At 59.8% G+C, this 111,946-nt stretch carries 109 protein-coding genes and 1 pseudogene (2 of these 110 only partly in view); 51 read left to right on the top strand and 59 right to left on the bottom strand.

The features are described from left to right. The 5 genes from glyA to HNR03_RS22825 all read left to right on the top strand — a co-directional run. Positions 1–649: the 3' portion of a serine hydroxymethyltransferase gene (gene glyA, locus HNR03_RS22805; RefSeq protein ID WP_059402023.1), read on the top strand. 605 nt of this gene lie to the left of the window's left edge; 649 of the gene's 1,254 nt are visible here — the last part of the coding sequence; the start codon falls outside the window, past its left edge; the stop codon is at positions 647–649. A 272-nt stretch (positions 650–921) separates the two neighbouring features. Continuing rightward, on the top strand, positions 922–1,488 hold the full coding sequence (locus tag HNR03_RS22810) for a hypothetical protein (RefSeq protein ID WP_259155930.1): 567 nt from the start codon (positions 922–924) through the stop codon (positions 1,486–1,488). A 352-nt stretch (positions 1,489–1,840) separates the two neighbouring features. Further along, complete coding sequence (locus HNR03_RS22815) at positions 1,841–3,154, top strand: C4-dicarboxylate transporter DctA (protein ID WP_222588533.1); 1,314 nt, start codon at positions 1,841–1,843, stop codon at positions 3,152–3,154. Between the two features lie 67 nt (positions 3,155–3,221). Further along, complete coding sequence (locus tag HNR03_RS22820) at positions 3,222–3,926, top strand: FadR/GntR family transcriptional regulator (protein WP_222588534.1); 705 nt, start codon at positions 3,222–3,224, stop codon at positions 3,924–3,926. A gap of 25 nt (positions 3,927–3,951) precedes the next feature. Beyond that, positions 3,952–4,641, top strand: a complete 690-nt coding sequence (locus tag HNR03_RS22825; protein WP_259155933.1) for a GntR family transcriptional regulator — start codon at positions 3,952–3,954, stop codon at positions 4,639–4,641. A 110-nt stretch (positions 4,642–4,751) separates the two neighbouring features. Here HNR03_RS22825 and yjiA read toward each other — a convergent pair whose 3' ends face one another. From yjiA to HNR03_RS22840, 3 genes are all read right to left on the bottom strand, one after another. After that, a complete protein-coding gene (gene yjiA, locus HNR03_RS22830) occupies positions 4,752–5,723 on the bottom strand; it encodes a GTPase (protein ID WP_259155934.1) in 972 nt (323 codons plus the stop codon). A gap of 163 nt (positions 5,724–5,886) precedes the next feature. Further along, complete coding sequence (locus HNR03_RS22835) at positions 5,887–6,084, bottom strand: YbdD/YjiX family protein (protein ID WP_007895266.1); 198 nt, start codon at positions 6,082–6,084, stop codon at positions 5,887–5,889. 15 nt (positions 6,085–6,099) lie between these two features. Further along, entirely contained in the window at positions 6,100–8,166 is a 2,067-nt protein-coding gene (locus tag HNR03_RS22840) for a carbon starvation CstA family protein (protein ID WP_222588537.1), read from the bottom strand. A gap of 158 nt (positions 8,167–8,324) precedes the next feature. Between HNR03_RS22840 and HNR03_RS22845 the strand changes: the two genes are divergently transcribed. Further along, positions 8,325–8,693 (top strand): PilZ domain-containing protein, encoded by a 369-nt coding sequence (locus HNR03_RS22845; protein ID WP_222588538.1) that lies wholly within the window; start codon positions 8,325–8,327, stop codon positions 8,691–8,693. Between the two features lie 131 nt (positions 8,694–8,824). On the opposite strand, the gene radA is transcribed toward HNR03_RS22845, so the two are convergent. Then, positions 8,825–10,192, bottom strand: coding sequence for a DNA repair protein RadA (gene radA / locus HNR03_RS22850; RefSeq protein ID WP_010467488.1), 1,368 nt, complete (start codon positions 10,190–10,192; stop codon positions 8,825–8,827). Between the two features lie 590 nt (positions 10,193–10,782). On the opposite strand from radA, the gene mscL reads away from it, so the two are divergent. Further along, the gene (mscL, locus tag HNR03_RS22855; protein WP_019581290.1) at positions 10,783–11,196 is read left to right on the top strand and encodes a large-conductance mechanosensitive channel protein MscL; all 414 of its coding nucleotides are present in this window, start codon (positions 10,783–10,785) and stop codon (positions 11,194–11,196) included. Between the two features lie 47 nt (positions 11,197–11,243). Here the strand turns inward: mscL and HNR03_RS22860 are convergent, their stop codons facing one another. Then, on the bottom strand, positions 11,244–12,020 hold the full coding sequence (locus tag HNR03_RS22860) for a ferredoxin--NADP reductase (protein WP_259155971.1): 777 nt from the start codon (positions 12,018–12,020) through the stop codon (positions 11,244–11,246). Positions 12,021–12,370: 350 nt separating this feature from the next. Here HNR03_RS22860 and HNR03_RS22865 point away from each other — a divergent pair, with 350 nt between their 5' ends. Next, positions 12,371–13,081, top strand: coding sequence for a LuxR family transcriptional regulator (locus HNR03_RS22865; RefSeq protein WP_222588541.1), 711 nt, complete (start codon positions 12,371–12,373; stop codon positions 13,079–13,081). Positions 13,082–13,271: 190 nt separating this feature from the next. Continuing rightward, a complete protein-coding gene (locus HNR03_RS22870; protein ID WP_259155984.1) occupies positions 13,272–14,396 on the top strand; it encodes a methyltransferase in 1,125 nt (374 codons plus the stop codon). Between the two features lie 78 nt (positions 14,397–14,474). Here HNR03_RS22870 and HNR03_RS22875 read toward each other — a convergent pair whose 3' ends face one another. From HNR03_RS22875 to HNR03_RS22885, 3 genes are read right to left on the bottom strand one after another with little or no spacing between them, the layout of a single operon-like run. Next, on the bottom strand, positions 14,475–14,642 hold the full coding sequence (locus HNR03_RS22875; protein WP_222590291.1) for a DUF2474 domain-containing protein: 168 nt from the start codon (positions 14,640–14,642) through the stop codon (positions 14,475–14,477). Positions 14,643–14,699: 57 nt separating this feature from the next. Then, positions 14,700–15,707, bottom strand: a complete 1,008-nt coding sequence (gene cydB, locus HNR03_RS22880) for a cytochrome d ubiquinol oxidase subunit II (protein WP_259155988.1) — start codon at positions 15,705–15,707, stop codon at positions 14,700–14,702. A gap of 3 nt (positions 15,708–15,710) precedes the next feature. Next, positions 15,711–17,150: a cytochrome ubiquinol oxidase subunit I gene (locus HNR03_RS22885; protein ID WP_259155990.1), complete on the bottom strand. Its 1,440-nt coding sequence runs from the start codon at positions 17,148–17,150 to the stop codon at positions 15,711–15,713. Positions 17,151–17,632: 482 nt separating this feature from the next. On the opposite strand from HNR03_RS22885, the gene HNR03_RS22890 reads away from it, so the two are divergent. After that, complete coding sequence (locus HNR03_RS22890; RefSeq protein ID WP_259155992.1) at positions 17,633–18,871, top strand: MFS transporter; 1,239 nt, start codon at positions 17,633–17,635, stop codon at positions 18,869–18,871. Here the strand turns inward: HNR03_RS22890 and HNR03_RS22895 are convergent. The 3 genes from HNR03_RS22895 to HNR03_RS22905 are packed head-to-tail and all read right to left on the bottom strand — an operon-like array spanning position 18,868 to position 22,525. Continuing rightward, positions 18,868–21,069, bottom strand: coding sequence for a xanthine dehydrogenase family protein molybdopterin-binding subunit (locus HNR03_RS22895; RefSeq protein WP_259155993.1), 2,202 nt, complete (start codon positions 21,067–21,069; stop codon positions 18,868–18,870). The genes HNR03_RS22890 and HNR03_RS22895 overlap by 4 nt on opposite strands. Further along, positions 21,066–22,055: a xanthine dehydrogenase family protein subunit M gene (locus HNR03_RS22900; RefSeq protein ID WP_259155994.1), complete on the bottom strand. Its 990-nt coding sequence runs from the start codon at positions 22,053–22,055 to the stop codon at positions 21,066–21,068. Before HNR03_RS22900 ends, HNR03_RS22895 begins: the two co-directional genes overlap by 4 nt. Then, complete coding sequence (locus HNR03_RS22905; protein ID WP_405046085.1) at positions 22,052–22,525, bottom strand: (2Fe-2S)-binding protein; 474 nt, start codon at positions 22,523–22,525, stop codon at positions 22,052–22,054. The genes HNR03_RS22900 and HNR03_RS22905 overlap by 4 nt, the downstream gene beginning before the upstream one ends. 258 nt (positions 22,526–22,783) lie before the next feature. Between HNR03_RS22905 and HNR03_RS22910 the strand changes: the two genes are divergently transcribed. Continuing rightward, entirely contained in the window at positions 22,784–23,062 is a 279-nt protein-coding gene (locus HNR03_RS22910; protein WP_259155996.1) for a type II toxin-antitoxin system RelE/ParE family toxin, read from the top strand. Positions 23,063–23,075: 13 nt separating this feature from the next. Further along, entirely contained in the window at positions 23,076–23,363 is a 288-nt protein-coding gene (locus HNR03_RS22915; protein WP_259155997.1) for a HigA family addiction module antitoxin, read from the top strand. A 6-nt stretch (positions 23,364–23,369) separates the two neighbouring features. Here the strand turns inward: HNR03_RS22915 and HNR03_RS22920 are convergent, their stop codons facing one another. Both HNR03_RS22920 and HNR03_RS22925 read right to left on the bottom strand, forming a co-directional pair. Beyond that, positions 23,370–23,921 (bottom strand): DJ-1 family glyoxalase III, encoded by a 552-nt coding sequence (locus tag HNR03_RS22920; RefSeq protein ID WP_259155998.1) that lies wholly within the window; start codon positions 23,919–23,921, stop codon positions 23,370–23,372. Positions 23,922–23,988: 67 nt separating this feature from the next. Then, positions 23,989–24,447 (bottom strand): DUF4879 domain-containing protein, encoded by a 459-nt coding sequence (locus HNR03_RS22925; RefSeq protein WP_405046079.1) that lies wholly within the window; start codon positions 24,445–24,447, stop codon positions 23,989–23,991. 206 nt (positions 24,448–24,653) lie between these two features. Here HNR03_RS22925 and HNR03_RS22930 point away from each other — a divergent pair, with 206 nt between their 5' ends. Both HNR03_RS22930 and trmA read left to right on the top strand, forming a co-directional pair. After that, complete coding sequence (locus tag HNR03_RS22930; protein ID WP_222588552.1) at positions 24,654–25,949, top strand: NCS2 family permease; 1,296 nt, start codon at positions 24,654–24,656, stop codon at positions 25,947–25,949. Next, complete coding sequence (gene trmA, locus HNR03_RS22935; RefSeq protein WP_259156002.1) at positions 25,946–27,025, top strand: tRNA (uridine(54)-C5)-methyltransferase TrmA; 1,080 nt, start codon at positions 25,946–25,948, stop codon at positions 27,023–27,025. The genes HNR03_RS22930 and trmA overlap by 4 nt, the downstream gene beginning before the upstream one ends. A 58-nt stretch (positions 27,026–27,083) precedes the next feature. Here the strand turns inward: trmA and HNR03_RS22940 are convergent, their stop codons facing one another. Continuing rightward, positions 27,084–27,290, bottom strand: a complete 207-nt coding sequence (locus HNR03_RS22940) for a 4-oxalocrotonate tautomerase family protein (protein ID WP_208671354.1) — start codon at positions 27,288–27,290, stop codon at positions 27,084–27,086. A gap of 116 nt (positions 27,291–27,406) precedes the next feature. Between HNR03_RS22940 and HNR03_RS22945 the strand changes: the two genes are divergently transcribed. The 3 genes from HNR03_RS22945 (at position 27,407) to HNR03_RS22955 (ending at position 29,758) form a co-directional block, all read left to right on the top strand. Then, positions 27,407–28,318, top strand: a complete 912-nt coding sequence (locus HNR03_RS22945; RefSeq protein ID WP_259156003.1) for a LysR family transcriptional regulator — start codon at positions 27,407–27,409, stop codon at positions 28,316–28,318. 139 nt (positions 28,319–28,457) lie between these two features. Beyond that, positions 28,458–28,898 carry a type II 3-dehydroquinate dehydratase gene (aroQ, locus tag HNR03_RS22950; protein WP_259156004.1) on the top strand — a complete coding sequence of 147 codons (441 nt, stop codon included), beginning with the start codon at positions 28,458–28,460 and terminating at the stop codon, positions 28,896–28,898. A gap of 5 nt (positions 28,899–28,903) precedes the next feature. Beyond that, the gene (locus tag HNR03_RS22955; RefSeq protein ID WP_259156010.1) at positions 28,904–29,758 is read left to right on the top strand and encodes a shikimate dehydrogenase; all 855 of its coding nucleotides are present in this window, start codon (positions 28,904–28,906) and stop codon (positions 29,756–29,758) included. A gap of 90 nt (positions 29,759–29,848) precedes the next feature. Here HNR03_RS22955 and HNR03_RS22960 read toward each other — a convergent pair whose 3' ends face one another. After that, positions 29,849–30,526: a TetR family transcriptional regulator gene (locus HNR03_RS22960; RefSeq protein ID WP_222588559.1), complete on the bottom strand. Its 678-nt coding sequence runs from the start codon at positions 30,524–30,526 to the stop codon at positions 29,849–29,851. Between the two features lie 102 nt (positions 30,527–30,628). Continuing rightward, positions 30,629–32,530 carry a 3-dehydroshikimate dehydratase QuiC gene (quiC, locus tag HNR03_RS22965; RefSeq protein ID WP_259156012.1) on the bottom strand — a complete coding sequence of 634 codons (1,902 nt, stop codon included), beginning with the start codon at positions 32,528–32,530 and terminating at the stop codon, positions 30,629–30,631. 306 nt (positions 32,531–32,836) lie between these two features. Here quiC and HNR03_RS22970 point away from each other — a divergent pair, with 306 nt between their 5' ends. Further along, positions 32,837–34,138: an MFS transporter gene (locus tag HNR03_RS22970; protein ID WP_259156014.1), complete on the top strand. Its 1,302-nt coding sequence runs from the start codon at positions 32,837–32,839 to the stop codon at positions 34,136–34,138. A gap of 50 nt (positions 34,139–34,188) precedes the next feature. On the opposite strand, the gene HNR03_RS22975 is transcribed toward HNR03_RS22970, so the two are convergent. The 4 genes and pseudogenes from HNR03_RS22975 to HNR03_RS22990 all read right to left on the bottom strand — a co-directional run bounded on the left by HNR03_RS22975 (position 34,189) and on the right by HNR03_RS22990 (position 36,962). Continuing rightward, entirely contained in the window at positions 34,189–35,067 is an 879-nt protein-coding gene (locus HNR03_RS22975) for a DMT family transporter (RefSeq protein ID WP_222588562.1), read from the bottom strand. A gap of 9 nt (positions 35,068–35,076) precedes the next feature. After that, positions 35,077–35,919 carry a sugar phosphate isomerase/epimerase gene (locus tag HNR03_RS22980; RefSeq protein ID WP_259156017.1) on the bottom strand — a complete coding sequence of 281 codons (843 nt, stop codon included), beginning with the start codon at positions 35,917–35,919 and terminating at the stop codon, positions 35,077–35,079. A 40-nt stretch (positions 35,920–35,959) separates the two neighbouring features. Then, positions 35,960–36,070 (bottom strand): annotated as a pseudogene (locus HNR03_RS22985) (gfo/Idh/MocA family oxidoreductase); the annotation flags it as partial. Between the two features lie 115 nt (positions 36,071–36,185). Further along, positions 36,186–36,962 carry an IclR family transcriptional regulator gene (locus HNR03_RS22990; RefSeq protein WP_259156019.1) on the bottom strand — a complete coding sequence of 259 codons (777 nt, stop codon included), beginning with the start codon at positions 36,960–36,962 and terminating at the stop codon, positions 36,186–36,188. Between the two features lie 178 nt (positions 36,963–37,140). On the opposite strand from HNR03_RS22990, the gene HNR03_RS22995 reads away from it, so the two are divergent. The 4 genes from HNR03_RS22995 (at position 37,141) to HNR03_RS23010 (ending at position 41,773) form a co-directional block, all read left to right on the top strand. After that, positions 37,141–38,889: an FAD-dependent oxidoreductase gene (locus HNR03_RS22995; protein ID WP_259156021.1), complete on the top strand. Its 1,749-nt coding sequence runs from the start codon at positions 37,141–37,143 to the stop codon at positions 38,887–38,889. Continuing rightward, positions 38,873–39,706, top strand: coding sequence for an aldo/keto reductase (locus HNR03_RS23000; protein ID WP_259156030.1), 834 nt, complete (start codon positions 38,873–38,875; stop codon positions 39,704–39,706). Before HNR03_RS22995 ends, HNR03_RS23000 begins: the two co-directional genes overlap by 17 nt. 213 nt (positions 39,707–39,919) lie before the next feature. After that, positions 39,920–40,813: a neutral zinc metallopeptidase gene (locus tag HNR03_RS23005; RefSeq protein WP_259156031.1), complete on the top strand. Its 894-nt coding sequence runs from the start codon at positions 39,920–39,922 to the stop codon at positions 40,811–40,813. Next, on the top strand, positions 40,814–41,773 hold the full coding sequence (locus HNR03_RS23010) for an alpha/beta hydrolase (RefSeq protein WP_259156033.1): 960 nt from the start codon (positions 40,814–40,816) through the stop codon (positions 41,771–41,773). 139 nt (positions 41,774–41,912) lie between these two features. Here HNR03_RS23010 and HNR03_RS23015 read toward each other — a convergent pair whose 3' ends face one another. The 3 genes from HNR03_RS23015 to HNR03_RS23025 all read right to left on the bottom strand — a co-directional run bounded on the left by HNR03_RS23015 (position 41,913) and on the right by HNR03_RS23025 (position 44,047). After that, a complete protein-coding gene (locus HNR03_RS23015) occupies positions 41,913–42,506 on the bottom strand; it encodes an HAD family hydrolase (protein WP_259156034.1) in 594 nt (197 codons plus the stop codon). Continuing rightward, the gene (gene tesB / locus HNR03_RS23020; RefSeq protein WP_259156035.1) at positions 42,503–43,372 is read right to left on the bottom strand and encodes an acyl-CoA thioesterase II; all 870 of its coding nucleotides are present in this window, start codon (positions 43,370–43,372) and stop codon (positions 42,503–42,505) included. The genes HNR03_RS23015 and tesB overlap by 4 nt, the downstream gene beginning before the upstream one ends. 105 nt (positions 43,373–43,477) lie before the next feature. Further along, positions 43,478–44,047: a GNAT family N-acetyltransferase gene (locus HNR03_RS23025; protein WP_259156210.1), complete on the bottom strand. Its 570-nt coding sequence runs from the start codon at positions 44,045–44,047 to the stop codon at positions 43,478–43,480. 88 nt (positions 44,048–44,135) lie between these two features. Here HNR03_RS23025 and HNR03_RS23030 point away from each other — a divergent pair, with 88 nt between their 5' ends. Together HNR03_RS23030 and HNR03_RS23035 are read left to right on the top strand one after the other, a co-directional pair. Beyond that, complete coding sequence (locus HNR03_RS23030) at positions 44,136–45,056, top strand: histone deacetylase (RefSeq protein WP_259156036.1); 921 nt, start codon at positions 44,136–44,138, stop codon at positions 45,054–45,056. A gap of 281 nt (positions 45,057–45,337) precedes the next feature. Beyond that, the gene (locus HNR03_RS23035) at positions 45,338–46,579 is read left to right on the top strand and encodes a TIGR03862 family flavoprotein (RefSeq protein ID WP_259156037.1); all 1,242 of its coding nucleotides are present in this window, start codon (positions 45,338–45,340) and stop codon (positions 46,577–46,579) included. A 125-nt stretch (positions 46,580–46,704) separates the two neighbouring features. Here the strand turns inward: HNR03_RS23035 and HNR03_RS23040 are convergent, their stop codons facing one another. Both HNR03_RS23040 and yedA read right to left on the bottom strand, forming a co-directional pair. Then, a complete protein-coding gene (locus tag HNR03_RS23040; RefSeq protein WP_259156038.1) occupies positions 46,705–48,039 on the bottom strand; it encodes a DEAD/DEAH box helicase in 1,335 nt (444 codons plus the stop codon). 52 nt (positions 48,040–48,091) lie between these two features. Then, complete coding sequence (gene yedA / locus HNR03_RS23045) at positions 48,092–49,018, bottom strand: drug/metabolite exporter YedA (protein WP_259156040.1); 927 nt, start codon at positions 49,016–49,018, stop codon at positions 48,092–48,094. A 162-nt stretch (positions 49,019–49,180) separates the two neighbouring features. On the opposite strand from yedA, the gene HNR03_RS23050 reads away from it, so the two are divergent. Further along, a complete protein-coding gene (locus HNR03_RS23050; protein WP_222588574.1) occupies positions 49,181–49,636 on the top strand; it encodes an Lrp/AsnC family transcriptional regulator in 456 nt (151 codons plus the stop codon). Between the two features lie 203 nt (positions 49,637–49,839). On the opposite strand, the gene HNR03_RS23055 is transcribed toward HNR03_RS23050, so the two are convergent. From HNR03_RS23055 to HNR03_RS23070, 4 genes are all read right to left on the bottom strand, one after another. Then, positions 49,840–50,355: a Bro-N domain-containing protein gene (locus HNR03_RS23055; protein ID WP_259156045.1), complete on the bottom strand. Its 516-nt coding sequence runs from the start codon at positions 50,353–50,355 to the stop codon at positions 49,840–49,842. A 469-nt stretch (positions 50,356–50,824) separates the two neighbouring features. After that, entirely contained in the window at positions 50,825–51,436 is a 612-nt protein-coding gene (locus HNR03_RS23060; protein ID WP_222588575.1) for a PolC-type DNA polymerase III, read from the bottom strand. 22 nt (positions 51,437–51,458) lie between these two features. Beyond that, on the bottom strand, positions 51,459–51,938 hold the full coding sequence (locus HNR03_RS23065; protein WP_090179562.1) for an NYN domain-containing protein: 480 nt from the start codon (positions 51,936–51,938) through the stop codon (positions 51,459–51,461). A gap of 137 nt (positions 51,939–52,075) precedes the next feature. Continuing rightward, on the bottom strand, positions 52,076–52,831 hold the full coding sequence (locus HNR03_RS23070) for a DUF2076 domain-containing protein (RefSeq protein WP_259156055.1): 756 nt from the start codon (positions 52,829–52,831) through the stop codon (positions 52,076–52,078). Positions 52,832–53,008: 177 nt separating this feature from the next. On the opposite strand from HNR03_RS23070, the gene HNR03_RS23075 reads away from it, so the two are divergent. After that, the gene (locus HNR03_RS23075; RefSeq protein WP_222588577.1) at positions 53,009–53,683 is read left to right on the top strand and encodes a YciC family protein; all 675 of its coding nucleotides are present in this window, start codon (positions 53,009–53,011) and stop codon (positions 53,681–53,683) included. Positions 53,684–53,749: 66 nt separating this feature from the next. Next, positions 53,750–54,829: an endonuclease/exonuclease/phosphatase family protein gene (locus HNR03_RS23080; protein ID WP_259156065.1), complete on the top strand. Its 1,080-nt coding sequence runs from the start codon at positions 53,750–53,752 to the stop codon at positions 54,827–54,829. 7 nt (positions 54,830–54,836) lie between these two features. Here the strand turns inward: HNR03_RS23080 and HNR03_RS23085 are convergent, their stop codons facing one another. The 5 genes from HNR03_RS23085 to HNR03_RS23105 all read right to left on the bottom strand — a co-directional run bounded on the left by HNR03_RS23085 (position 54,837) and on the right by HNR03_RS23105 (position 60,752). Further along, positions 54,837–55,673 (bottom strand): ABC transporter ATP-binding protein, encoded by an 837-nt coding sequence (locus HNR03_RS23085; protein ID WP_090179550.1) that lies wholly within the window; start codon positions 55,671–55,673, stop codon positions 54,837–54,839. Next, the gene (locus HNR03_RS23090; protein ID WP_208671336.1) at positions 55,661–56,464 is read right to left on the bottom strand and encodes an ABC transporter permease; all 804 of its coding nucleotides are present in this window, start codon (positions 56,462–56,464) and stop codon (positions 55,661–55,663) included. The genes HNR03_RS23085 and HNR03_RS23090 overlap by 13 nt, the downstream gene beginning before the upstream one ends. 9 nt (positions 56,465–56,473) lie before the next feature. Further along, positions 56,474–57,460 (bottom strand): ABC transporter substrate-binding protein, encoded by a 987-nt coding sequence (locus HNR03_RS23095; RefSeq protein WP_259156068.1) that lies wholly within the window; start codon positions 57,458–57,460, stop codon positions 56,474–56,476. 395 nt (positions 57,461–57,855) lie between these two features. Continuing rightward, complete coding sequence (locus HNR03_RS23100) at positions 57,856–59,226, bottom strand: aspartate aminotransferase family protein (RefSeq protein ID WP_259156070.1); 1,371 nt, start codon at positions 59,224–59,226, stop codon at positions 57,856–57,858. A gap of 32 nt (positions 59,227–59,258) precedes the next feature. Beyond that, on the bottom strand, positions 59,259–60,752 hold the full coding sequence (locus tag HNR03_RS23105; protein ID WP_259156211.1) for an aldehyde dehydrogenase: 1,494 nt from the start codon (positions 60,750–60,752) through the stop codon (positions 59,259–59,261). A gap of 226 nt (positions 60,753–60,978) precedes the next feature. On the opposite strand from HNR03_RS23105, the gene HNR03_RS23110 reads away from it, so the two are divergent. Continuing rightward, positions 60,979–61,899 (top strand): LysR substrate-binding domain-containing protein, encoded by a 921-nt coding sequence (locus HNR03_RS23110; protein WP_222590296.1) that lies wholly within the window; start codon positions 60,979–60,981, stop codon positions 61,897–61,899. 140 nt (positions 61,900–62,039) lie between these two features. Here HNR03_RS23110 and hrpB read toward each other — a convergent pair whose 3' ends face one another. Further along, positions 62,040–64,559: an ATP-dependent helicase HrpB gene (gene hrpB, locus HNR03_RS23115; protein ID WP_222588582.1), complete on the bottom strand. Its 2,520-nt coding sequence runs from the start codon at positions 64,557–64,559 to the stop codon at positions 62,040–62,042. 109 nt (positions 64,560–64,668) lie between these two features. Here hrpB and HNR03_RS23120 point away from each other — a divergent pair, with 109 nt between their 5' ends. Next, positions 64,669–65,088, top strand: a complete 420-nt coding sequence (locus HNR03_RS23120) for a polyribonucleotide nucleotidyltransferase (protein ID WP_259156072.1) — start codon at positions 64,669–64,671, stop codon at positions 65,086–65,088. A 29-nt stretch (positions 65,089–65,117) separates the two neighbouring features. Then, entirely contained in the window at positions 65,118–66,014 is an 897-nt protein-coding gene (locus HNR03_RS23125) for a cation diffusion facilitator family transporter (RefSeq protein ID WP_259156073.1), read from the top strand. Here the strand turns inward: HNR03_RS23125 and HNR03_RS23130 are convergent. Further along, positions 66,008–67,063, bottom strand: coding sequence for a DUF6515 family protein (locus HNR03_RS23130; protein ID WP_259156075.1), 1,056 nt, complete (start codon positions 67,061–67,063; stop codon positions 66,008–66,010). The two genes, HNR03_RS23125 and HNR03_RS23130, sit on opposite strands and share 7 nt — an antisense overlap. A 436-nt stretch (positions 67,064–67,499) precedes the next feature. Between HNR03_RS23130 and HNR03_RS23135 the strand changes: the two genes are divergently transcribed. Together HNR03_RS23135 and HNR03_RS23140 are read left to right on the top strand one after the other, a co-directional pair. After that, positions 67,500–67,979, top strand: coding sequence for an Lrp/AsnC family transcriptional regulator (locus HNR03_RS23135; protein ID WP_007937367.1), 480 nt, complete (start codon positions 67,500–67,502; stop codon positions 67,977–67,979). Positions 67,980–68,178: 199 nt separating this feature from the next. Continuing rightward, positions 68,179–68,388, top strand: a complete 210-nt coding sequence (locus HNR03_RS23140) for a DUF2788 domain-containing protein (protein ID WP_007937369.1) — start codon at positions 68,179–68,181, stop codon at positions 68,386–68,388. On the opposite strand, the gene HNR03_RS23145 is transcribed toward HNR03_RS23140, so the two are convergent. From HNR03_RS23145 to HNR03_RS23160, 4 genes are all read right to left on the bottom strand, one after another. Continuing rightward, positions 68,383–69,018, bottom strand: coding sequence for a pseudouridine synthase (locus HNR03_RS23145; RefSeq protein ID WP_259156087.1), 636 nt, complete (start codon positions 69,016–69,018; stop codon positions 68,383–68,385). The two genes, HNR03_RS23140 and HNR03_RS23145, sit on opposite strands and share 6 nt — an antisense overlap. A 72-nt stretch (positions 69,019–69,090) precedes the next feature. After that, a complete protein-coding gene (gene amn / locus HNR03_RS23150; protein ID WP_222588585.1) occupies positions 69,091–70,590 on the bottom strand; it encodes an AMP nucleosidase in 1,500 nt (499 codons plus the stop codon). A 176-nt stretch (positions 70,591–70,766) separates the two neighbouring features. After that, positions 70,767–72,416 carry an acyl-CoA dehydrogenase family protein gene (locus HNR03_RS23155; RefSeq protein WP_259156089.1) on the bottom strand — a complete coding sequence of 550 codons (1,650 nt, stop codon included), beginning with the start codon at positions 72,414–72,416 and terminating at the stop codon, positions 70,767–70,769. Between the two features lie 73 nt (positions 72,417–72,489). Beyond that, positions 72,490–74,874 (bottom strand): hybrid sensor histidine kinase/response regulator, encoded by a 2,385-nt coding sequence (locus tag HNR03_RS23160; RefSeq protein WP_259156092.1) that lies wholly within the window; start codon positions 74,872–74,874, stop codon positions 72,490–72,492. A gap of 314 nt (positions 74,875–75,188) precedes the next feature. Here HNR03_RS23160 and HNR03_RS23165 point away from each other — a divergent pair, with 314 nt between their 5' ends. The 4 genes from HNR03_RS23165 (at position 75,189) to HNR03_RS23180 (ending at position 78,723) form a co-directional block, all read left to right on the top strand. Then, on the top strand, positions 75,189–75,986 hold the full coding sequence (locus HNR03_RS23165; RefSeq protein WP_208671319.1) for a hydroxymethylpyrimidine/phosphomethylpyrimidine kinase: 798 nt from the start codon (positions 75,189–75,191) through the stop codon (positions 75,984–75,986). Between the two features lie 32 nt (positions 75,987–76,018). After that, positions 76,019–76,642 carry a thiamine phosphate synthase gene (thiE, locus tag HNR03_RS23170; RefSeq protein WP_259156095.1) on the top strand — a complete coding sequence of 208 codons (624 nt, stop codon included), beginning with the start codon at positions 76,019–76,021 and terminating at the stop codon, positions 76,640–76,642. A 17-nt stretch (positions 76,643–76,659) separates the two neighbouring features. Further along, complete coding sequence (hemL, locus tag HNR03_RS23175; protein ID WP_090179512.1) at positions 76,660–77,943, top strand: glutamate-1-semialdehyde 2,1-aminomutase; 1,284 nt, start codon at positions 76,660–76,662, stop codon at positions 77,941–77,943. Positions 77,944–78,168: 225 nt separating this feature from the next. Next, positions 78,169–78,723, top strand: coding sequence for a tetratricopeptide repeat protein (locus tag HNR03_RS23180; protein ID WP_259156098.1), 555 nt, complete (start codon positions 78,169–78,171; stop codon positions 78,721–78,723). A 127-nt stretch (positions 78,724–78,850) separates the two neighbouring features. On the opposite strand, the gene HNR03_RS23185 is transcribed toward HNR03_RS23180, so the two are convergent. Further along, on the bottom strand, positions 78,851–79,180 hold the full coding sequence (locus HNR03_RS23185) for a DUF1820 family protein (RefSeq protein ID WP_007894425.1): 330 nt from the start codon (positions 79,178–79,180) through the stop codon (positions 78,851–78,853). A gap of 135 nt (positions 79,181–79,315) precedes the next feature. Here HNR03_RS23185 and miaB point away from each other — a divergent pair, with 135 nt between their 5' ends. The 5 genes from miaB (at position 79,316) to lnt (ending at position 84,758) form a co-directional block, all read left to right on the top strand. Continuing rightward, the gene (gene miaB / locus HNR03_RS23190) at positions 79,316–80,644 is read left to right on the top strand and encodes a tRNA (N6-isopentenyl adenosine(37)-C2)-methylthiotransferase MiaB (RefSeq protein WP_222588592.1); all 1,329 of its coding nucleotides are present in this window, start codon (positions 79,316–79,318) and stop codon (positions 80,642–80,644) included. Between the two features lie 233 nt (positions 80,645–80,877). Further along, complete coding sequence (locus HNR03_RS23195) at positions 80,878–81,894, top strand: PhoH family protein (RefSeq protein WP_259156109.1); 1,017 nt, start codon at positions 80,878–80,880, stop codon at positions 81,892–81,894. Next, on the top strand, positions 81,887–82,381 hold the full coding sequence (ybeY, locus tag HNR03_RS23200; RefSeq protein WP_259156113.1) for an rRNA maturation RNase YbeY: 495 nt from the start codon (positions 81,887–81,889) through the stop codon (positions 82,379–82,381). The genes HNR03_RS23195 and ybeY overlap by 8 nt, the downstream gene beginning before the upstream one ends. A gap of 5 nt (positions 82,382–82,386) precedes the next feature. Beyond that, the gene (locus HNR03_RS23205) at positions 82,387–83,226 is read left to right on the top strand and encodes an HlyC/CorC family transporter (protein WP_027924283.1); all 840 of its coding nucleotides are present in this window, start codon (positions 82,387–82,389) and stop codon (positions 83,224–83,226) included. Positions 83,227–83,234: 8 nt separating this feature from the next. Continuing rightward, positions 83,235–84,758: an apolipoprotein N-acyltransferase gene (lnt, locus tag HNR03_RS23210; RefSeq protein WP_259156115.1), complete on the top strand. Its 1,524-nt coding sequence runs from the start codon at positions 83,235–83,237 to the stop codon at positions 84,756–84,758. 124 nt (positions 84,759–84,882) lie between these two features. Here the strand turns inward: lnt and HNR03_RS23215 are convergent, their stop codons facing one another. After that, on the bottom strand, positions 84,883–85,644 hold the full coding sequence (locus tag HNR03_RS23215) for a YdcF family protein (protein WP_259156118.1): 762 nt from the start codon (positions 85,642–85,644) through the stop codon (positions 84,883–84,885). Between the two features lie 105 nt (positions 85,645–85,749). Then, entirely contained in the window at positions 85,750–86,070 is a 321-nt protein-coding gene (locus tag HNR03_RS23220; protein WP_259156119.1) for a hypothetical protein, read from the bottom strand. A gap of 278 nt (positions 86,071–86,348) precedes the next feature. Between HNR03_RS23220 and leuS the strand changes: the two genes are divergently transcribed. From leuS to HNR03_RS23245, 5 genes are all read left to right on the top strand, one after another. Further along, on the top strand, positions 86,349–88,955 hold the full coding sequence (leuS, locus tag HNR03_RS23225; RefSeq protein ID WP_259156120.1) for a leucine--tRNA ligase: 2,607 nt from the start codon (positions 86,349–86,351) through the stop codon (positions 88,953–88,955). 88 nt (positions 88,956–89,043) lie between these two features. Continuing rightward, the gene (gene lptE / locus HNR03_RS23230) at positions 89,044–89,649 is read left to right on the top strand and encodes an LPS assembly lipoprotein LptE (protein ID WP_259156121.1); all 606 of its coding nucleotides are present in this window, start codon (positions 89,044–89,046) and stop codon (positions 89,647–89,649) included. Between the two features lie 39 nt (positions 89,650–89,688). Beyond that, complete coding sequence (gene holA / locus HNR03_RS23235) at positions 89,689–90,726, top strand: DNA polymerase III subunit delta (RefSeq protein WP_259156122.1); 1,038 nt, start codon at positions 89,689–89,691, stop codon at positions 90,724–90,726. A gap of 199 nt (positions 90,727–90,925) precedes the next feature. Further along, on the top strand, positions 90,926–91,090 hold the full coding sequence (gene arfA, locus HNR03_RS23240) for an alternative ribosome rescue factor ArfA (protein ID WP_090179482.1): 165 nt from the start codon (positions 90,926–90,928) through the stop codon (positions 91,088–91,090). Between the two features lie 62 nt (positions 91,091–91,152). Beyond that, positions 91,153–92,475 carry a lytic murein transglycosylase gene (locus HNR03_RS23245; protein ID WP_259156124.1) on the top strand — a complete coding sequence of 441 codons (1,323 nt, stop codon included), beginning with the start codon at positions 91,153–91,155 and terminating at the stop codon, positions 92,473–92,475. Positions 92,476–92,604: 129 nt separating this feature from the next. On the opposite strand, the gene HNR03_RS23250 is transcribed toward HNR03_RS23245, so the two are convergent. The 13 genes from HNR03_RS23250 to HNR03_RS23310 form a co-directional block, all read right to left on the bottom strand. Next, positions 92,605–93,555, bottom strand: coding sequence for an LD-carboxypeptidase (locus HNR03_RS23250; protein ID WP_259156125.1), 951 nt, complete (start codon positions 93,553–93,555; stop codon positions 92,605–92,607). A 144-nt stretch (positions 93,556–93,699) separates the two neighbouring features. Continuing rightward, complete coding sequence (gene lipA, locus HNR03_RS23255; RefSeq protein ID WP_007946663.1) at positions 93,700–94,722, bottom strand: lipoyl synthase; 1,023 nt, start codon at positions 94,720–94,722, stop codon at positions 93,700–93,702. A 1-nt stretch (position 94,723) separates the two neighbouring features. Continuing rightward, positions 94,724–95,371, bottom strand: a complete 648-nt coding sequence (gene lipB, locus HNR03_RS23260; protein ID WP_222588603.1) for a lipoyl(octanoyl) transferase LipB — start codon at positions 95,369–95,371, stop codon at positions 94,724–94,726. After that, positions 95,371–95,646, bottom strand: coding sequence for a DUF493 domain-containing protein (locus tag HNR03_RS23265; protein ID WP_222588604.1), 276 nt, complete (start codon positions 95,644–95,646; stop codon positions 95,371–95,373). Before HNR03_RS23265 ends, lipB begins: the two co-directional genes overlap by 1 nt. 84 nt (positions 95,647–95,730) lie before the next feature. Next, entirely contained in the window at positions 95,731–96,888 is a 1,158-nt protein-coding gene (locus HNR03_RS23270) for a D-alanyl-D-alanine carboxypeptidase family protein (RefSeq protein WP_090179469.1), read from the bottom strand. Between the two features lie 183 nt (positions 96,889–97,071). Continuing rightward, positions 97,072–98,082 carry a septal ring lytic transglycosylase RlpA family protein gene (locus HNR03_RS23275; protein ID WP_259156126.1) on the bottom strand — a complete coding sequence of 337 codons (1,011 nt, stop codon included), beginning with the start codon at positions 98,080–98,082 and terminating at the stop codon, positions 97,072–97,074. Further along, positions 98,082–99,092 carry a lytic murein transglycosylase B gene (gene mltB / locus HNR03_RS23280; protein ID WP_090179465.1) on the bottom strand — a complete coding sequence of 337 codons (1,011 nt, stop codon included), beginning with the start codon at positions 99,090–99,092 and terminating at the stop codon, positions 98,082–98,084. The genes HNR03_RS23275 and mltB overlap by 1 nt, the downstream gene beginning before the upstream one ends. A gap of 17 nt (positions 99,093–99,109) precedes the next feature. Further along, positions 99,110–100,213, bottom strand: a complete 1,104-nt coding sequence (gene rodA / locus HNR03_RS23285) for a rod shape-determining protein RodA (RefSeq protein WP_222590297.1) — start codon at positions 100,211–100,213, stop codon at positions 99,110–99,112. A gap of 31 nt (positions 100,214–100,244) precedes the next feature. After that, positions 100,245–102,140: a penicillin-binding protein 2 gene (gene mrdA / locus HNR03_RS23290; RefSeq protein WP_222588606.1), complete on the bottom strand. Its 1,896-nt coding sequence runs from the start codon at positions 102,138–102,140 to the stop codon at positions 100,245–100,247. A 10-nt stretch (positions 102,141–102,150) separates the two neighbouring features. Continuing rightward, entirely contained in the window at positions 102,151–102,618 is a 468-nt protein-coding gene (gene rlmH, locus HNR03_RS23295; protein WP_007937439.1) for a 23S rRNA (pseudouridine(1915)-N(3))-methyltransferase RlmH, read from the bottom strand. 9 nt (positions 102,619–102,627) lie between these two features. Further along, the gene (gene rsfS, locus HNR03_RS23300; RefSeq protein WP_090179458.1) at positions 102,628–103,122 is read right to left on the bottom strand and encodes a ribosome silencing factor; all 495 of its coding nucleotides are present in this window, start codon (positions 103,120–103,122) and stop codon (positions 102,628–102,630) included. Positions 103,123–103,194: 72 nt separating this feature from the next. Beyond that, entirely contained in the window at positions 103,195–103,884 is a 690-nt protein-coding gene (gene nadD, locus HNR03_RS23305; RefSeq protein ID WP_222588607.1) for a nicotinate-nucleotide adenylyltransferase, read from the bottom strand. A gap of 1 nt (position 103,885) precedes the next feature. Then, complete coding sequence (locus HNR03_RS23310; protein ID WP_259156130.1) at positions 103,886–105,157, bottom strand: glutamate-5-semialdehyde dehydrogenase; 1,272 nt, start codon at positions 105,155–105,157, stop codon at positions 103,886–103,888. A gap of 187 nt (positions 105,158–105,344) precedes the next feature. Between HNR03_RS23310 and HNR03_RS23315 the strand changes: the two genes are divergently transcribed. Next, positions 105,345–106,043, top strand: a complete 699-nt coding sequence (locus HNR03_RS23315; RefSeq protein WP_222588609.1) for a DNA-3-methyladenine glycosylase — start codon at positions 105,345–105,347, stop codon at positions 106,041–106,043. Positions 106,044–106,132: 89 nt separating this feature from the next. Next, the gene (locus HNR03_RS23320; protein WP_259156131.1) at positions 106,133–107,449 is read left to right on the top strand and encodes a bifunctional DedA family/phosphatase PAP2 family protein; all 1,317 of its coding nucleotides are present in this window, start codon (positions 106,133–106,135) and stop codon (positions 107,447–107,449) included. Here HNR03_RS23320 and HNR03_RS23325 read toward each other — a convergent pair whose 3' ends face one another. The 3 genes from HNR03_RS23325 to HNR03_RS23335 are packed head-to-tail and all read right to left on the bottom strand — an operon-like array spanning position 107,450 to position 109,126. Next, on the bottom strand, positions 107,450–108,040 hold the full coding sequence (locus HNR03_RS23325) for an LON peptidase substrate-binding domain-containing protein (protein ID WP_054616727.1): 591 nt from the start codon (positions 108,038–108,040) through the stop codon (positions 107,450–107,452). A gap of 10 nt (positions 108,041–108,050) precedes the next feature. Next, complete coding sequence (locus HNR03_RS23330) at positions 108,051–108,767, bottom strand: LrgB family protein (protein ID WP_222588611.1); 717 nt, start codon at positions 108,765–108,767, stop codon at positions 108,051–108,053. Beyond that, positions 108,764–109,126, bottom strand: a complete 363-nt coding sequence (locus HNR03_RS23335) for a CidA/LrgA family protein (protein ID WP_090179429.1) — start codon at positions 109,124–109,126, stop codon at positions 108,764–108,766. Before HNR03_RS23335 ends, HNR03_RS23330 begins: the two co-directional genes overlap by 4 nt. Positions 109,127–109,322: 196 nt before the next feature. On the opposite strand from HNR03_RS23335, the gene HNR03_RS23340 reads away from it, so the two are divergent. The 3 genes from HNR03_RS23340 to HNR03_RS23350 all read left to right on the top strand — a co-directional run. Continuing rightward, on the top strand, positions 109,323–109,778 hold the full coding sequence (locus tag HNR03_RS23340) for a MaoC family dehydratase (RefSeq protein ID WP_090179426.1): 456 nt from the start codon (positions 109,323–109,325) through the stop codon (positions 109,776–109,778). A 104-nt stretch (positions 109,779–109,882) separates the two neighbouring features. Then, positions 109,883–111,601: a C13 family peptidase gene (locus HNR03_RS23345; RefSeq protein WP_222588612.1), complete on the top strand. Its 1,719-nt coding sequence runs from the start codon at positions 109,883–109,885 to the stop codon at positions 111,599–111,601. 27 nt (positions 111,602–111,628) lie between these two features. Continuing rightward, on the top strand, positions 111,629–111,946 hold the 5' portion of the coding sequence (locus HNR03_RS23350; RefSeq protein WP_222588613.1) for an oxidoreductase. 324 nt of this gene lie beyond the right edge of the window; the window shows 318 of its 642 coding nt (coding positions 1–318); its start codon is at positions 111,629–111,631; the stop codon falls past the right edge of the window.

Genomic DNA, 111,946 nt, shown 5'->3' on the forward strand with positions numbered 1-111,946 from the left:
TCACGTGGCCGGTCTGGTCGCCGCTGGTGTCTACCCGAACCCGGTGCCATTCGCTGACGTCGTGACCACCACCACGCACAAGACCCTGCGCGGTCCACGTGGCGGCCTGATCCTGGCTCGCGCCAACGCCGACATCGAGAAGAAGCTGAACTCCGCAGTATTCCCGGGCGCCCAGGGCGGCCCGCTGGAGCACGTGATCGCTGCCAAGGCGATCTGCTTCAAGGAAGCGCTGCAGCCTGAGTTCAAGGCTTACCAGCAGCAAGTGGTAAAAAACGCCAAGGCCATGGCCGGCGTGTTCATCGAGCGCGGTTTCGACGTGGTCTCCGGCGGTACTGAAAACCACTTGTTCCTGCTCTCGCTGATCAAACAGGAAATCTCCGGTAAAGACGCCGACGCCGCTCTGGGCAAAGCGTTCATCACCGTGAACAAGAACTCCGTGCCAAACGATCCACGCTCCCCGTTCGTCACCTCCGGCCTGCGCTTCGGCACTCCGGCTGTGACCACTCGTGGCTTCAAGGAAGCCGAGTGCAAAGAGCTGGCCGGCTGGATCTGCGACATCCTGGCTGACCTGAACAACGAAGCGGTGATCGATGCCGTTCGTGAGAAGGTCAAAGCCATTTGCAAGAAACTGCCGGTGTACGGCGCTTAACTGCACCGCTGAACCGCAGCACAAAAACCGGCCAGTGATGGCCGGTTTTTTTATATCTTCAATTCGATATATCCGCGTATTAATACCCCACCCTACCCCCCCCATCGCAACTATACGCCGCACAAACCCCACCACAGAAACAGCTTGCAAAGTTACTCCACACACAACGCTCACGCAAAACTCTTACTATTCGAAAAATCAGAAAACATCCAGCCAGACTTCTTGTTCCTAATAACGGAAGAATGCTAACCCCACGAATAGAGAGACTGACCATGAGTTCTAATCGACAAAAATCCTTTACGGCGACCCTTGGCACCCACGATACACTTTTACACTTCCTCAACTTGTTGCATGCACCTCGGGCCCTTGTCACGTATTCATTTGGCAGTGGCGGGTTCTTTACCGGAAAGCGGCAACAGCGAGACGACTCGCATTTTTTAGGTCTGCGCCCCGAGGTCCCGGTAAACGCCAAACCCCATCTCCTCCTGTACTTCAGGTACACCGGCAGTGATTACAGGCTCTACATCCGTACGTCGGGACCGTATTTCGGCCAGTGCCTGAGTATCAGTGACACGGGGCTTATTGGTGCATATCCTGCTGCAGGATCAACAACTTTCAATCTGGTCGACCGGCGTCACAACATTCTGACGCTGGATAATATAAAACAAGACTACCCGGAAATTTATATTCAAGCCAAAGGCTCTGGCCTTCTCCACAAACACAAACTTCACGACTCCAAGTATATTTATATCGGCGACAGGGGTGGAGCACCGATGCTTTTCAACTTAATCATTCAAGAAAGAAATGCGCCCCATCTCAACAGTCTGGATGAAGATTAAACGCTTGATAGGTGCAGGTGCACTTAAATACAGTAACTAATCAAAGCAAGTCGTTGAGATTACAGAGACGACGGCAGGCATTTGACTGACGCTTATTCAAAGGTCGCCGCCCCCAAAACAAACCGGACAGTGATGACCGGTTTTTTTCACCTGCAAAACCGCTCAAGCACGGGCCTTGACGTCGAACTGGTAAGACCGGTCATGCCAATTTTGCTTTTTCCACTTGCGAACCCTTAAAACCTGCGTCTAGACTGCGCCTGCACTGGACATACCGGTAAGACCACAATAATTAAGTCCTGAATCTGATGCGTTCAAGCGCACGGCAGCCAGGACACCGACCAGGATTCCTCCCATGCTCAGATGGTGCTCGCGTTCAATCTTCCTCCAAGTGGTTCTCGGACTGGTGCTCGGCATCGTCTGCGGGCTGACCCTTCCTGAATACTCTGCCCAGCTCAAACCGCTCGGCGACGGCTTCATCAAACTGATCAAGATGCTCATCGGCCTGATCGTGTTCTGTGTGGTGGTCAGTGGTATCAGCGGCGCGGGCGACTTGAAGAAGGTCGGACGCATCGGCCTGAAATCAGTGATCTACTTCGAAATCCTGACCACCATCGCGCTGGTGATTGGCCTGGTGTTCGCCTTCAGTACCGGGATCGGCAGTGGCGCGAACATTCATCTGGATCAGCTTTCGGCCGCCGACATGGGCGACATCGCTCAGCGCGGCCAGCACATGCACACCACCACGCAGTTTCTGATGGACCTGATCCCAACCTCGGTGATCGGCGCCTTCGCGGACAACAATATTCTGCAAGTGCTGCTGTTTTCAGTGCTGTTCGGCAGCGCGCTGAACCTTGTCGGTGAAGCGGCCTCCGGAATTTCCCGGCTGATCAACGAACTCAGCCACGTGATCTTCCGCATCATGGGCATGATTGTGCGTCTGGCGCCGATCGGCGTGTTCGGCGCCATCGCCTTTACCACCAGCAAATATGGTCTGGACTCGTTGCAGCATCTGGGCAGCCTGGTCGGCCTGTTTTACCTGACCTGCGTGGCGTTCGTGTCGCTGATTCTCGGCCTGGTGATGCGCCTGTCCGGCCTGCGGATGTGGCCACTGCTCAAATACCTGCGCGAAGAACTGCTGATCGTCATGGGCACCGCTTCTTCCGACGCTGTGCTGCCACAGATCATGCGCAAGCTTGAGCATCTGGGCATCGGCAGTTCCACCGTGGGGTTGGTGATTCCTACGGGCTACTCCTTCAACCTCGATGGATTCTCGATCTACCTGACGCTTGCCATCGTCTTCATCGCCAACGCCACCGGTACGCCGCTGGCAATGACCGACTTGCTGACCATTTTGCTGGTGTCGCTGATCACCTCCAAAGGTGCCCACGGGATTCCCGGCTCGGCGCTGGTGATTCTGGCGGCGACCCTGACGGCGATCCCGGCAATTCCAGTAGTTGGCCTGGTGCTGGTGCTGGCGGTGGACTGGTTCATGGGGATCGGCCGGGCGCTGACCAACCTGATCGGCAACTGCGTCGCCACCGTGGCGATCGCCCGTTGGGAGAAGGACATCGATATCCAGCGAGCGAACAAGGTGCTTTCCGGTCAGGTGGGTTATACCTTCCAGCCGAGAAAACCGGTGGCGCCGGCGCATCAGCAGGAATTTTGAATAATCGCCGTGTCTGCCCGCGGGCAGGCACGGCCATCAACCGTTTTGGATGCTCATGGAGCGAACAGTGATTACCTCGTCGACCGTTGTGAATTCAGTCGTGGAAAAACTCCGGGCCGCTTTGGCCCGTGGTCAGTGGCGTTCCGGTGACATGTTGCCAGGGCAACGTGAACTGGCCGAACAACTGGGCATCAGCCGTCCGAGCCTGCGTGAAGCGGTGATCGTGCTGGAAACCCTCGGCCTGGTGCGCTCAATGCCGGGCAAAGGCGTGGTGGTGCTGGAAGCCAACCTCAGCGACAGTCAAAGCCATGACAGCGCGGTGGCCGGCGCCAGCCTGGAAGATGTGCTGCAACTGCGCTACACCCTGGAGCCGTTCATTGTCGGCCTGGTCGCGCAGTCGATCAGCAGCAAGGAAGTCGGGCAATTGCGCTTGACCCTGATGGACATGCGCGAGGCGTTGGACGCCAACGACAGCGAGGCTGGGGTCAACGCCTACATCGCGTTCCACGAGGAGCTGTTCACCCTGACCTCGAACCCGATCTTCCAGAGCGTGGTGCAGCAAACCAGCAACGCCCTCAAGCAAAGCGCCGAAGTGCTGCGCAATTCGCCGGAGCATCTGGCAGAACGCCTGGAAGAAAACGAAGCCGTGGTGCGCGCCATCCGTAGCAAAAACAGCGCCCAGGCCAGTGCCGAAATGCGTCGACACATCCTTCGCGAAGGCCAACGCATGGGCATTGAATTGAACATCCCGGACGACAACCTCGGCAGTTGAACCCTCTTCGAACTGGAGACAGGCCATGAACAGCTTCGCCTCACCGCAGACGCTTGCCGCCCTGCCCTTCCCCTCGCCAGCGGATAATCTGTATTCGCGGGTTTTCGATGCCATTCTTGAACAGCGCATCGATGCGACCAGTCGCTTTACCGAAGAAAGCCTGGCGCAGATGTTCGGCGCTCGGCGCAGTGAAATTCGTGGTGTGCTGACCCGCCTGTCCCATCAGCACGTCATCGTTCTTCGCACGAACCACCGTCCCCGTGTCGCCGCGCTCGACCAGGAGCAAACCCGGCAGATGCTGCATGCCCGGCGGCTGACCGAGACCACGCTGGTGCGCCTGGCCTGCCAGCAATCCCACCCGCAAGACTTCAAACCGCTACGGGCCTTGATCGACAGCGAGCGCGACTGCACCGCACGCGGTCCGGCCATTCGCTTATCCGGGGAGTTTCATTTGCGCTTGGCAGAAATGGCCGGGAATGCACCATTGGCACATTTCCTTGGCAGTCTGGTGCCGCTAACGTCACTGGCGATTGCGAATTTTGATGCACAAGCGCGAGGTTATTGCGTCTGGCAGGTGCACGAAGCACTGGTTGATGCCGTGGAGAAAAGGGATGGGCAGAAGGCCCAGACTCTACTCAGTCATCATCTGGATCATCTGGAAGAGATGTTGCTGAACACGGGGCTTACATCAAGTCTGAATCGCGTTGCAGGTTAAATCGCCATCGTCGGATCGCCACCCGGAGCCGGTTCGCTCCCACAGGGAATGCAGTCCAAATGTGGGAGCGAACTTGCTCGCGATGAGCGTCTCAAGCTTGATGCAGAGCCTTACTCCGCCGCAACTCGCGCAAACCCTTCCCGAATCTTCTCTTCCGGCAAATCATCGGCAATGAACACGATCACGCTTTCGCGCGCCTCGTCGTCAGCCCATTCCGTGTCCCAATCGAAGCCGTACAACTTCAGAACCCCCTGGAACACCATCCGCCGTGGCTCGCCCAGAATGCTCAACACCCCTTTGTAACGCAGCAATTGCTTGCCATGCTCTTCCAGCAGCTCATTCATGAACTCACTGAGCTTGTCGATATCCAGCGGCTTGTCAGTGCGCAGCACCAGGCTGGAAATCCGGTCGATGGACGGCACTTTGCTCACCGGGCGCAAGCTCACACCGCCACCGAGATCGGCGTTGAGATTGAAACCGCGCACGTCGAGCAGTTCGGCCAGATCGATCCTGCCGTGGTCGACCACGCGGATCGGCGCACGACGGTTGATGCGCGTGAGGCGTTCGCTGAGGGCAGTGAACGTGGCCTCGTCCACCAGGTCCCGCTTGCTCACCAGCAGGCGGTCGGCGAATCCGATCTGCGCCTGGGCGATGGTCTGGGTCAGGTGAGTGTCGGCGTGCGCCGCGTCCACCAGCGTGATGATGCCGTCAAGGATGTAGCGCTCGCGCAGCTCTTCATCGATAAAAAAGGTTTGAGCGACCGGTGCCGGATCGGCCAGCCCGGTGCATTCGATCACCAGGCGATCGAAGGCGATTTCGCCGCTGTCCAGCCGCTCGAGCAACAGGTACAGGGCTTTGGTCAGGTCGGTGTGGATGGTGCAGCACACGCAACCATTGGACAGTGTCATCACTTGCACCGGTTCTTCACCCAGCAATTGGGTATCGATACCGGCGTCACTGAATTCGTTCTCGATCACGGCGATTTTCAGGCCGTGCTCGGCTTTGAGCAGGTGGCGCAACAGCGTGGTTTTACCGGCGCCGAGGAAGCCGCTGAGGATCGTGACGGGGATGGGAGAGGACAACTGGAGTCTCCTGTTTCACAAAATTAGAAAACAACACGAAACAAATGTGGGAGCGGGCTTGCTCGCGATGGCGGTGTGTCAGTCGACATCAACATTGACTGACACACCGCCTTCGCGAGCAAGCCCGCTCCCACAGGGGTATTGCATCAAACCGGCTGTTGCATCAACAGCATTTCGGCCCACCCTTGCCGCCGTAACGAGCCTCTTGGCGTTCCCGAAAGAACATCTCGTAGCTCATCACCGGCTTGTCCGGGTGTTTGGTTTGCATATGCTCGACGTAGTTGTCGTAGTCGGGCATGCCGACCATCAGGCGCGCGGCCTGACCGAGGTATTTACCGAGGCGACTCAGGTCATTGAACATGTTTGCAATCCTCGATTACGCGTCTGGAACAGCCTGGAATGGCGCTTCTTTATCCGTACGCTCTTTGCTGCCCCAGGCGGAAATACCGACCTTGAGCGCATAGAACAGGATACTGAAGACCACGAACAGGAACAGTGCCGTCAGTGTGGCGTTGGTATAGGCGTTGAAGATCACGTGCTGCATCTGCGTAATGTCCTTGGCCGGGGCGAGGATCTGACCGTTGGCCAGCGCATCGCTGTATTTTTTCGCCAGTGACAGGAAGCCGATCGCCGGGTTGGCGTCGAACAGCTTGATGAAGCCGGCGGTGACGGTGCAGATCAGCAGCCACGCGGCAGGCAGCATGGTCACCCACACATAGCGCTGGCGTTTCATTTTGATCAGCACAACGGTAGCCAACATCAGCGCGATACCGGCCAGCATCTGGTTGGAGATACCGAACAGTGGCCACAAGGTGTTGATGCCGCCCAGTGGATCGATCACGCCCTGGTACAGCAACCAACCCCACATCGCCACACAACCGGCGGTGGCGATCAGGTTGGCGGTCCAGGATTCGGTGCGTTTCAGCGACGGCACGAAGGAGCCGAGCAAGTCCTGCAGCATGAAGCGTCCGGCTCGCGTGCCGGCGTCCACCGCGGTCAGGATGAACAGCGCTTCGAACAGGATCGCGAAGTGGTACCAGAACGCCATGGTGTTTTCACCTGGCAGGACACTGTGCAGGATCTGCGCGATACCGACCGCCAGGGTCGGCGCACCTCCAGCACGGGCCAGGACGGTGGTTTCACCGATGTCCTTGGCCACCGCTAGCAACGCGTCAGGGGTAATCGCAAAGCCCCAGCTGCTGACGGTTTGCGCCACAGCCACCACGTCACCGCCGACGACCGCTGCCGGGCTGTTCATGGCGAAATACACGCCCGGCTCGATCACCGACGCGGCAACCATGGCCATGATGGCGACGAAGGATTCCATCAGCATCGCGCCGTAACCGATGTACCGGGCGTTCACCTCGTTATCCAGCAGTTTCGGCGTGGTGCCCGAAGAAATCAGCGCATGGAAACCCGAGACCGCGCCACAGGCGATGGTGATGAACAGGAACGGGAACAGACCGCCCTTCCACACCGGACCGGTGCCGTCGATGAACTGGGTCAAGGCCGGCATTTTCAGCTCGGGCATGGTGACCAGAATGCCAATCGCCAGCGCCACGATGGTGCCGATTTTGAGGAAGGTAGACAGGTAGTCGCGCGGCGCCAGAATCAGCCAGACCGGTAACGAGGCGGCCACGAAACCGTAACCGACCAGCATCCAGGTGATCTGGATACCCGTGAAGCTGAAGGCCTTGGCCCAGAACGGATCGGCAGCAATTTGCCCGCCCAGCCAGATCGAACCGAGCAGCAATAGCACGCCGACCACGGAGATTTCACCGATGCGACCCGGGCGGATGTAGCGCATGTAGATGCCCATGAACATCGCAATCGGGATGGTCGCCATCACCGTGAAAATGCCCCATGGGCTCTCCGCCAAGGCCTTGACCACGATCAGTGCCAGCACCGCGAGGATGATGATCATGATCAGGAAGCAGCCAAACAGCGCGATGGTACCGGGAATGCGGCCCATTTCTTCACGGACCATGTCGCCCAAAGAGCGACCGTTGCGGCGGGTGGACATGAACAGGACCATGAAGTCCTGAACAGCACCGGCCAGCACCACCCCGGCAATCAGCCACAGCGTACCGGGCAAGTAACCCATTTGTGCGGCCAAGACCGGACCGACCAGCGGCCCCGCGCCGGCGATGGCAGCGAAGTGGTGACCGAAAAGGATGTGTTTGTTGGTCGGCACATAGTCCAGACCATCATTGTTGAGCACGGCGGGTGTCGCCCGTCGCGGATCGAGTTGCATCACGTTGGTAGCGATGAACAGACTGTAATAGCGGTACGCAACCAGATAAATGGCCACGGCAGCGACCACGATCCACAAGGCGTTGATCGCCTCGCCTCGGCGCAATGCCACGACACCTAGGGCGCACGCTCCCACGATTGCCAGCAGAAGCCAGGGTAAATGGCGTAGCAGGCTATTATTATTTTTCATTTTAGATTCCAGCCAGAGTGGACAAGAAAGACAGCCACCCCGAGTTTAGCTCTCCTGACGGCAAAGGCCATACCCCGACATTGGTCTAGCGGCTTGCATGCGCTGGCGGGCTTTATCAATGCGGGTCTATAGTCAGCGCACATCCAGAGGATTGCGCCATGAGCGAGCACCCTAACGATCGTCGCCGCTTCAAACGTATTGCGTTCGATGCCCGAACCGAATTGAGCCAAGGGGAATTCACCTGGCCGGTGAAGCTGATCGACCTGTCGCTCAAAGGATTGCTGATCGAGAAGCCCGAGCCGTGGCCAGGTAATCCAGACTGGCATTTCCTGGTGGATATTCATCTGAACGAGGACGTCGAGATCAAGATGGATGTGATGTTGGCCCATGACGATCATGGCCAGCTCGGCTTCGTTTGCAAGCACATCAGCCTGGAATCCATCGAGCGCCTGCGCCGATTGATCGAATTCAACCTGGGCGACCCCGAAGAACTTGAGCGCGAATTGGGCGCCCTGATCGAAACCTAAAGACCAGCATTATTCAAATGTGGGAGCGAGCTTGCTCGCGATAGCGGTTTAGCATTCAACGATGATGTTGACTGATGGTCCGCCATCGCGAGCAAGCCCGCTCCCACAGGGTAAGCGGTGTACCTGAAAGATTATTCGAACAGCGCGTCGAGGGCCTGTTCCAGACGGGTCACGGCAATAATCTGCAGGCCCGGCGGCGCTTCTTTCGGTGCATTGCCCTTGGGCACAATGGCGCGCTTGAACCCGTGCTTGGCCGCTTCTTTCAAGCGTTCCTGACCACTCGGCACCGGGCGGACTTCCCCGGACAAACCGACCTCACCAAACACTAACAAGTCATGGGGCAGCGGCCGGTTGCGCAAACTGGACATGACCGCGGCCATCAACGCCAGGTCGGAAGCGGTCTCCAACACCTTCACGCCGCCGACCACGTTGAGAAAAACGTCCTGATCATGGGTCGGAATGCCGCCATGACGGTGCAACACCGCCAGCAACATCGCCAGGCGATTCTGGTCCAGCCCCAGCGTTACCCGGCGTGGGTTCGCCAAGTGGCTGTCATCCACCAGCGCCTGGACTTCCACCAACATCGGCCGCGTCCCCTCCCACGTCGCCATGACCACGCTGCCCGGCACTTCTTCCTGAGCGCGAGTGAGGAAAATCGCAGACGGATTGGAGACTTCTTTCAGGCCTTTGTCGGTCATGCCGAACACACCCAACTCGTTGACGGCACCGAAACGGTTTTTCACCGCCCGCAGCAGGCGCAAACGTCCATCGGACTCGCCTTCGAAATACAACACCGTATCGACCATGTGCTCCAGCACCCGCGGCCCGGCCAGCGCGCCTTCTTTAGTCACGTGGCCCACCAGGAAAATCGCCGTGCCACTCTGCTTGGCGTACCGCACCAGCAATGCAGCACTTTCCCGCACCTGCGACACGCCGCCCGGAGCCGACTGTAGCTGCTCGGTGAAAATGGTCTGGATCGAGTCGATCACCATCACCTTGGGCTTCTCGACCCGGGCGGTGGCAATAATGGTTTCGATGCAGGTTTCAGTCATGACCCGCAGTTGATCCTGAGGCAAGCCCAGGCGACGGGCGCGCATGGCCACTTGCTGCTGGGATTCTTCGCCGGTGACATACAGCGCCGGCATGACTTTGGCGAGGTTGCACAAGGTTTGCAGCAGGATGGTCGACTTGCCGATGCCGGGGTCGCCACCAATCAACACCACCGAACCATCGACCAGACCACCGCCCAATACCCGATCCAGTTCACTGGACGCGGTGGAAAAACGCGGGATTTCTTCGACGCTGACTTCGGCCAGGGTCTTGATCTGTGCCTGTTGGCCGGTCCAGCCAGTACGCCCGCTGGGGGCTGCGGCGCCACCACTTTCCACCATGGTTTCCGTCAGGGTGTTCCAGGCCCCGCACTCGCCGCACTGGCCAGCCCACTTGGGGAAGGTTGAGCCGCACTCGGTGCAGCCGTACATGCGCTTGGCCTTGGCCATCTGAACTCCCGGCAAAAAACGCGATGATAGCTCAGCTGGGATGAATACGCAGCGAAGGGAACCCGTATTCCCTGTGCAGAACTTTCCATAGCCGTAACACATTAGCCATAGTGCAAAGGCTGAAGACTTGTACAACAGCATTCAACAATAAATGAAACCCCACTCGATATATCCCCCGAAAAACTGTACACATCATTAATAATCCAAAATCAAATGTACAACTTCGCTGTTGAGCTTAATCTCCCAATACCGGTTTTCAAACAACAGCTCTCAACCTCGAATGAAGATTGGCGTCCATTCTCAAATACACCATATCTCACGATCAAAAGCGCACTCCTATAGCCCCTTCCCCCTTATCAGACGTTAGTGACAGTAAAGCTAATAACCCAAAAGAAACAAACAACCCATCGATAGCAAAAAACGAGTTCACAAAGCCCGCCGTTTTCGCAGCAACGATGACGTTTCGTAAACTTTTTTTCCATGGACCGGGCCAATCGCTGGCACGCATCAAAACCGGGTGTTTCAAGCAGAACGCGTCTCACTGATTTACACTGCGTTCACCAACCTCATCTGTAACAAGGAAATAACCTATGGGCGTGATAAGTGAGTTCAAGGCCTTCGCGGTCAAAGGGAACGTGGTCGACATGGCTGTCGGTATTATCATCGGCGCGGCGTTCGGCAAGATCGTTTCGTCGTTTGTCGGCGATGTGGTGATGCCGCCCATTGGCTTGCTGATCGGCGGGGTGGACTTCAGTGACCTGGCCATTACGCTCAAGGCTGCCAACGGTAATGTCCCGGCAGTGGTGCTGGCATACGGCAAATTCATCCAGAGCATGATCGACTTCATCATCGTCGCTTTCGCGATCTTCATGGGTGTCAAAGCGATCAACCGCCTGAAACGCGAGGAGGCCGTCGCGCCGACCTTGCCGCCGGTTCCGACCAAGGAGGAAGAGCTGTTGAGCGAAATCCGCGACCTGCTGAAGGCTCAGAACAATCGGCCCTGATAGCGGCTTGCAACAAGAAACGGCGCCTTGCGGGCGCCGTTTTTTTTTTACCAGAAATTTTCCACCGCCACCTGGCCTGGACGACGGCTGAGGCTCAAGTGCATGTCGCGCTGTTTGAGCAACTTGCGTGTGTCATCGATCATCTGGGGGTTGCCGCAGAGCATCACCCGCGAATGCTCCGGCGTCAGCGCCACGCCGGCCACCCGCTCCAGCTCGCCATTTTCTATCAATGTGGTGATTCGCCCATTCAAGGCACCGGGGTGCTGCTCGCGGGTAACGGTCGCGATGAATTGCAATTTGTGGGTGTGCTCGGCCAGATAATCGCGCTGCGCCAATCCCGCGATCAGGTCCTGATACGCCAGTTCCCGGGCTTCGCGCACGCTGTAGACAAGGATGATCCGCTCAAACTTCTCCCACACCTCGAAGTCCTGCAGGATCGACAGGAACGGCGCCACGCCTGTGCCGGTGGACAGCAACCACAGATCCCGGCCATCGATGAAGCGGTCCAGTGTCAGGTAACCAAAGGCCTGACGGTCCACCAGCAGTGTATCGCCAACCTCCAGGCGACTGAGTTCGCTGGTGAACTCCCCACCCGGCACGACAATAGAGAAGAATTCAAGAAACTCGTCATAAGGTGACGAAACCATTGAATAGGCGCGCCACACCGTGCTGCCGTCGGCCCGGGACACGCCCAGCCGAGCGAATTGCCCTGCCCGAAATCGAAACCCGGGATCCCTGGTGGCCCGCAAGGTGAACAGGTTGGGGGTCAATGGCTGAACGTCGGTCAGGGTCTGGCGAGTGAATTTTTCTGCACTGGCGGTCATGAGGCGCTCCCTTCAACAGATAACCCAGTGTCCCGCAAAGCAGGCGATGTAAACACCGGTTATTTGTAGTGTCTTTAGAGAGTGCCATTATTTCGCCTGCACCAATGCCTCTAAAAATGAATCTTTCTTACCCTTTTAACCAGATCGTACATCCCAACTTCGCTAATCATATTATTGTACAAATCCTACAACTTTTTAATTGCCAGTTAAGAACCAGATATAGAGTTTTAGACTTTTTCAAGAGCAAAAAAATTGCAGCATGTGTGTGGGAATAGTCCTACACTCCGACTCGTGCTGGATTTCGGATCCAATCTGCACCCCCAAGATTCACGTACTATGGAGCTACCGCAATGGAAGCGTGGAAGGAATCACAATTGAGACAGATATCCACCGCGAGGGATGTCGAGTCTGCATACGCAACGTCACTCGGTCTGGTTCAAAACCTTGGCTTTAATTTCTGTGCGTTTTCAATTACATCACACCCACGAGGTCCACACTTCAACAGAGTGAATCTCAACAACTACCCAATAGACTGGAATGCGAAATATGAAGAGAGCCAATTTAGCGAAGTAGATCCAATACTGGCGCATTGCAATCAATCCACCTTCCCAATTATCTGGGATAAAAAGCTCTACTCGAATTGCGAAAGGCTGTGGCAAGCGCAAAAAAAACAAGGCCTGGAACATGGCTGGTCGCACTCGTTGCACGATGACAAGGGGCTTCACAGCATGTTGAGTGTGGCCGGAAGCAGTCATCCCATTACACCTTATGAATTGTACGAAAACCTTGGGTACGCGCTGTTTATAAGCCATCACCTGCATGGGCTGGTCGCTCAAAATTTGCCTGAGCCCGTTCCTCATTCGTGCAAGCCTCGACTGACGGTACGGGAAATTGAGGTCCTGAGACTGTCGGCAGATGGCAAGACGGCCTATGAAATCGCCAGAATCCTCAGCCTCGCTGAACGCACCATCAACTTCCATGTGCACAGTGCAATCCAGAAGCTGGGGGTCAACAACAAGATCGCTGCAGTCATAGCGGCAGCCAGGGCTTGCATGATCTGAGCAGTGCCTGCAAATAACCGATGCTGAAAAACCTACGGGTATTGCGAAAGAAAAAAACGTACCATTTGCGGTTCCTCCAGAGTGATGACGTGCGAAACTTCACGACGCAGTGCACTCGGACGGCCCCGCCCGCTAGGCGCCTCAAGCAGCGGGATACCACACCCGTTGACTACCCAGAGCCCCCTGCCTCATGCCCCTGCTCGACACACCCTTCGCCCAACTCGATCTGATCCGCCAGCCAGAACAGCAGAACGAACCGCTGCAAGCTTTCGATGCGGCGGACGAATACCTGCTCAATCATTTGGCAGAGCAGCAACCGGCAGTTCAGACCCGGGTGCTGGTGCTCAATGACAGCTTTGGCGCCATAGCCGCCAGCCTCGCGGGCAAGGTTCAGGTGACCAGCAGTGGCGATTCGTTTCTGGCCTTTCAAGGGCTGGAAAAAAACCTGATCCGCAACGGCCAGGCATTTGATGCGGTGCCGGTTGTTCCGGCCAATGAGCTGTTCGCCGGCCCGTTTGACCGTGTATTAATCCGGGTGCCAAAGACCCTGGCGCTGCTGGAAGAACAACTGATTCGCCTGCAAGGCCATCTGGCGCCAGGCGCTCAGGTGATCGCTGCGGCGATGGTCAAGCACCTGCCCCGCGCTGCAGGCGATCTGCTGGAACGTTACATTGGCCCGGTACAAGCATCGCTGGCGGTGAAAAAAGCCCGGCTGCTGATCGCAACACCTGAAGCCAAGCCCATGGCCACCTCCCCTTACCCTTCACGCTATCAACTCGACATTCCGGCAATCGAACTGCTGAACCACGCCAACGTGTTCTGCCGCGAAGGGCTCGACATCGGCACACGGGCATTTCTGCCGCACTTGCCAAAGAACCTCGGTTCAGCGCGGGTTGCCGACCTCGGTTGTGGCAACGGCGTGCTGGCAATCGCCAGCGCCCTGCAAAATCCTGAAGCCCATTACACCTTGGTGGACGAGTCGTTCATGGCCGTGCAGTCGGCAACCGAAAACTGGCGCGCGGCGCTGGGTGATCGCGATGTGATCGTGCGTGCCGACGATGGCCTGGCCGGGCAAGAACCGCAATCGCTGGACGTGGTCCTGTGCAACCCGCCGTTTCATCAACAACAGGTCGTCGGCGACTTTCTCGCCTGGCGCATGTTTCAGCAGGCACGCGAAGCCTTGGTGGTAGGCGGTGCGCTGTACATCGTCGGCAATCGTCATCTGGGTTATCACAGCAAGCTGGCGCGGTTGTTCCGTGGCGTTGAACAAGTGGCGGCCACGCCCAAGTTCGTGATTCTCAAAGCTCGCAAATAATCGCAGGCAAAAAAAACCCTCCGCACTGGAGGGTTGATAAATCCGTGCCGCGAGGCGACGGGATGGGATCTTGCGAAATCAGTGCGTAGTCAGACCGGCAGCGTTCATGAACATGCGCATCAGGCTCGCCACAATAAACAGAGCCCCGACACTACCGACCCAGATCAGTGCCAGCCAGCCAAGCCGCTGCCACAGCGGTTTGCTCTCCGCCGCTTTGATTTCCTGCAGGGAATGTTTGCCAGCCATCATCGTAACCTCCTCTGAAACGGCGCAGTCATTGACCCTGCGCCATTGTCGTGTGCTCTAGTGATAACCATCTTCGTGGGTGACCTTGCCGCGGAACACGTAGTAGCTCCAGAAGGTATAACCCAGGATGAACGGGATGATGAACAGCGTGCCGACCAACATGAAACCCTGACTCTGCGGCGGTGCGGCGGCGTCCCAGATCGAGATCGACGGCGGTACGATGTTCGGCCACAGGCTGATGCCCAGGCCGCTGTAACCGAGGAAGATCAGCACCAGGGTCAGCAGGAACGGCGTGTAGTGCGCGTTGCGGGCCACCGCGCGAAACAGACCGTACATGGTCACCAACACCAGGAGCGGCACCGGCAGGAACCAGAACAGGTTCGGCAAGGTGAACCAGCGAGCCGCAATCTCGGCGTGGGCCAGCGGGGTCCAGATGCTGACGATGCCAATCACCGCCAACACCACGAACGCCAACGGCCGCGCCAGATCATGCATCTGTTGCTGCAACTTGCCTTCGGTCTTCATGATCAGCCAGGTGCAACCGAGCAGCGCATATGCCACCACCAACGCCACACCGCAGAACAGGGTGAACGGCGTCAGCCAGTCGAGTGAACCACCGGCAAACTGCCGATTCACCACCGGCAATCCATCGATGAACGCGCCCAGCGCTACCCCCTGAAAGAACGTCGCGGCAATCGAACCACCGATGAATGCCTTGTCCCACAGGTGTCGCTTGGCGTCCTTGGCCTTGAAGCGGAACTCGAATGCCACGCCGCGAAAAATCAGCCCGATCAGCATGAAAATCAGCGGCAGGTACAAGGCCGAGAGCACCACGGAATAGGCCAGAGGGAAAGCCCCGAACAACGCCGCGCCGCCCAGTACCAGCCAGGTTTCGTTGCCGTCCCAGACCGGGGCGACGGTGTTCATCATCACGTCACGGTCGGTCTTGCCGGGGATGAACGGGAAAAGAATCCCGATTCCCAGGTCGAAACCGTCCATGACCACGTACATCATGATGCCGAAGATGATAATCACGGCCCAGATCAGCGGAAGATCAATACCCATGACTCAAATCTCCTTGGTCAGGCTGTGGCTGCGGTTGTCATCGCCATTGTCATCAGCGGCAGACAGCGGACGGGCCGGCGTGCGTTGCTTGCCTGGGCCACCTTCGTTGGTTTCCTTGCCTTCGTCGATTTTCGGCCCTTTGCGCACCAGGCGCATCATGTAGCCCAGACCGGCACCGAACAGCGCGAAATACACCACCACGAACATGATCAACGTGATGCTCATCTGCATGAAACTGTGGTTGGAGGAGGCATCCGCCGTGCGCATCAGCCCGTACACCACCCACGGTTGACGGCCGATTTCAGTGGTAAACCAGCCCGCCAGGATCGCGATCAGGCCGGACGGCCCCATCCACAACGCCAGGTACAGGAATGGTCGCGAGGTATACAGCTTGTCGCGTTTGCGCAGCCACAGGCTCCACAAGCCGGTGAAGATCATCAGGAAACCCAGGCCGACCATGACGCGGAACGACCAGAAAACAATGGTCGAATTAGGCCGGTCTTCAGGCGGGAACTCCTTGAGCGCCGGCACCTGTTTGTCCAGGGAGTGGGTCAGGATCAGGCTGCCGAGGTAAGGGATCTCCACCGCGAATTTGGTCTTTTCGGCTTTCATGTCCGGCCAGCCAAACAGGATCAGCGGGGTCGGTTCATCGCCCACATTTTCCCAGTGACCTTCGATCGCGGCGATTTTTGCCGGTTGATGCTCAAGGGTATTCAACCCGTGGAAGTCACCGATGACCGCCTGAATCGGCGCCACGATCAACGCCATCCACATGGCCATCGAGAGCATGGTGCGGATGGCCGGGTTGTCCTTGCCGCGCAGCAAGTGCCAGGCTGCGGAGGATCCGACGAAGAATGCCGTCGCCACGAACGCGGCCGTCGCCATGTGCATCAGGCGGTACGGGAACGACGGGTTGAAGATCACCGCCAGCCAGTCCACCGGAATGACTTGGCCATTGACGATTTCGTAACCCTGCGGCGTCTGCATCCAGCTGTTGGAGGCGAGAATCCAGAAGGTCGAAATGAGCGTGCCGATGGCGACCATGACCGTAGAGAAGAAGTGCAGATTGCGCCCGACCTTGTTCCAGCCGAACAGCATGACGCCGAGGAAACCGGCCTCCAGGAAGAACGCGGTCAGCACTTCATAGGTCAACAGCGGCCCGGTGACGGAGCCGGCGAAGTCCGAGAAGCGGCTCCAGTTGGTGCCGAACTGATAGGCCATGACCAAACCGGACACCACCCCCATGCCGAAGTTGACGGCAAAGATCTTCGACCAGAAATGGTACAGATCGCGGTAGGTGTCGTTATGCGTCTTCAGCCACAGCCCTTCGAGCACCGCCAGGTAACTCGCCAGGCCGATGGTGATGGCCGGGAACAGGATGTGGAATGAGATGGTGAACGCAAACTGCATCCGGGCGAGATCAAGCGCCTCCAAACCGAACATAAGTCTTCCTCTGTCAGTAATACCGGCTGAAGGCTCGCGGCCTGCACCCACTGCCCCCACGGATATGGAGTGTGGCGAATTTCAATTCGTTCTTTTTTTACAAACATCACAACGTAGGGAGTCTGGCCACGTGGCCGCCGGATCAATTCCACAAAAGGTCTTGATCTGGATCAAGCAATGGTTAAAAGAGTAGTCCCATTTTTGACGATGGACGGTGTGGTCTTTTGCCGCGTGACAGGTTGCCTCACGGCGCTGGTAATCAGTCGCAACACATCCCTTTGGGATCGAGCCTGCTCGCGAATGCGATCGGCCTGTCACCTTGATGATGTATGTGTCGGCGCCATCGCGAGCAGGCGCTGCCACACGGGAATTTCAGTGCTTTTGAGATCGGTGTTTAGCTAACTAAATTTTCAAAACCTGCAACTTCTGGTTACAGCTTGGTGATAATCTCGAGCCTTCCCTCGCCCAAGACCTGCCTTCAGATGCCCAGCCAAGCGCCCTTGCTGTTACGTCACCATCGCCCCTTTATCGCGTTCTGGCTGGCTCGGGTGTTTACCGCCAGCGGCTTTCAGATGCTCACCGTGGCCATCGGCTGGAACCTGTATCAGTTGACCGGCAACGTGCTGGACCTGGGTTTGGTGGGGTTGGTGGAGTTCGCCCCACGGGTGCTGTTCATGCTCCACACCGGGCATGTCGCAGACCGCTATGACCGGCGCAAGGTCGCGGCAATCTGTCAGTCCCTACAAGCATTGATCGCCCTGTCGCTGGCCATCGGCAGTGCGACCGACCATGTCACCCGGGAAATGATCTTCATCCTCGCTTTCCTGCTCGGTGCCGCACGCTCCTTCGAGATGCCGACCACCCAGGCCTTGCTGCCGAGCATTGTGCCCAGCGCGCTGTTCCCTCGCGCCGTCGCCGCCGCTCAATCAGCCCAACAATCAGCCACCATCGTCGCTCCGGCCCTGGGCGGTTTGCTCTATGCGTTTGGCAGCGTCTGGGTCTACGGCCCGACGGTAATCCTGTACATCATTGCCTGCTTGCTGATGCTCAACCTGCCCGCCCGGCAAACGCCGCTGAACAAGGGCAAGGCGACCCTGGATTCGCTGCTGGCCGGTATCCGCTTCATTCGCAGTCGCCCGGACATTCTCGGGGCCATTTCCCTGGATCTGTTTGCGGTATTGCTCGGTGGCGCGACGGCGCTGCTGCCGGTGTTTGCCAAAGACATTCTGTTGACCGGGCCGTGGGGCCTGGGACTGCTGCGCTCGGCGCCGGCCGTCGGTGCGTTGCTAATGTCGCTGTTCCTGGCGCGATTTGCCGTGGAGCGCAACGTCGGGCGAGTGATGTTCACTGCCGTCGGTGTGTTCGGCGTTGCGACCATTGCGTTCGGCCTCTCCACCTCGTTCTGGTTTTCTCTTGCCGTACTGGTGGTACTGGGCGCGGCGGACATGATCAGCATGGTGATCCGCGCCTCGTTCGTGCAACTGGAAACCCCGGATGAGATGCGCGGACGGGTCAGCGCCGTGAACGGTCTGTTCATCGGCGCTTCGAACCAGTTGGGCGAATTCGAATCCGGCCTCACCGCCCACTGGTTCGGCACCGTGCCAGCGGTGGTCATGGGCGGCATCGGCACATTGGTGGTCACCGGGGCGTGGATCAAACTGTTCCCGACCCTGGCCAACCGCGACCGCATGCATGTGCCGGTCGAAGAAGCCAAAGTCTAGAGCAGCTTGTCGAGGGTAATGGGGAAGTCCCGCACCCGCTTGCCCGTAGCGTGGTAGATGGCATTGGCCACTGCCGCCGCGACTCCGACGATGCCGATTTCCCCCACGCCCTTGGAACCCAAGGCATTGACGATCTCGTCCTGTTCTTCGACGAACAGCACATCAATGTCGCCGATGTCGGCGTTTACCGGGATGTGGTATTCGGCCAGGCTGTGGTTCATGTGACGCCCCAGCGCATGATCGGTTTGCGTTTCCTCGTGCAGCGCCATGCCGATGCCCCAGACCACGCCACCGAGAATCTGGCTGCGGGCCATTTTCGGGTTGATCACCCGGCCGGCGGCGATAGCGCTGACCACCCGGCTCACCTTCACTGAGCCCAAATCCTCATCCACCAAGACTTCGACGAACACCGCTGAATGGGTGGCGGTAGCGTAGGCATCGCGCTTCTTGTCCGGCGCAGCGTCGACCTGAACCTCGAGGGTGTCTTCGCCACTGTCGCGGACCAGATCGGACAGCTTTATACGTGCCTCACCGTACGACAGCTGCCCGTCTTCGAACACCGCTTGCTGCGAGGTCACGCCACTGAATGCAGGAGACGTTTGCCGTGCCACGGCGAGCAGTTTTTCCTGCAGGGCTTCACAGGCTTGTTGCACCGCAGTGCCGACCGACGAAACGGTGAACGATCCGCCCTGCAACGGCGCGGTGGGCAAGGAAGAGTCGCCAAGGACAAACGTGACGTCCTTGAGCGCAACGCCTGCCGACTGCGCGGCGATTTGCGTCATCACCGTGTAGGTTCCGGTGCCGATGTCCGTCGTCGCGCTGCTGACCGTCAGTTTGCCGTGCTGATCAAGGCAAGCCTTGGCGCTGGCTTTCTGCTGCATTGCCTCCCAGACACCGCCAGCCATGCCCCAACCGACCAATTGCCGGTCCCGGCGCATGCTGCGCGGTTCGGGGTTGCGTTGATCCCAACCAAAACGTTGGGCGCCCTGGGCGTAGCATTCACGCAGTTCTTTGCTGGAGTACGGTTTGTCTTCGTTCTGATTGCGCTCGGAAAAGTTGCTCAGGCGCAGTTGCACCGGATCAATCGCCAGCGCGCAGGCCAGTTCATCCATCGCGCACTCCAGGCCGATCAATCCCAGCGCCGCGCCCGGTGCTCGCATGTCCAACGGCGTGAACACGTCCAGCGGCACCAGTTTGTAGGTCAGTTGAACATTGTCGCAGTGATAGAGCATGCCGCTCCATTCCACGACGTGCTCGGTGAAATCTTCGAACCGCGAAGTCTGGCCAATGGCCGTGTGCGCGACCGCGAGCAAGCGACCATTGGCCGCCGCGCCCAATTGCAGGCGCTGCAAGGTGCGGGGCCGATAGCCAAAGGTGAACATCTGCTGACGTGTCAGCGTCACGCGCACCGAACGCTTGAGGTGCAACGCCGCCATCACCGCCAGTGGCAGCTGATATTGCGGACGCAAACCGGACCCGAATGCGCCGCCGACAAAGGCCGCGAAAATTCTGACCTGCTCTTTCTCAAGTCCGAAGACCTTTTGCACATAGGACTGACAGTTCTGCGGCCCCTGGTTCTTGTCATGGATGTGCAAGCTGCCGTCGGCCTGATACAGCACCGTGCTGGCGTGCGGCTCCATGGGATTGTGGTGTTCGATCGGCGTGCTGTAGTTCAGGTCCAGGCTGATGGCCGCGCCAGCGAATTCGGCCTGAAAATTCCCACGAGGCTTGGGCAGTTCGGCGGGCGCCGGATGCGCCTCGTCCTGCAGGCTAAACAGATCGGTCTGATGGCTGTCGGTGGCGTATTCAATTTTGATCAATGAGCCGGCATGGCGCGCCAGCTCAAGGTTGTCCGCGACCACCAGCGCCAGCGGTTGACCGCTGTACAGAACACGGTCGTTGTAAAACGGACGAAACGGCGAACCTTCGGCCGAGTCGGCGTCTTCGTAGTCATCGTCGTAACTGGCGATTTTCGGTCGATTTGTATGATCAATCACCGCTATGACGCCGGGCAGCGCCAGCGCTCTGGATGCGTCAATACTGACCACACGCCCGCTGGCGATGCTGCTTGAAACAACGCTGCCGTGCAGCAAGCCGTCCTCGGGAAACTCTGCGGCATAGCGCGCCTGACCAGTGACTTTGAGCAGACCATCGACCCGGTCCAGTGGTTGCCCCATGGGTTTGGTAATCGTATTCATCGGGTTTGCCCTCCCTGCGCTGCGTCGCCAAGGGCGCGGACAATGGCCCGGTGCGCCAATTTAACTTTAAAGGCGTTGTGTTCGAGTGGTTTCGCGTCCTGCAAAAGCGCATCGGCGGCAGCGCTGAAGGTTTCACGGCTCGGCGCTTTGCCCACCAGCCATTCTTCAACGCCCTGATCACGCCAGGGTTTGTGCGCCACACCACCGAGCACCAGCCGCGCCTGACGAATGACTGGCCCGTTCATGTCGAGCGCCGCCGCGACCGAGACCAGCGCAAAGGCATACGAAGCGCGATCCCGAACCTTCAGGTAATGGCTGTGGTTGGCGAAACCGGCGGCTGGCAATTCAACGGCAGTGATCAGTTCATCGTCGTCCAATTGGTTGTCACGTTCGGGTGTCTCCCCCGGCAGCCGGTGAAAATCAGCGAACTCAATGGTCCGCGCACCGTCGCGACCTTGCACGTGGACCACGGCATCCAGCGCGGCCAAGGCGACGCACATGTCGGACGGATGGGTGGCCACACACTGGGCGCTGGCGCCGAGGATCGCGTGGATGCGATTCAGCCCCTCACGCGCCGGGCAACCGCTCCCGGGTTCGCGTTTGTTGCACGGCACGCTGGCATCGTAGAAGTAATAGCAGCGCGTGCGTTGCAGCAGATTGCCGCCGGTGCTGGCCATGTTGCGCAACTGCGGTGAAGCACCGGCCAGAATGGCTTGCGATAACAATGGGTAGCGCTGCTCGATCAACGGGTGCCACGCCAGATCGGCATTGCTGACTAGCGCGCCGATCAACAATCCACCGTCTACCGTTTCGGTGACCTCACGCAACGGCAGACCGGTGATGTCGATCAGGTGCTCGGGGCGGGTGACATTTTCTTTCATCAAATCCAGCAGGTTCGTCCCCCCGGCGATGAAACGCGATGCCGGCCCGGCGAGATGAACAGCGTCTTGCACCGAATCGGGTTTGCTGTACTGGAAAGGATTCATCGGCCACCTCCTTGCCCAGGCTGGCGGCAGGCTGGAAGCGCCTCTTCGATGGCATCGCGGATGTTGCTGTACGCGCCGCAGCGGCACAGGTTGCCGCTCATCAGCTCGCGGATCTCGTGCGTCGTATGTGCCCGATCTTCGTTGACCAAACCCACCGCCGAGCAGATCTGCCCTGGCGTGCAATAGCCGCATTGAAAGGCGTCGTGCTTGATGAAGGCTTGCTGCATCGGATGCAGTTCATCACCGGTTGCCAACCCCTCGATGGTGGTCAACTCACTGCCGTCGCACATCACCGCCAGCGTCAGGCAGGCGTTCACCCGCTTGCCGTTGAGCAACACCGTACAGGCACCGCACTGCCCGTGATCGCAGCCTTTTTTGGTGCCGATCAGGTCCAGTTGCTCGCGCAGCAAATCCAGCAATGTGGTCCAGGGCAAGACCTCAAGCTGACGATCCTGACCGTTCAGGGTCATGCGTAACGGATGACGTGCAAAGGTCGGCTGCGCCGCCTCGGGAGTGGTCGCGCTCATAAACACCTCACGGTTGGTCGTACGTTCGCGGCGCTTGGTAAACCGCCGTCTTAAGGGGTACGACTTCGGGGTGGGATGAGCGTTCAAGGGAATTGATGGGCGTGAAAAAAGGCTGAAATAAAGGACAACGCATACATTTGCCGACCACGTGCAATACATAGATAGCGCACAAGGTGTAATGTATCGCCTTACACTCGTCCCATGATCAGATCCTTTCAACACAAAGGCCTTCGTGGCTTCTATGAAACAGGTTCGACCCGTGGGATCCGCGCAGATCATGCGAAGCGCCTGTCTCGAATGCTTCAGTTCATGGACCGGGCGGTACTGCCAAGCGACCTCGACCTGCCGGGATGGCGATTGCACCCACTCAAGGGTGAGTTGGCCGACTATTGGTCGCTGAGTGTTTCAGGAAACTGGCGGGTTATTTTTCGTTTTATCGGCTCGGATATCGAACTGGTCGACTATCTGGACTACCACTGACAGGAGGCAGGATATGCCCATGCACAACCCGCCACACCCTGGCGAAACACTGTTGACGGATGTTTTGCCTGAGCTTGGCATCAGTGTCACTGAATTGGCTCGCCACCTTGGGTTCGCTCGCCCGCATCTTTCGCGAGTCCTGCATGGCCACGCGCCAATCAGTCCTGACCTGGCAGTGCGCCTGGAGCGGGCCGGGATTGGTAAAGCCCGGATGTGGCTCGGTGTACAGACCGACTACGATCTTTGGCAAGCTGAGCATCGTGAGCAACCGGCTATCGAACCTATTGCTGCCCACGCCTGAAATTCGTCAAGCCTTCAACTCTCCCGCCACCGCCGTTCGCGTGGCTTTACCACAGAGTTGCTCGACCAGCGTCAACGCAAACTCCATTGCCCCACCCGATCCCTGTGCGGTAACGCAGTTGCCGTCCACCACCACGGGTTGGTCAACAAAGGTGCAGCCCGACAGTTGATGGCTGGCTGATGGAAGGCAGGTCATGCGCCGCTGACGCAAAACGCCAAAGGCTTGCAACGCCAGCGCCGGAGATTCGGCGATGCCCGCGAACAGGCGTCCGGCAGCGGCCTGGTCCTTGATCAGTTGTTGCAGGGGTTGATGCGCGGCGAGGTGTTGCGAGCCCACCTCACCTCCAGGCAGAGCAATCAGGTCAAACGGCTGGGCCAGCAAATCCACCAGCATGGCATCGGCGGTCAAGCGAGTGCCGCGGGCGCAGGTGAGCATGCGCCGTCCCTCGATACTTGCGACCACCACTTCAACCTTGGCGCGGCGCAGCACATCGATCAAGGTCACGGTTTGCAAATCATCGATGCCCTCGGCGAGGGTAATCAGAGCTCTAAAGGTCATGGGCACAGTCCACTGAGTGATCTTTAAAGCGTAGTCAGCTTTCCTGACCCTTGTTCGAGCGCAGGCGTTACTTGATGTAAAGCTTCGTCGAAACGGTATTGCCCGGCGCGTTGATCGAGCGGTTACTGAAGCTGAAGGTCCCTTCCTGTTTGCCGCCCAGGTCAAAGATGTATAGCGTGCCGACAATCTTCATCGAGGTACCGGTGCATTCGGTCGGGTTGCCGTTATCGTAGGCGCAGACCTTGGTTTGCATGCTATCGAGGTTGAAACCGTCGAGTTGCACGGTCGGCGCTCGGCCGTAGCCCATCTCCAGTACGTAGACCTTGATATTCGCGCCGCCGTGATCGCAGGTCGTGCGCTCCTGCCCCGCCGAGATATTTTCAATCCCGCACGCCGCCGACTGGACCTTGAGCACCTGGACGTTGCTCAACGGTGGTGCCGACTCCGCCATGACGGCGGGCACACTGGCCAGCAATGCGAAAAACAGCCCCGACGCCCGAACGATATTGCGCTTGATGCCCACCATGACCACTCCCCCAAGACAGGCGCGCAGTATGGCTCAGTTCAGCGAACCGCAAAACATCGCCGACGATCGCAGCCATTACCCCACGCTGCTGGTATGATGCGCGGCTTTTTCCGGCCCACAGAAAATTACCAGGCGCGATCAGCGGTCTGTGCTTTGCTGTTGAGGTCGATACATTCACGGCGCACTGCGCGCCACGGGGAGCAGACATGCTGGAAAGGCTGTTTCAACTCAAGGCACACAACACCAACGTGCGCACCGAGATTCTTGCGGGCGTCACGACCTTCCTGGCCATGGCCTACATTCTGTTCGTCAACCCGAGCATCCTCGGCGAGACCGGCATGGACAAGGGTGCGGTGTTTGTCGCGACCTGTCTGGCGGCGGCAATCGGCTCCACGGTGATGGGCCTGATCGCCAACTACCCGATCGCCCTCGCGCCGGGCATGGGATTGAACGCTTTCTTTACCTACACCGTGGTCCTGCACATGGGGCACACGTGGCAAGTGGCGCTGGGGGCAGTGTTCATCTCCGCCGTATGCTTCTTCCTGCTGTCGATCTTCCGCATCCGTGAATGGATCATCAACAGCATCCCCCTGCCTCTGCGCTCGGCGATTGCCGCCGGTATCGGCCTGTTCCTGGCACTGATCGCCCTGCACAACGCCGGTATCGTGGTCAGCAACCCGGCCACCATGGTCGGCCTCGGTGACTTGAAGCAACCGGCACCGATCCTCGCCACCCTCGGCTTTGCCCTGATCGTTGCACTGGAAGCGCTCGCCGTGCGCGGCGCGGTGCTGATCGGCATCCTGGTGGTGACCATCGCTTCCATCGCCTTGGGCTTTACCCCGTTCGGCGGCGTGATGTCGATGCCACCTTCACTGGCTCCGACCTTCCTGCAACTGGACATCAAAGGTGCGCTGGACATCGGTCTGGTCAGCGTGATTTTTGCCTTCCTGTTTGTCGACCTGTTCGACAACTCCGGCACCCTGATCGGCGTCGCCAAGCGCGCCGGCCTGATGGGCAAGGACGGCCACATGCCGAAAATGGGCCGCGCCCTGATCGCCGACAGCACCGCCGCCATGGCCGGTTCATTGCTGGGCACCTCGACCACCACCAGCTACATCGAATCCGCCGCCGGCGTGAGTGCCGGTGGCCGCACCGGCCTGACCGCCGTGGTCGTGGCGATCCTGTTCCTGCTGGCGTTGTTCTTCTCGCCACTGGCCGCCAGCGTTCCGCCGTTCGCTACCGCGCCTGCGCTGCTGTTCGTCGCGGTATTGATGACATCCGGGCTGGCCGAAATAGACTGGGACGACATTACCGTTGCCGCACCGGTCGTGGTCACCGCCCTGGCCATGCCATTCACTTATTCCATCGCCAACGGCATCGCCTTCGGTTTCATCTCCTGGACGGCAATCAAACTGCTGTCCGGTCGCGGCCGTGAGCTGAACCCGGCGCTGGTGATTCTGTCGATTCTGTTCGTGATCAAGTTGGGTTGGTTCAACGCATGACTTTTGATTCCCAGGCCTACGCCGTTCAGCTCGAACAAAAGGTCACGCGCTTGCGTGACCTGCTGGCCCCGTTCGATGCACCCGAGCCGGCCGTATTCGACTCGCCGCTGCAGAACTTCCGCCTGCGTGCCGAATTCCGCCTTTGGCGCGAAGGCGGCGAGCGTCACTACGCAATGTTTTCCCAGGAAGACAAACGCACGCCGATCCTGATCGAAGAGTTCCCGATCGCCAGCCTGCGCATCAATCAGTTGATGCCGCAGCTCAAGGCTGCGTGGAAAGCCAGTGCGGCGCTGAGCCACAAGTTGTTTCAGGTGGAGTTCCTGACGACCCTGGCCGGCGATGCAATGATCACGCTGTGCTATCACCGTCCGCTGGATGAGCATTGGCACACGGCGGCGTCGAAACTGGCCGCCGAGCTGAACGTCAGTGTGATCGGCCGCTCCAAGGGCAAGCGCGAAGTCATCGGTCACGATTATGTGGTCGAGCAACTGGAAGTCGGCGGTCGCACCTTCAGTTATCGTCAACCGGAAGGCGCGTTTACCCAGCCCAACGGCACCGTGAACCAGAAGATGCTCAACTGGGCTTACGAGGCCCTCGGTGATCGTTCCGATGATCTGCTGGAGCTGTATTGCGGCAACGGCAACTTCACCCTGCCGCTCGCGACCCGCGTGCGTAAAGTGTTGGCCACTGAAATCAGCAAGACGTCCGTCAACGCAGCGCTGAGCAATCTCAGCGAAAACGCTGTGGATAACGTCACGCTGGTGCGCTTGTCTGCCGAAGAACTGACCGAAGCGCTGAACGAAGTTCGCCCGTTCCGTCGCCTGCACGGCATCGACCTCAAGAGCTATGAGTTCGGCAGTGTCTTCGTCGACCCACCTCGTGCTGGCATGGACCCGGACACCTGCGAGCTGACCCGGCGTTTCGATAACATCCTCTACATCTCCTGCAATCCGGAAACACTGGCGGCCAACATCGCCCAGCTGCACGACACCCATCGCATCACACAGTGCGCGATGTTCGACCAGTTTCCGTGGACGCATCACATGGAATCCGGGGTGTTGTTGACGCGTCGTTGATGACGGGTGCCAGACTGAAAAAGCCGTCTCGATGACGGCTTTTTTATGTTCACAGAAATCAACCCGGCTGATTTTTTCGATACTCGGTGGTGGTCATTCCGGCATACCCCCAATTATCTGTATCAACTTCTTCAATCACGATGTGGGTCAGTTTTGGGTCCTTGCCGAGGACTCGTTGCAAGGTGTCGGTGATTTCGGCAATGACCTGGGCTTTCTGCTCTCGGGTGACGCCATCACGGGTAATACGCACGCTGACGAAAGGCATGATGCTGCTCCTGTCTGGTAATCGAAGAAGATGCCGGTCAAGTAAAGCACCGCTGAGTCGATTTCATCTACAGTGGCGAAATCCAGTTCCTTATTCGATCCCCGGTGTAATAAATCATGCAGCGACTCTTCGACGATCTTCAGCTGGGCAGCATCGAACTGTTTTGCCTGGCCGCCGAGGCCGGCAGTTTTACTGCCGCGGCACTGGTGGCAGGCGTGACGCCTGCGGCGGTGAGTCGTTCGGTGTCGCGCATGGAAGAACGACTGGGTGTGCGCCTGTTTGCACGCACCACCCGCAGCGTCAAGTTGACCGACAGTGGTCGGCGTTATTACGAGGAATGCCGTCAGGCACTGGCGCAACTGGTCGAGGCTCAGCGTGAAGTCATGGGCCAGCAACAGCAACCGGCTGGCACGCTGCGCATCAGTATTCCTACGACGTATGCGCACCATCGAATCTTGCCGTTATTGCCGGCGTTTCGGGCGCGGTTTCCAGAAGTGAAAGTCGAGTCGCACATCAGTAATCGCAATATCGATTTCGTCGGTGAAGGCTATGACATGGCCATCCGCGTGCGCGCGATTCCGGATTCCGGCCTGATCGCCCGGCACCTCGAAGATGCCGCGCTGGTGATGATTGCCAGTCCCGATTACCTGAAGCGCGCCGGCGTCCCGCAAACCCTGGACGACCTGGCGCAGCATGAATGCATTCAGTACGAGTTGCCCAGCAGCGGTCGGCGCATTGCCTGGCTGTTCACGGATAACGGCGTCCAGCGGGAGATTCTCGCCGAGGGCAGCCTCAGTTGTTCCGATGACGTGCTCGGTGGCGTGACCTTGGCCAAACACGGGGCCGGTCTGTTTCAGACCTATCGATTTATCGTCGAGAACGAACTGGCCGATGGCTCGCTGGTGGAAGTGCTCAAGCCTTACGGTGGGCGTTCGCGACCGTTCACTCTGCTCTACCCGCAAAGCCGTCATGTGCCCCTGAAGTTGCGGGCCTTTATTGATTTCCTGGTGGAACACCTGCCTCGATAAACATCGAAACTGTCCGATCACCGCACACAAACGCCCCAGGAAACGCCTGCTCAATTGACCAAACTAACCAGCTAGTACAATTTATCTCCACAGGCTGAGACCACAGCCGATTCCAAAAATAATATGTGGAGAGTCCCTGATGTCCCCTCTCGTTCTGGTGCTCAACGGCCCGAATCTGAACCTGCTTGGCACCCGCGAACCGGCCACCTACGGCCACGAAACCCTGGCCGATATCTCCGCCTTATGCGCCCGTTCTGCTGAAGAATTCGGTCTGAAGGTGGAGTTTCGCCAGACCAACCATGAAGGCGAATTGCTTGACTGGATTCACGGCGCTCGCGGTCGCTGCGCCGGGATCGTCATCAACCCGGCGGCCTGGACTCACACTTCGGTCGCGATCCGCGATGCACTCATCGCCAGTGAACTGCCGGTAATCGAAGTCCACCTGTCAAACGTTCACGCCCGCGAACCCTTCCGGCACCACTCCTTTGTCTCCGCTATTGCCACTGCGGTGATGGCCGGTTTCGGCAGCCACGGCTATCGCCTGGCGCTGGATTATCTCAGCCAACGTTTGAAAGGGTGAGCGCCATGACACAGAACACCGTGGTATTGGCCGGCCTGATCGGCGCTGGCATTCAGGCCTCGCGCACCCCCGCGCTGCACGAGCATGAAGGCGACGCGCAAGGCATGCGCTACGTGTATCGCCTGATCGACCTGGATTATCTGAAGCTCGACAGCAGCGCCCTGCCCGACTTGTTGGTGGCTGCCGAACGCATGAACTTCACCGGTCTGAACATTACCTTCCCGTGCAAGCAGGCGATCATCCCGCTGCTCGACGAGTTGTCGCCGGAAGCCCGTGGCATCGGCGCCGTCAACACGGTGGTGTTCAAAGACGGCAAACGCATCGGGCACAACACCGATTGCCTGGGCTTTGCCGAAGGTTTTCGCCGTGGCTTGAAGGACGTCGCCCGTGAGCGTGTGGTCCAAATGGGTGCCGGTGGCGCAGGCGCAGCCGTGGCCCACGCGCTATTGAGTGAAGGCGTACAGCTTCTGAGCATTTTCGATGTGGAGATCAGCCGTGCGCAGGCCTTGGCGGACAATCTCAATCAACACTTCGGTGCAGGCCGTGCGGTGGCTGGCCATGATCTACCGAGCACGCTGGGCCTGGCGGATGGTTTGGTGAACACCACGCCCATGGGCATGAAAAAATTGCCGGGCATGCCAGTGCCGGTGGAGTTGCTCCGATCTGCGTTGTGGGTGGCGGAAATCGTTTACTTCCCGCTGGAAACCGAACTGTTGCGCAACGCCCGCGCCTTGGGTTGCCGAACGCTGGATGGCGGCAATATGGCGGTGTTTCAGGCGGTGAAAGCGTTTGAGTTGTTCAGTGGCGTGGTGCCGGATGCGCAGCGAATGCTCGCGCATTTTCAAAGCATGACGGGTTGAAAGCGAAAGATCGCAGCCTCCTTTCACTCGACAGCTCCTACAGGTTGCGTAGGGGCTGTCGAGTGAAACGAGGCTGCGATCTTTTAAGTGTCAGGCTTGCAAATACCGCAGAACCGACTCGCAAATCATCTCTCGATGACGCTGCTTGATGCTCTCGTCAGGCAAGTCGACCTGAAAGATCTCGCCGAAGGTATGACGGTTCGACACGCGATAGAAGCAGAACGAACTGATCAGCAGATGCACATCCAGCGGCTCGAGCCCGGAACGGAACACACCTTCCTCGGCACCGCGACGCAAAATCTCGCCCAGTGAATCAAGGATGGTGTTGTTCATCGCCTTGATCGCATCGGAACGCTTAATGTATTCGGCGTTGTGGATGTTTTCGATACTGACGATACGCACGAAATCGACGTTGCGATCATGGTGATCGAAGGTGAATTCCACCAGCCGCCGAATTGCCTCGATAGGCGCCAGCTCGGTCAGGTGCAGACGGTTTTCAGTGCTGCGGATATCGCCGTAGAGTTTCTCCAGCACCTCGACATAGAGCTGTTCCTTACTGCCGAAGTAGTAATAGATCATGCGTTTCGAGGTGTGGATACGTTCGGCGATCGCATCGACGCGAGCCCCGGAAAGTCCTTGCTGGACGAACTCGACGATCGCCTCTTGAAGGATGTTCTCGCGGGTTTTTTCAGGGTTGTTCTTGCGACTCTTGCGCGGCTCGGCAACGGGTACGTCGGGCGCTGCGGAAAGTTCTGAAATTATCGTCATCGCGGGCTCACGGCCATCACTGCACAGGTGGGCGATTATGGGCCGCGCCGCACAGTGAAGGAAGCCGCGCGGCAGCGGTTTGTCTCCGTGTTTACGATTTTCCTACAACTTTGCCTGACGTACAGCCCCACTTCGCGACTTGGCCATCGCCGCCAGTCGGACCGCGACGTTAGCCGCGCCGTAACCAGCATAGCCGTTCTTGCGCTGGATGATCTCGAAGAAGAACCGCCCCTCGAACGGTTCGGTGTAGACATGGAACAGCTCGCCGCCCTGGGCATCGCGGTCATAGAGCACGTTGAAGTAGGCCAGTTCACTGAGAAATTCATCGTCGAAATCGAATCGCGCCGCCAGGTCATCGTAGTAATTGAGCGGAATATCCAGCAGCGGCACTCCCGCTTCTTTCGCACGGCTGACTTCGGCAAAGATGTCATCGCAATCAAACGCAATGTGATGCACACCCGAACCGCGATAACTGGACAATGCGTGTGAGATCGCGGTGTTGCGGTTCTCGGAGATGTTCAGCGGCAAACGAATCGAACTGTCACGACTGCGCAAGGCACGGCTTTTCACCAGGCCGTACGGATCGGGCAGCACCACTTCATCGTCGGCTTCAAAATCGAGCAGGCTTTTGTAGAACAGCACCCAGCTGTCGAGGCTGTCAGCTGGCAACGCCATGGCCATGTGGTCAATGCGCTTGAGGCCGCCACTGACCACGGCAGCCGGTTGCAGATTGAAGTCAGTGCCGTAGACATCGGCCTCCTGATCCACCAGATAGATCAGGCTGCCATCCGGCGCGCGCACCGCCGCCAGTTCCAGTTCGTTTGGCCCGACCAGTCCGCGATAGGGCTGACCTTTATAAGCCACGGCCCGGGCCAGCGCACTGGCGCTGTCCTTGACCCGCACGGCCGTGGCGCACAGCGATGGGCCGTGAGCCTCGAAAAAACTGTGGGCGAAGGAGTACGGCTCTGAGTTGAGGATCAGGTTGATATCACCCTGACGCAGCAGGCTCACGCTCTTCGAACGATGTTGCCCGGCCTTGACGAAACCCAGCCGCTCCAGCCAATGGGACAGCTTGGCGCCAAGGCTTTCGTCTACCGCGAACTCAAGAAATTCGATGCCGTTGTATTCGCTGGCCTTGGGCGTCTCGAACAGAATGTCGAGATGGGGCGCAGGCATGGTTTCCTGCGCCAGACGCTGACGGGTTTTCTCTTCGAGGTACAGCAACGAACGCAAACCGTCGGCCGCGTTGGCCCGAGGCGGCGCGGCGCGGAAGCCATCGTTAAAGATTTCCAGCGACAGCGGCCCGGTGTAACCACTCTTGATGATCGGTGCAAGGAACCCCGGCAAATCGAATTCGCCCTGGCCCGGGAAGCAGCGGAAATGCCGGCTCCACTCCAGCACGTCCATGGCAAGGATCGGCGCATCGGCCATTTGCACGAAGAAAATCTTGTCTCCGGGAATCTCCGCGATCGCACTCGGATCACCCTTGAGCGACAGCGTGTGAAAGCTGTCCAGCAACACACCAAGGCTTGGATGATCCGCCTGGCGCACGATGTTCCACACCTGTTGCCAGGTGTTCACATGCCGGCCCCAGGCCAACGCTTCGTAGCCGATTCGCAGGCCCCGTGCGCCCGCGCGTTCGGCCAGCAAGCGCAAGTCATCAATGAGGATTTGCTCATCACCGACGGAGTCGGCGGACGCGTTGCTGCACACCAGCACCAGGTCGGTGCCCAGTTCCTGCATCAGGTCGAACTTGCGCTCGGCCCGTTCCAGGTTGCGCTGCAAACGGTCGCGGCGGCAGCCTTCGAAGTCGCGGAACGGTTGAAACAGGGTGATCGCGATCCCGAGATCGGCGCACATCTGTTTAATCTCCCGCGGACTGCCGTCGTAATAGAGAAGGTCGTTCTCGAAAATCTCCACCCCGTCAAAACCGGCGGCGGCAATGGCTTCGAGTTTTTCCGGCAGGGTACCGCTCAAGGACACGGTGGCAATGGAACGCTGCATGTTTTCGACTCCCGGTGGAGGCTTCGGCTACAGGGAATTTGCGCCGCTTTTAAAAGATTGAGCGGATTATTGAGCTGACGGCCTTCTCGAGCAATTCAAAGTGTACTACCCGGTTAGTTTTCCGTTCGATAATCGAACACAATGGCCCTTGGCGAATTGACGATTTTTCGTCCACTGCCCAACATCGACTCCACATTGAGCCCGGTCAAACATCGGTCTCGGTGACCAAAAAACCAGAACACCACATAAAAATAATCGGTGGCCTAAATGACTCCTTCTCAAAGCTCTCCCGTGGAGCGCTCCTCCATGATTTCTGCCACCGGCGGCGTCGGTGCCAAGATTCGCGGTGCCATGGCGGTCGGCAAAACCCGCTGGGGCATGCTGGCGCTGGTATTTTTCGCCACCACGCTCAACTACATAGACCGCGCCGCGCTAGGCGTCATGCAGCCGATCCTGGCCAAGGAAATGAGCTGGACGGCGATGGACTACGCCAACATCAACTTCTGGTTTCAGGTCGGCTACGCCATCGGTTTCGTGCTGCAAGGGCGGTTGATCGATCGGGTCGGCGTCAAGCGCGTGTTTTTCTGCGCGGTGCTGCTCTGGAGCATCGCCACCGGTGCCCACGGCCTGGCCACTTCGGCAGTCGGCTTCATGGTTTGCAGGTTCATTCTCGGTCTGACCGAAGCCGCCAACTACCCGGCCTGCGTGAAAACCACGCGACTGTGGTTCCCGGCTGGTGAGCGGGCCGTGGCCACTGGCATCTTCAACGCCGGGACCAATGTCGGTGCGATGTTCACGCCGATGCTGCTGCCGCTGATCCTGCACGTGTGGGGCTGGCAAGCCGCGTTCCTGTGCATGTCGGCACTGGGCGGTATCTGGTTGCTGTTCTGGGGCTTGAAGTACTTCAACCCGGAAGATCACCCAAGCGTCAAACAATCGGAACTGGACTACATCCAGAAAGAAGTCGAACCGGAACAGGCCCGCGTGCCGTTCTCGAAAATCCTGCGCATGCGTGGCACCTGGGCCTTCGCCCTGGCCTACTCGATGACCGCGCCGGTCTTCTGGTTCTACCTCTATTGGCTGCCACCGTTTCTCAATCAGCAATACAACCTGGGGATCAACGTGACCCAGATGGGTATCCCGCTGATCATCATCTACCTGACGGCAGACTTCGGCAGTGTCGGCGGCGGCATCCTCTCTTCGTTCCTGATCGGTCGCGGGATCAACCCGATCAAGGCGCGGCTGATGTCCATGTTCCTGTTCGCCTGCTGCATCGTCGGCGTGATCATGGCGGCCGGTTCGAGCAGCCTGTGGGTCGCGGTGTTCGCCATCTCCCTGGCCATCGGCGCGCACCAGGCCTGGACCGCAAACATCTGGAGCCTGGTGATGGACTACACGCCCAAGCACATGATGAGTACGGTGTTCGGCTTCGGCGGCATGTGCGCGGCCATTGGCGGGATGTTCATGACCCAGTTGGTCGGGCACATTCTGACGGTGACCAACAACAACTACACGGTGCTGTTTACCCTGATTCCGGCGATGTATTTCATCGCGCTGATCTGGATGTACTTCATGGCGCCGCGCAAGATTCCTACCGTCACCGAGTAACAATCCCCTCCCCCGGCAGGCCTGATTCCAGGCCTGCCTTTTTGTTTCTCCTACCGACGACTCTGCTGCCACGCCGCGGCCAACCCGCTGCAGCAAATCACCGCGATCCCGACCACGGTGGTCAGGGTCGGCGTGTGGGAAAACAGCAGCCAGCCCAACAACCCGGCAAACACAATCTGGCAGTAGCCAAAAGGCGCCAGCAGCGCAGGGGCGGCGTAGCGGAAAGCCTGAGTCAGAAACAAATGCGCCGTCATCCCGCAGGCGCCCAGCGCCACCATCATGAAGCCATGCCCCAGGGTCGGTACTTGCCAGAAGAACGGCACCAGCGCGCTCATCACCAGGGTGTTGCACAGGCCGGCGAAGAAGTTGCTGGTCGTAGGGCTGTCGATGCTGCTGAGCTTGCGGGTGAGCAATTGATAAAAGCAGAAAAACAGCGCCGAGCAGAGCGGCAACAGCACGGCCGGAGTGAACAACTCACCGCCGGGGTGGACGATGATCAACACACCGACAAATCCGCAAATCACCGCGATCCATTGGCCCCGGGTGACACGCTCACCCAGCAGCGGCACCGACAGCGCGGTCACCAGCACCGGCGCAAGAAAGTTGACCGCCGTGGCTTCGGCCAACGGGATGTATTGCAAACCCGTAGTAAAAAACAGGCTGGTGCCCAGCAGGCACAACGCCCTCGCAAACTGCAGCAATGGCCGTTTGGTACGCAGGACGCGCAATCCGGATTGCGGCAGGAAGATCCCGGCCATCAGCAACGTGTGAACTACATAACGGGCCCAGACCACCATGACGATCGGGTAGAACCCCGACAAATACTTGGAAAAGGCGTCATGGCTGGAGAAGAGAAAGGTGGCAACAACAATCAGCAAGATCCCCTTGAAGGGTTGGTTAACGCCGGAAAGCGGGGTGCTGACAGTCATAGGCATTCCTTAAGTCGTGAAATCAAAAACATCACGGGCAAGCCGTGCCAACAATTCCCGGGTTTTATCCAGCGCCATCTGCGCCCGCTGCAACCCGCTCACACCCTGCTCCAGCAACTTCACGGTGGGAATCTCGAGGCTCAACGCAATATCGCTCGGCAAACACCGCAACAACCCTGCCAGGTCACACTCGCCATCGCCGGGAAAACGTCGTTCGTGACGGGCCTGACGCAAAATCTCCGCCATGTCCGTCGGTCTCGGTCCTGCGACATCACACAACTGTGCATACCGTAACCGCGACGCAGCCACCCTGGCCAGATCTTCCAGCCGTGAAGCCGAACGGTCGAAGTGAAAAGCATCGACCAATACCGCACCATTTCCGCGCCCCGCGTTGTCGACGATGCGCACCGCTTGCTCAAGATTGCGTGCATCGGTCCACGGCATGAACTCCAGATGCGGATGAAGCCCGTACGGTGCCGCCAAGTCACACAACTGCGCAAAGTTCTCGGTGAGCCGTTGTTCGTCAGGATCGTTACCGGCCACCAGCAATTCACTGGCCCCGAATTCGGCACCGACCGTCAGAATTTTCTCGAAATCGGCGACGACCGTGTCCGGTTTGAGCCGCAGAATTTCAACATCCAGCACCCGTATGCCGGTATCGCGCAGACGGTCCAGGGTCTTGCGCCGCAAGCCGGCATCGGCAACCAACGCAAAGTGATGCTCTTCGGCTGTCGCCGGTTCGAGGCGCAATCCGACATGGCTGTAACCGGAGCGTGCAGCCACTTCGACCATCTGCGGCGGAGACAGCTCCAGTACCGTCAGACTGGCCAGGGAAAAGATCCGTTCACTCATGTTTATTCCTGCATCCGAAGCCAGTCGGCGAAATACCCCACGGATCGACGACGGCGCACAGCGTCACTTGCGTCAGGGATTTGAGAGGGGGGTAATGCTGCTGGCCCCTATTGCCAGCGCCGATCAACGCGATACGAAGCGGCGAATTCATCGTACGGTCCTCTGGTGATTATTGTTGGAAGGCGACCATTCCAACAATCTAGAACCTGGTTCCAGATTCTTACACACATAAACCGCAAAAGTGTGCGAACAGCGCACACGTTCACTTATATGAACAGATCCGACGCCAGGCTTGCCGCTGACAATTCTCCGGTAAATTTCAACAACAGCGGAGCCAATTCATGCAGCCGCGCCCCTGGCATCCGCGCGCTGGGCCCGGCAATACTCAGCACGCCGATCACTCGGCCATCACCCGGATGACGCACTACTGCCGCGATTGCCGAAGTGCCTACCGCCGAGCTCTCCTCGACCCAGGCATAACCCTGCTCGCGCGCCAGGCGCAGGCGTTCGAGCAATTCGATATTGGATCGTGGCGCATTCGGCCCCAGGTCTTTGGGTCGCTCCCCGCCTTGGCGCTCCACCAGCGACAAGGCCTCGGCATCACTCATGCACGCCAGCCAGGCATGGCCCGACGCGGTATAGAACAAAGGCGCATCGCGCCCCATGTCCGGGTCGTAACGCAGCCCGGACCGAGCACCTTGCGACTTGGCGATCCAGACCTGCCGCTCGCCTTCGATCACGCCAAGACGCACCAGCTCGCCGGTCTCCTGGGCCAGGCGATCGAGCACCGGCTGAACGATATCGGCACCGCTGCTCGACAGGTAACGAAAGCCCATCGCAACCAGTTTGGTCGACAAGTGATAGCGCAAGGTCTCCGGGTTCTGGCGCACATAACCGAGCCGTATCAACTCGGCGAGCAGACGGTGGGTCGCGCTTTTGGGAATGTCCAGTTGCTCCGCCAGCGTCTGCATCGGCAGACCGCGAGGGTCACTGGTGAGACTTTCCAGCACGCTGAAAACACGTTCGATCTGACTGCCGGCCATGAGGGGTTCCACGCAAATTTTGGCCGATTCTAGAAGACAATCGGTCGAATGCGAAATCTGGAACCCACTGTCCGATAACCGCCCGCTTTGCGCCTCTCGCGGTTGCCGAGCAGGAACCGCCTCCTATATTTTCTGGAATCAAATTCCAAAAATACACAAAGCGTTGGAGCGCCACACTATGCCTGCCGAACCCCGTTCACTCCCGGACATCGATTGCGATGTGCTGATTATCGGCTCTGGGGCTGCCGGATTATCGGCAGCCGTCACGGCGGCGTGGCACGGGTTGAAGGTAATCGTGGTCGAGAAAGACCCGGTGTTCGGTGGCGCCACGGCATGGTCCGGCGGTTGGGCCTGGGTGCCGTGCAATCCTTTGGCGCGACGTGCCGGTATTGTCGAAGATGTCGAGCAACCGCGCACTTACCTGAAACACGAATTGGGCGAGCATTACCAACCGGCAATGATCGACGCGTTCCTGGAGGCCGGCCCACGGATGGTGGCGTTCTTCGAGCAACACACCTCACTGCAATTCGCCGACGGCAACGCGATTGCCGACATCCACGGCGACACGCCAGGCGCAGGCACCGGCGGGCGATCAGTGATCGCTGCACCATATGACGGGCGAAAAGTCAGCAAGCTGCTCAAGCGTCTTCGCCGAACCCTGCGGGAAACGTCGTTCATGGGCATGCCGATCATGGCGGGTGCGGACCTTGCGGCGTTTCTCAATCTGACGCGTTCACTGTCGGCCGCCTGGCACGTGACCCGACGCTTTACCCGGCACCTGCTGGACCTCGCCGTTCATGGTCGGGCAATGCAATTGGTCAACGGCGTGGCGCTGGTCGCTCGCCTGGCAAAATCCGCCGAAGACCTCGGTGTGCTGCTCTGGGAGTCAGCACCAGTCACCGAATTACTGCGCGAAAACGAACAAGTCCGAGGCGCGCAGGTCAGGACGGCCAAGGGCAACATCCGCATCCATGCACGCAAGGCTGTAATACTGGCCGCCGGTGGTTTTGCCCATGACATCGAACGGCGAAAATCCTTGTTCCCGCGCACCCCGACCGGCCATGAACACTTGGCGTTGCCGCCCCTCGGAGTCTGCGGCGATGGCTTGCGCCTAGGCGAAAGCGTCGGTGCGCGAGTCAATACTGAAATGGCTTCTGCAGTGGCCTGGGCACCGGTTTCGCGAGTGCCTCACAAGGACGGCAGCGTCGGACACTTCCCGCACATCATCGAGCGTGGCAAGCCGGGAATCATCGGTGTGCTGAGCAACGGCCAGCGTTTTGTCAATGAAGCCAACGGTTACTACGACTACGTCACCGCCATGGTCAACGCCGCGCCTTCAAGCGAAGAAGTCGCTTCGTGGCTGATCTGCAGCCATGCTTTCCAGCGACGTTACGGCTTGGGTATCTCCCGGCCGTTTCCGCTGCCGTTGTCAGGCTTTATCCGCAGCGGCTATCTGAAAACCGGTAATACGCTTGAGGAATTGGCTGCCGCCTGTGGCATCGACCCGAACGGATTACGCCGCACTGTGTCGCATTACAACCAGCACGCGCGCAACGGCGAAGACCCGCAGTTCGGTCGTGGTTCGACGCCTTACAACCGCAAACAGGGTGACGCCTTGCAGCACCCCAACCCCTGCGTCGCCCCCATTGAACAGGGGCCGTTTTACGCAGTGAAGGTCCAGCCCGGTTGTTTCGGTACCTTTGCCGGGCTCGAGGTCAACCAACACGCTCAGGTGCTGGGCGGATCGGGTCAGGCCATCCCCGGGCTTTACGCGGCGGGCGGTGACATGGCCAGCATCATGGGCGGGCACTACCCCGCCGGCGGCATCAATCTGGGTCCGGCGCTGACGTTCGGCTACATCGCCGCCCGCCATATCGCCGGTATCACCGCTTACGAACAGGAGATCGATCATGCAGCGAATCGTTAATGCCCAAGGACTGAACATGCCCAAACTCGGTCTCGGCACCTGGCCGATGCTGGGTGAAGAATGCACCCGTGCAGTCGAACAGGCGTTGATCTCAGGCTATCGACACATCGACACTGCCGCGGCCTACAACAATGAAGACGCAGTCGGCCAAGCATTGGCGAACAGTCCTACGCCTCGCGATCAGATCCACGTCACCACCAAAGTCTGGTGGAACCAACTGCAACCGGACGCCATGCGTCACTCCATGGACCGCAGCCTGAAAGCCTTGCGCAGCGATTACGTCGACCTGTTCATGATCCATTGGCCGACGACCGATTGGGACTTGCCACAGACCATCAAAACCCTGGTGTCGCTCAAGGAACAAGGCCTGGCACGCCACATCGGCGTGGCGAATTTTCCGTTGCCGCTGCTGCGCAAAGTCGTGGAAGAACTGGGCGCGCCGCTGTCCGCCATCCAGGTCGAATACCACGTGCTGCTCGGACAAAATGCGCTGCTGGACTATGCCCGTCGACATGACATGGCGCTGACGGCCTATTCACCCTTGGCCCGCAACAAGGTCTCGGACCTTGCGGCGCTCCAGCAGATTGCGGCCAAACACGGGGTGCTGCCGACTCAGGTCGCGCTCAAATGGCTGCTCGACCAAGCCAATGTGGCGGCGATTCCCAAAGCCAGCAGCAAGGCCAATCAACTGGCCAACCTTGCATCGCTGCAAGTGAATCTGGACGACGAAGACCGGGCATTGATTGCCGGTCTGTCCAAGCGCGAGCGTCAGGTCAATCCCGATTTCGCACCGGTGTGGGACGCGTTCGACCAGTAATTTACGGTACAGGCCGTCGCCTGCTCGATAAAAACCCATCGCCTGACGGAATTAGCTGGGTTACCCACGTTCAATACAGACCTGAGAGGTTCCCGGCGACCGCCACTGATTGCCGGGAATGCTGCCGTGCGCGATAAAAGCCGGACGGCCGGACTGGCGCCGCTCCCACTCACCAGCGACACTCATCCCCACGGACAATCAGAGGATTCCCACATGCTATGGAAAAAAGGCCGACGCAGCGACAACGTGGTCGATGCCCGCGGTGACGATGTCGGCAGTGGCGGCGGTGGGATGCGTTTTGGCGGTGGCAAGGGCCTGAGCCTGACCGCGATCATCCTGATTGTCGGGATCGGCTGGATTACCGGCCAGGACCCGATGCAGATCCTCGGACAACTGACCGGGCAAATGAGCGAACAATCGGCACCGGCCACCAACCAGAGCCGCAAAGCGCCGCCGGCCAATGACGAAGGCGCCGAGTTCGTGCGATCAATCCTCGGCGACACCGAAGACACCTGGGGCCAGATTTTCCAGCAGGCCGGTCATCAGTACAAAAACCCGACGCTGGTGCTGTTCAGCAATCGCGTCAATTCGGCCTGTGGCCTCGCGACGTCGGCGACCGGCCCGTTCTATTGCCCGGCAGACCAGAAGGTCTACCTGGACATGAGTTTCTTCCAGGAAATGTCGCAACGCTTTTCTGCGGCAGGAGATTTCGCGCAGGCCTACGTGATCGCTCACGAAGTCGGACACCACGTTCAGACCCTGCTCGGTGTTTCGGCGAAAATGCAGACAGCCCGCCAGCAAGGCCGGAAGATGGAAGGCGACGGAGGTTTGCTGGTGCGTCAGGAATTGCAGGCCGATTGCCTGGCCGGCGTCTGGGCCAACAATGCACAGAAGCGTCTGAACTGGCTGGAACCGGGTGACATCGAAGAAGCCTTGAACGCCGCCAACGCTATCGGTGACGACCGTTTGCAGCAGCAAGGCCAGGGTCGCGTGGTACCGGACTCGTTTACCCATGGCACGTCGGCGCAAAGGGTGCGCTGGTTTAAAACCGGATTTGCGCAAGGCCAGGTGGGCCAGTGCGATACCTTTGCGGCGAAAAACCTGTAAATGAAAAATTGGCTGTTGATGTTGCTGTTCACCTGCATGTTTACCCAGGCTGAAGAACATGCGGTCAAAGAGATCAGCCCCGGGCGCTTGTTGTTGAAAGAAGGTGAGATGGCGATGGGCATCAGCCCGGCGCCGACGAAAATCGAACGGGTGCTGATCATCATCCATGGCCGTCTGCGCAACGCCGAAACCTATCGCCAGAGCGCCGAACGTGCGGCGCAGCTGGCCGGGCAAAGTGCGAACACCCTGGTGATCGCCCCACAGTTTCTCAACGAAACCGACATTGCCCAACATCCGGTGGCGGACACCGTGTTGCGCTGGCAGGGCAATGACTGGATGGCCGGTGGATTATCCACCGCTCCGTTTCGGGTGAGTTCCTATGCGGCCCTGGACCAGATCATCGAGAGAATCAGCGACCGTCGACAGTTTCCGGACGTGAAGCAAATCATCATCGCCGGTCACTCCGGTGGCGCCCAGGTCGTTCAGCGCTATGCGCTGTTGGCTCACGACCAACCGGCACTGACGGCTGCGGGCGTGAAACTTCGCTATGTGGTCGCCAACCCTTCGTCCTACGCGTACTTCAATGAACAGCGGCCCGTAGCGTTCAACCATGCCGGCTGTCCGGGGTTCAATCGCTGGAAGTATGGACTGACGGATCTGCCCATTTACGCCAGTGGGCAAACGGCTCCGCAGATTGAAGGCAATTACGTCAAACGCGACGTGACTTATCTGCTCGGGCAGCAAGACATCGACCCGCAGCATCCGGCGCTGGATAAAGGCTGCGAGGCCGAAGCCCAAGGCGCTTACCGATTGGTTCGCGGACAGAATTATTTCAACTACCTGCTGCGTCGCAACCCGCAAGGGGTGAATCAGCGACTGGTCGAAGTGCCCGGGGTTGGGCACAACGGAGATGGGATGTTTACATCGCCGGAGGGGCAGAAGGTTTTGTTCGGGCAGTGAGTTTTTTATTGCCTGATTCGACGCCTTCGCGGGCAAGCCCGCTCCCACAGTTATGTGCCATGCCTGAATTATCAGACCGGCACACAAACCTGTGGGAGCGGGCTTGCCCGCGAAGGCATCGGATCAGGCAACAATTGCATCAAGCCGAAAGCATTTGCCGCAACGCCACACAATCCGCCGCATGCCAATCCGTCAGCTCAGGCCACGGATTATCCGGCAGGTTAACCAACACTGTCCGCGCACCCGCCGCCCGACCGCAATCCAGATCAAACCGGTAATCACCGACCATCACCATCTCGCTCGCAGGCACGTTCCAGGCCTTGGCCAATTTCAGCAGACCACCGGGATGCGGTTTCGGCGGCGCTTCATCACGGCCCAGCACATCTTCCACCGCAAAGCAGTCGGCCAGGCCGATCGCCTCCAGCGTCACATGCGCCAGCTCCCGGGCATTGCGCGTGAGAATGCCCAGGCGATAACCGCGTCCAGCCAATTCCCGCACCAGCTCCACCGCGCCGGGCGCCGGTTTCGAACCCAGCGCCAGATCCCGTTCATGCCCCAGCAGCCACGCGTGTTTGGCGGCGGCTTCATCGGCCGGCAACGCCGCGAGGTGAGTCAGGATGTCGTCTTCGGCCGGGATCGCCAGCGCCACGCGAATGGCTGCGAAGTCATGCACAGCCACCGTCAGGGTGCCGTCCATGTCGAACACCCAGTGCCGCACCTCGGCCAGGCTCATGCCCAATCCTTGCGATGACGGATCAGCCCTTCCTGAGTGACCGAGGCCACCAGTTGGCCGGCACGATTGAACACGCTACCACGGGTGAACCCGCGCGAATTGCCGGCCCACGGGCTGTCCATCGCGTACAGCAACCAGTCATCGGCGCGCAGGTCCGCATGGAACCACAGCGCGTGATCGAGGCTGGCGACCTGCATGTCTTTCTGCCAGACCGATTTGCCGTGGGGTTGCATCGAGGTGGTCAGCAGACCGAAGTCCGAGGCGTAGGCCAGCAGGTATTTGTGCAGCGCCGGGGTGTCGGCCAAGGCACCGTCGGCGCGAAACCAGACGTACTTCACCGGATCGGACGGTTGCGGGTTGTAGGGGTCTTTTTCGGTGATCGGTCGGAACTCGATCGGTTTGGGGCACAGCAGCTTTTCGCGCATGTGCTCGGGAATCAGGTGCGCACGCTGCTGAGCCAGTTCAAGCTCCGATGGCAGGTTTTCCGGACCTACCACAATCGGCATCTCGGCCTGGTGCTCGAAGCCTTTTTCGTCGTACTGGAAGGAGGCGCTGCAGGTGAAGATCGGGTTGCCCTTCTGGATCGCCGTCACTCGACGCGTGCTGAAACTGCCGCCATCACGCACCCGATCAACCTGGTAGACCACGGGCAAAGCGGAATCGCCGGGACGCAGGAAATAACCGTGCATCGAATGCACATGGCGCGTTTCTTCGACCGTCTGACTGGCGGCCGACAGAGACTGACCGATTACCTGACCACCAAACAATTGACGAAAACCCAAGTCCTGGCTGCGGCCACGAAACAGGTTTTCTTCGATCGGTTCCAGGGTCAGCAAGTCGACCAGATCATCCAACACTTGGCTCATTCAGACTCTCCTCACACAACGCAATGCCGCGCAGTCTTGGCTGCGGCGGTCAATTCAGATTCTGGCCCGGGCCACTTGGGAGCCATTGTAAACGTCCGCGCCCGCTTATCCATGCAAGGTTTGCAGCCATCGTTCGCGGGTAATGCGGTAGAGCACATGGTGACGCAGGGGATGATCGGCCGCGAGCCGGGGGTGTTCGAAATCATCGGCTGAATCATGATGCATGCCGATGGCCTGCATGACCTTTTCCGAAGGCAGGTTGTCTTTGGCGGTAAAGGACACGACCTCGTCCAGTGCCAGACGGTCAAACCCGCAGCGCAGAGCCGTCCATGCCGCTTCACTGGCATACCCCAGGCCCCAATGCTCGCGTGCCAGGCGCCAGCCGATTTCGGTCGCCGGGGTGAAGGGCGCGTCGAAGCCAACCACGCCGAGGCCGGTAAAACCTATAAAGGCGCCGGTGTCTTTACGCTCCAATGCCCAAAGGCCGAAACCATGCTCGGCAAAATGCCCGCGAATCCGTCCGATCAGCGAAGCACTTTCCATACGACTCAACGGCGCCGGAAAATAGCGCATCACCTGTGGATCGGCGCACATCGCCGCAAACTCAGGCAAATCTTCATCGCGCCACTGTCGCAACAGCAGCCGCGCGCTCTCGAGTTCCTGTATCGGCTCCATCATGTCCTCCCCTTTCCATGCCGCAAGTCTACATCGCTGGTAGGATCGTTCCTTCATTCCTGCCTGTCGTACTGAATAAAAGCCCGCCATGTCCCTGCCGCTGATTTACCACGAAGACTACAGCCCCGAATTCCCGGCGGACCACCGCTTCCCCATGGACAAGTTTCGCCTGCTGCGCGATCACCTGGTGGACAGCGGCCTGACCCGGGACGCCGATCTGCTGCGACCGCAACTCTGCCCAGCGGAAATTCTCGCCCTGGCCCATGACGCTGCGTATATCGAACGCTACATGAGCGGTGAGTTGTCCCGCGAGGACCAACGGCGACTCGGCCTGCCCTGGAGCGAAGCGCTGGCCCGGCGTACGGTGCGAGCAGTGGGCGGTTCACTGCTGGCGGCCGAGCAGGCACTGGAACATGGCCTGGCCTGTCACTTGGCCGGCGGCACGCATCACGCGCATTACGATTACCCGGCCGGCTTCTGCATCTTCAATGACTTGGCGGTGATCAGCCATTACCTGCTGGAAAGTGGCCGAGTGAACCGGGTGCTGATCTTCGATTGCGACGTGCACCAGGGCGACGGGACTGCACGGATTCTGCACAACACGCCGGACGCGATAACGGTTTCCCTGCACTGCGAAAAGAATTTTCCTGCACGCAAAGCCGAAAGCGACTGGGACATCCCGTTGCCCAAGGGCATGGGCGATGGCGATTACCTGAAGGTGGTGGACGATGCGCTCAACTATCTGCTGCCGCTCTACCAACCCGATCTGGTGTTGTATGACGCGGGCGTCGATGTGCATAAGGACGACGCGCTCGGTTACCTGAAGCTGACCGACGAAGGCGTGGCCGCCCGCGATGAAAGCGTGATGCGCCATTGCCTGGGGCGCGATATTCCAGTGGTCGGGGTGATCGGCGGCGGCTACAGCAAGGACCGCCAGGCACTGGCGCGCCGTCACGGAATCCTGCATCACAGCGCGCAACGGGTCTGGACGTCATCAGGCTGTCATTGAGCTGTGGGCGCTTTACCCACAATGCCTGTGGAACTGCCTGTGGATAACCTGAGTGAAAGGGTCTGCAGGCCTCGTTGCACTTAGCCTACAACTCGGTGGTTGTTTTTTAACCACCTTCAAAAACACCAACATTCCCCTGTAGGAGTGAGCCTGCTCGCGATGAGGCCTTCACATCCAACATCAATGTCGACTGATCTGACGCCATCGCGAGCAAGCTCGCTCCTACAGGTAACTGTGCTGATAGAATGCGCGGCTTATTCCGCCATACCGCAGCGCTTCCCATGACCCAATCTTCCGCCGCTCACTCCCCTCGCGTCGCCATCATCGGCGGCGGCCCCGCCGGTTTGATGGCGGCCGAAGTGTTGAGCCTGGCCGGAATCCGCGTCGACTTGTACGACGGCATGCCTTCGGTGGGACGAAAATTCCTCCTGGCCGGTGTTGGCGGCATGAACATCACCCACTCCGAAGCCTACCCGGCCTTCCTCTCGCGCTACGCCGAACGTGCGCCACAGATTGCGCCGCTGCTGCGATCCTTCGGCGCCGACGCGCTGTGCCAATGGATTCATGACCTGGGCATCGAAACCTTTGTCGGCAGCTCCGGCCGCGTGTTTCCAACCGACATGAAAGCCGCGCCGCTGTTGCGCGCCTGGCTTAAACGCCTGCGCGATGCGGGCGTGGTTATCCACACCCGTCACCGTTGGCTTGGCTGGCATGACAGCGGTGGATTGCGCATTGACAGTCCCGAGGGCGAAAAAATCATCCAGCCGGACGCCATGTTGCTGGCCCTCGGTGGCGGCAGTTGGTCGCGCCTCGGTTCGGACGGCGCGTGGATGCTGCCGCTGGAACAACGCGGCGTAGGACTGATGCCTCTGCAACCGAGCAATTGCGGTTTCGAGGTGCAGGCCTGGAGCGAACTGATGGTCAGTAAATTCGCCGGAGCACCGCTGAAAAACATCGCCATCGGCCTCAATGACGACGTGCCACGACTCGGCGAATGTGTAATCACGGCAACGGGGATTGAAGGCAGTTTGATCTACGCCCTGTCAGCACCGATCCGCGAAGCGATCAACCTGCACGGTTTGGCGACAATCCATCTCGACCTGTTGCCGGGCCGACCTGTGGATAAAGTTCAGGCAGCACTGAGCAAACCCCGTGGCTCACGCTCCATGTCAAAACACCTGCACAGTCAGCTTGGAATTGATGGCGTGAAAGCGGCGCTGTTGCGAGAGCTGACGCCGGCCGACTGCTTCACCGATCCGGCACTGCTGGCCAAAGCAATCAAGTCGTTACCACTGACCCTGGTAAAAACCCGCCCACTGGACGAGGCCATCAGCAGCGCGGGTGGCGTGATGTTCGAGGCGATGGATGAACGCTTGATGCTCAAGCAACTGCCCGGCGTGTTCTGCGCAGGGGAAATGCTCGATTGGGAAGCGCCGACGGGCGGCTATCTGCTGACCGCGTGTTTCGCCAGTGGGCGCGCGGCGGGGTTGGGGATGATCGAATGGTTGAAACACCGAACCTGATCGACTGATCGTTCCCACGCTCTGCGTGGGAATGCCTCTTCGGACGCTCTGCGTTCGGCTTTGAAGGGACGCAGAGCGTCCCGGGCTGCATTCCCACGCAGAGCGTGGGAATGATCCTTAAGCGATCAAGGCTTCTTCTTACGCGGCCCAGTGTTGAACACCGGCACTTTGCGCACTGGCTTGATCGAAGGTTCCGGCGCCGAAGCATCGCCACTCTCGACCCACTTGCCCAGATTGCGTTTACCGCCACTGGACGTCTTTGGCTTCTTCGGTTTTTTCGGCTTCTTGACTACCTGGCCGCTGGCATCGGTGTCCGGTACCCGGTGCTCAGGTTCGAAGTCGTGCTCCATCTGCCGAGGTAGCGTCTGACGGGTCAACGTCTCGATGGCCGACAGCAGATTCACTTCATCGGCGCAGACCAGCGAAATGGCCTGCCCGGTTGCACCCGCACGGCCGGTGCGACCGATGCGGTGGATGTAATCTTCAGCCACGATCGGCAGGTCGAAGTTGACCACCAACGGCAAATCTTCGATATCCAGACCACGGGCGGCAACGTCGGTAGCCACCAGAATCTGCACTTCACTGGCCTTGAAACGGTCCAGCGCGCGTTGGCGGGTTGCCTGCGGTTTGTCGCCGTGGATGCCGTCGGCGTTGATGCCCAGGCCCTGAAGTTTTTCCACCAGCGCATCCACACCGTTGCGGGTCTTGGCGAACACCAGCACCTGCTTCCACTTGCCCTTGCGCATCAAGTGGACGAACAGCTCCGGTTTGCGCTTCTTGTCCACCGTCACCACCCACTGCTTGACGGTATTGGCCGCCACGTTGCGTGGGCTGACTTCAATGCTCAGCGGGTCGTTGAGCATTTGTCCGGCCAGGGTGCGGATCGCGTCGGAGAAGGTTGCCGAGAACAACAGCGTCTGGCGTTTCTTCGGCAGCGCCTTGTAAATATTCCCCAGCTCCTCGGAGAAGCCCAGATCGAGCATGCGATCCGCCTCGTCCAGCACCAGGGTTTGCAGCTGGTTGAACTTCAGCGCGTTCTGACGGAACAGGTCGAGCAAGCGCCCCGGGGTCGCCACCAGCAGATCGACGCCTTTGCGCAGCTTCATCATTTGCGGGTTGATGCTGACGCCGCCGTACACCGCGTAAGTGCTCAGCGGCAGGTTCTCGGCGTATTGACGCACGGCTTCGTGAACCTGTTCGGCCAGCTCGCGGGTTGGCACGAGGATCAACGCGCGTACCGAGTTGGCAGTGACTTTCGGCCCTTCCATGGCCAGCAATTGCAGCAGCGGCAACGCGAAACCGGCGGTCTTGCCGGTGCCGGTCTGGGCGGCGGCCATCAGGTCGCGACCGGCCAGCACCGCCGGAATGGCTTGCGCCTGAACCGGCGTCGGGGTCTGGTAGCCGAGCGTCTCGAGAGAGCGCAGCAAGGGTTCGATCAGGCCAAGAGAGGCGAAAGTCATGGGAGTACCGTAGGAAAATTCAGCGCGGGCATGCAATGGCGCGCAGTTTACCCTAAATCACGCGGGATTCTGTCGGCACCGCTACGGCCGGCTGAACAGGCGCCCTGCGCCACTGCGGCAATCCGATCAACACCACGGCACTGATGATCACCATCATCGCCAGCCCTTCCTCGATGCCGATGGTCTCGCCGACAAACACGATCCCCAGCAACACCGCGACCGCAGGGTTGACGTAGGCATAACTGGTGGCGGCCGCCGGGCGCACATTTTTCAACAGGTACATATAAGCGTTGAAGGCGATGATCGAACCGAAGAAAGTCAGGTAGGCCAGGGCCGCCCATCCTTCTATTGGCGGCATGGCTTGCAGATGCTCACCACTCAGCGCACTGCCGATCAACAACGCTACGCCGCCGACCAGCATTTCCACGGCACTGGCCATCGCGCCCTGGGGCAACGGCAAGTGTTTGCTCCAGACCGAACCGAACGCCCAGGAAGCCGCCGCGAACACCAGCAACAGCGCACCCAGCGGGCTCGATTGCAGGTTCGAACCCAAATTGAGCATGGCGATGCCGATCAATCCCAGCACAATCCCGGCCCATTCAAGACGGGTATTGCGCGCGCCCCAGAAATAGCCGCAGAGCAAGGTAAACAGCGGCACCGTCGCCACCGCCAAAGCCGCCACGCCCGACGCGACGCCCATGTGCTCCGCCACACTGACCCCGCCGTTGCCGCAAGCAAGCAACAAGATCCCGATAATCCCGGCAGCCTTCCACTGCGCCCAGGTCGGTGCGGGCGCCCCGCGCCAGCGCAGGAACGCATACATCAATGTCCCGGCAAGCACAAAGCGGATACCGGCGAGCAGCAACGGCGGCCAATATTCGACACCAATGCGAATCACCAGATAAGTCGAGCCCCAAATCACGTACAACGCGAAAAAGGCAGCGATCAGCGGTAAGGGAAAACGACGTAAGCCAGGCATGGGCAGCTCGATGACAAGACAATGTGAATAGCTATTCTAGAAAGGCCAACGGCGAAAAATAAGTTACAAAACCTGTTTATAGCGTCGGTACACTTTTCAAAACACGGAGATCAGCGCTATAAACCGTGTTTTCGAAAGTCAGGCATTTTCAGGAATACGACCATGGACAAATACGACCGCATGCTGCTCGGCGCCCTGCTGGAAAACGGTCGTGCGTCCTACGCCGACCTGGCGCGCAAAGTGAATCTCTCCGCCCCGGCCGTGGCCGAGCGCGTGGCCAAGCTCGAAGCCAGCGGGGTGATTACTGGATACCAGGCAAAAGTCGACATGGCCAAGCTGGGATTGCCGATTCAGTGCGTAATCGAACTGCGCCTGAACCAGCACGGCAACCAAAAGGCCTACGACGACCTGATCAAAATCCCGCAATTGACCGAATGCCACCGTGTGACCGGTGATCCGTGCGTGATCATGCAAGCGGCGGTAGGTTCGATGCCGGAGTTGGAGGAGTTGATTAACCGGATCGCCAAATTCGGCTTCAGCAAGACGTCGATTGTGCTGTCGAGCGCCATCGAAAAGCGCGTGCCGCTGGGGCAGCTGGAAGGGAACGGAAAGCTCTGATACGCCACATCCGATCGTTCCCACGCTCTGCGTGGGAATGCCTCAATGGACGCTCTGCGTCCGCTCTTGGGACGCGGAGCGTCCCGGGCTGCATTCCCACGCAGAGCGTGGGAACGATCACTAAAACCCGCGATGGCGCTTGAGATGCTCGTTGATCTTCGCCGCGGCGGTGCGACGATTCGACTTGCCCGCGAAGCGATCCGTTAAACGCCGCTGTAACTTGCAGACAACAAACCCGGCATATCCCGCAGGCGAACCCAAGGCTCTTTCCGCCAATGCAGCAGCCGCAGAGTTCCGCCCGCCCATTCCATCGCCCGCATATATGGCGCTTGATTCGAAATGGTCCCCGCTTCCTCCCGCAACATCGGCACCACGTCGTGTGTCAGCCAACGCCGTAAATGGCGGTTTTCAGGGCAATAGTGATACACCAGCATCGCGTATACGCCTGATTCACTCAGCATCAAGGTCTCCTGGGAGTCATCGCTTCCAGACAATCTCATCACTTGCCGCTGATCCGCATCTAGCTTGAGCGCTTGTCTGCCGTTGATATCCACACCCATCAACCGGCCGATATCGCGGGCGCAGAACCAAGGCTCTGCGTGAAGTAGAAGTGCTCGGAGTTGGATGTGATGACGGATAAATGTTTTGGGACTGAAGTGAGCTTCGTATCCAGGTGATTGCGCAGAGTCTTCAGGCGGATTGGGGGTAACTTTGATCATGGCGAAAATCCTATCGACGTTGGTGCTGCCAGCATCACTTGCAGGATGATGGGTGGCAGCTGTGTACGGGCCTGCAAGACCGAGTCGATAGGCAACCCCGGCAGACCCGAAGGTCTCCCGCACACAGCCACCATAAATCGGTGGTCGCCAGATAAAGCGACGCGATTATAGGTGCGGCTGTAGGTGACTATCAAACTATCGGCGGGCTTGCAGTCCCGGTCGCTGAATTGTCAGCGACAGTCAAAAGGTTATCGATGCCACCGATGAGGGGCAAGACAGACATTCCCTAAAATTCGGTAGGACCGATCATCGAATCGGAGGCGTTGTTAAACACGAATCAAACGGCGCAGGAGATCCAATGTGGGAGCGGGCTTGCTCGCGAAAGCGGAGTGTCAGTCAACATCAATACTGAATGATGAATCGCTTTCGCGAGCAAGCCCGCTCCCACAGGGGATTTGTGGTGTGTCAGTCAGAACCCGCGATGGCGCTTGAGATGCTCGTTGATTTTAGCCGCCGGCACTTTCTGCAAACTGACCAGCAGATCATGGGACAACTCGCGCAAGCCATGTTTTTGCCGTAGCTCTTGCGCCAGGTGCGCGGTCAGGTTGGCGGCCATCTCGGCATCGGCCATGGCCCGGTGAGCCTTGCCGGTGTCGGGCAGGCTGGCGAAGGTGGTGAGGGTGCCGAGTTTGTGGTTTGGTGCGCCGGGCATCAGGCGTCGTGCGAGCAGCAGCGAGCAGGCAAAGTTCTGCAAGCGGGTGCGTTTGATCCGGCCCAGCTCGAAGTCCCAGAACTTCTGGTCGAATGCCGCGTTGTGCGCCAGCAGTGGCGTGATGCCAACGAACTCGTTGACCTCGTTCATCACCTGCTCGGCCGACGGCGCGGTGCGCAGCATGGCGTTGCTGATGCCGGTGAGTTGTTCGATGAAGCCCGGCACGCGCACGCCAGCGTTCATCAGGCTTTGGTAACGGTCGACGATGCGCCCCTGTTCAAGGATCACCACGGCAATTTCCGTGGCCCGGCAACTACTGCTCGGGGAGATCCCGGTGGTTTCAAAGTCGATGACTGCTATGCGTTCCAAACCTGTTTCAGCTCCGTAAAAATCAATTCTTGAGCAGCAACGCGCCTTCGATCGGCACGTAGCGGCTGGCGGCGCGGATCAGCGAGTTGGCGGTCAGGCCCGGTACGCCATAGGCCACCGCTTGCACGCCGTGCTTGTTGATGATGCGCTCCAGCAGCATGTCGAAATCGCCGTCGCCGGAAGCCAGCACCACTTCGTCGACGTGATCGGCCGCGTCCATGATGTCGAGGGTGATGCCCACGTCCCAGTCGCCCTTGGCCGAACCGTCGCTGCGCTGGATGTAGGGTTTGAGTTTCACGATGAAACCGAGGTTGCGCAGGATCTGCTGGAATTGCTGTTGTTTGCTGTCGCCACGATCGATGGCGTAGGCATACGCTTCGACGATCTCGCCCTGTTTGCTGATATCAGCCCACAAAGCGGCGTAGTTGAAGTGGCAACCATAGGCCTGGCGCACGGTGTAATAGAGGTTCTGAACATCGGCGAACACTGCGATTTTTTTCACCGGTCATCCTCATTTGCGCGCCAAAGCGCGGGCAGGATCAGGCGCAAGGCCCGAAAAGTTGCCCAGTATGCCAGCCTGAAGGATTGTTCCGGGAATAATCGGCCCGAAGCGCCGTAGCGCTCCGGACGAATGGCACATCAGACGAAGGAATCGTCGTCGTTGTCAAAGAACGATGAGCTGTCATCGCTGTAGTCGGCGTCGCTGAAGCCGCCCTGGTCGTTGCCGTTGTCGGCCACGCGCTGGTCGTCGCCCCAGCCGCTGTCACCGCTTTTATCGGCGACCTGGGCCGGTTCTTCCTTGATGATTTCAACCACTTCCGGCTGCTGGTTGTGGTGAAACAGGCTGCTGATGCCTTCTGCCAGCATGACACCACCGGCCACACCGGCCGCGGTTTTCAAGGCGCCGCCGAGGAAACCGCTGCCAATCGGTTGTTGCGGTTGTGCGTAGTTCTGCTGCGGCGGTGCGGCACCGAAGTTTTGCTGTGGCGGCTGCGAATTGAATGACGGCCGCGCGGGCTCACGCCATCCACCGGTGGAAGGCGGCGCACTCTGCGTTGGTGCGGGTTGCGGCTCGCGGGAGCTTCCACCAAAGATGCTCGATAAAAAGCCACCACTGGCAGGCGCCGGTGCAGGTGCCTGCGCCTTGGCCGCTTGCAGTTCGGCCTGCAATTGCTGCACTTGCTGGGTCAACTGCTTGTTCTGTTCGTTGAGGCTTTTGATGGCTGCCTCTTGAACCAGAATCGCCTGGGTCATGAAATAGCCTGCCGCGGGCTGGCGAGTCAGGTGATCCTTGATCCGCGCCTCAGCCTGGGCGTCGCGCGGGGCTGAGTCCGTTTCGGCCTGTTGCAGCCGGGAAAACAGTCCATCGATCAGGGTTTGTTCTTCGCTGTTCATGGCGACCTCGTAGATTGCCGGAGAAATCGTTGCTCTTTTCCAAAGAGGATAAGGTGCTCAACCTTAATGGAGGCTGAAACAAGTTGTTTCAATAGCCTTTACAGAACGTTTACGTTTGCTTGCGACAGCGCATCATCGGTTAAAGTGGGCCACTGCTTTCAACTGCGATACCGACTGATGAATCCGTTCGACGTACTGCGTGACTCTTTATATTTCTTCAAGCGCAATCTGGGCCAGATTGTGCAGCTGTGCCTGCCGCTGGTGATCATCGAGGCATTGCTGCAGCAAGTGGTCGACCACTCCAGCCAGCCGGACGGCTTCCCGGGTATGAGCGTGCTGGTCGGCCTGCTGGTGTATCCGCTGTACACCGCCGCGTTGATCCTGTTTCTCGATGCCCGCAGTCGTGGCGAATCGCCGACCACCCGCGAGCTGCTGTCGAGGTCGGCTTACCTGTGGCCGCGCTTCGCTCTGCTCACGGGCCTCAATACCTTGCTGATCCTGGTGGGGCTGTCGCTGTATTTCCTGCCGGGTATCTGGCTGATGGTGACGCTGGCCTTCGGCGAATACCTGCTGGTGCTCAGAGGCCTGTCCCCGCTGGCCGCAATGAAAGAAAGCCTGCGCCTGACCCGCGGCCATTTCATGCGGATCCTGGTGTGCATATTGTGTGTAATGGGCCCGTTGTGGGTGCTCAAGGGCGCAACCCTGGCGGTCTATCCCGACCCACAGAATCCGGTGATTTCACTGCTGATCGACAGCGCTCACAGCTTCCTGCAATTGTTCACCAGCGTGGTGCTGTTTCGCCTGTTCATGCTCATCAGTGATGTGCCCGAGAAAATTGACGGACCGCGCTGACCGTGGGCTTAAACCCGACTGTCGGTTATGCTCGGGGCCATCTTTTGTAACGCTATAAGCCGAGCCATGACCCGTCTACTGCGCTACACCCTGCTGGGCCTGTTGATCGTGACCGGCCTGATTGCCCTGCTGATCTACAGCCTGACCTGGCGCCCCGAGGCCAGGGAAGTGTTGCCGGTGAGCTGCAACGCTCAGGCACCGACGCTGGTGCCCGGTCAGGCACTGAAAGTGATGACCTGGAACGTCCAGTACCTGGCGGGTAAACGCTATGTTTTCTGGAATGACCTGGCCGCCGGCAACGACGAAAAACCTACTCTCGAAGACATGGCGTTCAGCCTTGATGAAGTAGCACGGGTGATTCGCGACGAGCAACCCGATGTCGTCCTGTTGCAGGAACTGGATGACGACGCCAAGGCCAGCGATTACCAGAACCAGTTCAAGTTGCTCCAGGAACGCCTCGCCGACCTCTATCCGTGCAGCGCCCGCGCCTTCGACTGGAAAGCCGATTTCGTGCCTGAACCGCACATCTTCGGCAGCGTCGGCCGGCAACTCGCCACCCTCAGCCGCTTCCAGATCGAACACGCCGAACGCCTGCAATTGCCGGTCGCGCCGGCCAACTTCATCAGTCGTCAGTTCAAACCGAAAAACGCCTTGCTGGTGGCTTATATGCCGTTGAGTGACGGCGGGCAGATGGCACTGCTCAATACCCATCTGGACCGCGTCGTCCAGCCCGACGACACCTTGCAAGCGCAAGTGACCGCCGTGGCCAAGGTGCTCGACAAGTACGAAAGCCGCGGCACGCCGTGGCTGATCGGTGGTGATTTCAACCTGTTGCCGCTGGGCCAGTATCTACGTCTGCCCGATGACCAACGCACGCCCTACTCCGCCGACAGTGCCTTGCATGTGCTGTGGGACAAATACCCGATGATCCCGACCAACAACGAAGCCAGCGGTGTCGACCGGGCGCACTGGCTGACCCATTACCCGAATGATCCGGGCTTGAACGGCCCGGACCGGACGGTCGACTACCTGTTCTACAGTCCGCGGATCAAACGGGTCGAAGCGATGGTGAGGCAGGACGATACGTTGCGCATCTCCGATCACTTGCCGGTGATTGCGCGGTTCCTGTTGCCGCCGGCCCCGTAGAACCGGATCAATGCACCTCCTCCAAATCGTCATGCAGCAGCCCGAAAATCCTGCGTTTCATGTCGATGAACGAGCGCTCCATGACCATGTCCAGCGTCCGTGGGCGCTCGATCGGCACGTCCAGAATCTGCTTGATCCGCCCAGGCCTGGCGCCCATCACGTAGACCCGATCGCCCAGCAGAATCGCTTCGTCGATGTCGTGGGTCACGAACAGTACGGTCTTCTTGCTGTTGCCCCAGACCCGTAGCAGCAGCTGTTGCATTTGCAGACGCGTCTGGCTGTCGAGCGCACCGAACGGTTCATCCATCAACAGGATTTGCGGGTCATTGGCCAGCGCTCGGGCGATCGCCACTCGCTGCATCATGCCGCCGGACAATTGCTTGGCGTAGTTGTCGGCGAATCCCGTCAGGCCCACTTCATTGACGTAATAGTCGACGATTTCCTTGCGCTGGGCCGCTGCCATGCCGCGCCGCTTGAGACCGAACTCGACGTTCTGGCGCACGGTCAGCCACGGGAACAGCGTGTAGCTCTGGAACACCATGCCGCGATCCGCACCCGGACCTTGCACCTGCTGGCCCCCGACGTAGATCTCGCCTTCGGTCGGCTCATTCAGGCCCGCCGTGAGGTACAGCAAACTTGACTTACCGCAGCCCGAGGGCCCGACCAGAACGGCGAACTGTTGATCCGGCACTTCAAACGACACCTGCTCCAGCGCGGTAAACATGCCGCCGTCAGGTTTCTGATAACGCAGGCTGACCTTGTCCACTTGCAGTCGTGGCGCCGCCTGCACCGGGGCGGCCGTCGGCGTGACGAAACGTGGGTTTACGGCGCTTACTGAGCCCATGCGGCGATCCTCAGACGAAGGAAACGGAACAGTTGATCGGTGACCAGGCCCAGCAGGCCGATGATCGCGATAGCCAGGAAAATCACATCCACTTGAAAGCCGCGCATGGCTTTAAGGCTCAGATAGCCCAGACCGCTGGAGGCTGCGACCAGCTCGGCGACCACCAGGTACGTCCAGGCCCAGCCCATGGTCACGCGCAAGGTGTCGAGCACACCCGGCAACGATGCCGGGGCAATCACATGCAGCACCGCATCGCGACGATTCGAACCCAGGGTGTAAGACGCGTTGATCAAGTCCTTGGAGATGCCCTTGGACACGTCCGCGATCATCACCAGTTGCTGGAAGAACACGCCGAAAATAATCACCGAGACCCGCTGCTCCAGACCGATACCGATCCACAGGATGAACAGTGGCACGAACGAGGTCACCGGCAGGTAGCGGATGAAATTGACCATCGGTTCGAGGAACGCCTGGACGATCCGAAAGCTGCCCATCAACAGTCCCAGCGGCACCGCCACCAGGGATGAGACGATGAAACCGACCATCACCACTTCGACGCTGGCCCACACGTGCTGGCCGAGCGTGCCATCGCGGCTCAGGCGCACGGCCGCCTCCACCACCGCGCCCGGTGTCGGCAGGAACATGCCCGGCACCACGCCGCCGTAAGACAACCCGGCCCACAGACCGATCAACAACACCCAGGCCAGACCGCTCGCGCTCCAGATCACCTGCACCGGCAGGCCGGTCTTGGGCGTGATGCAGCGGCTCAGCCATGAATTGCGCTTGAACATGCGAACCTCCTACAGCGGGCTGACGAAACGGTTGTCGATCAGGTCGTCATTGCTGACGTTGTAGGGTTTGCCCTGCAATTCACTGGCGGTTTCGTTGGCCAGTTTGATCAGCGGTTCGCTATCGCCCGGTTTGCCTGGCGAGCCCAGGAGTTTCTCGCTCATGGCCTGATCGTAGAAGCGCACGCCTTGCGCGGCGGCTTCCAGCTCCTTCGGATCGGCGAGGTAACCGCCAACGCCTTTGGCCATGATTTTGTAGGCTTCCTGTGGATGTTCCTGGGTGTATTTCACCGCTTTGTAGAGACCGGCAACCAGCGCCTTGACGTCTTCCGGCTGCTTTTCGATGACCGTACAGTTGAGTGCGACCACGTCGACAATCACACCCGGCGTGCTGCTGCTATCGATCAGCACCTTGCCTTGCTGTTTGCTGCGCACCATCGACAGGTGCGGCTCCCACGTCACAGCGGCGGGTACGCGACCGGCGATGAACGCGGTGGCGGCATCGTCTGCCGTCATGTTCTGCACGGTAATGTCACTCATGCTCATGCCGTGCTTTTTCAGCAGGTACGACAGCCAGAACTGCGAGGTCGACCCTTCGTTCACCGCGACGGCTTTGCCTTTGAGTTCCTGCAGACTCTTGACGTCCTTGCCCACCAGAACACCGTCGCCACCATGGCTGTCATCCAGTGCCGCTACCGCCTTGAAGCAGAACTGCGGACGGTATTTGAGCACCTCGTCGATGGTCGACGCCGAGCCCGACAACTCACCCGAGGCTTGGGCGGCCATGTACATCGACGCCTCTTCGACGACGGGCAATTCGACGGTCAATCCGTTTTCCTTGAAGTAGCCCAGGTCCTGAGCCAGGTAGAGCGTGCCGTAGCCGACCCACGTGGTATGGCCGATGGACAGGGTGCCGGCCTGGGCGCTGGTGGCGACCGTCGCGGCGATGGCGGTGACCGCCAGTGGATGAGCGAAACGGGTAAACAAGGACTTGATCATGGAGCACTCCCAAAGCTGTTGATTTAGTTTTGTCATGGGCAGTACGGCCAGTAGCCTTGGGTGAGCTGTCACTGGTGGTCTCTGATGGACCTTCGAGTGGGCAGCGTTCGGCTGACTGGCGAAGTCGATGTTGGACCAAGGCCGGGAATAGGAAAATCAGGAAATATGTCGTTGGGAATGATGAAAAAACTGGGTAGTGCGCACTGCAAATGAGCACTGTTTGCGGGGGTGCACGGGGTGGGTGCAAAACAGACAGGAAGGAAGTTATTTGCGCAAATGATCGTTCCCACGCTCTGCGTGGGAATGCCTCCAGTGACGCTCTGCGTCACATCACAGGGACGCGGAGCGTCCCGGGCTGCATTCCCACGCGGGAGCGTGGGAACGATCAGTGGATATTAGAGACGGCCGTATTCCTGAGCCGTTCGATCAACCGCTTTCAGGGTTTTGCCGACCAGTTCATCAACCTCTTCACGACTGGCAATCAACGCTGGCGCCATGATCATCCGCCCCAGGGTCGAGCGAATGATCACGCCTTCCTCAAAGCCGATCGTGCGGCAGCGCCAGGCAATATCATTCTCGTTGGCAAAGCGCTTGCGACTGCTCTTGTCCTCGGCCAACTGCAACGCCGCGACCATGCCGACACCCTGGATATCGCCCACCAACGGGTGATTGCCGAACACCTCGCGCAAACACTGTTGCAGGTACGGCCCGATGTCATCCTTGACCCGCGTGACCACGCCTTCATCGCGCAAGGCCTTGAGGTTGGCGATAGCAACGGCCGCTGCCACCGGGTGCCCGGAGTAGGTCAAGCCGTGGGCAAATACACCGCCCTGCTCCACCAGCACCTGCGCCATTTTCTTCGACAGAATCAGCCCGCCCATGGGGATGTAGCCGGAGGTCAAACCCTTGGCAATCGACAGCGTGTCCGGTTCAAAACCGAAGTACTCGTGGGCGAACCATTCGCCGGTGCGACCGAAGCCACCGATCACTTCGTCGGCGCACAACAGCACGTCGTACTTGCGGCAGATGCGCTGGATTTCCGGCCAGTAACTCTCCGGAGGAAAGATCATCCCGCCCGCGCCCTGGAACGGTTCGGCGATAAACCCGGCGACCTTGTCCGCGCCCAGTTCGAGAATCTTCGCTTCCAGTTGCTGCGCCGCCCGCAGGCCGAATTCGGCCGGGGTCTGGTTGCCCTCGTGAGCGAAGAAGTACGGCTCGTCGATGTGTTCAATGTCGGGCAGCATGCCGCCCATTTCGTGCATGAACTTCATGCCCCCGAGCGCCGTCGCCGCCAGGGTCGAGCCGTGGTAGCCGTTCCAGCGTCCGATCATGACTTTCTTCTCGGGCTTGCCGAGAATCGTCCAGTAACGGCGTACCGTGCGGATCAGCACCTCGTTGGCTTCAGAGCCGGAGTTGGTGTAGATCGCGTGGCTGTAGTGCCCCGGCAACAGGCTGAACAGCAGCTCCGAGAGCTCGATGACCTGCGGGTGGGTGGTGTGGAAAAACATGTTGTAGTACGGCAATTGCTCAAGCTGCCTGGTCGCAGCGGCAGCCAGATCCTTGCGCCCATAACCGAGGTTGGTGCACCACAGCCCGGACATGCCGTCGAGGTAACGCCGCCCATCGTTGTCCCACAGATGCAGGCGCTCACCCCGGACCATCACCCGTGGCCCTTCGTCGTTGAGCGCTTTTTGATCGACGAATGCGTGGATGTGGTGCGCAGCGTCGGCGGCCTGGTAGTCGCGGGTTTCACGTGGTGTGGTCATCGCCAGTTCTCCGTTTTTGTTTTTAGCAACTGTTATGAGCGCAGCTGAAACCAGGTGGTCTTCAACTGGGTGTATTTATCGAATGAGTGCAGCGACAGGTCGCGGCCAAAACCGGACTGCTTGCCGCCGCCGAACGGCACGGTCACGTCCAGCGCATCGACGCTGTTGACCGACACGGTGCCCGCGCGCAATTGCCGCGCCACGCGGTGGGCGCGATTGAGGTCGTCGGTCCACAGCGAGGCCGCCAGACCGTAAACGCTGTCGTTGGCCAGTTGCAAGGCGTGTGCCTCGTCCTCGAACGCCGTGACGGCCAGCACCGGGCCGAACACTTCATCGCGAAACAGCGGCATGTCCGGGGTTACGTTGGTGAAAATCGTCGGTTCGATGAAGTTGTCGGAGCCGTTGAAAATCGACTGCCGGCCACCGCACACCCTGGTCGCGCCCTGGCGTTCGGTTTGCTGGATAAACTTCATGATGCGCGCGGTCTGGCGGCTATCGACAATCGCCCCGGCGCTGCTCGACGGGTCCAGCGGATCACCCGGCTGCCAGCGTTGTGCCTGTGCCTTGAGGCGCTCGACAAACTCATCATGAATCGAACGTTGCACCAGCAACCGCGAATTGGCCGAGCAGACTTCACCCTGATTGAAGAAGATCCCGAACGCGGCTTTCTCGGCGGCAAGGTCCAGGTCCTGGCAATCGGCGAACACCAGATTGGCGCTCTTGCCGCCGCACTCCAGCCACACCTGTTTGAGGTTCGACTGCGCGGAATACTGCATGAAATATTTGCCGACTTCAGTGGAGCCGGTGAACACCAGGCAATCGACATCCGGGTGCAAACCGAGGGCCTTGCCGGTCTGCTCGCCGAGGCCCGGCAACACGTTCAGCACACCCGCTGGCAGGCCCGCTTCCAGCGCCAGCTCAGCCAGACGCAAGGCGGAAAACGGTGATTGCTCGGCGGGCTTGAGGATCACCGAATTGCCCGCCGCCAGCGCTGGCGCGAGCTTCCACGCCGCCATGTCGAGGGGGAAATTCCATGGCACCACGGCAGCGACCACGCCCAGCGCTTCACGCGTGATGGTCGCCAGCACGTTCTGCGCGCTCGGGGCGATCTGGTCGTAGAGTTTGTCTAGGCTTTCGGCGTACCAGCGAAACACCCCGGCCGCACCCGGCACATCAATGTTGTAGGCATCCATCACCGGTTTGCCCATGTTCAGCGAATCGAGCAGTGCCAGTTCTTCACGGTGAGTCATGATCAGATCAGCCAGACGCAGCAGCACTTGCTTGCGCTCAGCCGGCGAGCGCGCCGACCAGGTGCCAGCCTCGAACACCTGCCGCGCATTGCGTACCGCCATGTCCACGTCTTCTTCACCGCACGCGGTGACGTTGGCCAGGCACTGGCCGGTGGCGGGATTGATCGCCGCGAAGGTCTGCCCCGACAACGCCGAACGGGGTTTGCCGTCGATCACAGCCAGGTCGGGAAACCGCAGTGCAGCGGCCTTGTTTTGCCAGTATGCAAGCTCGAACACGTTCAGATGCTCCATGGGCTTTTCTTGTGAATTGGATGGTCGCTCAGGCCCCTGTCCAGGAAAAATAGTAAAAATGTCTTCGCAGACCATGAAAAAACTGGGCAGCCAATCTCCCCCGTCGCGTGCGATGTGGTTATTGTTCAGGCACAACAACACCGTCGAACGAACGGACGCGGGCGGCTCGCAATTTGCTTGGATGTCGAGATCATCCACCCCGAGGTTTGCCGTGGCTGCCTACAACCTGCGTCAACTGAAATACTTCATCACCACCGTCGAGTGCGGCAGCGTCGCCGAGGCATCGCGCAAGCTGTACATCGCGCAACCGGCCATCTCCACGGCGATCAAAGGCCTGGAAGACAGCTTCGGCGTGCAACTGCTGATCCGCCATCACGCTCAAGGCGTCTCCCTGACTCCCAGCGGCGCACGTTTCTACCGCAAGGCCCAGGAACTGCTGCGCATGGCCAAGGAGTTCGAACAGAACGCCCTGGCCGACAACGATGTGGTGTCCGGGCAAATCGATATCGGCTGTTTCGAAACGGTCGCGCCGCTGTACCTGCCGCAATTGATTGCCGGGTTCTCGGCGTTATATCCGGGGGTGAAAATCCGCATCCGTGACGGCGAGCAGCAAGAGCTGGTGCAAGGCCTGACCTCCGGCACCTTCGACCTGGCAATCCTGTATGAGCATGACCTCGACGCCACCATCCAGACCGAACCCCTGATGCCAGCGCAGCGACCGTACGCGTTGCTGCCGGCGGACCATCGCTTCGCCCAGCTCAAGCAAGTGTCGTTGCGTGACCTGTGCCTGGAACCAATGATTCTGCTGGACGTGCAACCGAGCCGGACCTACTTCGTCAGCCTGTTCGAGGAATTGGGCCTGTCGCCCAACATTGCCTTCAGCTCGCCGTCGATTGAAATGGTCCGGGGCATGGTCGGGCAAGGTTTCGGCTTTTCGATCCTGGTCACCCGGCCGCATTCGGAATGCACCTATGACGGCCAGAAAGTGGTGTGCGTGGACATCGTCGAAGACGTCACCGGCTCGGGGCTGGTAGCGGCGTGGCTCAAGCGCGGGCAACTGACCAAGCCGGCGCAGTTGTTTGCCGACTATTGTCGGGAGCAGCTCACCGCGAAGGCTGAAGCCAGGCTTTGATCGTTCCCACGCTCCGCGTGGGAATGCCGCCGGGGACGCTCCGCGTCCCGTTGTTATCGCAAGGCTTGAGTCCTGCGCAATGGTGACGCGGAGCGTCACGGGATGCATGCCCACGCGGAGCGTGGGAACGATCAGTATCCTCAGCTTTTGCGGGGTTTGATCCGCGCCGTTGCTTCGGCCACCAATGGATCATCCGGCCAGTAGTGCTTCGGATACCGCCCCTTCAAATCCTTCTTCACCTCGGCGTACGTGCTGCGCCAGAAGTTGGCCAGATCCTGGGTCACCTGCACCGGCCGCCGAGCCGGTGACAACAGGTGCAGCTTCACCACCTGCCGGCCCCCGGCAATACGCGGGGTTTCGGCCAGGCCGAACAACTCCTGCAAACGTACCGCCAGAATCGGCGGCTGCTCGCTGTAGTCCAGACGAATCGAGGAGCCCGACGGCACGCTCAGATGATGCGGCGCCAGCTCATCGAGCCGTTGCGGCAATGGCCACGGCAGCAGGTTGTGAACGATGCTCGACAGGTCCAGGTTGGCGAAGTGACTCAACCGCGAGACTTTCCCCAGATACGGCATCAACCAGTGTTCGAGGTTTTTGAGCAACGCGGCGTCGCTGACATCCGGCCACTCACTGTCGCTTTTGTTGCCAAGGTCCAACTGTCGCAACAAGGCCACCCGTGCCTGCCACTGACGCAGCTCCGGGGTCCACGGCAGCAGCTCCAGGCCTTTGCGCCGCACCAGGTTCACCAGTGCTTGGCTGCGGGCGGTTTCATCGAGACCGGTCAGCGGTTCACGGCTGAGGATCAGTTCCCCGACCTTGCGCTGACGCTCGGCGCGCAAAACGCCTTCGCGCTCATCCCAATCCAGTTGATCGACCACGCGCACTTGCTCGGCCAGCACGGAATCGAACAGCGCCGGATCGAAATCCGCCGCCAGATAAATCCGTTCTTCACGCTGGCCCTGACGACTGCCGAGGTCAGCGATCACCAGCCAGGGTTGTTTCATCAAGCTGTCGGCTTCGGCGAACAACGCAGCACGACCGTTGGCCAAGCGATATTCCGCGCCACCGGCACGTCGTTGTTGAGCGACGCGGTCGGGATACGCCAACGCCAGCAGCGCGCCGAGCCAGCGCGGATGATCCGGGTCGCTGACCGGTTCCGATGCTTTGCCGCGCAGATAACCGCGATATTGCCGCGCCAGTTGCCGGGCACGCTGAACGCCGCCCTGGGCACCGCGCGCGGCCCGCTCTTCGCCGGACAACAGCGTCAATCGACTGTGCAGATCGGCACCCGCGCCGCGCAAGATGTCCCGCTCGCCGAGCAAGGCCGCGACATCGCACGCCATGTCAGCCAGGCCGAGCGCCTGCCCGCGCAACAGCAAATGGGCGATGCGCGGATGCGCCGGCAGTTCGGCCATGGCCTGACCGTGACGGGTCAGCGCTTCGCCGTCCAACGCACCCAGGCGCTCAAGCAGATCCTGAGCCTGTGCATAAGCGGCGGCGGGCGGCACGTCGAGCCACACCAGTTGCGTCGGCGTCACACCCCAACGACCCAGCTGCAACGCCAGACCGGCAAGGTCTGCCGAGAGAATTTCGGCACTGGCATACGCCGCCAGTTGCTCGTGCTGATCCTGCGACCACAAGCGATAACACACTCCCGGCTCAAGGCGCCCGGCCCGACCCGCGCGCTGCGTGGCGCTGGCTTTGGAAATCCGCTGGGTGTCGAGACGGGTCATGCCGCTGCCCGGATCGAATCGCGGCACCCGCGCAAGCCCCGCGTCGATCACCACGCGCACGCCGTCAATGGTCAGACTGGTCTCGGCGATGTTGGTCGCCAGCACCACTTTGCGTTTGCCGGCAGGCGCCGGATCGATGGCGGCGCGCTGTGCGGCGAGGTCCAGTTCACCGTGCAACGGGCAGAGCAGAACCTGCGGATTGTCGCCCAGCGCATCGGCCAATTGCTGATGAACACGACGGATTTCCGCCTGCCCCGGCAGGAACACCAACACGCTGCCGGTTTCATCGTTCAACGCTTCGAGGATGGTCTGCACCAGCCGCGGCTCGATGAATTCGCCGGGCTGAAACGGCCGCCCCCAGCGCATCGCTACCGGGTACATGCGACCTTCACTGCGCAGGATCGGCGCGTCGTCCAGCAACCCGGCCAGGCGTTCGCCTTCGAGCGTTGCCGACATCAAGAGGATTTTCAGCGGCTGGTCGTCACGAAACAGCTCCCGGCCATTCAGGCTCAGGGCCAACGCCAGATCAGCATCGAGACTGCGCTCATGAAATTCATCGAAGATCAGCAGGCCCACGCCCTCCAGCGCCGGGTCGTCCTGCAAGCGCCGGGTGAGGATGCCTTCGGTGACCACCTCGATACGGGTCCTGGGCCCGACTTTGCTGTCCAGCCGAATCCGGTAGCCAACGGTTTCACCAACCTTCTCGCCCAGCTCACTGGCCAGACGCTCCGCCGCCGCACGCGCGGCCAAACGGCGCGGTTCAAGCATCAAAATGGTCTGCCCGGCCAGCCAGCTCTCATTGAGCAAGGCCAGCGGAACGCGGGTGGTTTTACCGGCACCAGGCGGTGCTTCGAGCACAGCTTCATGGCGTGTCGCCAAGGCTTCACGCAGCGCGGGTAAAACTTCGTCAATCGGCAAAGAAATCATGCTGGCTCCAAAACAGAGCGGCGAGTATAACGGCGAACTGCTCAGCGTTAATCACGGTCCTAATTCATATAGCGCCCCTTCGTTTTCCAAATGACTCAGGAGATTTCATATGCGTGTTCCCTTTCGCTTGATTGGCGGTGTATTGGTCGCGACCTTGCTGACCCAAGTGACCGCTTGCGGTTCGATTTTCTACCCCGACCGTCGTGGACAGATCGATGGCAAGATCGACCCGGCCATCGCGGCGCTCGATGCCGTGGGCCTGCTGTTTTACATCATCCCGGGCCTGATCGCGTTTGCAGTGGACTTCGCCACCGGCGCGATTTATTTCGAGCCAGGCCACACCGCTCAGGTGGCTCCGGAAAAACTCAAGGAAGCCATCGGCGCCGACGGCAAGGTCGATAACCACAAGTTGCAGACTATTCTGGAAACTGAACTGGGCCGCAGCTTCCCGCTGGATGACCCACGCCTGATCCAGCACAAGGGCAGCGCTCAGCAACTGGCTATGTTCGGCCTGCAACCTGCTGCGTAATTCGAGCATTCAAAGGAACCGCCGCACTTATGATTTCCAGCTCCGAACACGCCCGCCTGTTGCGGCTGGCGACACGTGCCTCGGTGGCGGTCGCCTGTACGCTGATCGTCGCCAAAGCCATTGCCTGGTGGTTGAGCGGTTCGGTGAGCATGCTTGCCGGGTTGACCGATTCGACACTCGACGGCGTCACCTCTTTGCTCAACCTGCTGGCGGTGCATTACGCCTTGCGTCCCGCCGACGATGACCACCGTTACGGGCACGGCAAGGCTGAGTCACTGGCCGGCATGGCTCAGGCGCTGTTCATTGGTGGCAGTGCGGTGTTGATTGCCTTGCAGGCAATCGATCGGTTGAAACACCCTGAACCGGTGGGCGCGCCATGGATCAGCATCGGGGTGATCTTGTTCTCCCTGGCGCTGACCCTGGCGTTGCTGATACTTCAACATCGGGTCGTCAAGGCCACCGGTTCCAATGCCGTGCGCGCCGACTCACTGCACTACCGCTCGGACATGATGCTCAATGGCAGCATTCTGGTCGCGCTGATTCTGGCCGGGTTTGGCTGGCATCAGGTCGACCCGTGGTTCGGGCTGGCAATCGCCGCATACATTTTCTGGAGCGCCATCCAGATCGCCAAGGAAAGTTTTACGGTACTGATGGATGAAGAATTGCCGCCCGATGTCAGCCAGCACATGCTTGAGCTCGCCTGCAGCGTACCGGGAGTATTGGGCGCGCACGACTTGCGCACGCGGATTTCCGGCAATCAGTGGTTCGTGCAGTTGCATCTGGAATTGCCGGGAGACCTGACGCTGTCAGTCGCCCACGGCATCAGCGATCAGGCGGCTGACGCGATTCATGCCGCTTACCCGCGAGCCGAAGTGCTGGTGCACGCCGACCCGCAGGAAGTGGTGATGGCCGCCAGGGCTCAGTAGGAAACCTGGTAGCCGCGACTGCTCAGGCAGTTGCCTTGGGCCTGGCGGTAGGCTTGCACCACCGACGGGTCTGGCTGGTAAGTGGCCGTGCGCGGATTGAAACCACTCTGCTGCACCGCGTATTGATAACACTCGTAACCGTCCTGATTGACCTGCTCCGGCGACTGGCCGTTGGCCGGGTACGCCACGACGTCATAGCCATTGCTGGCCGGTTGCGGCTGCGGTGGCTGCTGCACCGGTGGCTCGACCACGACGTAATCCTGCGTGCTTTCCTGATAGGCGTAATACGAACCGGCGGCCAGGAATAACAACGCACCGCCGATCCACACTTCACGGGCGTAATCGGGCAAGTAGCCGACCCGAATTCCGCGAGGCGGTTGGACCACAACGTAACGTGGGCCTTGCGGGCGATACCAATAGCCGCCGGAATAGAAGTAATCACGGCCGCCATAAGGCACGCGGTATTCACGGTCCGGGAAGCGATCGATCACTTGGCCGGGACGATACTGCGGGCCTGCACCCCATCCATTACCGTGTCCGTCCGGACGACCGGCCCAGTGATGATCATCGGGACGTGGGCCGTTGTTCTGCCAATGCGGGTTGTTATCGTAGCGCCGCGGAATGTCCTCATAGTACCCACGCTGTGGCTGCTGGGTCTGGCGCACGGTGTCAGGTCGCCCCTGGATCGGCAGGTCATTGGCCGGCAACTGAGGCGGTGGTGGCGCCGATCGAACAGGGTTGTTGTAGTTGGGCTGTTGACGGTTCTGCCATTGGCCGTTGTTTTGGTTCTGCCCGTTGTGCTCGAACTGGCGGCTGTTGTCGCCACGAATGATGTCGTTGTTCTGCGGGCGCGGCTGATTTTGCTGCGGCTGATTTTGCGGACGCGGCTGATTCTCGCCGCCATGGCCCCTATTGTTGCCCTCATGGCCATCCGATCCACGTTGCCCGCCTTCGGGGCCACGGTTCTGCTGATCATCGGCCAGCGATTGCGCAGTGACACTGATACACAGCAAACCAACACCGGCCAAACGCCAGATGCGCGACTTCATGCTTTTCCTCACTGCGGGTTAGGGCCTGTACGTAAGACTGGAAAAGCACAGGCCGGTTCTGCAACAGGTTATCAGTCGCGAAACTTATTTATTGAGCGCCATCGTCAAATTCAGGGCAAAAGAAAAGGGAGACCCGTCGGCCTCCCTTTAGAGAACTTCGTCCGTGCTCGACGCTTGTGGCGCCGGCTCACCTCACGCCGTCTTCTGGACAGTGTGTAGCTCGGGGGCCGACACATCCCCTGTGGGGGTGGCGACCGCGACTGGCCTGATTGGGCGAGCCGCTGTGGACTGTTTGTCCGAGCAGTGATTCTGGTGATAAGAATAGGCCGGAGGCGCCGGCAGAGGATTGCGAAGATTGCTCAAATAAACATCACTTGCGCAATTTTTAACCCTGGATAGATAATCTGCCGCAATAGTTATGACAAAGGCCTGATTGATGAGCAAACTCGACCGATACGACTTGAGTATTTTGGCGGAATTGCAGCGTGACGCGCGCATCTCCAACCAGGAACTGGCCGAACGCATCGGCCTGTCGCCTTCGCCGTGCTCGCGCCGGGTCAAGCAGCTGGAAGACGACGGCTACATCTCCCGCCAGGTCGCCTTGCTGGACCGCAAAATGCTCGGCTTGAGCCTGACGGCTTATGTGCTGATCGGCATGGACCGCCATACGCCGGAGCGTTTCGAGAACTTCGAAGCGGCGATTCGTACATTACCGCAGGTGCTGGAATGCAGCCTGGTGACCGGGATGGATGCGGATTATCAGCTCAAGGTGGTAGTGCCCGACATGGATCACTATCAGAAACTGCTGCTGGGACATCTGACCCGGATTGAAGGGGTGACGAGCGTGCGGTCGAGTTTTGTGTTGAACCAGGTGCTCAATAGTACGGAGTTACCGCTGACTCATCTGCGTAGCTGAGGACGCCATCGCGAGCAGGCTCGCTCCCACAAGGGATCTCCTGAACATCGAAGATCTTCTGTGGAAGCGGGCTTGCCCACGATGGGGCCGGCCCAATGCGACGAATAGCTGCGACACACTGCCGCAGGTCAATACTTCGCCAATCCCCCATACCGTATACTTCAGCGCCTTTTAGCCACGCCCGCGCTGGAGATGTCCGATGGATCCTGCAGTATTCGAAGAGTGGATGATGACTGGACTGGTCAGCATCCTGATCATTTTCATGGGTTTCATCGTCTGGGATCTGGCGAAGAAATCCAAAGCCGGACGCTTCGGTTCTTTCATCCTGTTCTTCGTACTGGGCTTGGGTGTCGCTGCATTCGTGATCAAAAGCGTGGTCATCGGCCTGATCGAATCCGGCACGTTATAAACGCGCCGGCACTTCCTTCCACTGGCCCTGATCGAGCCCTTCGATCGTCCAGTCGCCGATTCTGACCCGTACCAGACGCAACGTCGGCAAGCCGACCGCCGCCGTCATGCGCCGAACCTGACGGTTGCGTCCCTCGCGAATCACCAATTCCAGCCAGCTTGTCGGCACGCTTTTGCGAAAGCGTACCGGCGGGTTGCGTGGCCACAACTCGGGTTCATCCAGTTGCCGCGCCTCGGCCGGCAAGGTCATGCCGTCGTTCAACTCGACACCCTCGCGCAGGCGCTGCAATTGCTCGGCGCTCGGCTCGCCTTCCACTTGCACCCAATACGTCTTGGCCAGTTTGTGTTTCGGATCAGCGATCCGCGCCTGGAGTTGCCCGTCGTTGGTCAGCAGCAGCAAACCTTCACTGTCGCGGTCCAGCCGTCCTGCCGGGTAAATCCCCGGAATGTCGATGTAGTCCTTGAGTGTCGCGCGCCCTTCACCGTCGCTGAACTGCGTCAGCACATCGAACGGTTTGTTGAACAGAATCAGTTTCGGCTCGGCTGGCGGCGCTTTGGCGACACGGCGTGGGGCTGAAGAAGCTGGTTTCGCACCTGGACGGCGGGAAGCGGGAGGCTGAGGACGGGACATGGCGAGGAGAGCATCTAACGGTCAGGGCTGCTAATGCTAGTGCCCTGACCGCCAAATGACCACGACAAACCGTTAACGGAACGGCGGCTCGTCGAAGCTGCGCAGTTTGCGCGAGTGCAGCGAGTTGAGCTCAGTGCGCAACAGGTCAACAGCCTCGATGCCGATCTTCAAGTGCTGGCTGACCGCGCGCTCATAAAAGGCGTTGGCCGAACCTGGCAGTTTGATTTCGCTGTGCAGCGGTTTGTCCGACACGCAAAGCAACGTGCCATACGGCACCCGCAAGCGATAACCCTGGGCCGCGATGGTGCCGCTTTCCATGTCCACCGCCACGGCGCGAGACAGGTTGATCAGCGGACGTTCCTGCGCCCAGCGCAGTTCCCAGTTACGGTCGTCGTAAGTCAGGACGGTGCCGGTGCGCAGGCGTTTTTTCAGCTCGTCGCCCTTCTCGCCGGTGATGTTGGCCGCTGCTTGCTGCAACGCCATCTGTACTTCGGCAAGCGCTGGAATCGGAATATTGGGTGGCACCACCCGGTCAAGAATCCCGTCGCGACGCATATAAGCGTGAGCCAGCACGTAGTCGCCAATGGTCTGCGACTGACGCAAACCGCCGCAGTGACCGATCATCAGCCAGCAATGCGGACGCAGCACCGCCAGGTGGTCAGTGATGTTCTTGGCGTTGGACGGGCCGACGCCGATGTTGACCAAAGTCACGCCATGACCGTCGCTGGCAATCAGGTGATAGGCCGGCATCTGATAACGGTGCCAGACCACGCCCGCGGCAATCGCCGAGGCTTCGCCGTGGTCCATGGTCTTTTCGATGATCACGTTGCCCGGCAAGACCATGCGCACAAAACGCGGGTCGCTGCGCAACTGCTCCAGGCCATGGACGATGAACTGGTCGACATAGCGATGGTAGTTGGTCAACAGAATCCACGGCTGCACATGGCGCCAATCGCTGCCGGTGTAATGCACCAGCCGGCGCAAGGAAAAGTCCACCCGCGCGGCGTCGAACAGCGCCAATGGCAGCGGATCGGTGTTTTCCCAATCGTACAAGCCGTCGGCAATACCGTCGGTGGCGGCCGACAAATCCGTACTCGGGAACACTCGCGCCAGTACGGCGGCGGTGACGCCGGAGCCAGCCAGCTCATCGCCCTGCTCGACCACGTACGGATACGGAATGTTTTGCTGGCTGACGCCGACTTCCACGGTCACGGTGAAGTCGTGCATCAACGGCACGAGTTGTTCCAGCAAGTATTTTCGGAAAGCCGCCGGATGGGTGACGGTTACGCTGTAGGTCCCAGGCAACTGAACCTTGGCATAGGCGCGAGTGGTCTGTGGGACCTCACCCTGGCAGTGATAGGTCAGACGCAGCTCGGGATAACGAAACATCGCACGCTGCTCGGCGTCGGGCTCGACACGATCCTTGAGGTAACGCTTGAGCGCCTGGTTCAGCGCGGTGGTTGCACGATTGTGCAAGAGCGCAAGCCGATCCACGGCTTGCTCGGCGGTTTGAACGACAATAAAAGCTTCGGTCACGATCAGCATCCTGTGTTCTGACTTGCAGTGCTTCATCTTGCCTGCATCATCGCTTCACGGGAACAGTGGCGTGCTGATACAGCACAGATCAAATGTGGGAGTGAGCCTGCTCGCGATAGCGATGTGACAGTCGACTTCAATGTCGGATGTTACTCAGTCATCGCGAGCAGGCTCGCTCCCACAGGGGTTCAGTGTCCATCCTGCAATCGTGCTCAGAAACCTTGCGGGGTTGAGCGGGCGACAATCGCTTCCACTTCCAGCCCTCGCGGCAACGCGCCATACACCCGCCCGGCCGAGCCTAGCCGACTGGCTATAAACGCATCGCTGACCGCCGAATTGCCGGCCTCCAGCAACAATTTGGCCTGGAGCCCCAATGCAATGTCTTCAGTGAGTTGCCGCGCACGGTATTGAATGTCGCTGGTGTCCTTGAACGCTGCCTGCAATTGGCTGATGTGCGCGGCCAGGCGTTTATCGCCATGACCATCGCCCAGCTCGCCGAACAACACATCCAGCACGCCCGGCTCTTTCGACAGCGCGCGCAATACGTCAAGGCATTGCACGTTGCCGGAGCCTTCCCACGTCGAGTTGACGGGTGCCTCGCGGTACAGGCGCGGCAGGATACTTTCTTCGACGTACCCGGCACCGCCCATGCATTCGGCGGCTTCGTTGATCATTGCCGGCGCGCGCTTGCAGATCCAGTATTTGCCCACCGCCGTCACCAAGCGGGCGAATTTGGCTTCATGGCTGTCATCCAGATGATCCAGCGCCTTGCCCATGCGCAGGCTCAACGCCAAAGCCGCTTCGCTTTCCAGTGCCAGATCGGCCAGCACGTTCTGCATCAATGGTTGTTCGCTCAGCAGCTTGCCGCCGACCATTCGGTGCGCGCAGTGATGACTGGCCTGAGTCAGCGCCTGGCGCATCAGCGAACTGGAGCCGACCATGCAATCGAAGCGAGTCATCGCGACCATCTCGATGATGGTCGGAACGCCGCGCCCTTCTTCGCCGACCATCCACGCCAGCGCGCCCCGGAACTCGACTTCGCTGGACGCATTGGAGCAATTGCCCAGTTTGTTTTTCAGGCGCTGGATGTAGAACTGATTGCGCGTATCGTCCGGGCGGTGGCGCGGCAGCAGGAAGCAGGTCAGCCCCTTGTCCGTCTGCGCCAGGGTCAGGAAGGCATCGCACATCGGCGCGGAACAGAACCACTTGTGCCCCACCAGTTCATAGGCCTGGCCAGGACCGCTCGCGCCCACCGGATAGGCCTTGGTGGTGTTGGCCCGAACGTCGGTGCCACCTTGTTTTTCGGTCATCGCCATGCCGATGGTGACACCGGCCTTGTGGGCCATGCCGACATTGCGCGGGTCGTATTCGGTAGACAGGATTTTCGGCAGCCACTGCTCGGCCAGATCCGGTTGCAATCGCATCGCCGGCACGCTGGCGAAGGTCATGGTCAAGGGGCAACCGCTACCCGCTTCGGCCTGGCTGTGCAGATACGACATGGACGCGCGCGCGACATGCGCGCCGGGCTGCGGATGCGCCCAGGGCAACGAGGTCAACCCGTGCTCGATCGCCGTGCGCATCAATTGGTGATACGCGGGATGAAACTCCACCAGATCGATACGATGGCCGTAACGGTCATGGCTGACGAACACCGGTTTGTTTTGATTGGCCAGGAACCCGGCTTCCATCAGTGGCCCGCCGGCCAGTGCGCCGTAAGCGTCAATCCGCGACTCGGCCCACCCGGCCCCGAAACGCCGTGACCACTCTTGCAACGGCAGGTCGATGCGATAGAGGTTGGTGCCGTCCAGTGACGGTGGCTGGTTGGTGACTTCGTGGGTTTCGGCGAACTGATGCAGGTTCATGACGGGGCTCCTTTGATCAGCCAAGGGATTCAGTTAAGCACCGCCCCTTGACCGAACAAAGTGTCATATCTGCCTAAATGTCGGCGCTTTCGCCTTGCCCCGGACAGAGCACGCGCCGATAGAGCGCTGCTTGCAAATCCTCGAATTTAACCGGCTTGCTCAGATAGTCGATCAAGGCGCCGTTCGGACAGCGCTCCCGCTCACCGCTCATGGCGACCACGAACACCGGCAACTCGGCACACCCCGGCAAGGCGCGGATCTGGCAGCAAAGAGAGGTGCCGTCCAGTGTGGGCATCTGGCAATCGAGCAACACCGCATCGAAATGTTCACGCTGCAATTGATCGAGTGCGGCAGCCCCACTGTCGGTAGCACGCACCCGGAACCCGAGTTTGAGCAGCATGCCGCGCATCACCAGTTGATTGATGCTGTTGTCATCCACCAACAACACCGAGCAATCCTGCGGCAGGCGCAAACCGGAGAATTCGCGGTTCACCAAAGGCACTGGCGGCCGCTCCACCACCGGCAGGTCGAACTCGACGTCCAGCTGGAAGCGGCTGCCGCTGCCGGGTTCGGATCGATGGGTCAGACGCCCGCCGAGCAGTTCGACCAGTTGCCGACAGATCGCCAGGCCCACGCCCAGTCCACCGTATTCACGGGTCATGGAGCCATCGAGCTGGAAGAAGTGCTGGTACAGCGTCGCCTCCCCCAGATCAGTGAAACCGATGCCGGTGTCGATCACCGCAAACGACAATGCCAGTCGGCCGTTGTCCACCGGCTTGCCCGTCACCCGCAGCGCCAGCCCTCCGACGCGGGTGAACTTGATCGCATTATCGAGCAGGCATTCCAGGCATTGCGACAGCTTGGCGCTGTCGCCATTCAAGCGATCCGGCAGGCCCGGTGTCACTTCGACTTTGAAATCCAGCGACTTGCTCAAGGCATTGCCTTCGAACTGCATCCGCAAGGCTTCGACCACACCGCGCAAACTGAACGTTGCCGAACTGGCCTTGAGTTTGCCCGCCTGCAACTCGGTCAGGGTGAGGATGCCGTTGACCATGCGCATCATGTCTCGCGCAGAACCGGCGGCGGTTTGCTGGTATTGCTCAAGCTCCGGATCCATCTCCACGGTCTGCATCAACTCCAGCGAACCGATCACACCGTTCATGGGCGTGCGCAGTTCATGGGTCAGGGTCGCGAGGAATTCGTCCTTGAGCTTGTTGCTGTGGGCCAGTTGCTGGTTCAGCACTTCGAGCTTTTGACCGGCATCGAACAGCGTCTGCGCCTGCTGTTCGCGCATGGCGTTGATTCGATCGGCCAGCGCCAGGGACAACAATGCGACTTCGATGGCGGAACCGATCTGGCTGGAGTACATGGTCAGGAACACGTTGGGCAGGTAACCCAACACCATCATCGTGTTGACGATGCCGCCGAGCAGGAAGGCCGACCAGGCAATGATGAAATACCGCGCCACGCGCAGCCCCCGCAACCAGGCGCACAGCCCGGCGACGAAAATCACCACGGTGAAAACCAAAGCCAGGGCCGTCGCCAGACGCAAGGCCAAGGCGTAGCTGGTCATCAATGACAAGCCGACCACCACCGCACTGAACGCTACCAGTGCCAGCAACAGGCGATCGAGCCAGCGACTGTGGCTGGCGGTCTGCAAGAAGCTACGGGCGAACTGGCTACCGAACAGCCCTGCGCAACCGATGAAAAACGGCGTCGCGGCATTCGCCCACCAGGGATTGTCCGGCCAGAAATACTGCACTGCCGCGCCGTTCACCGATAGCTGATACAGGCCGAACGAGGCGATGTAGAAAATGTAATAGAGGTAACTGGTGTCACGCACGCTGAGGTAAATGAACAGGTTATAGACCAGCATTCCCAGCAGCACGCCATAGATCAGCCCCAACACATAGAGGCGCACCGGTTGGTCTTCGAGGTAAGCCGTGCTCGACCACAACGTCACGGGCGCCTGGACCGACCCTTCACTTTGCAGGCGCAGGTAAACGGTTTGCGCCTGGTCAGGGGCGAAGTTCAGATCGAACAGGTAGTTGTTCTGGCGGATCTCGCGAGTGGCGAAGGGCAATGCATCGCCGGTTTGCCGGACCAATTGATAGTCCCCGCCAGCATCGGGCAGATAAAGATCAAGGTGATCGAGGGGCGGATAGGCCAGTTCCAGCAACCAGGTGCGTTGTGCCGCAGGGTCGGCAGGTCGGTAATGCAGGTCGATTTTCAGCCAGAACGCTGAACGCGAATAACCGGCGTTAAGGGTGTCTTTATCGTGGGCCTTGAAGTTACCGGCAGCGGCTTGCGCACGAACATCGGCGATGGTCGCTTGACCACCCGCGTCTTCATACACTTGCAGGGTTCGGCCCAAGGGAAGGCTTCGGGTAAATTCATCAAATTCAACGGCACTTGCCATGAGGGGCAAGCACAACAGCAACATCAACAAATAGCGCATTTAAGCCCCAGCGTGGCCTGTCCGGTTATCTCAGGAAGCCCCTCATTCCTTTTGAGTAGACGTAAAACCGGTATTACCTGTTATTGGTTTGGATCCACTCTAGCATAGCTGTTGATGGCCATTGAACACCATTGAAATTTTTCCTACAAAGGCTCTAGGACGGGCGTTCCAGCGCTGCGTATTGAGCTAGAGCCGTTAGCCTCGTCTAAAGGTGAAAATGGATCGACGATTGGCACATTCCGATGGCATTCAGGTGAAGGCCGCCACAGGGACCGTCATGACTCGCTGGTCGACTGGTGGTAAGCTCGCGCACCATGAATATCTACAGCTCTCGCCCCGTTGTCCTCTGTCTCTCCGGCCACGACCCAAGTGGTGGCGCCGGCTTGCAGGCAGATATCGAAGCCCTGCTCGCTCAGGGTTGTCATGCGGCTCCGGCCGTCACCGCCCTGACCGTGCAAGACACAGTCAATGTCACTGACTTCCGCGTCCTCGATCGCGAGTGGGTGTTGGCCCAGGCCAACGCCGTGCTTAACGATTCCGAAGTCGCCGCAGTCAAACTGGGCATGCTCGGTTCCCTGGAAATGGTCGACACCGTTGTCGAACTGCTCTCGGCGCACCCGCATTTGCCGGTGGTCTGTGACCCGGTGCTGCGCGCCGGTGGCGGCGGACGACTGGGCAAGGACGAAGTCGGCTATGCCATGCGCGAACGTCTGTTGCCGCTGTCCATCATCGCCACCCCCAACCTTCCTGAAGCCCGCATCCTCGCCGAACTGCCCGAAGGCACCGCGGATGAATGCGCTGAAAAACTCCTGCCGTTCGTCAAACACCTGCTGATCACTGGCGGTCATGGCGACGAACACGAAATCCATAATCGCTTGTACAGCCGCGACGGTCACCGCCAGACGTTTACCTGCCAACGCCTGCCTGGCAGTTATCACGGTTCCGGTTGCACTTTGGCCAGCGCGCTGGCCGGTCGCCTGGCCCTGGGTGAACACCTCGCCAGCGCCGTGCAGACTGCGCTTGACTACACTTGGCGTACCCTGCGCGATGCGGAGCAGTTGGGCAAAGGCCAGTTCGTGCCGCGCCGCCTGCCGCTGGATTTCTGTTCGTAACTTTTGATGCGTAAAGCGCAGAGGCTTGTCCGATGAAACTACGTGGCCTGTACGCCATTACCGACAGCCAGTTGCTGGCCGGTAAATTTCTTTCGTACGTGGAGGCGGCGCTCGAAGGCGGCGTCACCTTGCTGCAATACCGCGACAAGAGCAGCGACGATGCCAGGCGTCTGCGCGAGGCCCAAGCCCTGCGCGATCTGTGCGAGCGCTACAAAACCAAGCTGATCATCAATGACGACGCCGAGCTGGCTGCGCGCCTGAACGTCGGCGTGCACCTGGGCCAGACCGACGGCCCGCTGACCCCGGCCCGCGCATTGCTCGGTCGTCAGGCGATCATCGGTTCAACCTGCCACGCACAACTCGAACTCGCCGAACAAGCCGCCAAGGAAGGCGCCAGTTACGTCGCCTTCGGTCGCTTCTTCAACTCCAATACCAAACCCGGCGCACCGACCTGCAGCCTTGAGTTGCTCGATCAGGCGCGCAGCAAACTGCACCTGCCGATCTGCGCGATTGGCGGCATCACCCTGGAAAACGCCGCGCCGCTGGTGGCCCATGGGGTCGATCTGCTGGCGGTCGTCCACGGCCTGTTTGGCGCCGAGAGCACGGCTGAAGTCACCCGCCGCGCCCGCGCCTTTAACGAATTGTTCAAATCCTGATTTTTGAGAGCCCGATCATGTCTCGTTCCGAAACCCTGTTTGCCAATGCCCAGAAACACATTCCCGGAGGCGTGAACTCGCCTGTTCGCGCATTCAAAAGCGTTGGCGGCACCCCGCTGTTCTTCAAACACGCTGAAGGTGCCTACGTCACCGACGAAGACGACAAGCGCTACGTTGACTACGTCGGCTCCTGGGGTCCGATGATTCTCGGCCACAGCCACCCGGACGTTCTGGACGCGGTGCGTAAACAGCTGGAACACGGTCTGTCCTACGGCGCCCCGACCGCGATGGAAACCGAGATGGCCGACCTGGTCTGCTCGATCGTGCCGTCGATGGAAATGGTGCGCATGGTCAGCTCCGGCACCGAAGCGACCATGAGTGCGATCCGCCTTGCGCGTGGGTTCACTGGTCGAGACAACATCATCAAGTTCGAAGGCTGCTACCACGGTCACTCCGACAGCCTGCTGGTCAAGGCCGGTTCCGGCGCGTTGACCCAAGGCGTACCGAGCTCGGCCGGCGTACCGGCGGACTTCGCCAAGCACACCCTGACCCTGCCATTCAATGACATCGACGCAGTGGAGACCATGCTCGCCGAAGTCGGTCAGGACGTGGCCTGCATCATCGTCGAGCCGGTGGCCGGCAACATGAACTGCGTACCGCCGGCGCCAGGTTTTCTCGAAGGCCTGCGCACCCTGTGCGACAAACATGGCGTGGTGCTGATTTTCGACGAAGTGATGACCGGTTTCCGCGTCGCACTCGGCGGTGCCCAAGCTCACTTCGGTGTGACGCCGGACCTGAGCACGTTCGGCAAGATCATCGGCGGCGGCATGCCGGTAGGCTGCTTCGGCGGCAAGCGTGAAATCATGTCGTGCATCGCACCGTTGGGCCCGGTCTATCAGGCCGGCACCTTGTCGGGCAATCCGCTGGCGATGGCCGCCGGCCTGACCACCTTGCGCTTGATCAGCCGTCCTGGTTTCCACGACGAGCTGAGCGACTACACCAGCCGTCTGCTCGATGGCCTGCAACAGCGTGCCGATGCCGCTGGCATTCCTTTCGTGACCACCCAGGCCGGTGGGATGTTCGGCCTGTACTTCAGCGGTGCCGACGACATCGTGACCTTCGATGACGTGATGGCCAGCGATGCAGCCTTGTTCGGTCGCTTCTTCCACTTGATGCTCGAAGGCGGCGTGTACCTGGCGCCGAGCGCATTCGAAGCAGGCTTCACCTCGATCGCCCACGGCGAGACCGAGTTGAAACTGACACTGGATGCCGCCGAACGAGCTTTCGCTGCATTGAAATAACCCTGTGTCGCTGACGTCGGCCAATGCCGGCGTCAGCTTTCGCCTGCATTTACGCCCTTATTCCGACGCTTGTGCCAAGAATTCCCGACAAATTGGGCGATATATTCCCCGCGCAGCAGAAAAACGAGTAAAGACTTTGTAAGGTTGGCCCTGCTTATTTCATAATGCGCGCTTATTGGATCCCCTCGATGGGTCCGCGCGCCCTTCAGAGGTAAGTCGATTCCCATGAACCGCACCGGCCGCGCCCTTGCACTGGGCTGCCTGTTGCTCCTTCAGCCCCTGCTCGCGCTCGCACAAGCAGGCGGCAACTCGTTGTTAATCCCAGCGATGGGTCGTTGCACCCTCAATACTCAGCCGCAAGACCTGACGCAAGCGCTGGCCGCCTGTCAGAAAGCGTCGGATGAAGGGGATGCACAAGCGCAATACGAGTTGGGTGTGTTCTACTACGACGGCAAAAACACGCCGCGCGACCTCAAAAAAGCCCTGGACTACTTCGAGAAGGCCTCATTGCAGGGCCACGCCCAGGCGCAGTTCAAACTTGGCACCATGTTTTTCCACGGCGAAGGCGTACCAGCCAATAACGTTCAGGCGTATATCGTGCTGAAAATGGCCGCGGTCAATGGCGCTGAAGATGCGCTGGATACGGCGGACGAAGTGGCCGAGAAAATGCCTCGAGAAGAACTTGAAGTGGCGACCCAGGTGCTGGGGCAAATCTTTCGTAAATACCTGATGGAATTGCAGAGCGCCGATGGGCGTACGCCGTTTTCGCCACTGCCTTAATTCTGTTTCGATCTTTCTGGCCCCATCGCGCGCAAGCCCGCTCCCACATGTGATCGCATTCTCATTAAAAAACGCATTCCCTGTGGGAGCGGGCTTGCCCGCGATGGGGGCGACTCGGTCTTGAGACTTACTTCTCAGGCATCGGCATCGGGAACGGCATGACATTGCCGACCGCGCCGCGGGCTTCGCTGATTTTTGGTGTGCCCAGACGCTCGACTTCATCGATGCGCACAATCGAATGCATCGGCACAAAACTGCGCACAACGCCTTCAAATTGAGCCTTGAGCTTCTCTTCGCTCGGGTCGACGACCACTTGTGTGCGCTCGCCAAAGACGAACTCTTCCACTTCCAGGAAGCCCCACAGATCACTTTGATAGATCTGCTTGGCATACATTTCGTACACCTGGCCCTGATTGAGGAAAATCACCTTGTAGATTGGAGCTTCACGTTTGGTCATGGTGGGCGAGCAACACATCGGGGGATAAAAATGAGGGCGCGAACTATAGCATAGCCGCCGGACGCACAGCGGTAGGAACCTTGGGACATGTTCCCTATAATGCGCGGTTCTTTGAATCACGTGATGACTGTATCCATGGCCAAGAAGCTTTACATCGAAACCCACGGTTGCCAGATGAACGAGTACGACAGCTCGCGCATGGTCGATCTGTTGGGCGAACATCAGGCCCTGGAAGTGACCGCTCGCGCTGAAGACGCCGACGTGATCCTGCTCAACACCTGCTCCATTCGCGAACGCGCGCAGGACCGGGTGTATTCCCAGCTCGGCCGCTGGCGCGAACTGAAACTGGCCAACCCGGACATGGTGATCGCCGTCGGCGGTTGCGTGGCCAGCCAGGAAGGCGCGGCCATCCGTGATCGCGCACCGTATGTCGACGTGGTCTTCGGCCCGCAAACCCTGCATCGCCTGCCGGAAATGATCGACGCCGCACGCGCCACCAAGCTGCCGCAAGTCGACGTCTCGTTCCCGGAAATCGAAAAATTCGACCATTTGCCGGAGCCGCGCATCGATGGCCCGAGCGCGTATGTGTCAGTCATGGAAGGGTGCAGCAAGTACTGCACGTTCTGCGTGGTGCCTTACACCCGCGGCGAAGAAGTCAGCCGCCCGTTCGACGACGTGATTGCCGAGATCATGCATCTGGCGGAAAACGGCGTTCGGGAAGTGACCCTGCTGGGTCAGAACGTCAACGGCTACCGTGGCACCACGCACGACGGACGCCTGGCGGATCTCGCCGAGCTGATCCGCGTCGTGGCTGCCGTCGATGGCATCGACCGGATTCGCTACACCACCTCGCACCCGCTGGAATTTTCCGACAGCCTGATCCAGGCCCACGCCGATGTGCCGGAGCTGGTCAAACACCTGCACTTGCCAGTGCAATCGGGTTCGGACCGGATCCTCGCGGCAATGAAACGCAACCACACCGCGCTGGAATACAAATCCAAACTGCGCAAGCTGCGGGCCGCTGTGCCAGGCATCTGCATCAGCTCGGACTTCATCGTTGGCTTCCCGGGCGAGACCGAAAAAGATTTCGAGCAGACCATGAAGCTGATCGAAGACGTCGGCTTCGACTTCTCGTACTCGTTCGTTTACAGCCAGCGCCCGGGCACTCCGGCCGCAGACCTGGCTGACGAAACCCCGGAAGCGCTGAAAAAAGAACGCCTGAATGCCCTGCAACATCGCCTGAACCAGCAAGGTTTCGAGATCAGCCGACAAATGGTCGGTTCGATCCAGCGGATTCTGGTTACCGATTACTCGAAAAAGGACCCCGGCGAGCTGCAAGGCCGGACCGAGAATAACCGGATCGTCAATTTCCGCTGCGACAATCCCACGCTGATCGGCCAGTTCGCCGACGTGCACATCGACGCCGCACAGCCTCACTCGCTGCGGGGCTCGTTGATTCAGTGACACCGATTTTCAGATCAATGGAGATCAAATGTGGGAGCTGGCTTGCCTGCGATAGCGGTGTAACAGGCAACATCTCTTTTGGATGTGAGCCCGTCATCGCAGGCAAGCCAGCTCCCACACTGGACCTGCGTTGTTCCTGAGAACAGGTTCATCTATTTAAGAGCTTTCGCACCCAGCCCTCTGGCGTTATCCTTGATTTCATCTTAATTGCCCCAGGGCGGCTAAATACGACCTTGAACGCACCCATAGAACCACATCGTTTTATCCTCGAGCCCTTTGAGGCTCGCCGCTTCGCCAATCTGTGCGGGCAATTCGACGAGCATTTGCGCTTGATCGAACAGCGCCTGACCATCGAGATCCGCAACCGCGGAAACCAGTTCGAACTGATCGGCGAGCCCAAACACACCACCTCAGCGGAAAACCTCCTGCGCCGTCTGTACCGGGAAACCAAGGGTACCGAGCTGTCGCCGGACATGGTTCACCTGTTCCTGCAGGAATCGGCCGTCGAAGAGCTGGACAACGTCTCCCCCGCTGAACCCTCCGTTGCCCTGCGCACCAAAAAAGGCATGATTCGCCCTCGCGGCTTGAATCAGCTGCGCTACGTGAAGGAAATTCTCGGCAACGACATCAACTTCGGCATCGGCCCGGCCGGTACCGGCAAGACCTATCTTGCCGTTGCCTGCGCGGTAGACGCGCTGGAGCGTGAACAGATCCGGCGCATCCTGCTGGTGCGCCCGGCGGTTGAGGCGGGCGAAAAGCTCGGCTTCCTGCCTGGCGACCTGTCGCAGAAGATCGACCCGTACCTGCGCCCGCTGTACGACGCACTCTACGAAATGCTCGGCTTCGAACACGTCGCCAAGCTGATCGAGCGCCAGGTGATCGAAGTTGCGCCACTGGCGTACATGCGCGGTCGTACGCTGAACAACAGTTTCATCATCCTCGACGAAAGCCAGAACACCACCGTCGAACAGATGAAGATGTTCCTGACCCGAATCGGCTTCGGCTCCACCGCGGTCATCACCGGTGACATCACCCAGGTCGACTTGCCGAAAGGCACCAAGTCCGGGCTGCACCATGTGATCGAGGTGCTCAAGGACGTGCCGGGTATCAGCTTCACCCATTTCATGCCCAAAGACGTCGTGCGCCATCCGTTGGTGCAGCGGATCGTCGAAGCCTACGAGCGCTTCGAGAATCGCGTAGCTGATGAACCGGCGAAGTTCTCGCCCAAGGACACTCGCCACGATGCTTGAGCTTGATCTGCAACTGGCTACCCAAGCGCCGGCCCCAAGCGAAGCCGAGTTCCGCCAATGGTGCGAACTGGCTCTGCGCCAGCGCACGGCCGACTCCGAGATGACCATTCGCCTGGTCGACGAAGCCGAAGGCCGCGAGTTGAACAAGACCTGGCGGCAAAAGGACTACGCCACCAACGTCCTGTCATTTCCTGCCGATGTGCCGGATGAGTTTCTCGACATCCCGTTGCTGGGCGACCTGGTCGTCTGCGTGGCGGTGGTCGAACGTGAAGCCACCGAACAAGGAAAGGAACTAAAGGCCCACTGGGCCCATCTGGTGATTCACGGCTGCTTGCATCTACTGGGTTACGACCATATAGATGACGACGAAGCCGAGGAAATGGAAGCACTGGAACGAACGTTGCTTGCAGAGTTGGGCTATCCCGACCCGTACGCGGACGACGAAACCGACACATCCCCTATCGTTACAACAAAGGATTCAGAGTAATCGCTATGAGCGAAGATCGATCGAGCAACGGGCAGAAGTCTTGGCTGGGTAAACTGACCCAGGCTTTTGCCCACGAGCCGAAGAACCGCCAGGAGCTGCTGGAGCTGCTGCGCGATGCACACCAAAACAAACTGCTGGACAGCGAAGCGCTGGCCATCGTCGAAGGCGCCATCCAGGTCGCTGACCTGCAAGTGCGGGACATCATGGTCCCGCGTTCGCAGATGGTCAGCATCAAGGCGACCCAGACACCTCGCGAGTTTTTGCCTGCCGTGGTCGACTCGGCCCACTCCCGTTACCCGGTCATCGGCGAAAGCCACGATGACGTGATGGGCGTGTTGCTGGCCAAGGACTTGCTGCCGTTGATCCTCAAGGAGAACGGCGACAGCTTCAACATCAAGGACCTGCTGCGCCCGGCCACCTTCGTGCCGGAGTCCAAGCGCCTGAATGTGCTGCTGCGTGAATTTCGCGCCAACCACAACCACATGGCCATCGTCATTGACGAATACGGCGGCGTGGCCGGTCTGGTGACCATCGAAGACGTGCTGGAACAGATCGTCGGCGACATCGAAGACGAGCATGACGTCGAAGAAGACAGCTACATCAAGCCATTGCCCAGCGGTGATTTCCTGATCAAGGCGCTGACGCCGATCGAGAACTTCAACGAGTTCTTCGACAGCGAGTTCTCCGACGATGAGTTCGACACAGTTGGCGGCCTGGTGATGAGCGCGTTCGGGCACTTGCCAAAACGTAATGAAATCACTGAAATTGGCCCTTATCGCTTTCGCATCCTGAACGCCGACAGCCGTCGAATTCACTTGCTGCGCCTGACTCCTATTGCACGCTAAGGACTGACATGCTCCGCGTAACCCGCCCCGGCTGGCCCGGTAATCTGCTGGCCGTGGTGGCCGGTGCACTCACTACCCTGGCGTTGGCGCCGTACGATATCTGGCCGCTGGCTTTGCTGGCGGTCGGTTTCTTCTATGCCGGCTTGCGAGAACTGAGCCCCCGTCAGGCCCTGGGTCGTGGCTGGTGTTTCGGTTTCGGCCTGTTTGGCGCCGGCACCAGCTGGATCTACTACAGCATTCACAACTTCGGTGGCGCCTCGATGCTGCTGGCCGGAATGCTGATGCTCGCCTTCACCGCAGCGATTGCCTGGTTCTTCGCCCTGCCCGCCTGGATCTGGGCGCGCTGGCTGCGCCGCAACGAAGCGCCACTGGCCGATGCCTTGGCATTTGCCGCGCTGTGGGTCGCCCAGGAAGCCTTTCGTGGCTGGTTCCTCACCGGTTTTCCGTGGCTCTACTCCGGTTACAGCCAGCTCGACGGCCCGCTGGCCGGGCTCGCGCCAATCGGCGGAATGTGGCTGATTTCCTTCACCCTGGCCCTGACAGCCGCGCTGATCTGCAACGCCATGCGCCTGGTTCGTGCGGGGCGTAAAGGTTTCATCGCCGCGGGCATGTTGTTGCTGCTTGGCCCCTGGGTCGCCGGCATGGCATTGAAAGAACACGCCTGGACCAGCCCGGCGGGGCCGGCGCTGAGCGTCGCCGCGATTCAGGGCAATATCGAACAGAGCATGAAGTGGGACCCGGCACAGCTCAACGCGCAGCTGGCGCTGTACCGCGACATGAGCTTCAGCTCCAAGCGGGTCGACCTGCTGATCTGGCCGGAAACCGCTGTTCCTGTGCTCAAGGAGTCCGCCGAGGGCTACCTGAACATGATGGGGAATTTTGCCGCGGACCGTAAAACTGCGCTGATTACCGGTGTACCGATTCGCCAGGAAGTGCGTCACGAGAAGCGCTTCTTCAACGGCATCACCGTTGTTGGCGAAGGCGATGGCACTTACCTCAAGCAGAAACTGGTGCCGTTCGGCGAATACGTTCCGTTGCAGGACGTGCTGCGCGGGCTGATCGCCTTCTTCGACCTGCCAATGTCCGATTTTGCCCGTGGTCCGTCTGACCAGCCGATGCTGCAAGCCAAGGGTTACCAGATTGCGCCGTTCATCTGCTACGAAGTGGTCTACCCGGAGTTCGCCGCAAGCCTTGCCGCTCGCAGTGACTTGCTGCTGACCATCAGCAACGACACCTGGTTCGGCACCTCCATCGGTCCGCTGCAACATTTGCAGATGGCGCAGATGCGCGCGCTGGAAGCGGGCCGCTGGATGATCCGCGCCACCAACAACGGCGTTACCGGCCTGATCAACCCGTTCGGCCAGATCACTGCCCGGATCCCGCAGTTCGAACGCGGCATCCTGTACGGCGAAGTGGTGCCGATGCACAACCTGACGCCTTACCTGCAATGGCGTTCGTGGCCGCTGATCATCCTTTGCGTGCTGTTGTTTGGCTGGGCACTGGTGGCGAGCCGGATGGCCAAGACTGTCTGAAACTGCTGAGCTTGATCGTTCCCACGCTCTGCGTGGGAATGCATCCCGTGACGCTCTGCGTCACAGCATCAAACGCGGACGCAGAGCGTCCATGGCGGCATTCCCACGCGGAGCGTGGGAACGATCAGCGATAGAAAAGCCAATACCCGAGCTGTCCTACGGCCTCATTCAACAACTGCCCGCTCTGCCAGATCGATTTGAATTCCGGCATCCAGCCGCCCAGCGGCCGGGCATTGTCCTCGCCTAAAAACCCCACCGGCGCGGGCACCACTTCAAATCCGGCTTGCCGGAAACTCCAGACCGATCGCGGCATGTGCCATGCCTGCGTGACCACTACCACCCGCTTGATCCCCTCCGGCAACAGCACATGAGCGCTGAACTGCGCGTTCTCCCACGTCGTGCGGCTTTGCCCCTCCTGCCAACGCACGGTCACGCCGAAATCATCGAGCAACGAGTCCGCCATCAGTTTTGCTTCGGTGGGCGGCGTGCCGTAATGCAGGCCGCCACTGGTGAGAATGGGCAACCCGGACGCCTTCGCCAAACGTGCGGCATACCGTTCACGCTCCAGACCGATCCCTGTCGGCTGATCGGCGCCCCAGGCAATATCGCCGCGCTCACGCCCGGAACCCAGCAACACAATTGCATCAGCGCGCTGGCCCAGGGTTGACCATTCGTCACGCGCCAACGGCGGCTGACTCTCCAGGGCCTTCGCCCCCCACTGCACGACCACCGGCAGACTCATCAGCCAGAAACCGCCCGCCCCCAAGACAAAACACACCGTCGCAAGGCGCGGCCTTGAGCGGCGCAACCACCACGCAAGAACCAGCAACAGCAACAGAATGCCGGGCGGTAATAGAAGTTGTTTCACGAAATAGCGAAAAGGCATCGAGCATCTCCATAAGATGCCCGAAGCCTAAGTTGGTTGACGCAAAGCGACAACAAATGCGGAAGGATTATGCTTCAACAAACCGTGTTTAATGACGTGGAGCCGTTATTTGAATTGCAGCGACCGGACCTTTTCCGCGCCACTACCAGTTGCCTTGTCCTTAAGCCAGACGATCTTGGCCGAACGCGGTGCATCAAGTTGCTTCACTGCGGCTGACAGGCATCCGTGCGTCTCACGTTCACTGCGGTCCAAATAGGCTTTGACCAATGCAAACTCTGCGGGACTCAATCCACGCAGTTCCAGCTCAAGGGGACGCTCATCGCGTAGCCGACCAGCGGTTTTTGCAGCCTCCAGAGCCATCCCAAGACGATCAATCAGTCTTTCGTACAGCTCCGGCTTTGTGACTTTTTGCTGTGACTCAACCATCCCTCACCTCATTGAAGATAAGACTCACTCCCCATTTAGAGCTTAGCTTCCATGAACAAACCGGCTGAGTGCCGCGACCAACGGCCCTCGCAGGCAAATCGGGCAACGCCTGCGTGCAATCAGGGTTTCCCTCGGTAGAGCGCGGTCATGTATGCTACGGCGCTTCCTGTAACTCCACTTCCAGCTCGCCTGGGCACCGAAACGCCGATTTGGCGTCGTCACCGTCCAGCGTTGCATTGAAGAGGATTAGGCCACCCCTATTCAGTTCAAAAGTAGCCATGCACGAACAATATCAGCCCCGTGAAATCGAAGCCGCCGCCCAGTCGTTCTGGGACGAGCAAAAGTCCTTTGAAGTCAGTGAACAGCCAGGCAAGGAGACTTTCTACTGCCTGTCGATGTTCCCTTACCCCAGCGGCAAGCTACACATGGGGCACGTGCGCAACTACACCATCGGCGACGTGATCTCCCGCTACCAGCGCATGCAAGGCAAAAACGTTCTGCAACCGATGGGTTGGGACGCCTTCGGCATGCCGGCGGAAAACGCCGCAATGAAGAACAACGTAGCGCCGGCCAAGTGGACCTACGAAAACATCGCCTACATGAAAACCCAGCTGCGCAGCCTGGGCCTGGCGGTGGACTGGTCACGCGAGGTGACCACCTGCAAGCCTGATTACTACCGCTGGGAACAATGGCTGTTCACTCGCCTGTTCGAAAAAGGCGTGATCTACAAAAAAAGCGGCACCGTGAACTGGGACCCGGTCGACCAGACCGTCCTGGCCAACGAACAGGTGATCGACGGTCGCGGCTGGCGTTCCGGCGCGCTGATCGAAAAGCGCGAAATCCCGATGTACTACTTCAAGATCACCGCCTACGCGGATGAGCTGCTGGAGAGCCTCGACGAACTGACTGGCTGGCCTGAACAGGTCAAGACCATGCAGCGCAACTGGATCGGCAAATCCCGCGGCATGGAAGTGCAGTTCCCGTACGACGTCGATTCCATCGGCGAAACCGGTGCGCTGAAAGTCTTCACTACCCGTCCGGACACCCTGATGGGCGCGACCTACGTTGCCGTGGCCGCCGAGCACCCCCTCGCCGCCCTGGCAGCGCAGAACAACCCTGAGCTGCAAGCGTTCATCGCTGAATGCAAGGGCGGCAGCGTCGCTGAAGCCGACGTCGCCACTCAAGAGAAAAAAGGCCTGCCGACCTCGCTGTTCGTCGAGCACCCACTGACCGGTGAGAAACTCCCGGTATGGGTCGCCAACTATGTGCTGATGCACTACGGCGACGGCGCGGTCATGGCTGTACCGGCTCATGACGAACGTGATTTTGAATTCGCCCACAAGTACAACCTGCCGATCAAGTCCGTGGTGCGCACCAGCGCAGGTGACACCAACCCGGCTCCTTGGCAGGACGCCTACGGCGAACACGGCACGCTGATCAACTCCGGCGAGTTCGACGGCCTCGATTTCGCTGGTGCGTTCGACGCCATTGAAGTGGCGCTGATCAAGAAAAACCTCGGCGCCTCGCGTACCCAGTTCCGCCTGCGCGACTGGGGCATCAGCCGTCAGCGCTACTGGGGCTGCCCGATCCCGATCATCCACTGCACTACCTGCGGTGATGTGCCGGTCCCGGAAGATCAACTGCCCGTCGTGCTGCCGGAAGACGTGGTGCCGGATGGTGCCGGTTCGCCACTGGCACGCATGCCTGAGTTCTACGAGTGCGCTTGCCCGAAATGCGGCGCACCGGCCAAGCGTGAAACCGACACCATGGACACCTTCGTCGAGTCCTCGTGGTATTACGCCCGTTACGCCTCGCCGCACTATGAAGGCGGCCTGGTGGAAAAATCGGCGGCCGACCATTGGTTGCCGGTGGATCAATACATCGGCGGTATCGAACACGCCATTCTTCACCTGCTGTATGCGCGCTTCTTCCACAAGCTGATGCGTGACGAAGGCCTGGTGAGCTCCAACGAGCCGTTCAAGAACCTGCTGACCCAAGGCATGGTGATCGCCGAGACTTACTATCGTCGCGAAGCCAATGGTGCCTACACCTGGTTCAACCCGGCAGATGTCGAACTCGAACGCGACAGCAAAGCCAAGGTTATCAGCGCCAAACTGATCGCAGACGGCCTGCCGGTGGAAATCGGCGGCACCGAGAAGATGGCCAAGTCGAAGAACAACGGCGTCGATCCACAGTCGATGATTGACCAGTTCGGCGCAGACACCTGCCGCCTGTTCATGATGTTCGCCTCGCCGCCCGACATGAGTGCGGAATGGTCCGATTCCGGCGTAGAAGGTTCGCACCGTTTCCTCAAGCGCGTCTGGCGCCTGGCGCAAGCACACGTTACGCAAGGCCTGCCAGGCAAACTGGACATCGCCAGCCTGAACGACGAGCAGAAAGCCGTTCGCCGTTCGATCCACCTGGCAATCAAGCAAGCCAGCCACGACGTCGGCCAGAACCACAAATTCAACACCGCCATCGCCCAGGTGATGACGTTGATGAACGTGCTGGAAAAAGCCGCGCAAGGCACCGAACAGGATCGCGCACTGGTTCATGAAGGCCTGGAAGCCGTGACCCTGCTGCTGGCTCCGATCACCCCGCACATCTGCCATGAACTGTGGCATCGACTGGGCCACGCAGACCCGGTGATTGACGCGGGCTGGCCGGTACTGGACGAGAGCGCGCTGGTGCAGGACAGCCTGACGCTGGTTATCCAGGTCAACGGCAAGTTGCGTGGCCAGATTGAAATGCCGGCCACCGCGTCGCGCGAAGAAGTCGAAGCCGCAGCCCGTGTCAACGAGAACGTGTTGCGCTTCGTCGACGGCCTGACTATTCGTAAAGTGATCGTAGTGCCCGGAAAACTGGTCAATATCGTCGCCAGCTAAATTGGATCAGGCGCCAGGTCAGCCTGGCGCCGCGTAAAACCTTTCGGGCCGCACGGTCGGCCCACCTGGTTTCAAGGGGAGCAACAAGATGATCAAACGCAATTTGCTGGTGATGGGCCTCGCAGTCCTGTTGAGCGCCTGCGGTTTCCAGCTGCGCGGCACTGGCACCACCGAACTGGCGATCAGGGAACTCGACCTGAGCGCACGCAACGCTTACGGCGAAACCGTGACGCAACTGCGTCAGGCCCTGCAAAGCAGCGGCGTCAAGGTCTACTCCGGTGCACCGTACAAACTGGTGCTGACCGATGAGCAGGAAACCCAGCGCATCCTCAGCTACGCCGGTGCCGGTGGTACTGGCGAGTATCAGGTGAATACCGTGCTGAACTATGACATCCGTGGCGCACACGACCTGCCATTGATGAGCGACAAGCTTGTAGTGCAAAAAATCTTTATGCACGACGGCAACAACCTGATGGGTTCCGATCAGGAAGCCAGTACTGCTCGCTTAGAAACCCGGCGCGAACTGATTCAGCGCATGATGCTGCGTCTGGCACAGCTGACTCCAACCCAACTGGAGAAGATGCAACAGACTGCCGATGCCAAGGCCAAGGCCGAAGCTCAGGCACTGGAAGCGGCACAGAAGGCTGAAGCGGAAACTCCGCGTCAGTCGCCCGTCGAAATTCCGCAGCAATAAGACTTACGGGGTGCTCAGGCGCCCCGTTCGCCCTTTCTTATGAAACTTGCCCCCGCCCAACTCGCTAAACACCTGCAAGGTCCCCTTGCACCCATCTATATCATCAGCGGCGATGACCCGTTGTTGTGCCAGGAAGCCGCCGACGCCATCCGCGCCGCCGCTCGCCAGCAAGGCTTCGATGAACGCCAGGTCTTCGCCGCCGACGCCAGTTTCGACTGGGGTACACTGCTGCAGGCCGGTGCCAGCATGTCGTTGTTTGCCGAAAAGCGTCTATTGGAACTGCGCTTGCCATCCGGCAAACCCGGTGACAAAGGCGCCGCCGCGTTTATCGAGTACTGCGCGCGCCCGGCCGAAGACACGGTGTTGCTGATCAGTCTGCCCAAGCTGGATGGCAGCGCGCAGAAAACCAAGTGGGGCAAGGCACTGGTCGAAGGTCAACAGACGCAGTTCGTGCAGATCTGGCCGGTGGATGCCAACCAGTTACCGAGCTGGATCCGTCAACGGCTGTCCCAGGCCAGTCTTTCGGCCAGTCAGGACGCGGTCGAACTGATCGCCGCGCGGGTCGAAGGCAACTTGCTGGCCGCCGCCCAGGAAATCGAAAAGCTCAAACTGATGGCCGAAGGTGGCCAGATCACCGTAGAAACCGTGCAAGCCGCGGTGGCCGACAGTGCCCGTTTCGATGTCTTCGGCCTGACCGATGCAATTCTCAATGGCGAAGCCGCCCATGCGCTGCGCATCCTCGAAGGGTTGCGTGGTGAAGGCGTCGAGCCGCCGGTGATTCTCTGGGCGCTGGCCCGGGAACTGCGCCTGCTGGCCAACCTGTCGTTGCAATACAGCCAGGGTGTGCCGCTGGACAAGGCCTTCAGCCAGGCCCGACCGCCGGTCTGGGACAAACGCAAACCACTGATGAGCAAAGCCCTGCAACGCTACTCGGCGCCACGCTGGGCGCAGTTGTTGCTGGAAGCGCAGCGCATCGATGCACAGATCAAAGGCCAGGCTGCCGGATCACCGTGGATGAGTCTGAGTCGGTTGTCGTTGTTGATGGCGGGCCAACGATTGTCCTTGCCTGCTGAGTAAGGTCAAAAGATCGTAGCCTCGTTGCACTCGACAACTCCTACAAGAGAACGCATTTCAATGTAGGAGCTGTCGAGTGCAACGAGGCTGCGATCTTTTGATCGTGCTTCCTACAAATCAAATCCGTATTTCCCCTCTAGACAGCCCCCCAACTTCGGCAGATGATTTGCACCGCAAAACCCACTGACTGAGAGTACTCATCATGAGCAAAAAGCCATCTAAAAGTGGCCCCAACAAGGCCAAATCAATCATCGCCCAGCCACTGTTCCGCAGCCGTCAGGAACGAGCCGGCAAGGGCAAAGGCAGCTACCGCCGCGAAGCCTTCCAGTCTAATAGCTGGGAGGCTTCTTACTTTCTGGCGGCCTGAAAGGCAAGCGACCGCTCAACATGGTAAGGTCTTCACCTGATTCGTATTCCCTGGAACTGTGCATGCCCCTTCGTCTTTCCCGTCGCTGGCCCCTACGCCAACTGATCGCTGCCTCCAGCCTCATTCTACTTGTCGCCTGCGCGGAAAAACCGACCGCCGCGGACGCTCAACCGCTTCAGACCCTTCCCGTCGCGACAGCCCCTGCGGTCATTCCGCCGGTGGTGCCGGCCGATGAAAACCTCGACATCCAGCCCACCCAGACCTTCGCTGAATGGCAGGCGGGTTTTCGCAAAGAGGCGCTGGCCGCCGGGATTCGCGCCGACGTGTTCGACCGCGCTTTCGCCAATGTCAGCTTCGACGAGAGCGTGATTCGCGCCGACCGCAGCCAACCGGAATTCGCGCGCCCTGTGTGGGAATACCTTGATGGCGCCCTTTCGCCGCTTCGGGTACGCAAAGGCCAGACGCTGGTCAACCAATACGCCGACATTCTGCAAAGCATCGAACAGCGCTACGGCGTCGACCGCCAGGCGCTGGTGTCGGTGTGGGGCATGGAGAGCAATTTCGGGCAGTTCCAGGGCACCAAGTCGGTGATCAATTCCCTGGCGACCCTGGCTTATGAAGGCCGGCGCCCAGGCTTTGCTCAGGCGCAATTGATCGCCGCGTTGCAGATCCTGCAACAAGGCGACATCACGCCAGAGAAGATGCTCGGCTCCTGGGCCGGCGCCATGGGCCAGACCCAGTTCATCCCGACCACCTACAACACCCACGCCGTGGATTTCGATGGCGACGGTCGCCGCGACATCTGGGGCAGCCCCGCCGATGCGTTGGCCTCGACCGCACATTACCTGCAAAGCTCCGGCTGGCAGAAAGGCCAGCCGTGGGGTTTTGAAGTGCAGCTGCCAGGCACTTTCAACTATGTGCTGGCCGATGGCATTCTGCGCAAGAGCGTTGCCGAATGGTTGCAATTGGGCGTCTCGCTGCCCAATGGTGCCAAGGTTCCGGCGGGCTCCGAACACCTGTCGGCCGCCCTGTTGCTGCCGGCCGGCTATCGTGGCCCGGCGTTCCTGGTGCTCGACAACTTCCGCGCGATCCTCAAGTACAACAACTCCTCGTCCTATGCGCTGGCCGTGAGCCTGTTATCCGAGCGCTTCACGGGTGGAGGTTTGATCAGCGGCACTTGGCCAAAAGATGATTTGCCGCTGAGCCGTACCGAACGGATCGAACTGCAAAGCTTGTTGAGCGCGCAGAACTACGACGCAGGCACGCCGGATGGCATCATCGGTGCCAACACCCGCAAAGCGATCCGCAGCGCACAGCAGTCGTTTGGCTGGCCAGCGGATGGATATCCGACGCACAAGTTGCTGGAAGGACTGCGTAACCGATAGTCGGCCGAATGGCTGATGCCGCCTTCGCGAGCAAGCCCGCTCCCACAGTTGACCTAGTCCTTCCATAGGAATGCGGTCGAATGTGGGAGCGGGCTTACTCGCGAAGACTGACTGTCAGGCGACAAATGCCTACAGCTTGACCACCACATCCTGCTCCAGCACCAATTCCTTCTTCCCCGCATCCAATCGAACCAGTGCCCCCATCGGCAATGTCAGGTTCGGATCGCAATGCCCGCTGCGCCACCCGGACAGCACCGGTATCCGCAACGGTTCGAAGGTCTGCTTGAGCAAACGCTCCAGCGCCAGCGTATCAACCCCGGCCACATCCCCCACCAGAACGCCGCGCAACTTGCCCAAGGTGCCCGCCAGGCGCAGATGGGTCAGCAGACGGTCAATCCGATACAGCGGCTCGTTGACGTCCTCAATGAACAGGATGACGCCCTCGGCCTCCATTTCGAACGGCGTGCCCATCGTCGCGGCCAGCATCGACAGATTGCCCCCGAGCAAACGCCCGTGAGCAATGCCCGGCTCGATTGTGGTCAGCGGGTAGGCCGACGGATGCGACAGAACACTGCCGGCCTTCACCTGCCCTCTGAGCATGTTGAAAAACGAAGACTCGGTCGGCTTTTGCTTTGCGCCCAACAAATCGGCATTGAGCAGCGGCCCGTGAAAGGTCACAAAACCGGCGTAACGGCTGATCGCGACGTGCAGCGCGGTGATGTCGCTGTAGCCGATGAATGGTTTCGCGTTGTTTTGCAGCAATTCGAAATCGATACGATCGAGTAAACGCGGCGTACCGTACCCACCGCGCAGGCAAATGATGGCGTCGACCTCGGTGTCAGCGAACGCCGCATGCAAGTCATTGAGCCGTACATCGTCGCTTCCGGCCAGGTAGCCATCCTGCTCGTATACGCCGGGGAACACACGTAGCGCATATCCGCGGGCACGCATCCACGCAACGGCCTTGTCGGTATCCAGCCCGGCGGGCCCCGCAGGCGCAATCACACCGATCAAGCCTTGGGAAGGCAACGCAGGGACGGGTTTGTGGGGATAAAGCGTGTGAGTCGGTCGAACGGTCATCCATGAATCTCCCTGCGCAAAAAGCTTCAGCACACAGTAGTCAGGAACGGGGACAAACAGAAGAGGTTAAGTTGCCGTGAACAAGACAAAAAAACGCCCGCAAGGTCAGAAACCTCGCAGGCGCTTTTGCTTGCTCGCCGTGGATCAGGACGACATCAGCTCGGCCTTGACCAGCTTCGCCTGTTCGTCGGCGTGGTACGAAGAACGTACCAGCGGACCGGAAGCGACGTTCTTGAAGCCCATCTTGTAACCTTCCTCGGCGAACCAGGCGAAGGTATCCGGGTGCACAAAACGCTGAACCGGCAAGTGGCTGCGGGACGGTTGCAGGTACTGACCCAGGGTCAGCATGTCGATGTCGTGCTCGCGCATACGCTTCATGACTTCGATGACTTCTTCGTCGGTTTCGCCCAGGCCCAGCATCAGGCCGGATTTGGTCGGAATGTGCGGCATCATCTGCTTGAAGCGTTGCAGCAGGGTCAGTGACCACTGGTAGTCCGAACCCGGACGCGCTGCCTTGTACAGGCGCGGCACGGTTTCCAGGTTGTGGTTGAACACATCCGGCGGCTCGGCAGCGGTGATTTCCAGCGCGACGTCCATACGGCCACGGTAGTCCGGGACCAGGGTTTCGAGCTGCACATTCGGCGACAGCTTGCGGATCTCGCGGATGCAGTCGGCAAAGTGCTGGGCACCACCGTCGCGCAGGTCGTCGCGGTCAACCGAGGTAATCACCACGTACTTGAGCTTGAGGTCGGCGATGGCGATGGCCAGGCTTTCGGGCTCGTTGACATCCAGTGGCTTCGGACGACCGTGGCCAACGTCGCAGAACGGGCAGCGACGGGTGCAGATATCGCCCATGATCATGAAGGTTGCGGTGCCACCGGAGAAGCACTCTCCCAGGTTCGGGCAGGACGCCTCTTCGCACACACTGTGCAGCTTGTGTTTGCGCAGCAGCGCCTTGATGCGGTCGACCTCCGGGGAAACCGGGATGCGCACGCGAATCCAGTCAGGTTTCTTCGGCAGTTCGGTGGTCGGAATGATCTTCACCGGGATACGTGCAACCTTCTCGGCGCCGCGCAGCTTGACGCCGGCTTCAACCTTGGCACGCGGGGCCGGACGCTCGGTGACATCAAGCGTCGGGATCATGGTTTGCACTGCATCAGTAGTCATATCAGTCGATTCCGCCCGTTAGGGTCGTCTGCTCAGCATAGTCGAGGTGTTTGACGAGCTGCGCGCGCAGCCGGGCACTTACCTCGGCAAATTCAATCGATCCTGCGTGATCGCTTAGCTGGGTCATTGCCAGCCCGGCGTAACCGCAGGGATTAATCCGTCGAAACGGTTCCAGGTCCATATCCACGTTCAGGGCCAGGCCATGAAAAGAACAACCGTGGCGGATCCGCAGGCCCAGGGAGGCAATTTTCGCCCCCTCGACGTAGACACCTGGCGCGTCTGGCTTGGCGTTGGCGGCAACGCCATAGCTGGCCAGCAACTCGATCAGGCAGTGTTCCATGCGCGTGACCAGGTCACGCACGCCGAAACCCAGCTTGCGAACGTCGAGCAACAGGTAGGCCACCAACTGGCCGGGACCGTGATAAGTCACCTGACCACCGCGATCGACCTGTACCACCGGGATATCCCCTGGCAGCAACAAGTGCTCGGCCTTGCCGGCCTGGCCCTGGGTGAACACCGGAGGGTGTTCAACCAGCCAGATCTCGTCCGCGGCATTGCTGCCGCGTTCGTTGGTGAAGCGCTGCATGGCATGCCAGACCGGCTCGTAAGCCATCTGACCCAGCTCGCGAAAGCCCAGCGTGCCGGGCATCACAACACCATGTGCACGAAGCCGGTAGCCCGCAGTTCGCTGTTGATGTTGTACAGCTGGTCCTGATCGGTGGCGACGATGTGCAACTGAATCGTGGTGTACTTGCCGTTGGTGCTTTGACGCTCATCAACGCGCTCATCGTTGACCGTCGCGTGTTTCTTGACGATCTCGATGATCCTGTCTTTGTTGCCTACACCCGTATCGCTGATCACCTTAACCGGGTAATCAACATTGGGGAATTCGATCTTAGGCGCCTTTACTTCGGTATCGGTCATGGCGTAACGGCCTCGTAAGCGTAAGCCGTGGCGACGGGCAAAGCCCCTGGCCGGATCGGCGAGGGGCTTTGCAGGTGCACACTATCAGTTGAACAAGCCGTAGAAGAATAGACGGATGCTATCCCACATGCGGCGGAAGATACCACCCTCCTCGACAGCGTCCAGGGCGATCAGGTCAGCGCTGTGCACCACCTTGTCGTCCAGTTTCACTTCGACTTTACCGATCACGTCGCCCTTGGCGATTGGCGCAACCAGTTGCGGGTTCATGGTCATGCTGGCGGCGAGCTTTTTCAGCTGGCCTTTTGGCAGGGTCATGGTCAGGTCTTCAGCCAGGCCGGCCTTGACTTGATTGGTGCTGCCCTTCCAGACAGGTGCCTGAGCCAGCTCGGCGCCTTTCTGATAGAAGGTCTGGGTTTCGAAGAAACGGAAACCGTAGGTCAGCAACTTCTGGGTCTCGGAGGCGCGAGCCACTTCGCTGTTGGTGCCGAACACCACGGCGATCAGGCGCATGCCATCACGTACAGCCGAAGACACCATGCAATAGCCCGCTTCGTCGGTGTGACCGGTCTTCAGACCGTCGACAGTCTTGTCGCGCCACAGCAGCAGGTTGCGGTTAGGTTGCTTGATGCCGTTCCAGAAGAACTCTTTCTGCGAGTAGATCGCATAGTGAGCCGGGTCTTCGTGGATGATCGCGCGAGCCAGCACAGCCATGTCGTGAGCCGACGAGTAGTGCTCAGGGTTCGGCAGACCGGTCGGGTTCATGAAGTGGGTGTTGGTCATGCCCAGGTCGGCGACGGTTTTGTTCATCAGGTCGGCGAACGCATCTTCGCTGCCGGCGATGTGCTCGGAGAGCGCAACGCTGGCGTCGTTACCCGACTGAATGATGATGCCGTGCAGCAGGTCGCTGACAGTGACCTGCGAGCCGACCTTGATGAACATCCGCGAACCGCCGGTACGCCAGGCGTTTTCGCTGACAGTCACCGGATCGTTTTCGCCGATCTGGCCACGACGGATTTCCAGCGTCGCGATGTACGCGGTCATCAGCTTGGTCAGGCTGGCCGGAGGCAGACGCTGATCACCATTGTTCTCGACCAGCACGTTGCCGCTGCTGGCATCCATGAGCACATAGGCTTTAGCGGCCAATTGTGGTGGCGATGGCATCATCTCGACCGCGAAAGCCGCGGGCGAGAGGAGTAGCGGGACTAGCAGGAACAGGCGTTTGGCAAAGGTGGTGATGTTCATCCGTCTCTCGAAATCGCTAATGGAAACTGCCCAAGGGCAAAACTAATCAGATGACCTTCTAACGGGCCATCGCGTGTTCAGTTGCTCAACTCAGTAACCCTTGCCGGGCTTTTGTTCTTCAACGAGCCAACAACCCGGTTCGCCCCCCAAACCGCAAGCGAACCATCAATCAAGTACTACGTCTTACTCGGCGGTGACCAGGCTCGGCGAACCGAGATTGGCCAGACGCACGCTGTTCTGCACCTGCTGGATTTCACCCGGCGAACCGATCGGCCCCAGACGCACCCGATGCAGCGTCTGTTGATTGCGCACGATCGAACTGATGAACACCGGAGCGCTCACCATCCCGCTGAGCTTCGATCTCAGGAGCTCTGCAGCGTCCGGGTTGGCGAACGCGCCCACCTGCAGATACTGGCCAGAGGCTGGTACAGAAGCGTTTTTTTTTGCATCAAGCTGAACGGGCACAACGGCTGCAGCGTGTTGCTGCGGCGGTGGCGTCCATTGCTCGACGGTGCCGGCCGATGCGGTAATCGTCGGCGCGGCATTTTGCGCTACTTGCGGCTCGTTGAGCATCAAAGGCGCCGGACGGCCTTTCTGTGCCCACCACTGTTGCGGATCAATGCCTTCAACCTTGACCCGCGCCGTACCGATTTCGGCATAACCAAGCTTCTTGGCGGCAGCGTAGGACAAGTCGATGATCCGGTCCGAGTAGAACGGCCCACGGTCATTGACCCGCAGGATCACGCTCTTGTTGTTGTCCAGGTTGGTCACCCGGACGTAACTCGGCAGTGGCAAAGTCTTGTGCGCGGCGCTCATGCCGTAAAGGTCATACACTTCGCCGTTGGCGGTGTTCTGGCCGTGAAACTTGGTGCCGTACCACGACGCCGTGCCCGAGGCGACATAGGTCTTGGAGTCTTGCAGCGGGAAGTAGGTCTTGCCCAGTACCGTATACGGGTTGGCCTTGTAAGGGCCGGAGTGCAGGGTCGGTGTGGCGTCCGGGATGCGCGACACGTCGACGTCCCACCACGGCGCGCCATCCTTGTGAGCCCGGTTGATGTCCAGGCCTGGCATGGCGCGGATGGCGGTCGAAGACTTTTGCGTCGGCGCGCGACTGGTCGAACAACTGGCGAGCAGCACCGCCAATGCGGCGAACGCCATCAGCTTCAGGGGTTTATTCATAGGCAATGCCCGCATTACTTGACGCCCCGTGCTTGGACAAGCTGTTCAGACAGTTGATGTACAGCCATGGCGTACATCACGCTGCGGTTATAACGCGTGATTGCGTAAAAATTCTTCAGGCCCATCCAGTATTCGGAGCCATTATCGCCTTCCAGGCGGAAAGCCGTAACCGGCATATCATCGCGCAGCGCATCATGACTCGACCAGCCCAAGGCTCGCAACTCCCCGACCGTTTTAGTCGGCTCGATGCCCGTCGTCAAACCTTCGTCGACCTGCTCGCCACGAACATCGGCGCGACTGACCACCGGTTCGCCGGCGACCCAGCCATGAAGCTTGAAGTAACTGGCGACGCTGCCGATGGCATCGTCCGGATTGGTCCAGATATTAATGTGCCCATCACCGTCGAAGTCCACTGCATAAGCGCGGAAGCTGCTCGGCATGAACTGCGGCAAGCCCATTGCCCCGGCGTAGGAGCCTTTGAGGGTCAACGGATCGACCTGTTCTTCCCGCGCCAGCAACAGGAACTCACGCAATTCCTTGCGGAAGAATTCGGCACGAGGAGGATAGTCGAAACCCAGGGTCGACAAGGCGTCGATCACCCGGAAATTTCCGGTATTGCGACCGAAAAAGGTCTCAACGCCGATAATCGAAACGATGACCTGGGCCGGCACACCGTATTCCTTCTCGGCACGCGCCAGTACGGCCTCGTGTTGGCGCCAGAAGTCCACGCCACGGGCGATGCGCGCGTCGGTGATGAACATCGGGCGGTATTCGTTCCACTGCTTGACGCGTTCGGCGGGTTTCGAGATCGCGTCAAGAATCGACTGCTTGCGCTCGGCTTCGCGGAACACGCCCATCAGCTGTTCACCGGCAAAACCGTAGTCGCGGGTCATTTCACCGACGAATTCGGCCACCTGGGGTGAGCCTTCGTAATCGCCGGCCAGCGCGTCCTGCGCTGTGCCAAGGATGCTTACCAGGCCGACCCACGGCGCGTATCGAGTCGCCCAGCCATGCACTACTTGCATTGAAAATTTCACCTTATTCAAACCTGTGCGATCCACTTACGATGGGTATGGATCGACATCAAAACCCCAAACGCTGACAGTAGCGTCACCAGCGAAGTTCCTCCGTAGCTAATGAACGGCAACGGAACCCCCACAACCGGCAACAGGCCACTGACCATACCGATGTTGACGAAAACGTAAACAAAAAACGTCATGGTCAGGCTGCCCGCGAGCAATTTGCCGAACAATGTCTGGGCCTGGGCGGTAATGACCAGCCCGCGACCGATCAACAAGAGATAAATCAGCAACAGTGCGCAAATGCCCACCAGGCCGAACTCTTCGCCCAACACCGCAATAATGAAGTCGGTGTGGCTTTCAGGCAGGAAGTCCAGGTGCGACTGGGTGCCGAGCAGCCAGCCCTTGCCGAACACACCGCCGGAACCGATGGCAGCCTTGGACTGAATGATGTTCCAGCCAGTGCCCAACGGATCACTTTCCGGGTCGAGGAACGTCAGGATTCGCTGCTTCTGGTAGTCGTGCATGATGAAGAACCACATCGCCACGGCCACCGGCACCGCAGCGGCAATCACGCTGAGGATCCAGCGCCAGCGCAGGCCACCCATGAACAATACGAAAGCGCCGCCGGCCAGGATCAGCAGCGAGGTGCCAAGGTCGGGCTGACGCACGATAAGAATGAAGGGCAGGCCAATCAGAAACAGACTGACGGCGACATGCTTGAGCTGCGGCGGCAGCGTGCGCTTGGACAGGTACCAGGCGATGGTCGCCGGCATCAGGATCTTCATGAATTCCGAAGGCTGAAAGCGGATCACCCCGGGGATGTTGATCCAGCGCGTGGCCCCCATGGCGTTGTGGCCCATGACATCCACCACCACCAGCAACAGCACGCCGAGTACATAGCCGATCGGCACCCAGCGAGCCATGAAGCGCGGTTCGAACTGGGCGATGACGATCATCGACACCAGCCCGATGCCGAACGAGGTGGCTTGCTTGGCCAGCAAATCCCAGCTCTTGCCGCTGGCCGAATACAGCACGAACAGGCTGCCGGCCGCGAGGGTCAGCAGCAGAATCAACAACGGGCCATCGATGTGCAGACGCTGCAACAGCGTGGCACGACGACGCATCACATCCTCACTGGAGAGCATGCGATCAAAATTATTCATCACTGGCTGTAGCCTCCGCACTGGTAGGGCTGGCGTATTCGGCTTTCAGTCGGCCGTCCTGGTCCAGGAGCCAGGCGTCCATGACTTGACGCACCACAGGCGCCGCGACGCCAGAACCGGACTCGCCGTTCTCGACCATCACTGACACCACGATTTGCGGGTTATCGGCCGGTGCGAATCCGACGAACAAGGCGTGGTCGCGGTGGCGCTCCTGAACCTTGGAACGGTCGTACTTCTCGCCCTGCTTGATCGCGACCACCTGGGCCGTACCACTTTTACCGGCGATGCGGTATTGCGCGCCGATCGATGCCTTGCGCGCGGTCCCTCGGGCGCCATGCATCACTTGCTGCATGCCGTGGTTGACCTTGGTCCAGTCGGACGGGTCACGCAAAATGATGTCCGGCATCGGATTTTCATCCTTGGGCTTCACGCCTTCGACAGTCTTGGCCAGGTGCGGACGGTTCCAGACACCTTTGTTGGCGACCAGCGCCGTCGCCTGGGCCAGTTGTAGCGGCGTCGACTGCATGTAGCCCTGACCAATCCCCAGAATCAGCGTTTCGCCCGGGAACCAGGCTTGACGGCGGGTAGCGCGTTTCCACTCGCGAGACGGCATCAACCCCGGCGATTCTTCGAACATGTCCAAAGACACCTTCTGGCCGATACCGAATTTACCCAGGTACGACGACAAGCGATCGATCCCCAGCTTGTGGGCCAGGTCATAGAAGTAGGTGTCATTGGAACGCATGATTGCCGTGTCCAGGTCGACGTAGCCGTCGCCGGTACGGTTCCAGTTGCGGTACTTGTGATCGTAGTTGGGCAGCATGTAGTAACCGGGGTCGAACACCCGGGTCGATGCCGTCACCACACCCGAATCCAGACCGGCGATGGCCACCGCTGGCTTGATGGTCGAACCCGGCGGGTACAGACCACGCAATACGCGGTTGAACAGCGGGCGGTCGATGGAATCGCGCAGCTCGGAATAGGCTTTGAAGCTGATGCCGGTAACAAACAGGTTCGGATCGAAGCTTGGCTGGCTGACCATCGCCAACACTTCGCCGGTTTTCGGGTCCAGCGCGACGACAGCGCCTCGACGCCCGCCGAGCGCGGCTTCGGCGGCTTCCTGCAATTTGATGTCCAGGCTCAGGACAATGTCCTTGCCGGAAATCGGCTCGGTGCGCTTGAGCACCCGCAGCACACGGCCACGGGCGTTGGTCTCGACTTCTTCGTAACCGACCTGACCGTGCAGCTCGGGCTCGTAGAAACGCTCGATGCCGGTTTTACCAATTTGATGGGTGCCGCTGTAACTTACCGGATCGAGCGACTTCAGCTCTTTCTCGTTGATCCGGCCCATGTACCCAACCGAGTGCGCAAAGTGCGCGCCCTGCGGATAGTGCCGAACTAGCTGCGCAACCACTTCCACGCCAGGCAGACGGAACTGATTGACCGCAATCCGGGCAATCTGCTCTTCGGTCAGCTCGAACAGGATCGGCACCGGCTCGAACGGCCGACGCCCCTGACGCATGCGTTTCTCGAAGATCACCCGGTCCTCGGGCGTCAGTTCCAGCACTTCGACAATTACATCGAGCACTTGCTGCCAGTCGCCGGAACGCTCGCGGGTCATGCTCAGGCTGAAGCTGGGCCGGTTGTCGGCCACCACCACACCATTGCGGTCGTAAATCAGCCCGCGCGTGGGCGGAATTGGCTGCACGTGGACGCGGTTGTTTTCCGACAGAGTCGAGTGGTACTCGTACTGAATCACCTGGAGGAAATACAGCCGCGCGATCAGCACACAGATCAGCGTTACGACCGCAATTGCCCCGAACACGACGCGACCACGCACCAGACGGGCGTCTTTTTCGTGGTCCTTGATGCGGATCGGCTGGGACATGAGGGCAGAACTACTTGTGGTAAGGGTGGCCGGACAGCACTGTCCAGGCACGATACAGCTGTTCGCCGATCAGAATCCGCACCAGCGGGTGCGGCAACGTCAACGGCGATAACGACCAGCGCTGATCAGCCCGCGCACAGACTTCCGGCGCCAGCCCTTCGGGGCCGCCGACCATGAAGTTGACCGTGCGCGAGTCCAGCCGCCAGCGATCGAGCTCGACCGCCAGTTGCTCGGTGCTCCAGGGCTTGCCGTGGACTTCGAGGGTCACAACGCGCTCGTTCGGCCCGACCTTGGCCAGCATGGCTTCGCCTTCCTGACGGATAAAGCGCGCCACGTCGGCGTTCTTGCCACGGGTATTGAGCGGTATTTCCACCAGTTCCAGCGCCAGCTCGGACGGAAGGCGCTTGGCATACTCATGCCAGCCTTCTTCCACCCATTTGGGCATGCGGGAACCGACGGCGATCAGTCGCAGTCGCACAGCGGTCCCTTATTGCTGGTCTTTGTTGAGCTTGATGAAGTGCTCATGGGTGTTTTCCGGGCTGTGGTGAGCAGCGTTCAGAGCACGGCTCTGCTCAGCACCGGACCACAGGCGCTCCAGGTCGTAAAACTGACGGGCCGAAGCGGTCATCATGTGCACGATGACATCGTCCATATCCAGCAGGACCCAGTCGCTGTCGCCCTTGCCTTCTTCACCCAGCGGCTTGACGCCTTGGGCTTTGACGGCTTCGCGAACCTTGTCCAGCATCGCGCCGATCTGGCGGTTGGAGGTACCGGTAGCGATGATCATGAAGTCAGTAATGCTCTGCTTTTCACGAACGTCGATGACCTGGATGTCCTGGGCCTTGACGTCTTCCAGGGCCGCCACGGCAACCTTGACCAGTTCTTCACCGCGCAGTTCCGGCCCGGTTGGAGCCTCTACTGGCAGCGGAGCGCTCTTGAATGTGCCTTTGCGCTTTACTTTAGTTACGTCTTTGTCAGTCATATAAAACTCGTTTTGCTCGTATGTTCGGGCGCTTCACTGCACGTCATTGCGTGCCTGGAAGCATGCCTCTTTTCAGTTCGACGCACGGTAGAGACCGTGCGCATCGATGTAGGCCAGGACCGCGTCGGGCACCAGGAAACGTACCGACTTACCGCTGGCCAGCAGTTGACGGATCTGGGTGGCGGATACCGCGAGCGGTGTCTGCCAGACGAATGCAATCTGTCCGCTCGGCCCTTTGAGGGCCAGCGGGTCGCTCACCGAGCGTGCCGCCAACAGATTGCGCAAGGCATCCGGCGGTTCGCTGTCGGCATCCGGGCGTTGCAGCACCAGGATGTGGCAATGCTGGAGCAACTCTTCCCAGCGATGCCAAGTGGGCAGGCCGCAAAATGCGTCCCAGCCCAAAAGTAGAAAAACCTGGTCAGAGACGGCCAGTTCGGCACGCATCAGTTCCAGGGTATCGATAGTGTAGGACGGTTTGTCGCGCTGTAACTCCCGCGCGTCCACCACCAACGGCGCCACACCGGCCACCGCGCACTCGACCATTGCCAGCCGGTCCTGCGCCGACACCTGCGGCGTGCCGCGATGAGGCGGCCTGGCACTTGGCGTCAGGCGCAATTCATCAAGCGCCAGCGACTCGGCGACTTCCAGCGCACCGCGCAAATGGCCGATGTGCACCGGGTCGAAAGTCCCGCCCAGTACGCCAATGCGACGAGGTTGTGGCTCGCTGGCGGTCACTTGGGCTGTCGGGTCAAGGTCGCCCAACTCAGACCGACGCCTGACCGCGTAACTGACCATCACCGACCACGATGTACTTCTCGCAGGTCAGCCCTTCGAGGCCCACCGGGCCGCGGGCGTGCAGCTTATCAGTAGAAATGCCAATCTCGGCACCCAATCCGTATTCAAAGCCATCGGCAAAACAGGTCGGCGTATTGATCATCACCGACGAAGAATCGACTTGCGCCACAAAACGCCGGGTGTCTGCGAGGTTTTCGCTGACAATCGAGTCAGTGTGATGGGAGCCGTACTTGTTAATGTGCTCGATGGCCTGGTCCAGTCCGTCGACCACGCGGATCGACAGGATCGGCGCCAGGTATTCGGTGGTCCAGTCGTCTTCAGTGGCCAGCGCTGCGTCGATGATCGCTCGCGTGCGTTCGCAACCGCGCAGCTCGACGCCTTTTTCGCGGAACTGTGCAGCCATCGACGGCAGGAAATCCTTGGCAACGGCCTGATCCACCAGCAGCGTTTCCATCGCGCCGCAGATGCCATAACGGTAAGTCTTGGCGTTGAAGGCGATGCGCTGGGCTTTGGGCAGATCGGCGTGGGCACTGACATACACGTGGCAAATGCCGTCCAGGTGTTTGATCACTGGCACGCGGGCATCGCGACTGACCCGCTCGATCAGGCCTCGGCCGCCACGGGGCACGATGACGTCGACGTATTCGGGCATGGTGATCAGCGCGCCGACGGCGGCGCGATCGGTGGTTTCGACCACTTGCACCACGGCGGCCGGCAGCTCGGCCTCGGCCAGGCCACGCTGGATGCAGGCGGCGATGGCACGGTTGGAATGAATCGCCTCGGAGCCGCCACGCAGAATGGTTGCGTTACCGGACTTCAGGCACAGGCTGGCAGCGTCGATCGTCACATTGGGCCGGGATTCGTAGATGATCCCGATCACGCCCAACGGTACGCGCATCTTGCCGACCTGAATGCCCGACGGACGGAAGCTCATGTCGCGGATCGCACCAACCGGGTCCGGCAATGCCGCCACCTGACGCAAGCCGACGATCATGCCGTCGATGCGCTCCGGGGTCAGCGCCAGACGCTCAAGCAATGCCGGCTCAAGACCATTGGCACGACCAGCGGCCAAATCCAGTTCATTGGCAGCCGTCAGCTCGGCGCGTGCAGCATCCAGCGCATTGGCAGCCGCTTGCAGCGCGCGGTTCTTCTGCGCAGTGCTGGCACAGCCAATCACGCGAGAAGCCTCGCGGGCAGCGCGACCCAGGCGGGTCATGTAGTCAAGAACGGACTCAGTCATGGTCTGGAGTGGTCTTTGCTAAGGTCTTGGTAAAGTAAAGCGGCAGATTATAGCTGTCGCGCCCCCCGACTAACAGCAGTGACGGGCGGATGGTCGAAATGGAGGGCGATTTGCCGACGTTCAGCCGTGATTAAGCTGCAAATTGTTATCATCGCCGCTCAATCAGCCCTGAATAATGCCGTTCATTATGTCAAACCTGACTGTTAACACGTCCGCCGCGCCCCCTCCCACAGGGCTCCCGGACGCCTTTTTCGACAGAGACGCCCAAACGCTGGCCCGGGATTTACTGGGCAAAATCATCCGCCACCGGGTCGGCGACCTGTGGCTCAGTGCTCGCATCATCGAGACCGAAGCCTATTACTGCGAAGAAAAAGGCAGCCACGCGTCCCTTGGCTACACAGAAAAGCGTAAGGCTTTGTTTCTGGATGGCGGCCACATCTATATGTATTACGCCCGTGGTGGCGACTCCCTGAACTTCAGCGCCAAAGGTCCCGGCAACGCGGTATTGATCAAATCCGCCTATCCATGGGTCGACGAATTGAGCGGGCCGGCGAGTCTGGCGCAGATGCTGGTGAACAATCCTGATGCTCAAGGACGGCCTCGTCCCTCGCAAAAGCTGTGCGCTGGACAGACATTGCTTTGCAAGTCGCTGGGCCTGAAGGTGCCGGTCTGGGACGCCAAACGCTTCGATCATGAAGTGCTGCTGGTGGAAAATGTCGGCCCGGCACCGGTTCACATCATCCAGACCACGCGCCTGGGCATCCCCCAGGGACGCGATGAGCATTTGATGTACCGCTTCGTCGATGCGGCTTACGCGCCGTATTGCACGCGCAATCCGTTGCGACGGGGGCAGGTTGAAGGTCGCGATTATTTTTTACTGACTTGATGCTGGAAACGATCCCACAGGGTTTTGCAGTATTTGGAAGCTACGTTTGCCCTTTTGCGGCCAACTGAACATTCGATGGAGTTGTTTTTATGGGCCCATGGCTCGATAGCGTGACCGGTTGGTTGGCGGCTAACCCGCAATGGCTGGCAGCGGCGATATTCATAGTGGCCTTTGTGGAGTGCCTGGCGATTGCCGGGCTGATCGTGCCCGGCACGGTTTTGCTGTTTGCCGTAGCGGTACTGGCTGGTAGTGGTGCGCTGTCATTGAGCGAAACGTTATTGCTGGGGTTCGTCGCCGGGGTGCTGGGCGATGTCGTCTCCTATTTCATCGGTCGACATTTCCACCAGAACATCCGGCGCCTGCCGGGTTTGCGTCATCACCCGGAATGGATCGCCGGCGCCGAGTCGTATTTCCAGCGCTACGGCATTGCCAGTCTGCTGGTCGGGCGCTTTATCGGCCCGCTACGGCCGATGCTGCCGATGGTCGCCGGGATGTTCGACATGCCCTTCCCACGCTTCGCTGCCGTCAGTCTGCTGGCCGCCGCAGGCTGGAGCGTTGCCTACCTGCTGCCCGGTTGGGCCACGGGCGCCGCCATCCGCCTGCCACTGCCGGACGGGTTCTGGCCCGAGGCCGGGGTCGTCGCAGGCAGCATCGCCGTCATGGTGAGCTTGAGCATTACCAGCAGCATGCGTCGCCATCGCAAGGCAACGGTGCTGATTAGCGGCATGAGCTTTCTGATTCTGCTGGGACTGTTCATCGGCTACCCGCACCTGACCGCCCTCGATCAAGGCGTGATGACCCTGGTGCAGGAACACCGCAGCCCGATGCTCGATGAAGTCGCCGTCACCTTCACGCTGATCGGCGAGTTCCGCAACATGCTGGTGTTCAGCGCCCTGCTGACCGGTTTGCTGCTGCTCACCCGGCAATGGCGCCAGGCTATCTTCGCTGGCGGCACCCTGCTCTTCACCGCCCTGGGCAACACATTCACCAAGCAGTTTTTCGCCCGCATCCGCCCGGAAGTGCTGAGCGATCCGTTCACCAGCTACAGCATGCCCAGCGGTCACGCCTCGGGGTCATTCGCCTTGTTCCTGACCCTGGCCGTGCTGGCCGGTCGCGGCCAACCGCCGCGCATGCGCCTGACGTGGTTGCTGCTCGGCTGCTTGCCGGCGCTGGCGATTTCCCTGTCCCGGGTGTATCTGGGCGCGCATTGGCCAACGGATGTGCTGGCCGGCGCAATGCTGGCGGTGTGCGTGTGCGCGGCGAGCCTGTGGCTGAGCCAACGCCAGACGCCGCTCAACCCGATGCCACGCAAGGTCTGGTGGCTGGTATTGCCTCCAATGGTGGCACTGTTCGGGTTCTTCGCACTGCGGTATTTGCCGTCTGCGATGCTGCGGTATGCCTACTGATCAGGCAAACAACTCACCCTGCAACTCATCGAGCAGCGCCTGGATCGCATCCAGTCGCTGCTGCGGGTCATCGAGTTGCAGCAGATCGATCTTGTCCACTTCGGCAAACGGCAGCAGATACGCCAGTTGATTGGCCAGCGACTGTTGTCCGGTCGCTTCAGTGCCCATGTTCAGCGCCTCGACCATCGGGTGTTCGGCCAGAGCCTTGAGCAACGCCACCAGGTCGGCGTCTTCGTCCTGCAATGGTTGCTCAGGCTCATCTTCCAGCCACTCGACGTCAGCGATGGTCAAATGATCGCGCTGCACCTCGGAGCGCAACACGTGAAAACGCCGTCCGCCCTGCACCCGGATACCCAGCAGGCCATTGTCCTGTTGCTTGAAATCGGTGATCAGCGCTTCACACCCCACCAACGCGTAACCCGCCGGCGCAATGCCGACCTCTTCGCCGTCGAGGATGCACACCACACCGAAGCCACTGCCCTGTTTCATGCAGCGACTGATCATGTCCAGGTAGCGCGCCTCGAAGATCTGCAAGTCGAGGATGCAACCAGGAAACAACACCGTGTTCAGCGGAAAAAGCGGCAAGCTCATAGACAATTCCTTACACCACCATCGACACCGCCAACGGCAGAAACACCGCCGTGGCCACGCCCATCAGACTCATCGCCAGCGCCGCGAAGGCGCCGCATTCTTCACTTTCCTGCAAGGCCACTGACGTGCCGACGGCGTGGGCGGTCATGCCCAGTGCCATGCCGCGCGCTTCAGGGCTGTGCACCCCGAGCCGGGTCAACAGGCTCGGCCCGAAGATCGCACCGATCACGCCGGTGATCAACACGAACACCGCCGCCAGCGCCGCGACGCCACCGATTTGCTCGGCCACCAGCATCGCAATGGGCGAGGTCACTGACTTGGGCGCCATGGTCATGAGGATCATGTGTTCAGCCCCAAACCACCAGCCCAGCAACACTCCCATGCCCGTGGCGACCACGCCGCCTATCACCAGCGTAGTAAATATCGGCCAGAACAACTGCCGAATCCGCCGCAGATTAAGGTAAAGCGGCACCGCCAGCGCCACCGTCGCCGGCCCGAGCAGGATACTGAGGATCTCGGTGCTCTTGCGGTATTCAACGAAGGTGATGCCAGACACCGTCAGTACGCCAATCACCAACAGCATGGACACCAGCACCGGCTGCAGAAAGATCCAGCGGGTTTTCTCGAACGCCGCCAGCACCAGCTGATAGGCGCCCAACGTAACGCCAATGCCGAACAACGGGTGATGAATCACCGAGTCCAGCGCGCCGTGCCAGTCGAGGATCATGAGTGATCTCCGCGACGGGCATGACGCTTGACCATGCGCTGCATCAGCACCCCGGCAAATGCCATGGACAGCACCAGCGACAACACCAGCGCGCCAACGATGGCCCAGAAGTCCGCGGCAATGTCCTTGGCGTACACCATGACGCCCACGGCGGGCGGCACCAGCAGCAACGGCAAATAGCGCAGCAGACTGCTGGCCGCCAGGTTCAAAGGCTCACCGACTTGCCCGCGTGAAATCAGGTACACCAGCAACAGCAGCAGGCCGACAATCGGCCCGGGCAATACCGGTAAAAACAAATGATTGAGGGCTGTGCCCAGCAATTGGAACAGCACCAGCCAGGTCAGGCCACGTAACAACATGCCGCATCTCCCCACGCTCTCCCCACAAATCAGGGGCCGGGCATTATAAGCACGTCAACGCTATGGACCGGCATTCGCCAAAAGCATGGTCAGTTGACCGGAGCAAATTGCCATGTTGATCTAAAGTGGTTCGCAGGGAGGTCAAATCCCCCCACCCGAAAAACTATAAATCCGATGAAACCCAAGGAGAGTCTCAATGCCCTATGTTCCCGTTGCAGAGCTCAAAGATTATGTCGGCAAGGAACTTGGACGTTCCGAATGGCTCACCATCGATCAAGAGCGCATCAACCTGTTCGCAGAAGCCACAGGCGATTATCAGTTCATCCACGTCGACCCGGTCAAAGCCGCGCAAACACCCTTTGGCAGCACGATTGCCCATGGATTCCTGTCCCTGTCGCTGATGCCGAAGCTGATGGAAGACATTCTGGTCCTGCCTGAAGGGGTCAAGATGGTCGTCAACTACGGACTGGACAGCGTACGTTTCATCCAGCCGGTGAAGGTCAACTCCAGGGTTCGACTCAAAGTCGACATGAACGAGGTCACCGAGAAAAAACCCGGCCAATGGCTGCTCAAAGCCACCGCCACACTTGAGATCGAAGGTTCGGACAAACCGGCGTATATTGCCGAGCCGCTGTCCCTCTGTTTCGTCTGATACATGCCTGATTGCGAAACAGCTAACGCTGTTTCGCGCCGCGTCTCTATATATACGACACATAGCTGCGGCATACTCGGTCGCCTAATTGCCCGGATCCCGCTATGCGCTCACTCGCCCTCCTTGCTTTGACCCTGTTGCTTACCGCTTGCGGTGATGGCGAATCGCTGTTGCCCCCCGATGCCCGCTTGCCGGACGGTGGGCGCTATCGCGGTGATCTGGTCAATGGCCTGCTGCAAGGCCAGGGCCGGGTCGACTACCCGAACGGCAGCTGGTATGCCGGCGAATTCGACAAGGGCCAATGGCATGGCCAGGGCGAATGGCATGGCAGCAACGGCGAAGTCTATCGCGGGCAATTCAACCAGGGGTTGTTCGACGGCCAAGGCACGCTGACCACCAACGGCAGCAGCTACACCGGCGGGTTCAAGCTCGGGCGCCGCGACGGTGAAGGCACGCTCAAAGAAAACGGCATGACCTACCGCGGTGAATTCAAGGCCGATCAGTATTCAGGGCTCGGTCGTCTCGAACTTGAAGACGGCAGCTCCTATCAGGGCCAATTCACCAACGGCAAACCCAACGGTGAAGGCCAGCGCGGCGATGCCAGCGGCAATCAGTTCACCGGGCACTTCGTCAACGGACAACTGGAAGGCAACGGCACCTTCAACAGCGCTGACGGCGATATCTACGTCGGCGGTTTCAAGAACAATCAACTGAACGGCAAGGGCCGCTACGAAAATGCCGACGGCGATGTCTGGCTGGGTCAGTTCAAGGACGGCTCGCTGAACGGCAAGGGCGAGTTGATCGGCGCCGATGGCAGTCATTACGTCGGCCAGTTCAGCGACTGGCGCTTCAGCGGCGAGGGCCGTTTGAACCTGCCCGACGGCAGCTTCTACGTCGGCCAGTTCGATGCAGACGCCTATTCGGGTCGCGGCACGCTGGTGCTGACGGACGGCACGGTACAAAGCGGTACGTGGGCCAATGGTCAGCGTGTGCGCGATGCCGATGGCAAATTGTTGCCCGACAGCCTGGAACTCGGCTTGCTGGCCCAGGGCCGCTTGCTCGACGATGCACTGACCAAGGTGCCAGCCTCTACGCCAGCGGTTGAGCTCTACACCTTGACCGTGGGCGGTGACGGCAAACAGAGCGTATTCCTGCGCGAATCCGATTACGTCAGCAACATGCTAAACAGCCGCTTTGGTGCCTACGGCCAGATCCGCCTGGTCAACCATCGCGATCACCTTGTAGACCGGCCGATGGCCACCCGGGAAAACCTGCGCCGCGCGGCACTGACCCTCGCCGAACGCAGCGGACCGGAAGATTTGATCTTCATCTACCTGACCAGCCACGGCACCAGCGAACATGAACTGGTACTCGACCAGCCGCGTATGGAGCTGGCCGACTTGCCGGCCGACGAACTGGCCGCGGTGCTCGCGCCCCTGAAGAATCGCGACAAGATCATCGTCATCTCGGCCTGCTACTCCGGCGGTTTCCTCCCTGCTCTCAAGGACGAACGCACGCTGATCATGACCGCCTCGCGGGCCGACCGAGTGTCTTTCGGCTGCTCGGAAGAAGCCAACTTCACCTACTTCGGCGACGCGCTGTTCGCCCAGGCGTTGAACCAGACCGACGACCTCGAGCAAGCCTTCAAGCTGGCCAAGGCCACGGTGGCTGAACGTGAACTGGCTGACAGCTTCGAAGCCTCTGAACCGCAGATCTGGGCACCGAAAACCGTCCTCTCCCACTGGCAGCTCTTGCGCAAGCAGCAGGCACGAAAAGCTTTGCAAAGTGTCTCTATAAGCAGCAGGGATGCAAACAGCAACTAAGCTGAACAGTATCAAGGGGGAAACACTATGTACTTGACGCCTCAGCATGTATTGCTTGCCGGTGCTACCGGGCTGACCGGTGAACATTTGCTTGATCGCTTGCTCAATGAGCCAACGATTTCAAGGGTACTGGCCCCCTCACGCCGGCCATTGGCCGAGCATCCTCATCTGGAAAACCCGGTCGGCGACCCGGCGGTGTTTTTGCCGCAACTCAACGGTCGCGTCGACATTGCCTACTGCTGCCTTGGCACCACGATCAAGCAGGCTGGTTCCGAACAAGCCTTCCGCGCGGTCGACCTGGACATGGTGGTGGCGTTCGCCAAGCGTGCTCGGGAAATGGGCGCA

The organism is Pseudomonas sp. JAI111 (genome assembly GCF_024809425.1).
Lineage (GTDB): Bacteria > Pseudomonadota > Gammaproteobacteria > Pseudomonadales > Pseudomonadaceae > Aquipseudomonas.

Excerpts from the sequence above, each read along its gene's own strand:
- HNR03_RS22810 (WP_259155930.1), top strand. The coding sequence starts at position 922 with ATGAGTTCTAATCGACAAAAATCCTTTACGGCGACCCTTGGCACCCAC.
- HNR03_RS22815 (WP_222588533.1), top strand. The coding sequence starts at position 1,841 with ATGCTCAGATGGTGCTCGCGTTCAATCTTCCTCCAAGTGGTTCTCGGA.
- HNR03_RS22825 (WP_259155933.1), top strand. The coding sequence starts at position 3,952 with ATGAACAGCTTCGCCTCACCGCAGACGCTTGCCGCCCTGCCCTTCCCC.
- HNR03_RS22835 (WP_007895266.1), bottom strand. The coding sequence starts at position 6,084 with ATGTTCAATGACCTGAGTCGCCTCGGTAAATACCTCGGTCAGGCCGCG.
- HNR03_RS22840 (WP_222588537.1), bottom strand. The coding sequence starts at position 8,166 with ATGAAAAATAATAATAGCCTGCTACGCCATTTACCCTGGCTTCTGCTG.
- HNR03_RS22845 (WP_222588538.1), top strand. The coding sequence starts at position 8,325 with ATGAGCGAGCACCCTAACGATCGTCGCCGCTTCAAACGTATTGCGTTC.
- radA (WP_010467488.1), bottom strand. The coding sequence starts at position 10,192 with ATGGCCAAGGCCAAGCGCATGTACGGCTGCACCGAGTGCGGCTCAACC.
- mscL (WP_019581290.1), top strand. The coding sequence starts at position 10,783 with ATGGGCGTGATAAGTGAGTTCAAGGCCTTCGCGGTCAAAGGGAACGTG.
- HNR03_RS22860 (WP_259155971.1), bottom strand. The coding sequence starts at position 12,020 with ATGACCGCCAGTGCAGAAAAATTCACTCGCCAGACCCTGACCGACGTT.
- HNR03_RS22865 (WP_222588541.1), top strand. The coding sequence starts at position 12,371 with ATGGAAGCGTGGAAGGAATCACAATTGAGACAGATATCCACCGCGAGG.
- HNR03_RS22870 (WP_259155984.1), top strand. The coding sequence starts at position 13,272 with ATGCCCCTGCTCGACACACCCTTCGCCCAACTCGATCTGATCCGCCAG.
- HNR03_RS22875 (WP_222590291.1), bottom strand. The coding sequence starts at position 14,642 with ATGGCTGGCAAACATTCCCTGCAGGAAATCAAAGCGGCGGAGAGCAAA.
- cydB (WP_259155988.1), bottom strand. The coding sequence starts at position 15,707 with ATGGGTATTGATCTTCCGCTGATCTGGGCCGTGATTATCATCTTCGGC.
- HNR03_RS22885 (WP_259155990.1), bottom strand. The coding sequence starts at position 17,150 with ATGTTCGGTTTGGAGGCGCTTGATCTCGCCCGGATGCAGTTTGCGTTC.
- HNR03_RS22890 (WP_259155992.1), top strand. The coding sequence starts at position 17,633 with ATGCCCAGCCAAGCGCCCTTGCTGTTACGTCACCATCGCCCCTTTATC.
- HNR03_RS22895 (WP_259155993.1), bottom strand. The coding sequence starts at position 21,069 with ATGAATACGATTACCAAACCCATGGGGCAACCACTGGACCGGGTCGAT.
- HNR03_RS22900 (WP_259155994.1), bottom strand. The coding sequence starts at position 22,055 with ATGAATCCTTTCCAGTACAGCAAACCCGATTCGGTGCAAGACGCTGTT.
- HNR03_RS22905 (WP_405046085.1), bottom strand. The coding sequence starts at position 22,525 with ATGACCCTGAACGGTCAGGATCGTCAGCTTGAGGTCTTGCCCTGGACC.
- HNR03_RS22910 (WP_259155996.1), top strand. The coding sequence starts at position 22,784 with ATGATCAGATCCTTTCAACACAAAGGCCTTCGTGGCTTCTATGAAACA.
- HNR03_RS22915 (WP_259155997.1), top strand. The coding sequence starts at position 23,076 with ATGCCCATGCACAACCCGCCACACCCTGGCGAAACACTGTTGACGGAT.
- HNR03_RS22920 (WP_259155998.1), bottom strand. The coding sequence starts at position 23,921 with ATGACCTTTAGAGCTCTGATTACCCTCGCCGAGGGCATCGATGATTTG.
- HNR03_RS22925 (WP_405046079.1), bottom strand. The coding sequence starts at position 24,447 with ATGGTGGGCATCAAGCGCAATATCGTTCGGGCGTCGGGGCTGTTTTTC.
- HNR03_RS22930 (WP_222588552.1), top strand. The coding sequence starts at position 24,654 with ATGCTGGAAAGGCTGTTTCAACTCAAGGCACACAACACCAACGTGCGC.
- trmA (WP_259156002.1), top strand. The coding sequence starts at position 25,946 with ATGACTTTTGATTCCCAGGCCTACGCCGTTCAGCTCGAACAAAAGGTC.
- HNR03_RS22940 (WP_208671354.1), bottom strand. The coding sequence starts at position 27,290 with ATGCCTTTCGTCAGCGTGCGTATTACCCGTGATGGCGTCACCCGAGAG.
- HNR03_RS22945 (WP_259156003.1), top strand. The coding sequence starts at position 27,407 with ATGCAGCGACTCTTCGACGATCTTCAGCTGGGCAGCATCGAACTGTTT.
- aroQ (WP_259156004.1), top strand. The coding sequence starts at position 28,458 with ATGTCCCCTCTCGTTCTGGTGCTCAACGGCCCGAATCTGAACCTGCTT.
- HNR03_RS22955 (WP_259156010.1), top strand. The coding sequence starts at position 28,904 with ATGACACAGAACACCGTGGTATTGGCCGGCCTGATCGGCGCTGGCATT.
- HNR03_RS22960 (WP_222588559.1), bottom strand. The coding sequence starts at position 30,526 with ATGACGATAATTTCAGAACTTTCCGCAGCGCCCGACGTACCCGTTGCC.
- quiC (WP_259156012.1), bottom strand. The coding sequence starts at position 32,530 with ATGCAGCGTTCCATTGCCACCGTGTCCTTGAGCGGTACCCTGCCGGAA.
- HNR03_RS22970 (WP_259156014.1), top strand. The coding sequence starts at position 32,837 with ATGATTTCTGCCACCGGCGGCGTCGGTGCCAAGATTCGCGGTGCCATG.
- HNR03_RS22975 (WP_222588562.1), bottom strand. The coding sequence starts at position 35,067 with ATGACTGTCAGCACCCCGCTTTCCGGCGTTAACCAACCCTTCAAGGGG.
- HNR03_RS22980 (WP_259156017.1), bottom strand. The coding sequence starts at position 35,919 with ATGAGTGAACGGATCTTTTCCCTGGCCAGTCTGACGGTACTGGAGCTG.
- HNR03_RS22990 (WP_259156019.1), bottom strand. The coding sequence starts at position 36,962 with ATGGCCGGCAGTCAGATCGAACGTGTTTTCAGCGTGCTGGAAAGTCTC.
- HNR03_RS22995 (WP_259156021.1), top strand. The coding sequence starts at position 37,141 with ATGCCTGCCGAACCCCGTTCACTCCCGGACATCGATTGCGATGTGCTG.
- HNR03_RS23000 (WP_259156030.1), top strand. The coding sequence starts at position 38,873 with ATGCAGCGAATCGTTAATGCCCAAGGACTGAACATGCCCAAACTCGGT.
- HNR03_RS23005 (WP_259156031.1), top strand. The coding sequence starts at position 39,920 with ATGCTATGGAAAAAAGGCCGACGCAGCGACAACGTGGTCGATGCCCGC.
- HNR03_RS23010 (WP_259156033.1), top strand. The coding sequence starts at position 40,814 with ATGAAAAATTGGCTGTTGATGTTGCTGTTCACCTGCATGTTTACCCAG.
- HNR03_RS23015 (WP_259156034.1), bottom strand. The coding sequence starts at position 42,506 with ATGAGCCTGGCCGAGGTGCGGCACTGGGTGTTCGACATGGACGGCACC.
- tesB (WP_259156035.1), bottom strand. The coding sequence starts at position 43,372 with ATGAGCCAAGTGTTGGATGATCTGGTCGACTTGCTGACCCTGGAACCG.
- HNR03_RS23025 (WP_259156210.1), bottom strand. The coding sequence starts at position 44,047 with ATGGAGCCGATACAGGAACTCGAGAGCGCGCGGCTGCTGTTGCGACAG.
- HNR03_RS23030 (WP_259156036.1), top strand. The coding sequence starts at position 44,136 with ATGTCCCTGCCGCTGATTTACCACGAAGACTACAGCCCCGAATTCCCG.
- HNR03_RS23035 (WP_259156037.1), top strand. The coding sequence starts at position 45,338 with ATGACCCAATCTTCCGCCGCTCACTCCCCTCGCGTCGCCATCATCGGC.
- HNR03_RS23040 (WP_259156038.1), bottom strand. The coding sequence starts at position 48,039 with ATGACTTTCGCCTCTCTTGGCCTGATCGAACCCTTGCTGCGCTCTCTC.
- yedA (WP_259156040.1), bottom strand. The coding sequence starts at position 49,018 with ATGCCTGGCTTACGTCGTTTTCCCTTACCGCTGATCGCTGCCTTTTTC.
- HNR03_RS23050 (WP_222588574.1), top strand. The coding sequence starts at position 49,181 with ATGGACAAATACGACCGCATGCTGCTCGGCGCCCTGCTGGAAAACGGT.
- HNR03_RS23055 (WP_259156045.1), bottom strand. The coding sequence starts at position 50,355 with ATGATCAAAGTTACCCCCAATCCGCCTGAAGACTCTGCGCAATCACCT.
- HNR03_RS23070 (WP_259156055.1), bottom strand. The coding sequence starts at position 52,831 with ATGAACAGCGAAGAACAAACCCTGATCGATGGACTGTTTTCCCGGCTG.
- HNR03_RS23075 (WP_222588577.1), top strand. The coding sequence starts at position 53,009 with ATGAATCCGTTCGACGTACTGCGTGACTCTTTATATTTCTTCAAGCGC.
- HNR03_RS23080 (WP_259156065.1), top strand. The coding sequence starts at position 53,750 with ATGACCCGTCTACTGCGCTACACCCTGCTGGGCCTGTTGATCGTGACC.
- HNR03_RS23085 (WP_090179550.1), bottom strand. The coding sequence starts at position 55,673 with ATGGGCTCAGTAAGCGCCGTAAACCCACGTTTCGTCACGCCGACGGCC.
- HNR03_RS23090 (WP_208671336.1), bottom strand. The coding sequence starts at position 56,464 with ATGTTCAAGCGCAATTCATGGCTGAGCCGCTGCATCACGCCCAAGACC.
- HNR03_RS23095 (WP_259156068.1), bottom strand. The coding sequence starts at position 57,460 with ATGATCAAGTCCTTGTTTACCCGTTTCGCTCATCCACTGGCGGTCACC.
- HNR03_RS23100 (WP_259156070.1), bottom strand. The coding sequence starts at position 59,226 with ATGACCACACCACGTGAAACCCGCGACTACCAGGCCGCCGACGCTGCG.
- hrpB (WP_222588582.1), bottom strand. The coding sequence starts at position 64,559 with ATGATTTCTTTGCCGATTGACGAAGTTTTACCCGCGCTGCGTGAAGCC.
- HNR03_RS23120 (WP_259156072.1), top strand. The coding sequence starts at position 64,669 with ATGCGTGTTCCCTTTCGCTTGATTGGCGGTGTATTGGTCGCGACCTTG.
- HNR03_RS23125 (WP_259156073.1), top strand. The coding sequence starts at position 65,118 with ATGATTTCCAGCTCCGAACACGCCCGCCTGTTGCGGCTGGCGACACGT.
- HNR03_RS23130 (WP_259156075.1), bottom strand. The coding sequence starts at position 67,063 with ATGAAGTCGCGCATCTGGCGTTTGGCCGGTGTTGGTTTGCTGTGTATC.
- HNR03_RS23135 (WP_007937367.1), top strand. The coding sequence starts at position 67,500 with ATGAGCAAACTCGACCGATACGACTTGAGTATTTTGGCGGAATTGCAG.
- HNR03_RS23140 (WP_007937369.1), top strand. The coding sequence starts at position 68,179 with ATGGATCCTGCAGTATTCGAAGAGTGGATGATGACTGGACTGGTCAGC.
- HNR03_RS23145 (WP_259156087.1), bottom strand. The coding sequence starts at position 69,018 with ATGTCCCGTCCTCAGCCTCCCGCTTCCCGCCGTCCAGGTGCGAAACCA.
- amn (WP_222588585.1), bottom strand. The coding sequence starts at position 70,590 with ATGAAGCACTGCAAGTCAGAACACAGGATGCTGATCGTGACCGAAGCT.
- HNR03_RS23155 (WP_259156089.1), bottom strand. The coding sequence starts at position 72,416 with ATGAACCTGCATCAGTTCGCCGAAACCCACGAAGTCACCAACCAGCCA.
- HNR03_RS23160 (WP_259156092.1), bottom strand. The coding sequence starts at position 74,874 with ATGCGCTATTTGTTGATGTTGCTGTTGTGCTTGCCCCTCATGGCAAGT.
- HNR03_RS23165 (WP_208671319.1), top strand. The coding sequence starts at position 75,189 with ATGAATATCTACAGCTCTCGCCCCGTTGTCCTCTGTCTCTCCGGCCAC.
- thiE (WP_259156095.1), top strand. The coding sequence starts at position 76,019 with ATGAAACTACGTGGCCTGTACGCCATTACCGACAGCCAGTTGCTGGCC.
- hemL (WP_090179512.1), top strand. The coding sequence starts at position 76,660 with ATGTCTCGTTCCGAAACCCTGTTTGCCAATGCCCAGAAACACATTCCC.
- HNR03_RS23180 (WP_259156098.1), top strand. The coding sequence starts at position 78,169 with ATGAACCGCACCGGCCGCGCCCTTGCACTGGGCTGCCTGTTGCTCCTT.
- HNR03_RS23185 (WP_007894425.1), bottom strand. The coding sequence starts at position 79,180 with ATGACCAAACGTGAAGCTCCAATCTACAAGGTGATTTTCCTCAATCAG.
- miaB (WP_222588592.1), top strand. The coding sequence starts at position 79,316 with ATGGCCAAGAAGCTTTACATCGAAACCCACGGTTGCCAGATGAACGAG.
- ybeY (WP_259156113.1), top strand. The coding sequence starts at position 81,887 with ATGCTTGAGCTTGATCTGCAACTGGCTACCCAAGCGCCGGCCCCAAGC.
- HNR03_RS23205 (WP_027924283.1), top strand. The coding sequence starts at position 82,387 with ATGAGCGAAGATCGATCGAGCAACGGGCAGAAGTCTTGGCTGGGTAAA.
- lnt (WP_259156115.1), top strand. The coding sequence starts at position 83,235 with ATGCTCCGCGTAACCCGCCCCGGCTGGCCCGGTAATCTGCTGGCCGTG.
- HNR03_RS23215 (WP_259156118.1), bottom strand. The coding sequence starts at position 85,644 with ATGCCTTTTCGCTATTTCGTGAAACAACTTCTATTACCGCCCGGCATT.
- HNR03_RS23220 (WP_259156119.1), bottom strand. The coding sequence starts at position 86,070 with ATGGTTGAGTCACAGCAAAAAGTCACAAAGCCGGAGCTGTACGAAAGA.
- leuS (WP_259156120.1), top strand. The coding sequence starts at position 86,349 with ATGCACGAACAATATCAGCCCCGTGAAATCGAAGCCGCCGCCCAGTCG.
- lptE (WP_259156121.1), top strand. The coding sequence starts at position 89,044 with ATGATCAAACGCAATTTGCTGGTGATGGGCCTCGCAGTCCTGTTGAGC.
- holA (WP_259156122.1), top strand. The coding sequence starts at position 89,689 with ATGAAACTTGCCCCCGCCCAACTCGCTAAACACCTGCAAGGTCCCCTT.
- arfA (WP_090179482.1), top strand. The coding sequence starts at position 90,926 with ATGAGCAAAAAGCCATCTAAAAGTGGCCCCAACAAGGCCAAATCAATC.
- HNR03_RS23245 (WP_259156124.1), top strand. The coding sequence starts at position 91,153 with ATGCCCCTTCGTCTTTCCCGTCGCTGGCCCCTACGCCAACTGATCGCT.
- HNR03_RS23250 (WP_259156125.1), bottom strand. The coding sequence starts at position 93,555 with ATGACCGTTCGACCGACTCACACGCTTTATCCCCACAAACCCGTCCCT.
- lipA (WP_007946663.1), bottom strand. The coding sequence starts at position 94,722 with ATGACTACTGATGCAGTGCAAACCATGATCCCGACGCTTGATGTCACC.
- lipB (WP_222588603.1), bottom strand. The coding sequence starts at position 95,371 with ATGCCCGGCACGCTGGGCTTTCGCGAGCTGGGTCAGATGGCTTACGAG.
- HNR03_RS23265 (WP_222588604.1), bottom strand. The coding sequence starts at position 95,646 with ATGACCGATACCGAAGTAAAGGCGCCTAAGATCGAATTCCCCAATGTT.
- HNR03_RS23270 (WP_090179469.1), bottom strand. The coding sequence starts at position 96,888 with ATGAACATCACCACCTTTGCCAAACGCCTGTTCCTGCTAGTCCCGCTA.
- HNR03_RS23275 (WP_259156126.1), bottom strand. The coding sequence starts at position 98,082 with ATGCGGGCATTGCCTATGAATAAACCCCTGAAGCTGATGGCGTTCGCC.
- mltB (WP_090179465.1), bottom strand. The coding sequence starts at position 99,092 with ATGCAAGTAGTGCATGGCTGGGCGACTCGATACGCGCCGTGGGTCGGC.
- rodA (WP_222590297.1), bottom strand. The coding sequence starts at position 100,213 with ATGCGTCGTCGTGCCACGCTGTTGCAGCGTCTGCACATCGATGGCCCG.
- mrdA (WP_222588606.1), bottom strand. The coding sequence starts at position 102,140 with ATGTCCCAGCCGATCCGCATCAAGGACCACGAAAAAGACGCCCGTCTG.
- rsfS (WP_090179458.1), bottom strand. The coding sequence starts at position 103,122 with ATGACTGACAAAGACGTAACTAAAGTAAAGCGCAAAGGCACATTCAAG.
- HNR03_RS23310 (WP_259156130.1), bottom strand. The coding sequence starts at position 105,157 with ATGACTGAGTCCGTTCTTGACTACATGACCCGCCTGGGTCGCGCTGCC.
- HNR03_RS23315 (WP_222588609.1), top strand. The coding sequence starts at position 105,345 with ATGTCAAACCTGACTGTTAACACGTCCGCCGCGCCCCCTCCCACAGGG.
- HNR03_RS23320 (WP_259156131.1), top strand. The coding sequence starts at position 106,133 with ATGGGCCCATGGCTCGATAGCGTGACCGGTTGGTTGGCGGCTAACCCG.
- HNR03_RS23325 (WP_054616727.1), bottom strand. The coding sequence starts at position 108,040 with ATGAGCTTGCCGCTTTTTCCGCTGAACACGGTGTTGTTTCCTGGTTGC.
- HNR03_RS23330 (WP_222588611.1), bottom strand. The coding sequence starts at position 108,767 with ATGATCCTCGACTGGCACGGCGCGCTGGACTCGGTGATTCATCACCCG.
- HNR03_RS23335 (WP_090179429.1), bottom strand. The coding sequence starts at position 109,126 with ATGTTGTTACGTGGCCTGACCTGGCTGGTGCTGTTCCAATTGCTGGGC.
- HNR03_RS23340 (WP_090179426.1), top strand. The coding sequence starts at position 109,323 with ATGCCCTATGTTCCCGTTGCAGAGCTCAAAGATTATGTCGGCAAGGAA.
- HNR03_RS23345 (WP_222588612.1), top strand. The coding sequence starts at position 109,883 with ATGCGCTCACTCGCCCTCCTTGCTTTGACCCTGTTGCTTACCGCTTGC.